At 68.7% G+C, this 98,011-nt stretch carries 80 protein-coding genes, 1 tRNA gene and 1 pseudogene (1 of these 82 cut by a window edge); 29 read left to right on the top strand and 53 right to left on the bottom strand.

Annotated features, from left to right (window positions below; genetic code table 11):
* The 10 genes from RKE50_RS16990 to RKE50_RS16945 all read left to right on the top strand — a co-directional run.
* Positions 1–2,652 (top strand): DUF5801 repeats-in-toxin domain-containing protein (locus RKE50_RS16990; protein WP_350038461.1); only part of this gene is annotated, 2,652 nt, incomplete at its 5' end.
* A gap of 107 nt (positions 2,653–2,759) precedes the next feature.
* Positions 2,760–4,406, top strand: coding sequence for a peptide ABC transporter substrate-binding protein (locus RKE50_RS16985; protein WP_350038459.1), 1,647 nt, complete (start codon positions 2,760–2,762; stop codon positions 4,404–4,406).
* 3 nt (positions 4,407–4,409) lie between these two features.
* Positions 4,410–5,345, top strand: a complete 936-nt coding sequence (locus RKE50_RS16980) for an ABC transporter permease (RefSeq protein WP_350038457.1) — start codon at positions 4,410–4,412, stop codon at positions 5,343–5,345.
* Complete coding sequence (locus tag RKE50_RS16975) at positions 5,342–6,223, top strand: ABC transporter permease (RefSeq protein WP_350038455.1); 882 nt, start codon at positions 5,342–5,344, stop codon at positions 6,221–6,223. Before RKE50_RS16980 ends, RKE50_RS16975 begins: the two co-directional genes overlap by 4 nt.
* 5 nt (positions 6,224–6,228) lie before the next feature.
* Positions 6,229–7,812, top strand: coding sequence for an ABC transporter ATP-binding protein (locus RKE50_RS16970; RefSeq protein ID WP_350038453.1), 1,584 nt, complete (start codon positions 6,229–6,231; stop codon positions 7,810–7,812).
* A gap of 47 nt (positions 7,813–7,859) precedes the next feature.
* Positions 7,860–8,711 (top strand): class I SAM-dependent methyltransferase, encoded by an 852-nt coding sequence (locus tag RKE50_RS16965; protein WP_350038451.1) that lies wholly within the window; start codon positions 7,860–7,862, stop codon positions 8,709–8,711.
* A gap of 10 nt (positions 8,712–8,721) precedes the next feature.
* A complete protein-coding gene (gene crtD / locus RKE50_RS16960; protein ID WP_350038449.1) occupies positions 8,722–10,203 on the top strand; it encodes a 1-hydroxycarotenoid 3,4-desaturase CrtD in 1,482 nt (493 codons plus the stop codon).
* 85 nt (positions 10,204–10,288) lie between these two features.
* Positions 10,289–11,473, top strand: a complete 1,185-nt coding sequence (gene purT / locus RKE50_RS16955) for a formate-dependent phosphoribosylglycinamide formyltransferase (protein WP_350038447.1) — start codon at positions 10,289–10,291, stop codon at positions 11,471–11,473.
* Between the two features lie 71 nt (positions 11,474–11,544).
* Positions 11,545–12,465, top strand: a complete 921-nt coding sequence (locus RKE50_RS16950; protein ID WP_350038445.1) for an HDOD domain-containing protein — start codon at positions 11,545–11,547, stop codon at positions 12,463–12,465.
* 118 nt (positions 12,466–12,583) lie between these two features.
* Positions 12,584–13,030 carry an Hsp20 family protein gene (locus RKE50_RS16945; RefSeq protein ID WP_350038443.1) on the top strand — a complete coding sequence of 149 codons (447 nt, stop codon included), beginning with the start codon at positions 12,584–12,586 and terminating at the stop codon, positions 13,028–13,030.
* Between the two features lie 102 nt (positions 13,031–13,132).
* Here the strand turns inward: RKE50_RS16945 and RKE50_RS16940 are convergent, their stop codons facing one another.
* The 12 genes from RKE50_RS16940 to RKE50_RS16885 form a co-directional block, all read right to left on the bottom strand.
* Positions 13,133–13,573, bottom strand: a complete 441-nt coding sequence (locus RKE50_RS16940) for a SufE family protein (protein WP_350038441.1) — start codon at positions 13,571–13,573, stop codon at positions 13,133–13,135.
* Between the two features lie 36 nt (positions 13,574–13,609).
* The gene (gene sufT, locus RKE50_RS16935; RefSeq protein WP_350038439.1) at positions 13,610–14,152 is read right to left on the bottom strand and encodes a putative Fe-S cluster assembly protein SufT; all 543 of its coding nucleotides are present in this window, start codon (positions 14,150–14,152) and stop codon (positions 13,610–13,612) included.
* Positions 14,153–14,156: 4 nt separating this feature from the next.
* Positions 14,157–14,513, bottom strand: coding sequence for a HesB/IscA family protein (locus RKE50_RS16930; protein ID WP_350038437.1), 357 nt, complete (start codon positions 14,511–14,513; stop codon positions 14,157–14,159).
* Positions 14,514–14,524: 11 nt separating this feature from the next.
* On the bottom strand, positions 14,525–15,769 hold the full coding sequence (locus RKE50_RS16925) for a cysteine desulfurase (protein WP_350038435.1): 1,245 nt from the start codon (positions 15,767–15,769) through the stop codon (positions 14,525–14,527).
* On the bottom strand, positions 15,766–17,070 hold the full coding sequence (sufD, locus tag RKE50_RS16920; RefSeq protein WP_350038433.1) for a Fe-S cluster assembly protein SufD: 1,305 nt from the start codon (positions 17,068–17,070) through the stop codon (positions 15,766–15,768). Before sufD ends, RKE50_RS16925 begins: the two co-directional genes overlap by 4 nt.
* Positions 17,070–17,819, bottom strand: coding sequence for a Fe-S cluster assembly ATPase SufC (gene sufC / locus RKE50_RS16915; protein WP_350038431.1), 750 nt, complete (start codon positions 17,817–17,819; stop codon positions 17,070–17,072). Before sufC ends, sufD begins: the two co-directional genes overlap by 1 nt.
* Before the next feature lie 99 nt (positions 17,820–17,918).
* On the bottom strand, positions 17,919–19,358 hold the full coding sequence (sufB, locus tag RKE50_RS16910; protein WP_350038429.1) for a Fe-S cluster assembly protein SufB: 1,440 nt from the start codon (positions 19,356–19,358) through the stop codon (positions 17,919–17,921).
* 45 nt (positions 19,359–19,403) lie between these two features.
* Positions 19,404–19,892 (bottom strand): Fe-S cluster assembly transcriptional regulator IscR, encoded by a 489-nt coding sequence (gene iscR, locus RKE50_RS16905; protein WP_350038427.1) that lies wholly within the window; start codon positions 19,890–19,892, stop codon positions 19,404–19,406.
* A gap of 157 nt (positions 19,893–20,049) precedes the next feature.
* Positions 20,050–22,041, bottom strand: a complete 1,992-nt coding sequence (locus RKE50_RS16900; RefSeq protein WP_350038425.1) for an ATP-binding protein — start codon at positions 22,039–22,041, stop codon at positions 20,050–20,052.
* A 1-nt stretch (position 22,042) separates the two neighbouring features.
* A complete protein-coding gene (locus RKE50_RS16895) occupies positions 22,043–22,876 on the bottom strand; it encodes an enoyl-CoA hydratase/isomerase family protein (RefSeq protein ID WP_350038423.1) in 834 nt (277 codons plus the stop codon).
* 14 nt (positions 22,877–22,890) lie between these two features.
* Positions 22,891–24,525: an acyl-CoA carboxylase subunit beta gene (locus tag RKE50_RS16890; RefSeq protein WP_350038421.1), complete on the bottom strand. Its 1,635-nt coding sequence runs from the start codon at positions 24,523–24,525 to the stop codon at positions 22,891–22,893.
* On the bottom strand, positions 24,522–26,357 hold the full coding sequence (locus RKE50_RS16885; protein WP_350038419.1) for an acyclic terpene utilization AtuA family protein: 1,836 nt from the start codon (positions 26,355–26,357) through the stop codon (positions 24,522–24,524). Before RKE50_RS16885 ends, RKE50_RS16890 begins: the two co-directional genes overlap by 4 nt.
* A 168-nt stretch (positions 26,358–26,525) precedes the next feature.
* Here RKE50_RS16885 and RKE50_RS16880 point away from each other — a divergent pair, with 168 nt between their 5' ends.
* Complete coding sequence (locus RKE50_RS16880) at positions 26,526–27,269, top strand: TetR/AcrR family transcriptional regulator (RefSeq protein WP_350038417.1); 744 nt, start codon at positions 26,526–26,528, stop codon at positions 27,267–27,269.
* A gap of 298 nt (positions 27,270–27,567) precedes the next feature.
* Here RKE50_RS16880 and RKE50_RS16875 read toward each other — a convergent pair whose 3' ends face one another.
* From RKE50_RS16875 to RKE50_RS16850, 6 genes and pseudogenes are all read right to left on the bottom strand, one after another.
* Positions 27,568–27,828, bottom strand: a complete 261-nt coding sequence (locus RKE50_RS16875) for a cation:proton antiporter regulatory subunit (protein WP_350038473.1) — start codon at positions 27,826–27,828, stop codon at positions 27,568–27,570.
* Between the two features lie 15 nt (positions 27,829–27,843).
* Positions 27,844–28,767, bottom strand: a pseudogene (locus RKE50_RS16870) (ATP-grasp domain-containing protein); the annotation flags it as partial.
* A 136-nt stretch (positions 28,768–28,903) separates the two neighbouring features.
* Entirely contained in the window at positions 28,904–31,096 is a 2,193-nt protein-coding gene (locus RKE50_RS16865; RefSeq protein WP_350038415.1) for a TonB-dependent receptor, read from the bottom strand.
* Between the two features lie 44 nt (positions 31,097–31,140).
* Positions 31,141–32,757, bottom strand: a complete 1,617-nt coding sequence (locus tag RKE50_RS16860; RefSeq protein ID WP_350038413.1) for an AMP-binding protein — start codon at positions 32,755–32,757, stop codon at positions 31,141–31,143.
* 23 nt (positions 32,758–32,780) lie between these two features.
* Positions 32,781–33,425, bottom strand: coding sequence for a TetR/AcrR family transcriptional regulator (locus RKE50_RS16855; RefSeq protein ID WP_350038412.1), 645 nt, complete (start codon positions 33,423–33,425; stop codon positions 32,781–32,783).
* Positions 33,422–34,603: an iron-containing alcohol dehydrogenase gene (locus RKE50_RS16850; protein ID WP_350038410.1), complete on the bottom strand. Its 1,182-nt coding sequence runs from the start codon at positions 34,601–34,603 to the stop codon at positions 33,422–33,424. Before RKE50_RS16850 ends, RKE50_RS16855 begins: the two co-directional genes overlap by 4 nt.
* A gap of 156 nt (positions 34,604–34,759) precedes the next feature.
* Between RKE50_RS16850 and RKE50_RS16845 the strand changes: the two genes are divergently transcribed.
* Genes RKE50_RS16845 through RKE50_RS16830 form a run of 4 tightly spaced genes read left to right on the top strand, consistent with a single transcriptional unit; the run spans position 34,760 to position 38,603 of the window.
* Positions 34,760–36,394, top strand: a complete 1,635-nt coding sequence (locus RKE50_RS16845) for a methylmalonyl-CoA mutase family protein (protein ID WP_350038408.1) — start codon at positions 34,760–34,762, stop codon at positions 36,392–36,394.
* A 21-nt stretch (positions 36,395–36,415) separates the two neighbouring features.
* A complete protein-coding gene (locus RKE50_RS16840; protein WP_350038406.1) occupies positions 36,416–36,796 on the top strand; it encodes a cobalamin B12-binding domain-containing protein in 381 nt (126 codons plus the stop codon).
* 8 nt (positions 36,797–36,804) lie between these two features.
* Positions 36,805–37,806 (top strand): methylmalonyl Co-A mutase-associated GTPase MeaB, encoded by a 1,002-nt coding sequence (meaB, locus tag RKE50_RS16835; protein ID WP_350038404.1) that lies wholly within the window; start codon positions 36,805–36,807, stop codon positions 37,804–37,806.
* On the top strand, positions 37,803–38,603 hold the full coding sequence (locus RKE50_RS16830) for an enoyl-CoA hydratase/isomerase family protein (RefSeq protein WP_350038403.1): 801 nt from the start codon (positions 37,803–37,805) through the stop codon (positions 38,601–38,603). Before meaB ends, RKE50_RS16830 begins: the two co-directional genes overlap by 4 nt.
* 14 nt (positions 38,604–38,617) lie before the next feature.
* Here RKE50_RS16830 and RKE50_RS16825 read toward each other — a convergent pair whose 3' ends face one another.
* The 5 genes from RKE50_RS16825 to RKE50_RS16805 are packed head-to-tail and all read right to left on the bottom strand — an operon-like array spanning position 38,618 to position 45,559.
* Positions 38,618–39,133: a ferritin-like domain-containing protein gene (locus RKE50_RS16825; RefSeq protein WP_350038401.1), complete on the bottom strand. Its 516-nt coding sequence runs from the start codon at positions 39,131–39,133 to the stop codon at positions 38,618–38,620.
* Positions 39,130–39,954, bottom strand: coding sequence for a thiamine pyrophosphate-dependent enzyme (locus RKE50_RS16820; protein ID WP_350038400.1), 825 nt, complete (start codon positions 39,952–39,954; stop codon positions 39,130–39,132). Before RKE50_RS16820 ends, RKE50_RS16825 begins: the two co-directional genes overlap by 4 nt.
* The gene (locus tag RKE50_RS16815) at positions 39,947–41,659 is read right to left on the bottom strand and encodes a 2-oxoacid:acceptor oxidoreductase subunit alpha (protein ID WP_350038399.1); all 1,713 of its coding nucleotides are present in this window, start codon (positions 41,657–41,659) and stop codon (positions 39,947–39,949) included. Before RKE50_RS16815 ends, RKE50_RS16820 begins: the two co-directional genes overlap by 8 nt.
* A complete protein-coding gene (locus RKE50_RS16810; RefSeq protein WP_350038398.1) occupies positions 41,656–43,248 on the bottom strand; it encodes a WS/DGAT/MGAT family O-acyltransferase in 1,593 nt (530 codons plus the stop codon). Before RKE50_RS16810 ends, RKE50_RS16815 begins: the two co-directional genes overlap by 4 nt.
* A 13-nt stretch (positions 43,249–43,261) precedes the next feature.
* On the bottom strand, positions 43,262–45,559 hold the full coding sequence (locus RKE50_RS16805; protein ID WP_350038397.1) for a glycerol-3-phosphate 1-O-acyltransferase: 2,298 nt from the start codon (positions 45,557–45,559) through the stop codon (positions 43,262–43,264).
* 217 nt (positions 45,560–45,776) lie between these two features.
* Between RKE50_RS16805 and RKE50_RS16800 the strand changes: the two genes are divergently transcribed.
* On the top strand, positions 45,777–46,301 hold the full coding sequence (locus RKE50_RS16800; RefSeq protein ID WP_350038396.1) for a retropepsin-like aspartic protease family protein: 525 nt from the start codon (positions 45,777–45,779) through the stop codon (positions 46,299–46,301).
* Positions 46,302–46,305: 4 nt separating this feature from the next.
* Here RKE50_RS16800 and RKE50_RS16795 read toward each other — a convergent pair whose 3' ends face one another.
* On the bottom strand, positions 46,306–46,626 hold the full coding sequence (locus RKE50_RS16795; protein WP_350038395.1) for a DUF6482 family protein: 321 nt from the start codon (positions 46,624–46,626) through the stop codon (positions 46,306–46,308).
* Positions 46,627–46,723: 97 nt separating this feature from the next.
* Between RKE50_RS16795 and RKE50_RS16790 the strand changes: the two genes are divergently transcribed.
* The 6 genes from RKE50_RS16790 to RKE50_RS16765 all read left to right on the top strand — a co-directional run bounded on the left by RKE50_RS16790 (position 46,724) and on the right by RKE50_RS16765 (position 52,377).
* Positions 46,724–47,059 (top strand): hypothetical protein, encoded by a 336-nt coding sequence (locus RKE50_RS16790; protein ID WP_350038394.1) that lies wholly within the window; start codon positions 46,724–46,726, stop codon positions 47,057–47,059.
* A 45-nt stretch (positions 47,060–47,104) separates the two neighbouring features.
* Positions 47,105–47,686 (top strand): CBS domain-containing protein, encoded by a 582-nt coding sequence (locus RKE50_RS16785; RefSeq protein ID WP_350038392.1) that lies wholly within the window; start codon positions 47,105–47,107, stop codon positions 47,684–47,686.
* A 69-nt stretch (positions 47,687–47,755) separates the two neighbouring features.
* Complete coding sequence (locus tag RKE50_RS16780) at positions 47,756–48,739, top strand: GIY-YIG nuclease family protein (protein ID WP_350038391.1); 984 nt, start codon at positions 47,756–47,758, stop codon at positions 48,737–48,739.
* Complete coding sequence (locus tag RKE50_RS16775) at positions 48,736–50,208, top strand: FAD-binding domain-containing protein (RefSeq protein ID WP_350038389.1); 1,473 nt, start codon at positions 48,736–48,738, stop codon at positions 50,206–50,208. The genes RKE50_RS16780 and RKE50_RS16775 overlap by 4 nt, the downstream gene beginning before the upstream one ends.
* Before the next feature lie 66 nt (positions 50,209–50,274).
* Positions 50,275–52,113 carry an AsmA family protein gene (locus RKE50_RS16770; protein ID WP_350038387.1) on the top strand — a complete coding sequence of 613 codons (1,839 nt, stop codon included), beginning with the start codon at positions 50,275–50,277 and terminating at the stop codon, positions 52,111–52,113.
* Between the two features lie 12 nt (positions 52,114–52,125).
* A complete protein-coding gene (locus tag RKE50_RS16765; RefSeq protein WP_350038385.1) occupies positions 52,126–52,377 on the top strand; it encodes a hypothetical protein in 252 nt (83 codons plus the stop codon).
* Here RKE50_RS16765 and RKE50_RS16760 read toward each other — a convergent pair.
* From RKE50_RS16760 to RKE50_RS16750, 3 genes are read right to left on the bottom strand one after another with little or no spacing between them, the layout of a single operon-like run.
* The gene (locus tag RKE50_RS16760) at positions 52,370–52,738 is read right to left on the bottom strand and encodes a glycine zipper domain-containing protein (protein WP_350038383.1); all 369 of its coding nucleotides are present in this window, start codon (positions 52,736–52,738) and stop codon (positions 52,370–52,372) included. The genes RKE50_RS16765 and RKE50_RS16760 overlap by 8 nt on opposite strands.
* Before the next feature lie 24 nt (positions 52,739–52,762).
* Positions 52,763–54,370 carry an amidohydrolase family protein gene (locus tag RKE50_RS16755; protein ID WP_350038381.1) on the bottom strand — a complete coding sequence of 536 codons (1,608 nt, stop codon included), beginning with the start codon at positions 54,368–54,370 and terminating at the stop codon, positions 52,763–52,765.
* A 48-nt stretch (positions 54,371–54,418) separates the two neighbouring features.
* Positions 54,419–56,293 (bottom strand): N-acyl-D-amino-acid deacylase family protein, encoded by a 1,875-nt coding sequence (locus RKE50_RS16750; RefSeq protein WP_350038379.1) that lies wholly within the window; start codon positions 56,291–56,293, stop codon positions 54,419–54,421.
* Between the two features lie 136 nt (positions 56,294–56,429).
* Between RKE50_RS16750 and RKE50_RS16745 the strand changes: the two genes are divergently transcribed.
* The 3 genes from RKE50_RS16745 (at position 56,430) to RKE50_RS16735 (ending at position 60,362) form a co-directional block, all read left to right on the top strand.
* Entirely contained in the window at positions 56,430–57,902 is a 1,473-nt protein-coding gene (locus RKE50_RS16745; RefSeq protein ID WP_350038377.1) for a protein adenylyltransferase SelO, read from the top strand.
* Between the two features lie 75 nt (positions 57,903–57,977).
* On the top strand, positions 57,978–58,661 hold the full coding sequence (locus RKE50_RS16740; RefSeq protein WP_350038375.1) for a class I SAM-dependent methyltransferase: 684 nt from the start codon (positions 57,978–57,980) through the stop codon (positions 58,659–58,661).
* Between the two features lie 78 nt (positions 58,662–58,739).
* A complete protein-coding gene (locus tag RKE50_RS16735; protein WP_350038373.1) occupies positions 58,740–60,362 on the top strand; it encodes a tRNA-dihydrouridine synthase in 1,623 nt (540 codons plus the stop codon).
* Here the strand turns inward: RKE50_RS16735 and RKE50_RS16730 are convergent.
* The 5 genes from RKE50_RS16730 to RKE50_RS16710 all read right to left on the bottom strand — a co-directional run bounded on the left by RKE50_RS16730 (position 60,356) and on the right by RKE50_RS16710 (position 67,341).
* Positions 60,356–61,678, bottom strand: coding sequence for a hypothetical protein (locus RKE50_RS16730; RefSeq protein WP_350038371.1), 1,323 nt, complete (start codon positions 61,676–61,678; stop codon positions 60,356–60,358). The two genes, RKE50_RS16735 and RKE50_RS16730, sit on opposite strands and share 7 nt — an antisense overlap.
* A 97-nt stretch (positions 61,679–61,775) precedes the next feature.
* A complete protein-coding gene (locus tag RKE50_RS16725) occupies positions 61,776–62,276 on the bottom strand; it encodes a DUF8051 family protein (RefSeq protein WP_350038369.1) in 501 nt (166 codons plus the stop codon).
* A 2-nt stretch (positions 62,277–62,278) separates the two neighbouring features.
* Positions 62,279–63,760: a S41 family peptidase gene (locus RKE50_RS16720; protein ID WP_350038367.1), complete on the bottom strand. Its 1,482-nt coding sequence runs from the start codon at positions 63,758–63,760 to the stop codon at positions 62,279–62,281.
* A gap of 142 nt (positions 63,761–63,902) precedes the next feature.
* Complete coding sequence (locus RKE50_RS16715; RefSeq protein ID WP_350038365.1) at positions 63,903–65,102, bottom strand: helix-turn-helix domain-containing protein; 1,200 nt, start codon at positions 65,100–65,102, stop codon at positions 63,903–63,905.
* A 124-nt stretch (positions 65,103–65,226) separates the two neighbouring features.
* Positions 65,227–67,341, bottom strand: coding sequence for a cyanophycinase (locus RKE50_RS16710; protein ID WP_350038363.1), 2,115 nt, complete (start codon positions 67,339–67,341; stop codon positions 65,227–65,229).
* A gap of 127 nt (positions 67,342–67,468) precedes the next feature.
* Between RKE50_RS16710 and cphA the strand changes: the two genes are divergently transcribed.
* From cphA to RKE50_RS16695, 3 genes are read left to right on the top strand one after another with little or no spacing between them, the layout of a single operon-like run.
* The gene (cphA, locus tag RKE50_RS16705; RefSeq protein ID WP_350038361.1) at positions 67,469–70,255 is read left to right on the top strand and encodes a cyanophycin synthetase; all 2,787 of its coding nucleotides are present in this window, start codon (positions 67,469–67,471) and stop codon (positions 70,253–70,255) included.
* 10 nt (positions 70,256–70,265) lie between these two features.
* Entirely contained in the window at positions 70,266–71,963 is a 1,698-nt protein-coding gene (locus tag RKE50_RS16700; RefSeq protein WP_350038359.1) for a Mur ligase family protein, read from the top strand.
* Complete coding sequence (locus tag RKE50_RS16695) at positions 71,960–73,111, top strand: amidohydrolase family protein (RefSeq protein WP_350038357.1); 1,152 nt, start codon at positions 71,960–71,962, stop codon at positions 73,109–73,111. Before RKE50_RS16700 ends, RKE50_RS16695 begins: the two co-directional genes overlap by 4 nt.
* Before the next feature lie 5 nt (positions 73,112–73,116).
* Here the strand turns inward: RKE50_RS16695 and RKE50_RS16690 are convergent, their stop codons facing one another.
* The 21 genes from RKE50_RS16690 to RKE50_RS16590 form a co-directional block, all read right to left on the bottom strand.
* On the bottom strand, positions 73,117–74,730 hold the full coding sequence (locus RKE50_RS16690) for a cation:proton antiporter domain-containing protein (RefSeq protein WP_350038355.1): 1,614 nt from the start codon (positions 74,728–74,730) through the stop codon (positions 73,117–73,119).
* 260 nt (positions 74,731–74,990) lie between these two features.
* Positions 74,991–76,037, bottom strand: coding sequence for an AraC-like transcriptional regulator QhpR (gene qhpR / locus RKE50_RS16685; RefSeq protein WP_350038353.1), 1,047 nt, complete (start codon positions 76,035–76,037; stop codon positions 74,991–74,993).
* Between the two features lie 81 nt (positions 76,038–76,118).
* Positions 76,119–77,729: a long-chain fatty acid--CoA ligase gene (locus tag RKE50_RS16680; RefSeq protein ID WP_350038351.1), complete on the bottom strand. Its 1,611-nt coding sequence runs from the start codon at positions 77,727–77,729 to the stop codon at positions 76,119–76,121.
* Positions 77,730–77,770: 41 nt separating this feature from the next.
* Positions 77,771–79,195 carry an aldehyde dehydrogenase family protein gene (locus RKE50_RS16675; RefSeq protein ID WP_350038349.1) on the bottom strand — a complete coding sequence of 475 codons (1,425 nt, stop codon included), beginning with the start codon at positions 79,193–79,195 and terminating at the stop codon, positions 77,771–77,773.
* 28 nt (positions 79,196–79,223) lie between these two features.
* Positions 79,224–80,600 carry an aspartate aminotransferase family protein gene (locus RKE50_RS16670; RefSeq protein WP_350038347.1) on the bottom strand — a complete coding sequence of 459 codons (1,377 nt, stop codon included), beginning with the start codon at positions 80,598–80,600 and terminating at the stop codon, positions 79,224–79,226.
* 160 nt (positions 80,601–80,760) lie between these two features.
* The gene (locus tag RKE50_RS16665) at positions 80,761–81,345 is read right to left on the bottom strand and encodes a VOC family protein (RefSeq protein ID WP_350038345.1); all 585 of its coding nucleotides are present in this window, start codon (positions 81,343–81,345) and stop codon (positions 80,761–80,763) included.
* A 4-nt stretch (positions 81,346–81,349) separates the two neighbouring features.
* Entirely contained in the window at positions 81,350–82,207 is an 858-nt protein-coding gene (locus RKE50_RS16660; protein WP_350038343.1) for an EthD domain-containing protein, read from the bottom strand.
* A gap of 94 nt (positions 82,208–82,301) precedes the next feature.
* Entirely contained in the window at positions 82,302–83,333 is a 1,032-nt protein-coding gene (locus tag RKE50_RS16655) for a zinc-binding dehydrogenase (RefSeq protein WP_350038341.1), read from the bottom strand.
* Positions 83,334–83,376: 43 nt separating this feature from the next.
* A complete protein-coding gene (locus RKE50_RS16650) occupies positions 83,377–84,159 on the bottom strand; it encodes an SDR family NAD(P)-dependent oxidoreductase (RefSeq protein WP_350038339.1) in 783 nt (260 codons plus the stop codon).
* 9 nt (positions 84,160–84,168) lie between these two features.
* The gene (locus tag RKE50_RS16645; RefSeq protein ID WP_350038338.1) at positions 84,169–84,936 is read right to left on the bottom strand and encodes an acetoacetate decarboxylase family protein; all 768 of its coding nucleotides are present in this window, start codon (positions 84,934–84,936) and stop codon (positions 84,169–84,171) included.
* A 58-nt stretch (positions 84,937–84,994) separates the two neighbouring features.
* Positions 84,995–87,163 (bottom strand): TonB-dependent receptor, encoded by a 2,169-nt coding sequence (locus RKE50_RS16640; protein WP_350038336.1) that lies wholly within the window; start codon positions 87,161–87,163, stop codon positions 84,995–84,997.
* A gap of 203 nt (positions 87,164–87,366) precedes the next feature.
* Positions 87,367–88,104 carry an SDR family NAD(P)-dependent oxidoreductase gene (locus tag RKE50_RS16635; protein WP_350038334.1) on the bottom strand — a complete coding sequence of 246 codons (738 nt, stop codon included), beginning with the start codon at positions 88,102–88,104 and terminating at the stop codon, positions 87,367–87,369.
* A gap of 94 nt (positions 88,105–88,198) precedes the next feature.
* Positions 88,199–89,248 carry a VOC family protein gene (locus RKE50_RS16630; RefSeq protein WP_350038332.1) on the bottom strand — a complete coding sequence of 350 codons (1,050 nt, stop codon included), beginning with the start codon at positions 89,246–89,248 and terminating at the stop codon, positions 88,199–88,201.
* Positions 89,249–89,509: 261 nt separating this feature from the next.
* Positions 89,510–90,775 carry a CaiB/BaiF CoA transferase family protein gene (locus RKE50_RS16625; RefSeq protein WP_350038330.1) on the bottom strand — a complete coding sequence of 422 codons (1,266 nt, stop codon included), beginning with the start codon at positions 90,773–90,775 and terminating at the stop codon, positions 89,510–89,512.
* A gap of 16 nt (positions 90,776–90,791) precedes the next feature.
* The gene (locus RKE50_RS16620) at positions 90,792–92,090 is read right to left on the bottom strand and encodes a CaiB/BaiF CoA transferase family protein (protein ID WP_350038328.1); all 1,299 of its coding nucleotides are present in this window, start codon (positions 92,088–92,090) and stop codon (positions 90,792–90,794) included.
* Between the two features lie 65 nt (positions 92,091–92,155).
* Positions 92,156–93,232: a MaoC family dehydratase gene (locus RKE50_RS16615; RefSeq protein WP_350038326.1), complete on the bottom strand. Its 1,077-nt coding sequence runs from the start codon at positions 93,230–93,232 to the stop codon at positions 92,156–92,158.
* On the bottom strand, positions 93,229–94,098 hold the full coding sequence (locus tag RKE50_RS16610; protein WP_350038324.1) for an HTD2 family dehydratase: 870 nt from the start codon (positions 94,096–94,098) through the stop codon (positions 93,229–93,231). Before RKE50_RS16610 ends, RKE50_RS16615 begins: the two co-directional genes overlap by 4 nt.
* Positions 94,098–95,336, bottom strand: a complete 1,239-nt coding sequence (locus RKE50_RS16605; protein ID WP_350038322.1) for a CoA transferase — start codon at positions 95,334–95,336, stop codon at positions 94,098–94,100. Before RKE50_RS16605 ends, RKE50_RS16610 begins: the two co-directional genes overlap by 1 nt.
* Before the next feature lie 25 nt (positions 95,337–95,361).
* Positions 95,362–96,405, bottom strand: a complete 1,044-nt coding sequence (locus RKE50_RS16600) for an HpcH/HpaI aldolase/citrate lyase family protein (RefSeq protein WP_350038320.1) — start codon at positions 96,403–96,405, stop codon at positions 95,362–95,364.
* Positions 96,406–96,433: 28 nt separating this feature from the next.
* Positions 96,434–97,417: an HpcH/HpaI aldolase/citrate lyase family protein gene (locus tag RKE50_RS16595; protein ID WP_350038318.1), complete on the bottom strand. Its 984-nt coding sequence runs from the start codon at positions 97,415–97,417 to the stop codon at positions 96,434–96,436.
* Between the two features lie 451 nt (positions 97,418–97,868).
* Positions 97,869–97,945: transfer RNA gene (locus tag RKE50_RS16590), tRNA-Val, on the bottom strand.
* 51 nt (positions 97,946–97,996) lie between these two features.
* Here RKE50_RS16590 and RKE50_RS16585 point away from each other — a divergent pair.
* Positions 97,997–98,011, top strand: the 5' portion of a protein-coding gene (locus tag RKE50_RS16585; protein ID WP_350038316.1) for a fructosamine kinase family protein. 864 nt of this gene lie beyond the right edge of the window; only the first 15 of its 879 coding nucleotides appear in the window; it begins with the start codon at positions 97,997–97,999; its stop codon lies off the right edge, out of view.

Raw genomic sequence — 98,011 nt, 5'->3', positions numbered from 1 at the left:
GATGGCGCCTTCACCTTCACCCCCGAGGGCGACTACAGCGGCAGCGTCGAGAGCGCGACCTACACCGTCACCGACGGCGAGGATTCCGTCGACTCCACCCTCGCCCTCAGCATCGTCCCGGCACCCGAGCCCAACGCCATTACGCTGACCACCGACGAGGACAGCATCACCGATTCGGCCACGGACACCCTTTCCTTCACGCTGGGCACCGACGCGCCAGACAGCATGAGCTTCGCCACCACGCTCACGGGCCTCAACGAGAACGCCGGCGAGATCACCTGGGTGCGCAACAGCGATACGGAAGTCGTCGGCCAGATCGGCGGCGCCACCGCCATCACGCTGACCCTGGTGCCGAACCTGGCCGCCGGCACGGCCATGGTCGCCATGCATCTTGCAGGCAACGTCACCCATGCCAGCGCAAACGGCGAGAACACGCTTGCGCTGGGAAGCATCGAGGTGATCGCGGCTGTAGCGGACGGACCCAGTACTTCCGGCACGATAAACCTCGAGATTGTCGATGACGTCCCGGCAGTCCAGCTGGACGGCCAGTTCAGCGGCGACCTCGTCATCGATGAAGCGAATATCGTCGAAAGTGACACGGCAAACTTCGCCACCGCGTTCAGCAACGATTTCGGTGCCGATGGCCAGGGTGCGGCAGACAGCCGCGTGTTCAGCCTCGAGGTAGGCAGCACGACAAGCGGCCTGGTGGATACGGCGACGGGCAACGCCGTTCTCCTCAGCCTGGACGGCGACGATGTCGTCGGCCGGGTGGACGGCAGCGGGGAAGAGGTCTTCCGCGTGGCCGTGAATGCCGACGGCGAAGTCACCCTCACCCAGGCCCGCGCCGTGCAGCACCCGGACACGAACGACACGGACGAAGTCAGCTACGTCGACGCGGGCACCATCAACCTGGTGCAGACCATCACCGACGGTGACGGCGACACGGCTGAAGCGACCCTGGACATCGGGTTGAGGCTGGGCTTCCAGGACGATGCCCCGACGGCGCCCGACCCGGTTGTCGTCGACCTCGACGTCCCGGTCAGCACGGTTGAAATCAGCAATCTCGCGGCTGCCTGGAACAGTGTAAACGGCGGAAACGTCGACATTACCGACAACGACTCCAGCGACGACGGCTTCATACAGCTGCAATGGGGTACGCCCGCATCCAGCGGCGGCGGCCGCTCCGGCTACGACTTCAGCCTGAGCGACTCGCCGGTCGTCCTGGACTCCGCCTTCGACCTGGGGGCCTTCACCCACAACAACTTCCCCATTAATCTCAACGGAGGGACCCTGGACAACACGGACCTGGCTGTCAGCTTCGATATCGTCATCGATGGCCAGGCCACGACGGTCGACATCGTCGTGGAGATCGACCACAACGAGACGCCGAACAGCGGGTCCAACCCCGACGACATCATCACTATCACCAGCTTCTCCGCGACCATTGCCGGGACCGGCGGCACGCAGCAGCAGATCACGGTAGGTGACCGGACCTACGTCCTGCAGATCGACGGCTTCCGCGATGGTAGCGGCGACCCGGTGAACCAGGTCTTTACCGAAGAGGGCGAGGCCAACACGTTCTCGCTGCAGGCGCGGCTACTGTCCACCGATGACCTGCCGAGTGCCGGCGGGTCGATTTCCGGATCGATCTTCGGTGCCGACGGCCCCGGCGATGACGAAATCGCCTGGCAGGGCGAAAGCGGTGGTGAGGTGCAGGGCACCTACGGGGTCCTCACCGTCCAGCCGGACGGCACCTGGACCTACCTCATGGACCGCGATGCCCGGGATGCCTTCGCGGGCAACGAGACGGAGACCTTCGACTTCTCCGTCGTCGACAAGGATGGCGACCGGTCGGCCTCGAGCCTGACCATCAATCTCAACGAGGTCGCGAACCAGACGCCGATCGCCCTCGACCTCGACGGCGACGGCGTCGAGTACCTGTCCCGCGAGGCCGGCGTGGTGTTCACGGACCAGGCCTCCGGCGAGTCGGTCAACACTGCCTGGGTCGCCGGCGACGACGGCCTGCTGGTGGTCGACGCCAACGAGTCCGGCAGCGTAGACGAGGCCCGCGAGTACGTTTTCACCGAGTGGAGCGACAGTGCCGAAACGGACATGGAAGCCGTGGCCGAGGTCTTCGACAGCAACCAGAACCAGCTGCTGGATGCCGGGGACGAGGCCTGGAGCCAGTTCGCGGTCTGGCGGGACGCCAACAGCGACGGCGTCACCGACGCCGGTGAACTGGTCTCCCTCGATGATCTCGGCGTGGAGAGCATCGCGCTCACCTACCGCGACGACAGCGAAGCGGCCGAGGCGGCCGACGGCGACGTGAAGATCTTCGGCCAGTCCGAGGTCACCTGGGAAGACGGCGAGGTCACCATCGCGGACGACACGAGCTTCGCGATCAACGTGGCCGACCTCCTCCCCGAGGCCGAAGGCGCCGAGGGTATCGACGCCTACCTGCAGGCCAGCTTCGATGGCGCGAACACCATCGTCCAGGTCAGCAAGTCCGGTGGGTTCGCGGGCGAGGCAGGCGCCACGGCCGCGGTCGACCAGACGTTCACCTTCGAGGGCGTTGACCTGGTCGGCGGCCTCGAGGGCAGCGATGCCATCCAGGCCATGATCGACGCCGGCAAGCTGAACGTCGATCAGTAGGAGGTCATGGCTGACCCCAACTCCGCGCCGCTTCGGCGGCGCGGAGTTGGGCACCCCCGGCGAGTTACGTATACTGCCGGCTGGCCCGCCGGTATTGGCATCTTGTCTTGCCTCGAACCCTGCTCACAGCTGTCTTCGCAACTCTCCTGCTTGTCCTCACCGCCTGCGGTGGCGGCGAGACCAACGTCGAGCGCGGCAACCGCGAGGGCATCCTTCACTACGGCAACGGCAGCGAACCGCAGGGGCTCGACCCGCACGTGGTCACCGGTGTACCGGAGAACCACCTGATCCGTGCCCTGTTCGAGGGCCTGGCCGTCAAGAACCCCTACACGCTGGAGCCGGAGCCGGGCGTCGCCGAGTCCTGGGACGTGAGCGAAGACGGCCGCGTTGTGACCTTCCATATCCGCGAGGAAGCCCGCTGGTCCAACGGCGACCCGATCACGGCAGACCAGTACGTGTGGTCCTGGAAGCGGGCCCTGCACCCGGAGATGGGCAACCTCTACGCCTACATGCTCTACCCGGTGAAGAATGCGGAGGCTTTTGCCACGGGCAAAGTGGCGGATTTCAGCGAGGTCGGCGTCAAGGCGCTGGACCCGCTGACGCTGGAAGTCACGCTCACCGAGCCCACGCCCTACTTCATCCAGCTCATGGACCACTACAGCACCTTCGCCGTGCACCCGGAAACGCTCCTGGCCCACGGCAAGATGACAGACCGCTTCACCCGCTGGACCCGGGTGGAGAACATTGTCGGCAACGGTCCCTTCGTGCTCACGGAGTGGAAGCTCAACCGGCGTATCCGCATGGCCAGGAGCGACACCTACTGGGACCGCGAGCGGGTGCGGCTCAACGGCGTCGTCTTCTACCCCACGGAGAACCTGGTCAGCGAGGAGCGGATGTTCCGCGCCGGCGCGCTCCACTACACCGAGTCCCTGCCGCTGGACAAGATTCCCGTCTACCAGGCCATGGCGAACTCGCCCTACCGCCAGGCGCCCTATCTCGGCACCTACTTCTACCTGGTGAACACCGAGCGTCCGCCGCTGGACGATGTACGCGTGCGCAAGGCGCTGTCCATGGCCGTGGATCGCAGCACGCTGGCGAAGACCGTGATGCAGGGCTCCGTGGTGCCCGCCTACAGCATCACGCCCCCCGGCACCCTGGGCTACGAACCGCCGAAGCTGTTCGACTACGACCCGGCGGAAGCGCGTCGGCTGCTCGCCGAGGCGGGCTATCCGGACGGTGAAGGCTGGCCCGGCGTGGAGCTCACCTACAATACCCAGGAGGCCCACCGAAAGATTGCCGTCGCCGTGCAGCAGATGTGGAAGGACGTGCTCAACATCGAGGTGACCATCGCCAACCAGGAGTGGAAGGTCTACCTCGACTCGGTGAGTACCATGAACTTCGATATCGCCCGCCGGGGCTGGATCGGCGACTACGTCGACCCGAACAACTTCCTCGACCTCTACCTCGCCGACGGCGGCAACAACAACACGGGCTTTGCGAGCCCCGTTTACGACGACATGATCCTGAACCGGGCGCCGCAGGCCCGCAGCCGGGAGGCGCGCTTCCGCATCTTCCACGAGGCCGAGACGCTGCTAATGGAGCAGATGCCGATCATTCCCATCTACACCTACACCAGCCGCCACCTCATCCACCCGAGCGTGCAGGGCATGCCCGCCAACCTCATGGATTCGCTGAACCTCCGCTACGTCTGGCTGGACCTCGCCTGGCAGGCGCCGGCGGACGAGGCGCCCTGACCGGTGGGCCGCTTCATCACGCTCCGGCTGCTGCAGGCCATCCCGGTGATCCTCGCCGTGGTCACCGTGACCTTCTTCCTCGTCCGGGTCGCCCCCGGCGGCCCCTTCGACAGCGAGAAAGCGGTGCAGCCCGAGGTGAAGGCTGCCCTGGAACGCCAGTACCGCCTCGACCTGCCGCTGGTGCAGCAGTACGCCGCCTACCTCGGCGACCTCGCCCAGGGTGACCTCGGCCCCTCATTCAAGTATCCCGGCCGCAGCGTCAACGAGCTGATCGCCGCCGGGCTGCCGGTGACCGCGGAGCTCGGCCTCTACGCCCTGCTGGTCGCCGTGCTCATCGGCGGCAGCGCCGGCATCTTCGCCTCGCTGAAGCCCAACACCGCGCAGGACTACCTGCCCATGGCGGCGGCCATGATCGGCATCTGCATGCCCACCTTCCTTCTCGGTCCGCTGCTGGTGCTGGTGTTCGGCATCCACCTGGAGTGGCTTCCGGTCTCGGGCTGGGGTGATATCCCGGGCGACAAGCTGCTGCCCAGCATCACTCTCGGCGCAGCCTACGCCGCCTACATCGCGCGCCTGTCCCGGGCCGGCATGCTCGAGGTGCTGAACCAGGACTACATCCGCACCGCCCGCGCCAAGGGCCTGCCGGAGTGGCAGGTGGTGGTGAAGCACGCCCTGCGCGGCGGCATGATCCCCGTGGTGGCCTTCCTTGGCCCCGCCTTTGCCGGCCTGCTCGCCGGCTCCTTCGTGGTCGAGACGATCTTCCAGATTCCGGGCCTCGGCCGCTTCTACGTGCAGGCCGCCTTCAACCGCGACTACACCATGATTCTCGGCACCACCGTCTTCCTGTCGACGCTGATCGTGCTTTTCAACCTGGCCTCGGACATCCTCGCGGCCTGGCTCAACCCCCGGCTCCGGCACCAGTTCGGGGGCGAGCGATGAGCGAAGCCAGCGCGCTGCAGCAGGCCGAGGCCGGCACCTCCCTCTGGCAGGACGCCTGGGTCCGCCTTCGGCGCAACCGCCTGGCGGTCTTCGGCCTGGTGGTCGTGGTCTTGCTGATCCTCCTCGCCCTGCTCACGCCCTGGGTGGCGCCCTACGCCTACGATGCGCAGGACCTCGACCTCGGCGCCACGCCGCCCTCGGCCGCCCACTGGCTGGGTACGGACGTGTTCGGCCGGGATATGCTCACGCAGATTCTCTACGGTGGGCGCATCTCGCTGGCTGTCGGCTTCGTGGCCACGGCCGTCGCCCTGCTCATCGGCGTCACCTGGGGCGCCATCGCCGGCTACGCCGGCGGCAAGGTGGACGCGGTGATGATGCGCCTGGTAGACATCCTCTACGCCCTGCCGTTCATGATTTTCATCGTGCTGCTCATGGTCGTCTTCGGGCGCAACGTGCTGCTGCTGTTCCTCGCCATCGGCGCCGTGGAGTGGCTGACCATGGCGCGCATCATGCGCGGGCAGGTGCAGAGCCTGCGCCAGCAGGAGTTCGTCGAGGCGGCGATCTCCATCGGGTTGCCGACCACGACGATCATCCGCAGGCACCTCGTGCCCAACGCCCTCGGCCCGATCATCGTCTACACCACGCTGACCATTCCCCAGGTCATGCTGCTGGAGGCCTTCCTGTCCTTCCTGGGCCTCGGCATCCAGCCGCCGCAGACCTCCTGGGGGCTGCTCATCTCCTACGGCGCGGAGACCATGGAGGAGTATCCCTGGCTGCTGATCTTCCCAGGCGCGGCGCTCACGCTGACCCTGTTCTCCCTCAACTTCCTCGGTGACGGCCTGCGCGATGCGCTGGACGTGCGCGGGGCCAAGGACTAGCCGCCGTGGCCCTGCTCAGCGTCGAGGACCTCCGGGTCAGCTTCGTCGGCCGCGCCGGAGTGACCCGGGCCGTGGACGGCATCAGCTTCGCGGTGGAAAAGGGACAGATCACCGCGATTATCGGCGAGTCCGGCTCCGGCAAGTCGGTGGCCTGCTACAGCCTGCTCGGCCTCGTGCCCATGCCCCCCGGTCGCATCGACGGTGGCCGTGCACTCTTCGAGGGCCGCGACCTCCTCGCCATGAGCGAGCGCGAGCTTCGGACCGTCCGCGGCCGCGACATTGCCATGGTGTTCCAGGATCCCATGACCTGCCTGAACCCCTACCTGCGCATCGGGGAGCAGCTCATCGAGCCGCTGGTGTATCACCAGGGCGTGAGCAAGACCGAGGCGCGGGAGCGGGCACTCTCCCTGCTCGAGGAAGTCGGCATCCGCGACCCGGCGACCACCATCGACAACTATCCGCACGAGTTCTCCGGCGGCATGCGCCAGCGGGTGATGATCGCCATGGCGCTGATCAACGAACCGAAACTCCTGATCGCCGACGAGCCCACCACCGCGCTGGACGTCACCATCCAGGCGCAGATCCTCCGGCTGCTCGCGGACCTGCAGAAAAAGCACGACATCGGCGTGATCTTCATCAGCCACGACCTCGCCGTGGTCGCCGACATCGCCGACCAGATCGCGGTCATGGAGAAGGGCCGGATCGTCGAGCACGGCGACCGACAGAAGATCTTCCACGGGGCGGAGCACCCGTATACGCAGAAGCTCCTCGCGGCCATTCCCGCCGGCAGCAAGCCGGCCCCGGCCGGGCGCGGCGATCCGCTGGTGGAAGTAACGGGGCTGCGCACCTGGTTCGGCGATCCGGCGGCGCCGGTGAAGGCCGTGAACGACGTGAGTTTCAGCGTGCACCGGGGGGAGATCCTGGGCCTCGTCGGCGAATCGGGCAGCGGCAAGTCCACCATCGGTCGCTCGCTCCTGCGCCTGGTACCGGTCACCGGCGGCAGCGTGCGCTTCGACGGTACGGAGCTCATGACCCTGGAAGGCAAGGCACTGAAAGCCATGCGCCGGCGCATGCAGATGATCTTCCAGGACCCCTTCGCATCGCTGAACCCGCGCATGACGGTCTACGACACGCTCGCCGAGCCCCTGCTCCTGCACCGGCTCGCGGACCGGCGCAGCGTCGAGCAGCAGGTGCTCAAGCTCATGGATGACGTCGGGCTCGCCCGCGTCTTCGTGCGCAAGTACCCCCACGAATTCTCCGGCGGCCAGCGCCAGCGCATCGCCATCGGCCGGGCGCTGGCCACGCGACCGGAGTTCGTGGTCGCCGACGAGCCCGTTTCCGCCCTGGACGTCACCATCCAGGCACAGATCCTCGACCTGATGCTGGACCTGGGTCAGGAGTACGGGCTGACCATGCTCTTCATTTCCCACGACCTCGCCGTGGTGCGGCATATCGCCGACCGGATCATCGTCCTTTACCGCGGTGAGGTGATGGAGGAAGGTACCGGAGCGCAGCTCTTCGAGGCGCCGGAGGCCGATTACACGCGGCGTCTCCTCGCGAGCATCCCCGGGCGCGGGCTGCTGGCCTGAGCGCGGCGCCAGACGACAGACCACCAGAGAACAGGAAGAGCGCCGCCATGAGCAACGAGGAACAGATCGCCTACTGGAATGGTGATGCCGGCCGCAAGTGGGCCGAGAAGGACCATATGATGGCGACCATGCTCGGTCCCATCGCCCGGGCGCTCCTGGAACACTGCGACCCCGCCGGGGCGGCCCGGGTGCTCGATGTGGGCTGCGGCGGCGGCAGCGAGACCCTGATGCTGGCCGAGCGGCTCGGCGCGGGCGCCCGGGTGCTCGGCGTCGACGTCTCCGCGCCGCTGCTCGCCGTCGCGAAGCAGCGCCTGGCCGACGCCGGCGAACTGCCGGTGGCGGTGGAGTTCCTCCGGGCCGATGCTTCGGAGCACGCCTTCGAGGCCGGCGGCTGGGATTTCCTCTTCTCCCGTTTCGGGGTCATGTTCTTCGACGATCCCCTGGGAGCCTTCCGCAACCTGCGCGCCGCACTCACACCCGACGGGCGGATGGCCTTCTGCTGCTGGCAGCGATTGCAGGACAACCCCTGGGTGGCCGTGCCGCTCAAGGCCGCGCTCGCGCACCTGCCCCCGCCCCCTGCGCCCGATCCGCACGCCCCCGGGCCCTTCGCCTTCGCGGACCGGGAGCGCCTGGCGGGCATTCTCGAAGCGGCGGGCTTCCGCGACGTCACCATCGAACACCGGGACGTGACCATGGGCTGGGGCAGCGGCGGCGATCTCGCGCAGACCACCCGGGAAATGCTGAACATCGGCCCCGTGGGCCGCCTCCTCGCCGAAGAGGACGATGCCGTCCGGCAGCGTGTCTACGACAGCGCCGCCGACGCGCTGGCCCCGTATTTCGCTGACGGCCGCATCAGCCTTCCCGGCGCCACCTGGTTCGTCACCGCCAGCAACGGCTGAGGACCGCGTCGTGAGCGAGCAGCGGGTGGTCGTCATCGGCGCCGGGGTGGGCGGGCTCGCCGCCGCCATCGACCTCGCCCGGGCCGGGCGCGCGGTCACGGTCGTGGAGCGTGGCGATGCCCCGGGAGGCAAGATGCGCCGGGTACCCGTGGCCGGCCTGGGCGTCGACGCCGGACCCACGGTCTTCACCATGCGCTGGGTCTTCGACGGCCTTCTCGGCGACGCCGGTACCCGCCTTGAGGATCACCTCGAGCTGCACACGCCGGAACGCCTGGCCCGCCACGGCTGGGAGGACGGCAGCCGCCTCGACCTGTGGGCAGACCGGGAGCGCTCTGCCGCCGCCATCGAGGCCTTTGCCGACGCCCGCAATGCCCAGGGCTATCTCGATTTCTGCGACCGCTCGGCAGACGTCTACGCCACCCTGCGCGACAGCTTCATCGATGCGCAGCGGCCGAACCCGGTCAGCCTGGTCGGGCGCGTCGGCCTGCACCGGCTCCCGGCCATGTTCCGTATCCAGCCCTTCAAGTCCCTCTGGTCCGTGCTCGGCGAGCACTTCACGGACCCGCGGCTGCGCCAGCTTTTCGGCCGCTACGCCACCTACGTGGGATCGTCACCGCTCTCCGCTCCCGCTACGCTGATGCTGGTGGCTCACGTGGAGCAGGACGGCGTCTGGCTGCTGCGCGGCGGCATGCACGCTCTCGCCCGGGCGCTGGCCGCCGTGGGCGACACCCTCGGCGTGAGCTTCCGCTATGGCGCCGAGGCAGAACGAATCGAAACGAGCGGCGGTGCGGTCACCGGCGTCACCCTGGCCGGCGGGGAGCGTCTGCCGGCGGACCGGGTCGTCTTCAACGGCGATGCCTCGGCCCTCGGCCGCGGTCTCCTCGGGGAGGCCGCGCAGCGGGCGACGCGGCCGGTGGCTGCGCCGCGGCGCAGCCTCTCCGCGGTGACCTGGTGCGTGGTGGGCCGGCCGGAGGGCTTCCCCCTGGATTTCCACAACGTGTTTTTCGGGCGCGATTACCCCGCGGAGTTCCGCGCCGTTTTCCGGGAGCGCAAGATCACGGAAACGCCGACCGTCTACCTCTGCGCCCAGGACCGCGGCCCCTGGGCCGCGGAGGGCGAGGCCGGCGAACGCATGCTGCTGCTGGTCAATGCGCCGGCCGACGGCGACCGTGGGGGTATCGGCGACCGGCAGCTGGCGGCGCTCGAACAGCGGGTCAGCGGGCTCCTGGGGCGCTGCGGTCTGGCCCTGGAGCTCGGCGGCGAGGCCTGCCGGGTCACCCGGCCGCAGGACTTCGAGGCGCTCTTCCCCGCTTCCGGCGGTGCCCTCTACGGCCGTGCCTCCCACGGCCCGCTGGCGAGCTTCGCCCGGCCCCCGGCCCGCAGCCGGGTCAGGGGGCTCTACCTGGCCGGTGGCAGCGCCCATCCGGGCGCCGGCGTGCCCATGGCGGCGCTGTCCGGCCGCCTCGCCGCCCGGGCGCTCCTGGGCGACTGAAGCCCGCGGAACGCGGGCGCAGCCCTCGCCGCCACCGGGCGGCAGACGCTATCATCGCCGCCTGATTCCGGCAGAGGACTTTCCCATGACGACCATCGGCACCCCGTTCAGCCCCTCGGCAACCCGCGTCCTGCTCTGCGGCGCCGGCGAGCTGGGCAAGGAAGTGGTCATCGAGCTCAAGCGGCTGGGCTGCGAGGTCATCGCCTGCGACCGTTATGCCAACGCGCCCGCGATGCAGGTCGCGGACCGCAGCCACGTGCTGTCCATGCTCGACGGTGACGCCCTGCGCCGGGTGATCGAGGCCGAGCAGCCACAGCTGGTGGTGCCGGAGATCGAGGCCATCGCCACTGACACGCTGGCGGCGCTGGAACAGGAGGGTTTCAGGATCGTGCCCACGGCGCGGGCCGCGCAGCTGACCATGAACCGGGAGGGCATCCGCCGGCTGGCGGCCGAGGAACTTGGCGTGCCGACCTCGCCCTACCGCTTTGCCGGCACGGAAGCGGAGTTCGAGGCGGCCATCGCGGAAATCGGCACGCCCTGCGTGGTCAAGCCGATCATGAGCTCCTCCGGCAAGGGCCAGAGCACGGTGAAGGCAGCGGACGACGCCCCCGCCGCCTGGGCGGCCGCCCAGGCCGGCGGTCGCGCCGGTGCCGGGCGCGTCATCGTCGAGGGCTTCGTGGACTTCGACTACGAGATCACCCTGCTTACGGTGCGCCACCGTGACGGGACCAGCTTCTGCGCCCCCATCGGCCACCGCCAGGAAGACGGCGACTACCGCGAATCCTGGCAGCCCCACCCCATGAACCCGGCGGCGGAACAGGCCTGCCGGGTGATTGCCGAGCAGGTCACCGCCGCGCTCGGCGGCTTCGGGCTGTTCGGCGTCGAGTTCTTCATCAGCGGCGACCAGGTCTACTTCAGCGAGGTATCACCGCGCCCGCACGACACGGGCATGGTCACCCTCGTGTCCCAGGATCTCTCGGAGTTTGCGCTCCACGCTCGGGCCATCCTCGGCCTGCCCATCCCGGCCATCGAACAGCGCGGGCCGGCAGCGTCGGCGGTGATCCTCCCCACCGGTGAAGGGACCGATGTTCGCTATGGGAACGTCGATGCAGCACTGGCCCTTGCCGGGACCGATCTGCGTCTCTTCGGCAAACCGGAACTCAGGGGGCGCAGGCGGATGGGCGTTGCGCTTGCGCGGGCACAGAGCGTAGAAGAAGCGCGTGAGCGCGCGCGATCGGCCGCGGCATCCGTCAACATCAGCGCACGCTGACGGCGCGGAGATGAGTGCACGCCTGGAGACGCCCTCCTATACTGAGCCCTTGCGAATTGTCTGGAGCGCCAATGAAGAAAACCGGTCGCAATAGCGGGGAGGGAGCGAAGGACAGCCCGGCGGCAGCCCTGCCTACGCTCCCGGCAGTCATCAGCCTGCTCTCGTCACTTCGCCCCGGGGAAAGCAACAGCTTTGACAGGATCCTTGAGCTGGCCCGCTGCGAGCCGTGTTTCGCTGTCGATGTCCTTATGATCGCCGGACAGCTGCCCAGCATCGAAGCGGGCCACCTCGAAAGCCTGGAAAGCGCTCTGGGCCGCATTGGCATCAGCGGGGCGAAGACCCTCGTCGAAGGGGCGACCAGCACCGTGTTCACTCCGGTAACTGATCCCCAGCGTCTGCTTTGGCTGCACTCGCTCCAGGTGGCCAATGCGTCCGAACTGCTCGCCGTTAAGATTCCCGAGGCGGGAATCCGGCCCGCCGAGGCACGCCTCGCCGGACTCCTGCATGATCTCGGCCGCTTTGCCGACTATTTGACGGATCCCACTGCGCCGGATCGGGCGGACGCCATCGGCTACCAGACGCCCGAAGCACTTCGCTACGCCGAGCGCACAGTCAGTGGGCACGATCATGTCACCTCTGGCACCGCGTTGGCGCGAGCGCTGGGATTGCCGCGGCAGCTTTGCCAGGTCATCAGTGCGCACCACGGTGGGCTACCGGAGCCACCCGGAGCGACCAGCAGGACCAAGGCATTGATCGACCTCATCGCGGCAACCGACACCCTGAGCGTATCGCTGCTGTCGGCTAATCGGCCAAGCCCCGAGCAACTCGTAGCGATGGTCAGGCGTGTAACGCCGGGAGACTTATTGAAGAGATACCCGGCCGTCGCCGAGCAGCTACCATCAATCGCTGACCGTACCGTTGACCTCGCCTTTGCGGACTACGGGAGGCTTGGCCTCGGTCGGACGCGTGTACATGAAGCCTACGGCACTTAGCGCGGCGACCGGCCCAGACCACCAGCGCGGTTGAAATCTGTTCCGGCGTACCCATATCCCCCGTGCGGGCGCTCGACGAGGCCCGCTACTGAATATTGCTTCTTTGGAGGATATGACAATGCGCAACACCATCGACTTTAGCCCGCTGTACCAGTCCGCGATCGGCTTCGATCGCATGGCATCGCTGCTGGACAACCTGGCACGCGACAGCAAGCCCAGCTACCCGCCCTACAACATCGAGCTGGTAGAGGAAAACCGCTACCGCATCACCATGGCCGTCGCCGGCTTCGCCGAGGAGGACCTGGAGATCACCACGGAGCAGAACACGCTCGTGATCGCCGGGCGCCAGGACGGGCGCGAAGAGAAGCGGGAGTACCTGTACCAGGGCATCGCCGAGCGCAACTTCGAGCGCAAGTTCCAGCTCGCCGAGCACGTGCGCGTGGAATCGGCACGCCTCGAGAACGGCCTGCTCCACGTCGAGCTGAAGCGCGAGATCCCGGAGGCCATGAAGCCCCGCCGCATCGCCATCGGCAGCGACCTGCTCGAGCAGCAGGACGCGGCCTGAGGCTCATGCGCCGCTCCCGAGGAGCGGCACAGGAGAACGGCGCCAGCCCGTGCGGGCTGGCGCTTTTTTTGTCCGTCACGTGTTTCCCGGAGCGGCTGCCCCTCAGGCCGCGCTGTCGGCCGCCTCGCGGATGCGCGCGACCATGGCGCGCAGGCCGTTGCCCCGGGTGGGCGAGAGATGGCGCAGCAGTTCGAGCTCCTCGAAGTAGCCGTCGATATCGAAGGCGAGAATCTCCGCCGGCGTCCGGTTGTTGTAAGCGGCGAGGACCACGCCGAGCAGTCCCTTCACGATGAACGCATCCGAGTCCACCGCCAGCTGCAGCCGGCCGTCGTGCTCCGTGACGTCCATCCACACCTGGCTCTGACAGCCGCGGACGAGCCGGTCCTCGGTATGCAGTGACTCCGGCAGCGGCGGCAGCTCCTTGCCGAGGTCGATGATGTAGCGGTAGCGGTCCTCCCAGCTGTCGAAGAAGCCGAGCGTGTCGACGATGTCTTCGCTGGTGATGGAGTCGCCGAAGGGGTTGGCGGGGGCGCTATCGCTCATGGGCCTCGCTTAGCGGGTATCAGCAGACGCTGCCCGTCAGTAGAACATGCCCGTTTCGAGCTGGGCTTCCTCGGACATCATGTCGCGGTGCCAGGGCGGATCGAAGACCAGGTCCACGGCCACCTCGCGCACGTGGGGCACCTGCCGCAGCCGGTACTCCACGTCGCCCACCAGCACCGGGCCCATGCCGCAGCCCGGCGCCGTGAGCGTCATGGTGATGCTGACCTTGCCGGCCTCCTGGTCGATGTCGACCTTGTAGATGAGGCCGAGGTTGACCAGATCGACCGGGATCTCCGGGTCGAAAACCGTGTGCAGCGCCTCCCAGACCTGCTCTTCGCTGATGCGGCCGTCCGCCGGCGGCTCGAAGTCCAGCTTCGTGGACTCGAAACCCAGGGCGTCCGCATCAGTGCCGTCCACGCGCACCATGTTGCCGTTGTAGACCACGGTGTAGTTGCCACCGAGGGACTGGGTGAGAGTCACGAAGCTGTGCGCGGGGATCGTCACCGGGTCGCCCACGGGCACGAGGCGGCCCGGGCAGTCCCGGTTCGTGGTGAGAACGGTGCGTTCCTGGGAAGACACGGCCCTATTCGACGCTGAAGCTCTCGCCGCAGCCGCACTCGGCCACGACATTGGGGTTGCGGAACTTCAGGGTCCGGTTCACCCCTTCGCGCTCGTAGTCGATCTGGGTGCCGCGCAGGAACTGTACGGCCGCGTCATCGAGGTAGAGCTCAATGCCATTATCAAGGGTCACGGTCACGTCGCCGTCCTCGGCGGCCGCGACTTCCTCCATGACGTACTTGAAGCCGGTGCAGCCACTTTCGCGCACACTGATACGCACCGCCGGCAGGCCCTTGGCCGCGAGACTGGCGCGGAAATGCTCTGCCGCCGCCGGTGTCACCGACACCGGCTGGCCATGCATGTCGAAGGTCTCGACGCTCATCGCAATACCTCCTAGCTGAACAGCGTCTGCGCTTTGCAGATGCCGGCCACCAGGGCCTCGACATCCGCCAGCGTGTTGTACATGGAATAGGATGCCCGCACCGTGCCCGGGACCGCAAGGCGCTCCATCAGGGGCTGCGCACAGTGGTGCCCGGTCCGCACGGCAATGCCCTGCTCGTCCAGGAGCATGCCGAGGTCCGAGGGGTGACAGCCCTCGAGCACGAAGCTGAAGATACCGGCGCTCCGCGCCGGCGCGCCGATGCGCCGGAGGCCCGGGATATCCGCGGTACGCGCGATGGTCTCGGCGAGGAGCATCTCCTCGTGTGCCGCCGCCGCGGCGCGGTCCACGCCGTCCAGGTAATCGATGGCTGCGGCGAGACCGATGGCGCCGGCGATGTGCGGCGTGCCGGCCTCGAACTTGAAGGGCAGCGTGTTGAAGGTCGTCCCGGAGAAACTCACGCGCTCGATCATCTCGCCGCCACCGAGGAACGGCGGCATCGCCTCGAGCAGCGCCGCCCGGCCCCAGAGCACGCCGATGCCCGTCGGGCCGAAGAGCTTGTGCCCCGAGAAGGTGTAGAAATCGCAGCCCAGCGCGGTCACGTCCACGGGGAAGTGGCCGACGGCCTGGGCGCCGTCCACGAGGACCAGGGCACCGACGGCCTTGGCGCGGCGGGTGATCTCTTCCACCGGGTTGATGGTGCCCAGGGCGTTGGAGACGTGGTTCACGGCTACCAGCCGCACCCGGTCATCGAGCAGGTCATCGAAGGCGTCGAGGTCGATCTCGCCGCGGTCCGTGACCGGCACCGGCACCACCTCGGCACCGGTCGCCTGCGCGGCGAGCTGCCAGGGCACGATATCCGAGTGGTGCTCGAGCCAGGGCACCAGCACACGGTCGCCGGGGCGCAGCTGTTCGCGGGCCCAGCTGTAGGCCACGAGGTTGATGGACTCGGTGGTGCCCCGGGTCCAGAGCACCTCGCGGCTGTCGGCGAGGCCGAGGAAGCGCGCCACGGTCTCCCGGGCCGCCTCGAACTTCTGCGTCGCGCGGTCGCTCAGCGTGTGCACCCCGCGGTGCACGTTGGCGTTGTCATAGCGGTAGTAGTCGGCGATCGCATCGATCACCGCTTCCGGCTTCTGCGTGGTGGCCGCATTGTCGAGGTAGACCAGCGGGTGCCCATTGATCTCCCCGGCGAGGATCGGGAAGTCGCGGCGGATATCCGCCGCGTCGAACTCGAGGCCAATGCTCTCCGGCTGGTTCACGCCAGGTGCCTCATCAGGGACGGATCACGGGCGAAGCGCCGGGCCAGCAGCGGGCGCAGGGCATCGCGCAGCGGCTCCAGGCGCGCGCTCTCGAGGACCTCATTGACGAAACCGAAGCTGAGCATGACCTGTGCTTCCTCGCGGGAGACACCGCGGCTGCGCAGGTAGTGCAGCGACAGGGCGTCCAGCTGCGCGACCGTGGCGCCGTGTGCGCACTGGACGTCGTCGGCGTAGATCTCCAGCTCCGGCTTGCTGTTCACCTCAGCCTCGGCGCTGGTCAGGAGATTCTTGTTCGACAGCTCCGCCCGCGTCTTCTGCGCCTGCGGGTGGATGTGGATGCGGCCGTTGAACACCGCCCGGGCCCGGTCGCCGATCACCCCGCGGAAGGTCTCCGTTGAGGTGCAGTGGGGCACCGCGTGCTCGAGGCAGGTGTGGTAGTCCACGTGCTCGTCGCCCCGCGGCAGGTAGATGCCGTCGAGTTCCGCGTGCGCGCCCGGCCCGGCCAGGGTGACGACGAGGTCCAGGCGCTTCAGGTCCGCGCCGAGGCCCAGGCAGAAGCCGTTCAACGTCGCGTCCCTGTCCAGCCGCGCATGCACACCGCCGATGTGCAGGGCGCGGCCCTGCTCCAGGTTCAGGCGGTAGTGATTGACGGTAGCGCCGGGCGCCAGCAGCAGCTCGGTGACCGCGTTGCTGAAGCTCGGGGCACCGTCGCCGGCGTCGGCGAAATGCTCGACCACCGAGAGGCAGCTGTTCTCACCCGCCAGGAGCAGCAGGCGGGGCGTGACGGTAAACGCCTGCCCATCGCCGGCGGTCAGCCAGGCCAGCTGCAGCGGCTCATGAATGCTGGCGCCGGGGGCGACGGCGAGAAAAACGCCATCGCCGAGCGCCGCGCCGTTCAGGGTGGCAAAGGGGTGGCCCGCTTCCGGCAGCGCGCTGCCAAGGTGCTCCCGGATCCGCGCGGCCTGGCCGTCATCGGCCTCGGCAAAGCGCACGAGCTCCAGCCCCTCGGGCAGCTCGCTGCTCGACAGCGCCGGGGCGAAGTGGCCGTTGACGAATACGAGGCGCAGCGCGCCGATATCCGGCAGCAGGGCGTCGACGGTCGCGGGATCGAGGTCCTCCGGCCGACCCGGACCGAAGTCCTGCTCCAGCGGCGCGATGCTGGTGTACTTCCACTGCTCGGTCTTGCGCGTCGGCAGGGGCGTCTCCGCCCAGGCCTGCCGTGCCGCGTCCCGTGCTGGGGCGAGCCAGCCCGGCGCCGCGGCGGCTGCCGCGGCAAGCGTGTCATGCATACTGCTGCCCATCAGGCGACCTCGTCCTCCAGCCAGGCGTAGCCCTTGTCCTCCAGGTGCAGGGCGAGGGACGCATCGCCGGAACGCACGATCCGGCCGCCGGCGAGCACGTGCACCTTGTCCGGCTGGATGTAGTTGAGCAGGCGCTGGTAATGGGTGACGAGGATGAAGCTGCGCTCCGCACCGCGAAGGCTGTTCACCCCCTCGGCCACCACCTGCAGGGCGTCGATGTCCAGGCCGCTGTCGGTCTCGTCGAGGATGCCCAGCCGCGGCTCGAGGAGCAGCATCTGCAGCAGCTCGTTGCGCTTCTTCTCGCCGCCGGAAAAGCCCTCATTGACCCCGCGCTTCAGGAAGGCCTGGTCGAGGCTGGCGACCTTGCAGGCCTCCCGGGCCTTCTTCATGAAGGTCACCGCGTCCAGCGGCTCTTCGCCGCGGTGCTCGCGCACCGCGTCGACGCTGGCCTTGAGGAACTCCATGTTGCTGACCCCGGGGATCTCCACCGGGTACTGGAAGGCGAGAAACACGCCGGCGCGGGCACGCTCTTCCGTGTCCATGGCGAGCAGGTCCTCACCGGCGTAGGCGACGCTGCCCGCGGTCACCTCGTAACCCGGCCGCCCGGCCAGGATGTGGCCGAGCGTACTCTTGCCCGAGCCGTTCGGCCCCATGATGGCATGCACCTCCCCGGCGCCGACAGACAGGGACAGTCCCTTGAGGATGTCCTTGCCCTCCACGCGGGCGTGCAGGTTGTCGATGGTCAACATCTGGTCTCTCTCCACTCGGCGGCCTCGGCGGCCGCGCTGTCCTGTTCGCGCTTTGTCTTCTGCGCTGCTCCTCTCACCCGGCTTCGGGGCGGCGGTGCCTCAACCGACGGAACCCTCGAGGCTCACCTCGAGGAGCTTGCCGGCTTCCACGGCGAATTCCATGGGAAGCTCGCGGAAGACTTCCTTGCAGAAGCCGTTGACGATCATGGACACGGCTTTCTCGGCGTCGAGGCCCCGCTGCTGGCAGAGGTAGAGCTGGTCGTCGCTGACCTTGGAGGTCGTCGCCTCGTGCTCCACCACCGCCGAGGGGTTCCGGCTCTCGATATAGGGGAAGGTATGCGCCGCGCAGGCGTCCCCGATCAGCAGCGAGTCGCACTGCGTATAGTTGCGGGCGCCCTCGGCCCGGGGGCTCATGCGCACCAGGCCGCGGTAGGCGTTGGAGCTGCGGCCGGCGGAAATACCCTTGGAGATGATCGTCGAGCGGGTGTTCTTGCCCAGGTGGATCATCTTGGTGCCGGTGTCCGCCTGCTGCAGGTTGTTGGTCAGCGCCACGGAATAGAACTCGCCGACGCTGTTGTCACCGCGGAGCACGCAGCTCGGGTACTTCCAGGTCACCGCGGACCCGGTTTCCACCTGGGTCCAGGAGATCTTGCTGTTGGTGTGGGCGACGCCGCGCTTGGTCACGAAGTTGTAGATGCCGCCGCGCCCCTCGGCATCGCCGGGGTACCAGTTCTGCACCGTGGAGTACTTGATCTCGGCATCGTCCAGGGCCACGAGTTCCACGACCGCCGCGTGCAGCTGGTTCTCATCGCGCATGGGTGCCGTGCAGCCCTCGAGGTAGCTCACGTGGCTGCCCTCGTCGGCGACGATGAGGGTGCGCTCGAACTGGCCGGTGTTGGCCTCGTTGATACGGAAGTAGGTCGACAGCTCCATGGGGCAGCGCACGCCCTTGGGGATATAGACGAAGGAGCCGTCCGTGAAAACGGCGCTGTTCAGGGCGGCGTAGAAGTTGTCGCGCCGCGGCACCACGGAACCCAGGTACTTCTTCACCAGCTCGGGGTACTCGTGCACCGCCTCGGAGATGGAGCAAAAAATGACGCCCGCCTCGGCCAGCTTGCTGCGGAAGGTGGTGGCAACGGAGACCGAGTCGAACACCGCATCGACGGCGACGCCCGCGAGCATCTCCTGCTCGTGCAGCGGGATGCCCAGCTTCTCGTAGACCTCGAGCAGTTCCGGGTCGACCTCGTCCAGGCTCTTCGGCTTGTCCTCGAAGCTCTTCGGCGACGAGAAATAGGAGATGGCGTTGTAGTCGATGGGCGGATAGTGCACGTGTGCCCACTCCGGCGTGGCCATTTCCAGCCAGCCGCGGTAGGCCTCCAGCCGCCACGCGAGGAGCCACGCGGGCTCGCCCTTCTTCGCGGAGATGAAGCGGATGACGTCCTCGTCCAGGCCCGGCGGCAGCGTGTCCGACTCGATGTCGGTCACGAAACCGGCGGCATACTCCTTGCCGATACGCTCGTCGATGACTTCCTGGGACATGCTGCTTACCCCTGTATCCTTGCCGTACGGCCGACCCGCCGCGCCTCAGGCGCGGCCGATGAGCAGGCTGCTGTCTTCTTCCCCGGCGCGCTCGCTGCTGCGGCGCTGCTGGGCTAGGGAGATTTCGCGGATTTCGTGGCGGCTGACCAGATCACCCAGGCTGATGTCCTGGAGAAAATCGTGGATCCGGTCCGAGAGGTCCATCCACAGGTGGTGCGTAAGGCAGGTGTCGCCGTCCTGGCACCCGCCCTTGCCGCCGCAGCGCGTGGCGTCGGTGTCCTCGTTTACCGCTGAGATGACCTCGGCGATGCTGATGGAATCGGCGTCCCGGCGCAACTGGTAGCCGCCGCCGGGGCCGCGCACGCTCTTGACGAGATCGCGACGCCGCAGGTGGGCGAAGAGTTGCTCGAGATAGGACAGGGAGATGCCCTGCCGGTCCGAGATCGCCGCCAGCCGGATCGGGCCCCGGTGCTGGTTGATGGCGAGGTCGAGCATCGCAGTGACCGCGTAGCGGCCTTTCGTTGTCAGTCGCATGGCTGCCGTCCGTCCCTGCGTTCAGCGTGAATGCAGGAGTATCCCTTTCCCTAGTATTTTAGTCAACTATAAGACCCTTCGCAAAGGTCAAGTAAGAGCGGCGAGACCGGGACCGGGGGCGCTCAAGGGAAAAGGACGAGGGGCTGCGGCCCCGGCTTCACGCCTCCGTGTCGATCTCGATGAGCACGGCGCCCGCGCTGACCTGCTCGCCGGCGCTGGCGTGCACCGCACTCACGGTGCCGTCGACGGCCGCCTGCAGCCGGTGCTCCATCTTCATGGCCTCCACCACGGCGAGCTCGTCACCGGCGCTGACCCTGTCCCCCACGGCCACCCGCAGGCGCAGGAGGTTGCCGTGCATGGGGGCGGTGACGCTACCGTCTCCGGCGGCGCCCTGGCCGGCGGCGCGGGCGGCCAGGGCATCGGTGAGCACCGCCTCCCGGCCCCGCCACTGCAGGCTCACCTCACCGGGACCGGTGAAGGCAAAGGGCACGGTGGCCTGGAGGCCGTCAACGGATACGCGCAGGCAGCCGTCGCGGGGCGCATCAAACAGCTCGAGCGCCACTTCCCGGTCGCCGAGCGCAGCGCTGAAACGCGCCTCGTCGAGCTGGCGCAGCAGGACGTCGACCTCCTCCCCGTCGCGCGCATAGCGCCGCCGCACGGCGAGGGCCCGGGGCCCGGTCCAGCCGGCGCAGGCCGCGTCGTCGCTGACCCGGCCGGCCTCGGAGGCCGCGAGGGCCTCGAGGTACTGCAGCAGCGCCGCACAGCAGAGATGCTCGTCCGTCGCGACGGGTAGCGCCGGGCCACCGGGAAAGCGCTCGTCGATGAAGGTCGTGGTCGCCTCGCCGGCGGCGAAGACCGGGTCGCCGAGCACGTCGAGGAGAAAGGAGCGGTTGGACGGCAGGCCGAAGAGCACCGTGTCCTCCAGCGCCCGGCGCAGGCGCCGCAGCGCCGTCGCGCGGTCCGGCCCGCTGGCAATGAGCTTGGCGACCATGGGGTCGTAGAAGGGCGTCACCGCCTGCCCGGGGGCGAGGCCGTGATCGACGCGGATGCCCTCACCGACCGGGGGCGCCCAGGCCGCGGCGGTGCCGGCGGCGGGGAGAAACCCGTTCGCGGTGTCTTCGGCGTAGAGCCGCACCTCGATGGCGTGACCGCAGAGGTCCACAGCCTCCTGGCGAAGCGGGAGCGCCTCCCCCTCGGCGACGGCCAGCTGCAGGGCGACGAGGTCCAGCCCGGTGACGGCCTCGGTGACCGGGTGCTCCACCTGCAGGCGGGTGTTCATCTCGAGGAAATAAAAGGCGCCATCCGCATCGAGCAGGAACTCAACGGTCCCCGCGCCGACGTAGTCGATGCTGCGGGCTGCAGCCACCGCCGCCTCACCCATGGTGCGACGCAGCGCCGGCGTCATCACCGGGCAGGGCGCCTCCTCCACCACCTTCTGGTGCCGGCGCTGCACGGAGCAGTCGCGCTCGCCGAGGTGGATATGGTTGCCGTGCTCGTCGCCGAAGACCTGCACCTCGACGTGGCGCGCGGTGGTCAGCGCGCGCTCTAGGATGAGCTCGCCGCTGCCGAAGGCGTTCTCCGCCTCGGAGCGGGCCGCGGCGATGGCGCCCGGGAGCTCACCGGGCGCCTCGACCAGGCGCATGCCGCGGCCGCCGCCGCCGGCCGCCGCCTTGACCATGAGCGGGTAGCCCACGCCCTCCGCGGCGGCGACGAGGGCGTCGTCGTCCGCCTGCGCTTCCTGGAAACCCGGAATACAGGGAACGCCGGCGGCGAGCATGCGCCGCTTCGCCGCCGCCTTGTTGCCCATGAGCTCGATGGCCTCCGGCGACGGTCCGATGAACACGATGCCGGCTTCGCCGCAGGCCGCGGCAAAGCCCGCATTCTCCGACAGGAAACCGTAACCCGGATGAATGGCGCCGGCGCCGCTGCGCCGGGCAGCGGCGAGGATGCGTTCGCCGTCGAGGTAGGACGCCTTCACCGGCGCGGGACCGATGCGCACCGCCTCGTCGGCCGCGGCGACGTGCGGCGCCTCGGCGTCCGCATCGGAATAGACGGCGATAGTGCGATAGCCCGCGGCGCGGGCGCTGCGGATTACACGCAGGGCGATCTCGCCCCGGTTGGCGACCAGCACACTGTCGAAACGGCTCATGTCAGGATTCCTCACCGCCGGCCCAGGCCGGGGCACGCTTGTCGGCAAAGGCGCGCATGCCCTCGCGGGCCTCGTCCCCGAGCATGGCGTCGGCGAAGCGCTCGGCGGCAAACTGCACCAGGGCCTGGCGGTCACCGCCCGCCCTGCTCTCGCGGATGATCTGCTTGGTCAGCGCCACCGCCCCCGGCGCGCAGCGGCGGGCCTCGTCCCGCAGCGACGCGAGGCGCGCGTCGAGGGCCTCGGCATCGGCGAGTACCTCGTTCACGAAGCCCAGCCGGGCCGCCTCCGTGCCGTCGAAGCGCTGCGCCGTGAGCAGCAGCCGGCGCGCCTCGGCAAGGCCCACCCGCTCGATGACCACCGGGGTGATCTGCGCCGGCGGGATGCCGAGGGAGACCTCGGTCAGGGCGAAGCGGGCGTCGGCGGTGGCCAGCACCAGGTCCGCCAGGCAGGCGATACCGAGCCCCCCGGCCATCGCGGCGCCCTCGATGGCGACCACGAACAGCTGCGGCAGCGCATCGATGGCCGCCATGATCTGCCCGAAGGCGGCGTTGGCGTCGACGATCGCCGCGCGCTCCGCGCCGCCCTGGAATACCTCGCGGAACTGCTTCAGGTCGCCCCCGGCACAGAACACGCCGCCGCGGCCGCGCAGCACCACGAAGCGATACTGCTGCGCCGCTGGCAGCGCCTCGAACACGCGCCACAGTTCCTCGGCCACCGCGGCCGAGAGGGCGTTGCGCGTCTCCGGCCGGTTGAACCAGATGACCAGGGTGTCGCCCCGGCGCTCCAGTTCGAGCTCGGTCACCGCGGGAAGCCCGTCCGCGTTCAGCTTGTCCATGGCCCTGCCCCTCCCTACATGCGGCCGACGCCGAAGGCGTTCGGCTGTACCGCGCGGTGCCGCGCCTCCCAGCAGGTCTGCAGCGCCATGCCCAGCGCCCGCCGCGTATCCCGTGGATCGATCAGGCCGTCGTCGAGGAGCCGGCCGGAGGTGTAGAACGCGTCCGACTGGCGGTCGTAGTGCGCCGTCACGCGCGCTTCCTGCGCCGCGAGCATGGCCTCGTCCACGGGTTTTCCCTTGCGCGCGGCGCCGGCACGGAACACCTCGGACATGGTGCGCGCGGCCTGCTCGCCGCCCATCACGCCGATCTGCGTATTCGGCCAGGAGAAGACGAAATCCGGGTCGTAGCCCTGGCCGCACATGCCGTAGTTGCCGGCGCCGAAGCTCGCGCCGATCATCACCGTGAGCCGCGGCACCCGGGCGTTGGTCACCGCCTGGATCATCTTCGAGCCGTGCTTGATCATGCCCGCCTGTTCGTAGGCCGTGCCCACCATGTAGCCGGTGATGTTCTGCAGAAACACGAGCGGGGTCTGCGCCTGGTCGCAGAGCTGGATGAACTGCGCCGCCTTGCTCGCCCCGTCCGGGTCGATGGGGCCGTTGTTGCAGAGGATGCCCACGGGGATGCCGTAGATGCTCGCCTGCAGGCAGACCAGGGTCGCGCCGTAGCCGGGCTTGAAGTCGAGGAAGCGCGAGCCGTCGACGATACGCGCGACCACCTCCCGCGCCTCGTAGGGCTGGCGGTAGTCGACGGGAACGATGCCGAGCAGTTCCTCCGCCGGGTAGTGAGGCTCCTCGAAATCCCGGGCCGGCGGCGGCGGACAGTGCCGGTTCCAGCCGAGCTGGGCCACGAGGTCGCGGCAGGTGGCGATGCCCTCGGCATCGTCCTCGGCGAGGTACTCGACCAGGCCGGTGATCGAGGCGTGCATGGCGGCGCCGCCGAGCTCGGCGTCGTCGGCAACCTCGCCGGTGGCGGCCTTGAGCAGCGCCGGCCCGGCCAGGTAGGCCTTGCCGTTGCCCTTCACGCCGACCACGTAGTCGCTCATACCGGGCATGTAGGCGCCGCCGGCGGCCGAGGCACCGTGGAGCACCGTAAAGGTCGGCAGCCCCGCGGCGGACAGCCGGGCCAGGCGGGCGAAGATGCCGCCGCCGAGCATCCACATCTCTACCTCGTAATCGAGCAGGTTGGCGCCGGCACTCTCCACCAGGTGCACGAACGGCAGCTTCTGCTGCAGGGCGATGTCCATGGCGCGGATGCCCTTGCGCGTCGAGGTGCGGGTCATGGCGCCGGCGTTGATGCCGGAGTCATCCACCTGGAGCATGCAGCGCACGCCGCCCACGTAGCCGATGCCGACGATCTGCGTGGCGCCGGGCACGGAGGTCTCCGGGTCCTTGTCGTCCACCAGGTAGCCGGCCATGTTGCCGATCTCGAGGAAGGGCGAACCCGGGTCGAGAAGCCGCGCCAGGCGCTCCCGGGGCAGGAGCTGCCCGCGCTTCTCGAAGCGCGGCCGCGCCGCCGCGGACAGCTGCTCGGCGCGACCGAGGAGTTCCTGCAGGTGCTCCACCAGCGCCAGCTGCGCGGCGCGGTTGGCCGCGAAGGCCTCGCTCGCGGTACTGACCTGCGACGCGTAGCGTTGCCCGTGATCGATCATGCGGTCTCTCCGAGGATGGCATCGCCGAGCCCGTGGGCCGCGGCCAGGGACCGCGGCAGGGGAATGGCTTCAGCGAGGAGAAGCTGTGCGTAACACTTGCCCTGCGGGTCCGCGCGCAGGCTGGCAATACCGCCGCCGCCGAGCGCGCTGTGCAGGAGGAAGTTGAAGGCGCCGGCGCCGGGCAGGTAGAAGCGCTCCACCGGCACGGCCTGGCCGGGCGCCAAAAAGTGACCGAAGCACGCCGCCACCCGGTCCGCGTCGAGGGCATCGGCGATCCAGGGCAGGAAATCACGGTGCCGGGCGATGATGCCGATGTTGGCCTTGTCGCCCTTGTCACCGCTGCGCCCGAAGGCGAGCGCCTCGAGCGGAACGGCTACCAGCGGCTCCGCCGTGGCCGGCGGCAGCGGGTCAGCGGGGGCGGGGCCCGGGTCCGCCGGGGCCGGCAGGGCCGGCTGCGCGAACGCTACCGGGGCGCCGTCGACCTCGACGGTGATGCTGACCGCGTCCCGCGGCAGCAGGAAGGCGAACAGGCGCACCACCGGGCTGGGCTTGGGCCGGGCGCCGGCGAAGCCCGTGAGCCCCGGCGGCGCGGTCAGCGCGAGGCCGACCATTTCCTTGAGGAAGACGCCGATGCCCCGGGCGCTCGGGTGCTTTGCCGCGATCTTCAGGTCGACCTCCCGCGGCTCCACCCCGCTGGCGCCCGCGCCGAAGTGCGACTCGACACCGAGGATCTCGACGCTGCTCTCGCTGAGCGGGCCGAGGCCGGCCCGGTCGAGCATGCGCGCCGTGCGCTCGAGGATACCCTCGGCCAGGTGCTCCGCCTTGCGCCGGGCGTCGCGCCCGACCATGGTCCAGAGCTGGCCGGCGCGGAAGCCGTCGGCCCAGGTCGCACAGGTCTTGTAGTGCACGGGGGCGCCGTGACCGCGGGCGCCGGCGAGGCGGACCCGGTCCGGCGCCACGGCCTCGAGGGTCACTTCGCTGAAATCGCAGGTCACGTCCGGCAGCTGGTAGCAGCGCGGGTCGCCGATTTCGTAGAGCATCTGCTCGGCGACCGTGCCCACGCTGACGAGACCGCCCGTCCCCGGCGCCTTGCCGATCTCCACGGTGCCGTCGGCATCGATCCAGGCAATGGGGTAGCCCGCCTCCGGCAGGCTGTCCACGACCTGCTCCCAGTCGGTGAAGTTGCCGCCGGTGGCCTGGGTACCGCACTCGAGGATGTGGCCGGCCAGGCAGCCCTGGGCAAGCCGGTCGCCGTCCACGGCCTCCCAGCCGAAGGCGTGGATACAGGCGCCGAGCGTCACGGCGCTGTCGACGCAGCGTCCGGTGATGACGATATCGGCCCCCGCGTCGAGGGCCGCGGCAATGGGGAAGGCGCCGAGGTAGGCGTTGATGCTGGCGACGCTCTCTGGCGCGGGGAAGGCGTCGCCGCTGAACATCTCCGTGACACCGGCCTCGTGCAGGCCCGCGGCGCGATCCGTGAGATCGTCGCCGAGCACCACCGCCACGCTGAGCGCCAGCCCCTGGCGGGCAAGCTCCGCGCGGAGTGCCTCGGCGCAGGCGCGCGGGTTCACCCCGCCTGCATTGGCGATAACGCGGACGCGCTGGCGGGCTATGGCCTCGAGGTTGGGCGCCATCGCCGCGGTGACGAAATCGGTGGCGTAGCCCTTGCTGTCGTCCGCCGCCCGCGCCCGGGCGAGGATCGACAGCGTGATCTCGGCCAGGTAGTCGTAAACGAGGTAGTCCACCGCGCCGCCGGCGAGGAGCTGGGGCGTGGCGAGGGCGGCGTCGCCCCAGAACCCGGCGGCGCCACCGATGGCAATGCGTCCGGTCATGGCTTGCGTGCTCCCGGGACTGGTCGCGGGATTATGCATCGCTTAATATATTCAAGCAATACTCAAAGACCATGCTGCGTACCGTGCCGGCGCGCAGGCCGGTGCGACCGGCCGGTTTACCCGGTAGCCCGCCGGGGCTATGGTGCAGGGTCAGGCCGGAGAAAGGGCATGAGCGCAAACAGCAAGACCACCAGCCGCACGCGCCTCGAGCGACGCGAGCAGGAAATCCTCCGGGCGGCGACCGAGCTCTTCGCCAGCACCGGCTTTCACACCACGTCGACGCGGCGTATCGCCGAGGCCGCCGGCGTTTCCGAGGGCACGGTCTTCCACTACTTCGGCAGCAAGCACGACCTCATGCTCGCCATCCTCGACCGATTCTACACCGAGCGGCTGTCCCGCAATGCCGAGGCCATCCTCAACGACGTCATGGGCACCCGCGAGCGCCTGCGCGCCCTCGCCCTCAACCACGTGCAGGAGCTCGCCGCGGACCGGGCACTCATGATGCGCCTGATCCAGGTCTACATCGGCGTCGACCTGCTCTACGTCCACGGCGACGAGGAGGCCCTCGCGCAGGACTCGCCGATCCGCGCCCTGAACCGCACCTATGTCGGCTACTTCGACCGCATCCTGCGCGAGGGTGTCGCCCGCGGGGAGATACGCGGGGACCTCGAGCTGCCGCCGTGCCGGGACCTGTTCTTCGGCGGCCTCGAGTACGGCATGCGCACCTACCTGTACCGCCATCGCGGCACCGCCGATGCAGCCATCCGCGACTATGTCGAGGAACTGGTGGAACCGGTCTGGCGCTACCTGCAGCCCGCGGACGCCGCGGAGGCAACCGCCGAGGGCCCTGACGCCCTGGTGCGCCGCCTCGAGCGGGTTACCCGGCGCCTGGAGCAACTGGCCGAGGGGTAGACCGCCTGCTCAAATACAGGGGTCGCCCTGCGTCTCGTCTTCGCTCTGCGCAAGCGCGCGCTACCCGCCTGCCTTGCGCTCCCGGCGCGCTATCACTGTTCGATCACCCAGGTCCAGCGTCAGCGCCCAGGTGCCGTCGTCACTACGGCTGACACGACAACCGTACCGGTATCGCTTATTTCTGTCCGTTGGGGTAACGCGGCGAATGGTCTTCAGTTTCATCGGTGCTCCCTGGGTTTGGACTGCCGCCCACCCGGCACAGTCCTGCCAGAGTCACCCACCATACCTGCGGCTGCCTTCAGGACTGGTCCGACGCCTGCTCGGCGCTGAGCTGTCGGACCTTCGGCCGCCGGCGGCGGCGAGCGCGGGCAGGAATCATCTCGCGCATGGCCTCGAGCTTGCCGTAGCAAAGTAGCTTGTCGCCAGCCTCCAGGAGCCGGTCCTTGCGGGGATTGGGGATGATCCGGCTGCCACGGTAAAGCGTCAAGACGTTTATGTCCCGCTCGGACAGCCCCGTCCCGGCGATGGTCTCGTCAACGAAGCCCGAACCTTCGGGCACGTAGATCTCACTGACGCCGTAGCCCTTGCTCACGGTGAGACGTTGGCGCACATCGATCTCGGGGAAGTCCACCTGGGCGGCGATGTAATCGATGACCGCACCGGCAACGTCGAGGCCCGTGGCGCTCTCGATGCCCTCGAGGCCGGGCGAGGAATTCACCTCCATCACCTGGGGCCCATCCTTGCCCTCGAGCATGTCAACCCCGGCGACGCGCAGCCCCATAATCTGGGTGCAACGCACGGCGGTCTCGACGTAGCGCTCGTCGAGCTCAACGGGCTCGGCGATGCCGCCGCGGTGTACGTTGCTGCGAAACTCCTGCCCCTGGGCGACGCGTCGCATGGCGGCGACCACGCGGTCACCGACCACAAAGGCGCGGATGTCCTTTCCCTTGCTCTCGGCGACGAACTTCTGGATGAGCACATTCTGTCGCTGGCTCTGCAGCAGCTCGATGATGGATTCGGCCTGCTTGACCGACTCTGCGAGCAGCACACCGATACCCTGGGTGCCCTCGATCAACTTGATGATCACCGGCGCCCCGCCCACCCGTTCAATGGCGGGCAGGACGTCTTTCTTGTCGCGCACGAACGTCGTGCGTGGGATGCCGATGTGGTGGCGGCTGAGGATCTGCAGGCTGCGCAGCTTGTCGCGTGAATTGCTGATTCCGTGCGCCGTGTTGGCGCAGAACACGTCCATCTCCTGAAACTGCCGCACGACCGCCGTGCCATAGTAGGTGATCGAGGCGCCGATACGGGGCAGCACGGCGTCGTAGGTGCTCAGGTGCTTCTGGCTATAGAAGAGGTCGGGGGCGCCCTCCTCGAGATCGATGGCGAACTTCAGCGTATTCAACACCTTGACCTGGTGCTGGCGCTGCAAGGCGGCCTCCTTGAGCCGGCGTGTGCTGTAGGCATTCGGGCTACAGGAAAGAATGGCAAGCTTCATGTAAGGTCCCCACGGTTGGAAAGTCTGAAGGTGCTCTGCGAGGAACCGTCGAGGTTAGCACAGCGAGAGGGGCGACGGTCCGTCGCCCCTATAGCAGGCCGTGGTCTGCGGGAGGCGCACCTCCCGCAACCCTTCCTCAGAAGCTGAAGGACGCCGTTACCCCGTAGGTGCGCGGCGGCATCATCGAGCCGACGCGCAGCGAGTTGTAAAGCGGCGCCGTGATGATGTTGTTGGAGATGATCTCCTCGTCGCCGAGGTTGCGGCCCCAGAGAGAGAGCAGCCAGCTGCCGCCGGGCAGGGCATAGTCGACGCTCGCATTCAGCAGCGTGTAGCTGTCCTGGTAGGCGTCGGCGCGGTTCCACTCGGTGAAGAAGATCTCGTCCTGCCAGTAGGCCTCGCCGCGCACGCGCAGCAGGCCACCGCCCGCTTCCGTCTCGTAGTTGATGCCGAGGCGCGCCGTGTACTCCGGTGCGTTCGGCAGCGTGTTGCCGGAGAGATCGGCGATCTCGAAACCGTTCGCGTAGTCGCCGTTGAAGAACTCCTTGTACTCGGCAGAGAGATAGGTGCCATAAAAGTCGGCGCTGAAGCCGCCGCCGAGCTCGCCGGCCAGTTCCAGCTCGAGGCCGTAGTTCTCGGCCTCGGCAGCATTCACCGTGGTCACCGTGCTGGTCTCGTCGACGAAGGAGATCTGCAGGTCCTGGTAGTCGTACCAGAAGCCGATCAGCCCATAGGTAAAGGTCCCGTCGCCGCTGCTGCCCTTGATGCCGACCTCCCAGGCGTCCACCGTTTCCGGATCGAGCGGCGGGCTGATGCTGCCGGTGTTGATGACGCCGGACTTGAAGGCCTGGTTGAAGGTGGCGTAGAGCATCATGTTCTCTTCGGGGCGGTACTGGAGCGTGATGCGCGGCGTAATGTCGTCCCAGTCGGCGTCCTGGTCCGTGTTGACATCGAGGCCCGCCGCATCGAAGCGGAACGTCCCCGTGCCCTCGCGCTCCTCGTAGTTGTAGCGCACGCCCGCGATGAGGGTCAGGGCATCGGAAAGGTCCCAGGTGACCTCGGCGTAGGCCGCGTAGGCGGTGATGTCGACGTCACCGTTCTGCTCGTAGCGGCCGCTGTTGAGGCCATCGCCGATCGGCGTGCCGCAGGTCGCGGGCGCGAGCAGGAAGCAGATGTTGTTGAGGGGCACCAGCACCTGGCCGTAGAGCTCCTCCTCGAAGTACATGACGCCGGCCAGCAGGTCCAGCCGGTCGCCGTCGACGTTCAGGGTGAATTCCTGGCCGAAGGACTCGCTCTCCTCCATGTAGTCGTTGCGCCCGAAGAGGTCCGCGTCGGTGGAGTCCAGGTCGTCGCGAAGGAAGCGGTCCAGGTCCTGCACCGAGGTGACCGAGCGCAGGCTCATGCGGTCGCTGAGCTCGAAGTCCAGCAGCAGGTTAGCGAGGTAGCCGTCGCGCTCGTTGAGCGCCTCCTGGTCCGAGTTGATGTCGTAGAAGTCACCGCCGACGTCGAAGATCGTCCGGCCGCCGAGTACCGGTACCGCCGGCGGCAGGCCTCCGGCCGTTCCCTGCGAGGGGCCGAAGTAGTGGAAGGCGAAGTTGCGATCGTCCTCTTCGTAGTACTGGAAGGACAGCGCGCCGCTCACGGCACCGTCGCCATCGTAGGCCAGGGTGCCGCGGTAGGCCTGGGCGCTGCGGTCGTCCACGTCCTCGCCGCTGAAGATGTTCTCGCCGTAGCCGTCGCGCTCCTCGATCTTGGTCGCCAGGCGCAGGGCCCAGGCATCCCCCAGCGGCAGGTCGACGGCGCCCTGGAAAGTCATGAGGCCGTAGTTGCCGCCGGTGGCGGTGAGGTAGCCGCCGAACTCGTCGCCGGGCTTGGCCGTCACCAGGTTGATCGCGCCGGCGGTCGCACCGCGGCCGTAGAGCGTCCCCTGCGGCCCGCGCAGCACTTCGACCTGCTCGAGGTCGAACATGCCCACGAGCTGCGCCGCCGGGCGCGGGATGATCGCGCCGTCCTGCAGGAAGGACACGGAACCCTCGCCGCCGATATCGATGCTGGTCATGCCGATCCCGCGCATGAACACCCGGGCGAAGCCGAACTGGTCGCCGATGGAGAGGTTCGGCACCGCGGCCGCCATGTCGCGGACGTTCTCGATGCCACCGGGCCCCACATCCTCGCCGCCGATGACGCTCGCCCCGCCGGCGAGGTCCTGGAGGCTGGTGCTGCGCTTGGTGGCCGTGACCACGACCTCCTCCAGCGCGTCCTGGGCGGCAGCGGGGCCGCCGAACCCGAAGGCTGCGAGGAGCCCGACTGAGAGTGCAGTTGCGGTTTTCATAATGATTATCCCGTCTTGCTGTTGCTGTCGTTAGGGTCAGGTCTTCAGGCTTTCAGCTTTTCCCTCTTCAGCGTGAAGCCATGGGCCTCCCGGTCCCAGGTATCGCCGGTCACGCCCTCGCCGCGGAGGAGGTGCTTCTGCACCTTCGCCGACGGTGTCTTGGGCAGTTCCGGCAGAATGCGGATGTAACGCGGCACCATGAAATAGGCCATGTTGTCGGCGAGGAAGGTGAGCAGCTCGGCGGGGTCGATGGTCTGCCCCTCCACCGGCGCGACGGCCACCATCACGTCGTCCTCCCCGACCTCGCTGGGCACGCCATAGGCCGCGGCCTCACGCACTGCCGGGTAGGCCACGACCTCGGCCTCGACCTCGAAGGAGGAGATGTTCTCGCCGCGGCGGCGGATTGCGTCCTTGCGCCGGTCGACGAAGTAGAAGAAGCCCTCCTCGTCCTGGCGGAAGCAGTCGCCGGTGTGGAACCAGCCGTTGCGCCAGGCCGCGGCGGTCGCCTCGGGGTTCTTGTAGTAGCCGTGGTTCATCCCCCAGGGCCGGTCCGTGCGCACGAGCATCTCGCCGATCTCGCCCAGGGGCACCTCGCAGTCGTGCTCGTCGACCAGACGCACCTCGACGCCCTCGCGCTTTTTGCCGCAGGTGCCGCGCTTGGTCGGGTTCGGCTCGGACACGATGGGCGAGGAGATCTCGGTCATGTTGAAGATCGTGTACACGTCGATGCCGAAGCGCTCGTGCATCTCCAGCGCCGTCTCGGTGAACGGCACCATGAAGGCGAGGCGCAGGCTGTGATCCCGGTCGCCCGGCGAGGGCGGGGCCTTGAGCAGGAAGGTCGCCATCACCCCGAGAAGGAAGGCGCAGCTGGTTTTCGTCTCGCGGACGAAGGGCCAGAAACCGTCGGTACTGAAATTCTCCATCACCGCGATGGAGCCGCCGCGCACGAGCATGACGAAGATGATGCCCATGCCGCCGATGTGAAAGAGCGGCATGTTGATGAGAAAGCGGTCGTCGCCGTTCACGAAGTGCCAGGTCTCCGGTCCCGCGTTGGTGAAGATATGCAGGTAGGAGGAGAGCACGCCCTTGGACGGCCCCGTGGTGCCCGAGGTGTAGATAATCGACTGCGTATCCCAGGGCTCGATGGGGCGCGCAAGCGGCGGGCAGGGCCCGTCCGCGGCCTGCAGTGCCTCGAAGGGCTCCAGCGGCAGGCGGATCGCCGCCGCGGGGCCCACGTGCACGACCCGCTCGATGGCGGCCGTGTCCACGTCGTCGAGGCGCTCCACCAGGTCGCCGTGGGCGATGAGCAGGCGCGCATCGGAGTTCTCCAGCACGTGGGCGAGAAGCTTGCCCTTGTAGGCCGTGTTGAAGGGGACGAATACCGCGCCCAGGTAATTGATGGCGAAGAAGCTCAGGATCCCCTCGCGGCCGCCGAAGAGCCACACGGCCACGTGGTCGCCCTGGGCAACCCCGCGGGACGCGAGACCCGCGGCCACCGTTTCCACCCGTTCCTTCAGCGACGCGTAGGTCCACTCCTCGCCGTTCTCGAACACGGCGTAAACGGCGTCGGGCTGCTCGCGCGCCCAGCGCTCGATGAGGTCCCGCACCACGCAGGCATCGCGGGCGGGTACGCGGGGGTCGGTGCAGGTGGGCGTGGTCATGGCTGTCCTCCCGGTATCGTGGTTCAGCGGCGCGGCGCGGGGGGCGCTTCCTGGCGGCCACGCACCGCCACCAGGCGCTCGACGTTGCGGATGATGTGGGTAATGATTTCGGCTTCGGACCAGTGCCCCCCCGGCTGGTACCACAGCGCCACCCAGCTCATCATGCCGCCGATGGTGGTCGCGGTGAGCGCCGGGTCCTCTACGCGGAACTCGCCGACCGCATCACCGCTGGCGAGCACCTCGGCGAGGCGGTGGTCGAAGGCGGAGCGCTGCTCACGGATCGCCCGGGCCTGCTGGGGCTCGAGGTTCTTCTCCTCGCGCAGGTAGACCACGATGTACTCCTGGTTCTCGACGATGATCCGCGTGACCTCGTCCACCACCAGCTTCAGCTGGTCCCAGCAGGAGCCGGGGATGACGAGACAGCGCTCCAGGGCCTCGAGGGACAGCGTGATGCCGAGCTTTGCGATGTCGTAGAGAATCTCGCCCTTGTTCTTGTAGTAGCTGTAGATGAACGGCTTGGTGACCTGCAGCTTGTCGGCGATGGCATCGATGGTCGTGCCTTCATAGCCCTGCCGGTAGAAGAGATGGCTCGCCTCCTCGCGGATCCGCCGGCGCTTGAACTGGGCCAGCTCCGCCTTGAGGTTGTTGCCGGGGCGTGCTGCCGTCACGAAGCGTCCCCGGCGGCGAGGTCGAGCACGGGGAGCACGTCTGCGGCCTTCTCGATGAGGCGTGGGTTGGTGCGGGCCCAGAAGTCCTGCATCGTGTACTCTGCCACCCGCTCGAACTGGTCCCGCCCCACGCCGACCTCGGCCAGGGAACGCGGCATACCCAGCCCGCGGATGAACGTATCCACCAGCTCACTGGCGGGGCGCTCCGGCTCGCCGAAGCAGGCGCTGATGCGCCGCTGCCGCTCGCCGTTCGCCGGAACGTTGTAGGCGAGCACGGACGGCGCCATGACGCAGGAACAGTAGCCGTGGGGCACGTCGCAGGTGCCGCCGAGGATATGGCCGATGGCGTGGGACAGGCCCATGGGCACCCCCGCGATGATGGGGACCATGGACTGCCAGGCACCGACCTGGCACTTGAGGCGGGCGTCCAGGTCCGTCGGGTCGGCCTTCACTGCCGGCAGGCCCTCGACCAGGAGGCGGAGCGCGGAATCGGCCATGCCATCACAGAAATAGTTGGACGCCAGGGAGCCGAGCGTTTCCAGCGCGTGGTCCAGGGCCCGAACCCCCGTCGAAAGCCAGAGCCATTCCGGGGTGTGCACCGTCAGCGCCGGGTCCAGGACGATGGCGATCGGCGCCATGAGCCGGTGCTCGTAGCCCTGCTTGTGCTGGATCTTCTCGTCCGTCGCCCCGGACAGCGGGTTGAACTCGCCGCCGGAAAGCGTGGTCGGGCAATTGATGACGCGCACGTCCGGGCCCTCGAACGCCGGCTTGATCACCTCGCCGGCATCGTTGACGTACACGTGGTAGGGCTCGAGGTCGTCGTGCTCGCGCAGGTCGTGCTTCAGGCAGATGCTGATGATCTTGCCGGCATCGGTCACCGAGCCACCGCCGACGGTGACGATCAGGTCCGCGTCGACCTTGCGTGCCGCCGCCGCCGCCGCGAGCACGGCGCTGCGCGGTGCGTGCGGCGGCATACCGTCCCAGCAGTCCGCGAGCCGCGGGCCGAGGGCGGCGCGAATCTGTTCTATCTCGTCCGTCTCGCGGTTGAGGGTGCGGCTGACCAGCAGGAACACTCGCTCGCTGCCGAGGCGCTCCGCCTCTGCGGCGATGGCCGTACCGGCGCGCTCGCCGAGATACACCTTTTCGGTGGCAGTCAGGAGGACACTCGATGGCGTCATGGGCCTTCCTCGCGTTGGAATTATTGTCTGTTTTCGCGCGTCTCGGGTAAGCGTAAGGTTTTTTTACCGGCCGTCAAGCAAAAGTTCTTACGAGTAGACAAACGCCGGGGCTGGGTTTACATTGCCGATTGCACCCCCGGAACGAATGACCGCGCCATGAACGATAAGAACAGCGCCGGAAAGACCTGGACGAGCGCCTCCGGCATCCCGCTCAAGCCCTTCTACGGAGAGGACGACGTGCCCGCGCAGCACCGCGAGCGCCTCGCCGCCGGCCCCGGCGAACCACCTTTCCACCGGGGCGCCTACCCCACCGGTTACCGCACCAAGCCCTGGCGGATCTTCCAGCTCAGCGGCTTCGGCAAGCCCGAGGACGAGAACGCCCGCATCAAGTTTCTCCTCGAGCAGGGCGAGACCGGCTTCATCATGGAGCACGACCGCAACACCGGGGACCACTGCTACAACGTCGACCACCCCGAGGTGGTCGCCCGGCGCGAGGACGTGGGCCTCACCGGCGCGGTCATGCAGAGCGTCCGCGACATCGACATCTGCATGAAGGACCTGCCCATCGAGACCAGCTACGCGCACGCCGGCGGCGCGGTGGTGCAGCACGCCCCCTTCGCCCTCGCCGGTTACTGGACCGTGGCGAAGCGCCGCGGCGTGGCGCTGGACCGGCTGCCGGGTACGGGGCAGAGCGACTATTTCCTCACCTACCTCGGCTGCGTCACCAAGCAGCAGGTGCCGACGGACGTGGGCCTGCGTTTCAACGCGGACATCATGGAGTTCTGCGACCGCTACCTGCCGCGCTGGGTCCCGGTGTCCATCGCCGGCTACAACGCCGCGGACACCGGTCTCAATGCCTACCAGGAACTGGGCGCGCTGTTCGCCAACGCGGTGGAGTACCTCGACGAGATCCAGCGCCGCGGCACCATGCCGATCGAGCGCGCCGCGCGCGGCTGCGGCGGGGTCAGCTTCCGCATGTCCATGGACCTGTTCGAGGAGGCGAGCAAGCTGCGCGCCGCGCGGCTGATGTGGCAGCAGCTGCTCGCCGAGCGCTACGCCATCACCGATGCGAAGGTCGCCAACCTGCGCATCCACTGCGTGACCGCGGGCTCGCGCATGACCTACCAGCAGCCCCTGAACAACATCGTCCGCGGCACCGTGATGGCGCTCGCCGGCGTGCTCGGCGGCGTGCAGTCCCTGGGGGTCTCCGGCTACGACGAGGCCCTGTCCATCCCCAGCGAACACGCGCACCAGATGTCGGTGCGCATCCAGCAGATCCTGCAGGAAGAGACCAACGTCACCGCGGTGACCGACCCCCTCGGCGGCTCCTGGTACGTCGAGGCCCTCACCGCGGAACTGGTCGAGAAGGCCTGGGGCTTCTTCGAGGAGATCCAGGCGCAGGGCGGCTTCCTCGCCAGCCTGGATTCCGGCTGGCTGCACGAGAAGGCGGCTGAGAACCAGCACCGCGAGTTCATGGCACAGGAAACGGGCGAGCAGGTGATCGTGGGCGTTACCGCGCACAGCGACGACGCGTCCCCCTACGAGGTCGACGGCTTCATGGGTGTGGACGACGCCTTCGACGTGGCGCTGGAGCGCCTGGAAGAGGTCCGCCGCACCCGCCACGAGGCCGGCGCCGCCGACGCCCTGCGCCAGCTCGAGCGCGTCTGCCGCAGCAGCGACAACATCATGCCGGCGATGATGGATGCCCTCGAGGCGGAGGTTACCCTCGGCGAGATCGGCGACGTCTGGCGCGACGTCTTCGGCGATTGGGCAACGCCCATCCAGACCTGAGGCGAGGCGAGGAAAACAATAATGAGCGGCAAACGTATTCTCATGGCCAAGACGGGCCTGGACGGCCACTGGCGCGGACCGACGATCGTCGCCCGGGCGCTCCGGGACGCGGGCTTCGAGGTCATCATGATCGGCATGGCGCGGCCCGAGGAGGTCGTGCAGGCGAGCATCGACGAGGACGTGGACCTCGTCGGCCTCAACATCGGCGGGCACGTGGACGTGGCAGTGCGGGCGGTAACCGCCCTCAACGACGAGCGGCCCGACCTGCCAATCTTCTGCGGCGGGGTCGTACCGCCGCACGCGAAGCGCCGGCTGGAGGCCCTCGGCGTCGAGGTCTATCCGCCAGGCTCGCAGCTCCCCGACATCGTCGGCGCCGCCCGGCGCCTCACCGGCCTCGACTGACGCCGGCCGTGGCCGGGGACAACGCGGTGGCGGCACTGGTCGCCGAAGCCGTCGGCGGCAGCCGCAGCGCCCTCGCCCGCCTGATTTCCACCGCCGAGCGCGGCGGTGACGACGCCGCCGCGCTGGAGGCGGCCCTGCTGCCCTGCGGCGGGAATAGCTACAGCATCGGTATCACCGGTGCGCCCGGCGCCGGCAAGTCCACCCTGGCCAGCGCGCTCACCACGGAACTGCAGGCGGGCGGCGAGCGCGTCGCCCTCCTCGCCGTGGACCCGTCCTCGCCCCTGACCCGCGGCGCCATCCTCGGCGACCGGGTTCGCCTGCAGCCGCACCTGGGCAACCCCGACGTGTTCATCCGCTCCATGGCCTCCCGCGGCCATCTGGGCGGTCTCGCCATGGCCACCTGCACCGCCCGCCGCGTGCTCGAGGCCTGCGGCTGGCCGCTGGTGCTCATCGAGACCGTGGGCGTAGGCCAGGCCGAGCTCGACGTGGCCGGCGCCACCGACACGGTGCTCGTGGTCCTCAATCCCGGCTGGGGCGACGAGATGCAGGCCAACAAGGCCGGCCTGATGGAAATCGCCGACATCTTCGTCATCAACAAGGCGGACCGGGCGGGCCTCGAGGCCACGCGCCGCGACCTCGAGGCGGCCATCGCGGCCAACGCCCCGGAGCGGCGTCCGGCCATCGTCGAGACCGTCGCCACGGAGGGCACGGGCCTCGACGCGCTGCGCGCGGCCATCGCCGCCCACCGGGAGCAGGCCAAGGCCTCCGGCGAGCTGGAACGGCGCCGCCGGGTGCGCGCCGTCACCGAGCTGCGCGACCTCGCCCGCGCACGGCTGGAGCTGGCCCTGGAAGGGCAGCTTGCCGGCCCGGCGGGCGAGGCCCTCGCCGGCGCGGTGACCCGCCGCGAGCTCGATATCGACAGCGCGGCCCGGCGCCTGGTGGCCGACCTCTTGAACAGCGACTCACAGCGCGGTGCCAGCCGCGGCGACCCGGAGCAAGACACCCCATGACCCGCGAGGATTCCCTGCTCATCGACCACCACGGGGCGGTGGACTGGCTCACGCTGAACCGACCGGCAAGCGGCAACGCGCTCGACCCGGCGCTGGTCGATGCCCTGGTCGACTACTTCGAGGGCCTGCGCGACCGGCCGGCCACGCGGGTGGTGGTGCTGCGCGCCGAGGGCCGCCATTTCTGTGCCGGCCTAGACCTGACGGACCCGGGCTTCAACCCGCCGGAGCGCGGGCCGAACGCCATCTGGGCCATCCAGCGCCGCATCGCGCGCATCTACCCGGCCATGCGCCGCTGCCCGCAGCCGATCGTCGCCCTCGCCCGGGGCGCGGCCTGCGGCGGCGGCTTCAGCCTGCTCATGGCCTCGGACATCCGCATCGCCGGTGAGAGCGCACGCATGAACGCCGCCTACCTGCGCATCGGCCTCACCGGCTGCGACATGGGCTCGAGCTACTTCCTGCCGCGCCTCGTGGGCAGCTCGCTGGCCTCGGAACTGCTGCTCACCGGCCGCTTCCTCTCCGCCGGGCGCGCGCTGGCCACCGGCTTCGTCTCGGCCGTGGTGCCCGACGCGGAACTGGACGCCGCCGCGGCGCCCTACGTGGAGGAGATGCTCGCGGCGACACCCATGGGGCTGCGCCTGACCAAGGAGGCGCTGAACCACGCCCTCGACGCCCAGGGGCTCGAGGCCGCCATGGCCATGGAGGACCGGCACCAGTCCCTCCTCGCCCTCTCGGAGGATGCTGCCGAGGCCGCGCAGGCGTTCACGGAGAAGCGGCCGCCGCAGTTTCGTGACCGTTAAGGGGCTGAGGCCCCCTATTCCGGCAGGTGCGGCGGGTCGTCGTCCTCGCGGGCAAGCTCGCTGACCGCCGGCAGGTCCTGCAACCGCAGCGCCAGGCGCTCGGCGTGTTCCGCCTCCTCGTCGGCAAACTCGCTCGCCAGCCGGCGGGTGTCCTCTTCGCCGGCGCGGTCGGCGCGGTCGCGGTAGAAGGCGCCGGCCGAGCGCTCCTGGGCCAGCGCGAGCTCCATGGCCTCGCGCAGCGTCATGCGGTAGTGCGCCGCCTCGTGGCTCGCCGTCTCCGGCGCCTCGGCGCCCGGCCAGTCGTACTCCCAGGCCTTGAGCTCGGGCAGCGGCAGCCCCGCGGCCAGCAGGCTCACCTCGGCCAGGTGCCGGCTCGCCTCCTCGGCCATCGCGCGGAAAAACGCCGCCACCTCGCCATTGTTGTGTGCCGCGAGCGCGTCGGCGAGCTCGGTGTAGCGGTCGTGGGCCTCCTGTTCCAGCTCACAGGCGTGGGCGAGGAAGTGAAGCAGCTCCGTGGACGCCGCCTTCACGGGCGGAAAGCCTCGGCCAGGCGCGGGTCGACCACCGCGGCGGGCGCCGCCGGCGGCCAGGGGGTGCGCGGTTCGGCGTAGAGCAGACCGGTCGCGAAACCGTCCTCCGCCAGGAACAGCTGTGCCGCGGCGTCGGCCCGGGTCACGGGCTCGTCCTCGCGCTCGCTGACGATCGCCTTCCAGTCGGTCTGCTCCGGGCAGTAGGTAATGCACTGGCTGAGCACGTGCAGGAAGCTGAACCCCCGGTGTTCCAGCGCCGCGGCGAGCAACTTCGCCAGCTGGTTCGGGTTGCCCGAATAGCCGCGGGCGATCCAGGGCGCACCGGCGGCGAGCGCCAGGGCGGCGGGCTTGAAGGGCCGGATGCCGGGGCCGTGGGGGGTGAGCTTGCTGTGGTCCCAGTCCATCGGCGTGGTCGGGGAGGCCTGCCCCTTGGTCATGCCGTAGACCTCGTTGTCCATGGCGATGTAGGTGATATCGACGTTGCGCCGGCAGGCGTGGATGAAATGGTTGCCGCCGATGGAGAAGCCGTCACCGTCGCCGCCGAGGGCGATCACCGCGAGGTCCGGGCGCGCGACCGCGAGCCCCTGCGCCACCGCGAGGCCGCGCCCGTGCACCCCGTGGAAGCCGTAACTGTCGACGTAGGCGGGCAGGCGCGAGGAGCAGCCGATACCGGAGACCAGGGCGACCCGGTCCCGGTCCAGCCCCAGCGCCGCGAGCGCCTTCACCAGGCCGTTGAGCACCGCGTAGTGCCCGCAACCGGGGCACCAGATCGGTTTCAGGCCCGACTTGTAGTCCTTCGGGCGCAGGGCCGCTTCAGCCATGGACCGGTTCCTCCGCAAGCATCGCGGCGATCGCCGCGGGATCGAGGGGCGCCGGCCCGGGCCGGGCAAAGCTCTCGGCCGGCACCGGCACGTCGCCCAGGTGCGCGCGCAGGTGCCGCCAGCACTGCGCCGAGTGGTTCTGCTCCACGACCAGGACGCGGCGGCAGCCGGCGAGGGCTTCCTCGAGCGCCGCCGCGGGCAGCGGTGCGAGCAGCCGCAGGCAGACCACGCGGCAGGCCGTGCCGGCCGCGCGCAGCCGCGTAGCGGCGGCGCGGGCCGCGGCGCTGGCAGAGCCGAAGGTCACCAGCGCCAGCTCGCCTTCCCCGTCGACCGTCCCCCAGTGCGGACCCGGGCCCAGCGTGGCCAGCTTGCGGGCGCGCTTGTCGAGCTGGGCGGCGTGGTCCCGGGCCGCCGTCGAGGGCGTCCCGCGCTCGCTGTGCTCGAGACCGTCTGCAGTGAAACGCCGGCCCGGGTCGCCCGGGAGCGCGAGCGCCGACACACCCGACGCCGTGAGGCGATAGCGCAGGTACTCACCGGCATCGACGGTCTCCACCGCTGCGGCGGGCAGCGCGACATGAAGCCCGGGCGGCGAGACGATGGCCAGGGACTGGCCGAGGAACTGGTCCGACAGCACCAGCGCCGGCGTCTGCAGTTGCCGGGCGAGGGCCACGGCCCAGCTGGTGGTAAACGCGCAGTCGGCAATATCGAGCGCGGCGAGCACCAGGTGCGGCGCGTCGCCGTGAAGCCCGTGCAGGGCGATATCGAGATCGCCCTGCTCGCTCTTGGTCGGGATGCCCGTGGAGGGCCCGCCGCGCATCACGTTGAGGACCGTGAGCGGCGTTTCGCTGGCGACCGCGAGACCGAGGCTCTCCGTCATCAGGGCCAGGCCCGGTCCGGAGGTGGCCGTGAACGCATCCGCACCGCCAAAGGCCGCACCCAGGGCCATGTTCACCGCCGCCAGCTCGTCCTCGGCCTGGACCAGCTGGCCGCCCACCGCTTCCAGCGCGCCGGCCAGGTACTCGAGCACATCGGAGGCCGGGGTGATCGGGTAGGCGGCGACGAAGCGCACCCCGGCCTCGAGGGCGCCGTAGCCCGCGGCCTGGTTGCCCGTGAGCAGCCAGCGCTCACCCCCGGGCCGGGCCGGCGGCGTCACGGCGACGGCGAGGGGCCAGCCCGCGCCGGCGTCGATACAGGCCGCCGCGGCATCCCGGTAGGCCGGCGCCTTGCCCGCCAGGCGCGCCGTGGCCAGCGCCGCCAGCGCCGCGGCGTCGAGGCCGAGGAGCTGGCCGAGAAGCCCCAGAGCGAACATGTTGCGCCGGCCCTCCGGGTGCGCCCCGGCGACGGCCGCTGCCAGCGGCAGCGCAACCACCGTGGCGCCGCTCGCCTGCACACTGGCCGGAACCTCGTCGTCATCCGGGCAGAGCACCGTGCTCTGCGGACCGAGGGCGATCTCATCCTCGAAGCGGGCGAACTGATTCCAGTCCAGGGCCACCAGCAGGTCCATGGCCGCCGTGGGCAGGTAGGTCTCGTCCTCGCCGAGGCACAGCAGCGCCGCCGACTCGCCGCCGCGGATCTGCGGGCCGAAGGCCTTGCGCAGGAAACCCAGGCCGCCGGCGCGCGCCCAGCCGCGGAGCAGCAGTTCGCCGCAGGCGACGACACCGGCGCCGCCGGACCCGCAGATGGCGATGGCGAGCGTGCGGCTCACGACGCCTTCCCCGAGCCCTTGCGCCGCGGCGCCGCTTTCTTCTGCGCGGGCTTGCGCTTGCCGGCGGGCGTCCGCTTCCCGGCGGCGGCCTTGCGCGTGGGCGCCGCCTTTTTCCGCCTCGCCGTGCCCTTGCGCGCCGGCGCCTTGCGGGCCTTGCGCCCGGGCGCCGGCAGGTCCCGGTATTCCGCGAGGGCGTCCTCGATGCAGCGCATGAAGACGTCCATGTCCGGCAGGATCTCCCGGGTCGAGATGACGTTGAAACCGATCTCGCCGTTGTAGCTAGGGGTGGCGATGAACAGCCCCATGCCGTCGGCCAGCGGCGCGAGCCCCAGGCTGTGCACGGCGCGGGCGCCGTTCATGTACAGGGGCACCTGTGGCCCGGGCACGTTGGAGATGAACAGGTTGCAGAAGCGCGCGGTCACGCCGCTGTTCAGCAGGAGGCGGCTCGCCAGCACCTGCGTGGCGGCCGGGACGTGCTGGGTGAGGTCCGTCATGACCCGCGCCGATACCCCGGCGCGGGCCGCCTTGCTGCGCACCGTCGCGCGGTGGATCTTGCGCAGGCGCTTCACCGGGTCCTTCTCGTCCGTAAAGATGCGCGTGGTCATGGCGGTGATGTTGTTGCCGGAGCTGGCGCCGTCGTCGCCATCGCGCGCCCGCGCATTCACCGGCACCCAGGCCACCAGCGGCTCCCGGGGCAGTTCCTCATGATGCTCGAGGTAGCGGCGCAGGGCGCCGGCGCAGACTGCGAGCACCACGTCGTTCACCGTGGCGCCGGGCACCTGCTCGCGCGCCGCGCGCAGCTGGTCCAGGGGCGCAAAGCAGGCGCCGAAGGCCTTGTGCGGTGATACGGGCACATTGAAGCGGGTGGGCGGCACTGCCACCCGGTCCTTGTCCGCGGCGGCGCCGCGGCGCAGCACAGACTCCTCTGCGCTGCGCAGCAGGCCCGGGGCAGCCCGCAGTACGCCGCCGGCGAGCCGCAGCGGCGAGCGCAGGTTGTTACCCACGGCGCGGCGCGCCAGCGCCATGACCGACGGTGCCCCCCGGGGCTGCTCCGAGGGCTTCTCCAGGGGGACGGCCGGCGTACCATCGGGGTCGGCGTCGGCGAGGCTGGCGAAGAAACGGGTCAGGGACGTGCCGTCGCCGGCCGCGTGGTGCACCTTGGTGGCAATCGCGTAGCTGCCGACGGGCAGGCCGGGCACGTGGTCCAGCCCCTCGACCACGTACATCTCCCAGGGCGGCCGGTTCATGTCCAGGGGCCGGGAGTGATAGCGCGCGAGGTGGATGCAGAACTGGCGCCAGTCCCCGGGCTCCGGCAGCCGCCCGTGGCTGACGTGGTACTCGAGGTCGAAGTACTCGTCCTCCACCCACCAGGGGTAGTCGATCTCCAGGGGCAGGCGCAGGAGCCGCTGCGTGAACAGCGGGTTGAAGCGCAGCCGCTCTTCCACGTGGGCGAGGATGTCCTTGAAGCGCACGGTGCGTCCGCCGGGCACCGTGCTCGGGTCGTAGATGGACACGGCGGTGACGTGGGTCAGGTTGTGCGCCGTTTCCAGGTAGAGAAACTGGGCATCCTGGGCGCTCAACTGCTGCATGGCAGGCACCTCCTCAGGGCAGCGCGGCAGCGCGGATGCGCTCCACGCGCCGCTGCAGGGTACGGAATTCCTGCGCGAGGGCGAGACGCGCCTCGCCACGGGCGCTGTCGCCGGCCTCCGCAAGGCCGAAGTTGGCCATCAGCTTGAAGCCGTTGGAGAACAGCAGCTTGCCGATGGATGCCTCGGAGCTGATGCGCCGCTGCAGGTAGGCCTGGTGGCCGTAGGCGAGGCTCTGCTGCACGCAGTCCCGTTCATCCAGGGCGCCGGCCGCGGGCTGGCGGGCGAGCACGTCCGCCACGACCCGGTAGGCCTCGATGTAGGGCAGCATGGTGCTGTGCGCGACCAGCGGACCGAAACCGTCGAGCAGCTGGCCGGCACCGCCCTCCTCCTCCAGCAGCGCCTCCCAGTCCGGCCGGTAGCACGCGAGTTCGCCGGCAATGTTCACCCGGAACTCCTCCCGCGGCGCGTAGAAGAACTCGAACTTGAAGAAGTCCCGGAGCCGCTCGGCCTCGGACCAGAAAGCCTCCAGGCCGACCAGCTTGCGAAACGCCATGCGCATCAGCGCGAGTTCCGCAAGGGCCTTGTCCACGAAGAAGTGGGCGATGGTGTTGCGGTAATAGCTGGCCACGCCGTGCTGCTCGCCGGCAATGGCATAGACCCGCTCCGGGCCGTCGTCGTAGCGCGTGAGCACCCCGTTGGCGATCATCTTGTCGACGATGAGGTCCAGCCGTGCCTCGTCGTCGAGGTCCAGGTGGCTGGCGAGACGGATGCCGCGCTCCCGGGCCCAGGCCACCAGCGCACGCAGTTCCGCGAGCAGCTCGTCGCTGGTGAGCGCGCGCGGCGCGGCGCCGAGCAGCACCATGCACAACAGCGCCGGGAGCGTGATCGGCGTGACCCGGTTGACCTCGAGGCCGACGCGGAAGGCGACCTTCTGCAGCTCGCGCTCGTCCTCCACGGAGGGCACCTCCGGCAGCACCACCGGCTCGCCGAAGTCGAAGTAGATCTGGCCCATGGGCTGGCGCAGGCCGCGCAGGTAGCCGATGAACCAGCGCAGGCTCTCGGGCTGCTTGGTTGCACCGGCCTGCTCCACCGCGTAGTCGCGCACATCGCCGATCAGGTCGTAGTTGATGGCGATGGGAATGATGTGCAGGTTGCGCGCGTCGGTGGCGTGCGCCGATTCCATCACGTACTTGAGCAGGCCGTAGCGCGGCGGCATGAGCTTGCCGACGCGGGAGCGCGTGCCCTCGAAGGCCCAGCTCAGCGGGAAGCGCTTGTCCATCAGGTAGCCGATGTAGTGGCGCAGCACGAGCTTGTACAGCGGGTCGCCCTTGAAGCTGCGACGGATGAAAATCGCGCCGGCGCGGCGGGCGAGAAAACCGAGCCCGGCGAAGGCCATGTTCACGCCGCCCAGGATGTGCGGGTTGGGGAAGTCGTTGTCGAAGAGCATGGAGTTGACGGCAAAGCCGTCGACGTGGGTCTTGTGCGTCCACAGGAGCGCGGCCGGATTCTCGCGCACCAGCTGGCGGATCCGCTCCAGGCCCTCGCGGTCGATGACGACCTCGGACTCGTAGCCCAGGGACATGATGAGGTGGTTGAGCTGCGCCATGACGTCCAGCCAGAAGGGCGCCGGGCGCGCCACCAGCTCGCGCATGATCGCCTCGGACTCCTGGCGCAGCTGCGCGACGGGCTTGCCCGTTTCCTCGCTGAGCTCGGCCAGGGCGGACCGGAAGCGCGGGCTGGCGAGCAGGTTCTGGGCTACACGCCGGGGCACCTTGTAGCGGCTGCCCTGCAGACGCCGCTCGGCGATATCGAGGGCGAGGCCCGCCTGCGCGGCGATGAACTCGGCAAGCTGGCGCGGCTGGGGTGCAGCGCCGTCGCGCTGCACGAGGCGCTCGCGCAGATCGCCGAGGGTTGCGGGCTCGCCGGCGATACACACGGCGCGATCCGGGTGCTGCGCGAGGATGCGTTTCGCGCGCCAGGTACCCGGGCGGCGTGGATTGCCGAACAGCAGGTCGCGGGGCCGCGGCCGCGTGGTCTTGGCGTGAAGGGAGCTGCGCCAGACCACCCGCAGCGGCAGGACCACCACGTCGTCGGCGGTGCTGCCGAGGAGCGGTTCCAGGGGAATGGCGTCGAGGTGCTCCGGGCGCCGGGCGATGCGCATGATGACCCGCTCGATGGTCGCCTTGCAGTCGTGCTCGGCGAGGCGCTCTTCCAGCCAGCGATCGAGGAGGCGCCGCTCCACGCGGTGGGCCGCATCGATGATGACGATGGCGCGGCCTGCACGCAGGGACTGCCAGGGGTTCGAGCCCATCGCTTACGCTTCCTTACGCCGTGCGACCGGCACAGCCGCGGAGTGACGGAATACGCTCCGGATGGTATCACGGCTTGCCGGACCGCCAATCCGGGGGCTCAACCCCCCGGGTGGCAAAAGCGGGCCGGGTGGTCCGCCCGCCGCGGGCGACGTAGCAAGGGGGTAACGCAGTGCAGGCAAGGGAACCGGGGAGCCTCAGCGGACTCATAACAGGACCATGACAGATCCCGTCAACGAACAGCGGCGCATGGGGCTCGGCATGCAGGTGATCGCCTGGATCCTGATCCTGGGCATGCTCACCTGGTATTTCACCGGCCTCATCGAGCGCCAGCACAACCCGAACCAGCAGGTGGCGACGACGGTCACCGACGACGGCGTCCGCGAAGTGGTGCTCGCGCGCAACCGGCAGGGGCACTACGTGACCAGCGGGGCGATCAACGGGCAGCCGGTGGTCTTCCTCGTCGATACGGGCGCCACCGGTGTCGCGATTCCCGCGCACCTCGCCGACAGGCTGGCGCTGCCGCGGGGGCGGGCCTTCGTCACGCGCACCGCCAACGGCGACAGCACCAGCTACGCGACGCGCCTGGACAGCGTCAGCATCGGCGACATCGAGCTCAACAACGTGGAGGCCGGCGTCGCGTCCGGCCTGCGCACCCGGGAGGTGCTCCTGGGCATGTCCTTCCTGCGCCACGTCGAGTTCACCCAGCGCGGCGATACGCTCACGCTGCGGCAGTATCCCTGAGCACTCAGTGCTCCCAGTGCGGCGCGGGCTGGCCGCCCACGTCGAGGGGCACCTCCAGCGTGTTGTCCGCCGGCGCCCAGGACTGGCCGCACATCTCGTCGTAGGCGCTGCGCTGGCGCAGCACGGAGGGCCAGGCGGCCAGCGGCGCGAGCAGTTCCTTCATCGCCAGCAGGTTGCGCGTCTTCAGGGGTTTGCCGTCCTCGCCGATGAGCAGGACGCGCTCTCCCTCGAACTCGATACTGGCTATGTACAGGCTCAGGTCGACGGACTCGACCACGACCCGGCCCGGCGCGCGGCGCAGGGCTTCCCTGATAGTCAGCTTCACGGCGTCTCCTCGCTACTCCCTGCGGACCACGATTGCGCTGTCGCCCACAGCGCTGCAGCGCTATAGTAATAAGAAAGGAAGTACGCGGCGACTCGCCATGCAGTCACGACGCCAACAGCAGAGCCTCCTGCTCGCCCTCATCGGCGGGCTGCTGCTGTTCGCGCTCCAGGGTGCCAGCGCGGCCGGCTTCGAGGGTGCGCTGTCCGTCGATAGCAGCGTCGCCATCACGGAGGCCGGTGACAGCCCCGAATCACTCAGCGATCCCGCCCTGGCCCCGCCGCCGGCGCCGGCCGCCGCCCTGCTGCCGGGCGGAGCTGCGGCGCCGATCCGCACAGCGGCCCTCGCTTTCCGCCCCGCGGCACGCCTCGCGCCACACCAGTCCCGCGCCCCCCCCCCGCCCGCCAGTAAAGCCGACCCTCATTTCCTTTACTGACGACGGCGCGCGACCGCAGGGCGGGCGCGCCGGGGAGCACAGACCATGAACATCAAGCACTATCGGGAACTCGATACCCTTCCCCTTGGCGAGGCCATCCAGGTCCGCCGGCCCGAACCGGGCGAACTCCTGAACCTGAACAGCCGGGCTCTGGACCTGTTGGTGGACTTCAGCCGCAACCAGCCGCCCATGCTCGAAAGCGCGACCAGCGTCGATGACGCGGAAGCGATGATGCGCCGGGAACACAGCGGGCTGAAGCTCGTGATCGGTGCCGACGAGACGTTCCGCGGCATCGTTACCCAGATCGATATCCGCTCCTCGAAGCTCATGCGGATTGCCAACGCGACCAATATTCCGCGGTCTGACCTGACCGTGGCCGACGTGATGATTCCGCGAAACGAGCTGCACGCGGTGAGCTTCAGTGCCTTCGGCAAAGCGACGATCGGGGCAGTGCTCCGCACCATGCAGACACTCGGCGAGCAGTACCTGCTGGTCACCGACGACGACAACCAGTGCCTGCGCGGCATTATCTCGGCACGGGATATCACCCGGCGGCTGCACCTGCCGGACATCGGCGACGGCCCGGCGCGGAGCATCGCTGCGATCCAGGCCGCCATGAGTGCCTGAGGCGCAACGCGCCGCGACAGAACCTGAACGAAGCTGGGCGGCGCCGGCGCGCTCCGTGATCATGGCGCCATGGAGCCGCCGCCAGCCACGATCCGCCTGACGCGCCGGGGCCGGCCCCTGGCCGGCGCCGGGGTCGACGACCTGCCTGCCTGCGCGGGCGTCTACCGCTTCTTCGACCGGGGCGGTGCACTGCTTTACGTCGGCAAGAGCGTGGACCTGCGCCAGCGCGTCGCCAGCCACCTGCGGGCGGCGCGATCTCCCGGTCGCGAACAGCGCATGCTGCATGCCCTCGAGCGCATCGACTGCGAACCCTGCGCGGGCGAGCTCGGCGCGCTGCTGCGCGAGAACGCCGCCATCAAGGCGGAACTGCCGCTCTACAACCGCCGGCAGCGGCGGCCGCGCCGCCTGTGGACGCTGCAGCTGGCGTCCGGCCCCGGCGGCTTCCTGCAGCCGCGGGCCACCTGCTTCCCCGAGGGCGAGGCGCTGGCCGGCGCCCCGCTCGGCCTCTACCACAGTGAGCAGCTGGCGGAAGAGCGGCTGCGCCAGCTGGCGCGGCGGGAGGGGCTCTGCGCGCGGGTCCTCGGCCTCGAGGGCGGGCGCGGCCCCTGTTTCCAGTACCAGCTGCGCCGCTGCCGCGGCGCCTGTGCCGGCGAGGAGCCCGCGGCAGTGCACAACGATCGCCTGCGCGCCGCCCTCGGCGGCCAGCGCCTGGCCGCCTGGCCCTTCGAGGGCGGCATCCTGCTCGAGGAGCGAGCCACCCGGCCGCTCCCCGGGCAGCCCCGGCACCAGTGGCACGCGGTTCGCGACTGGAGCTACCAGGGCAGCTTCGCTCGCCGGGACAGCGCCCGCCGCGCGGCCGGGGCACCGCCCGGTGCGGTCGACCGGGACGCCTACCACATCCTCCTTGGCGCGCTGCGGCGCGGCAGCGTGGCCCTGCGCGCCGCGGCGACCGGTGAGGCCATCCGCAACCCGTTTGCCGGCCAGGGGCCGAGCGACAGACAGGGCGAGCCCGGCGGTGAACGGCAGGGCGAGAGCACGAGCGCCACCGCATGAGCATCGATGTGCTCTGGTTCAAGCGCGACCTGCGCCTCGCAGACCATGCCCCTCTGGCGGGCGCCCTCGCCGGCGGCCGGCCGCTGCTGCTCCTGTACATCGTCGAGCCCGTCTTGCTGGCGGACCCGCACTACTCGGAACGGCACTGGCGCTTCATCTGGCAGTCTCTCGAGGACCTGCGCAGCCAGCTGGCGGACCGGGGCGCGACGCTGCTCGCGGTCCGGGGCGACGCCGTCGAGGTACTGCGCCGCGTGCACGGCGCCGTGGGCATCGCCACGCTGCACTCCCATGAAGAGACCGGTCTCGCCGTCACCTTCGCGCGCGACCAGGCCGTGGCGCGCTTCTGTGACGCCGAGGGCATCCGCTGGTTGGAGACCCCCAGCAACGGCGTGACTCGGGGCCTTTCACACCGGCGTGGCTGGAACCGGCGCTGGGGAGAAACCATGCGCGCACCCCTGGCCACCCCCGCCTGGAGCGCCTATCGCCCCCCGCCGACGCCCGTGCTCGACGCGCTGGCCCCGCTGGCCTTTGATCCGCCTGCGGCCTGGCAGCGGAAAGAAACCCTGTTCCAGCGCGGCGGCGAGAGTGCGGCCCGGCGGACCCTCGAGAGCTTTCTCGACCGCCGGGCGGAACGCTACCAGCTCGACATCTCGAAACCGGCGGCGAGCCGCCGCAGCTGCTCCCGCCTGTCGCCCTACCTGGCCTGGGGCAACCTCAGCGTGCGCCAGGTCTTCCAGGCGCTCGAGGCGCGGCGCCGCGAATCGGGCTGGGGGCGGGCGCTGGCGGCCTTCGAGTCGCGCCTGCACTGGCACTGCCACTTCATCCAGAAGTTCGAGATGGAGTGCCGCATGGAGCACGAGGACCTCAACCGGGGCTACCTCGCCCACCCGCGGGGGCACGACGAGAAGCTGGTCGCTGCCTGGCGCGAGGGGCGCACGGGCCTGCCGCTCATCGACGCGAGCGTGCGCTGCCTCGCCGCCACCGGCTACATCAACTTCCGCTCCCGGGCCATGCTGGTCAGCTTTCTCTGCCACCACCTGTGGCAGGACTGGCGCGCCGGGGCCGCGCACCTGGGCGCCCTGTTCCTCGACTTCGAGCCCGGCATCCACTACGCGCAGCTGCAGATGCAGGCGGGCGTCACCGGCATCAACACCATCCGCATCTACAACCCGGTGAAGCAGTCGAAGGAGCAGGACCCGGAGGGCGAGTTCATCCGCCGCTGGGTAGCGGAGCTCGCGGAGGTGCCGGCGCCACTGGTCCACACCCCCTGGGAGCTGACGCCCATGGAGCAGGCCCTGTACGCGGCCGAGGCCTACCCCGCGCCCGTGGTGGACCCCGTCGCCGCGCAGCGCCGGGCGCGGGAGACGCTCTGGGCCCTGAAGAGTGACCCGCGGGTGCGCGCCGAGCGCGAGCGCATCCTCGACCGGCACGTGGAGCGTCGTTTCCACGGGGGCGCGGCGCCCGCCTAGGCGCTGTGCGCCGCCGGGCCCGGGGGACTACCATGGGGGCCCGATCCGCTTTACCGGAGAGTTTCCATGGCACGCAGCCTGCAAGTCCTGCTGATCATCCTGGCCGTCCTGGCCCTCGCCGCGATCGCCGGCCTGCTCCTCGTCGACCGGGAGCGCCTCGTGGCCATGGCCGGCGAGCGCCTCGAGGCCGAGACCGGTGCGCGGCTCACGGTGCAGGGGGACGTGGCCCTGTCGCTGTTCCCGCGGCTGTCCCTGGCGCTCGACGATGCGACCCTGGAGACGCCGGACGCGGGGCCGGTACTCCGCGCCGGCAACCTCGGCATCGGCCTCGCGGTGCTGCCCCTGCTCCGCGGCAGCGTGGAGATCGACCGGCTCTTCCTCGAGGACGCAGAGCTCACCCGCGTGGCCGACCCCGCCGAGGCACGCGCCGCCGCCGCAGACACGACCGTGGGCCTGTCCAACGCCGAGCTCGATGCCCTCTACGCGGCGCGCCGGGCGGCACGCCGGGTAGACGCCGGCGGCGCCGAGGCCCTGGCCGCCCCCCTGGCCCTGGACGTGGGCGAACTCAGCCTGCGGGATATCCGGCTGCGCACGGTAGACCCCGCGGGCACGACGCTCTCCCTGGTCCACCTGAAGCACTTCACCGCCGAGGGCGTGAACACCGCCGGGCGGGAAACGCCGCTGCAGCTCCTTCTCGAGGTCCCCGGCGACGCGGACGAGCCCCCGCTGGAGATCGCCGCCGCCGGCCGCCTGAGCACGGACCTCGACGCCGGACGCATCGCCCTGCCGGCCCTGTCGGTCACGCTGACGGGGCTGACCACGGAACCGCTGGAGGTCTCTCTCAGCGGCGACGTCGACCTCCGCGGCGAGACCGGCGACTTCCGGGTATCACTCGCGGTGGCCGACACCCGGGGCGAGGGCACGGTGCGCTATGCGCAGTCCGGGAGCCCGATGATCGACGCCAGTCTCGAACTCAACCGCTTCACCCCGGCCCTGCTCGCGCTGGCAGGACCGGAGGCGGCCGGGGAGGCGCCGGCCGGGCCGGGCCAGCTGCCCTACGATGTGCTGCGAGCCATGGACACGGCTGCCCGCCTGGCCATCGACGAGGTCCAGCTCGGGCCACACCGGCTGACGGGGGTCAGCGCCACGCTGCGCGCGGTGGAGGGAACGGTCACCCTGAGCGATGCAAGCGGCACGGTGCACGGCGGCAGGATCGGCCTCTCGGCCACGCTCGATGCGCATTACGCCCCGGCGACGCTGGAAAGCCGCGGCGCGGTCAGTGAACTCGCCCTCGGCAGCGCCCTCGAGGCCCTGGGCAGCCCGGTGGCAGGCAGCGGCACGGCCAGCCTGACCTGGGACCTGAACAGCCGCGGCGATGACAGTGAAGCGCTGATCGAGGCGCTCACCGGCCCGGTGACCCTGCGCACGGACGCGGTGACCGTCCGGGAAGTCGCGGTACAGCAGGCGTTCTGCCAGGTGGTGGCGCTCGCCAATGGCGACAAGCTGAGCGAGCCGTTCCCCGCGGATACGGCCTTCGACACCCTCGAGGCCGACATCGCCGTCGGCGGCGGCCGGGCGCGCCTCGAGCGCCTGGCCGCGACGCTGCCCGGCATCGCCCTCGCCGGCCGGGGAGACCTCGCCCTGCTGGCGGGTGACTTCACCGCAACGATCGGCGGCCGGCTGCAGCCCGCCCTGGCCGAGTTCGACCCCGCCTGCGCCGTCGACGAGCGGCTGCTGGCCCTCACCTTCCCGGTGGCCTGCGAAGGCGACCTCGGCGGCGAACCGAAGGACTGGTGCGCGCTCGACGCCGAGGCGGTCATCGAGGACGCGCTGAAGAACGAGGCCAGGAAAAAACTGGAGAAGAAAGCCGGCAAACTTCTCGACAAGTTCTTCGACGAGAACTGAGGCGCGCCGGCGATGGAAACCCGCAACCAGCGCCTGATCCGGGAGCTTCTCGAGGAGCGGGAGGAGCCTTCGGACACCTCCCTGCGCGCGCAATCGCTGCGCCGGGCGAAGGCGAACGAGCCACCGCGCACCATGACGCCGTTCGAGTGGGAGCAGTGGTACGCCGAGCACGGCGTGCCCGAGGGCCATCGCCGGGGGCAGCGCAAGCCGCGCAGGCCCTGGTGGCGGCGCCTCTTCCGGCGCCGGGGAAACGACGCTAGTTGAGGACCCGGTAGCCCCGGCCGCGCAGGCACTGCTTCACGACCCGCACCTCCTCCTGCTCACCGCGGGAGGCCCCCTTGGCGGCGCCGGATACCGCGCCCACGCCAGCACCGCGCGCGGTGCTGTCGCGGCTGCCGCCGGTGATGGCGCCGATCGCGCCGCCGATGACGCCGCCGCTGGCAGCCCCCTTGGCGACTTTCTCCCCGGTGCGCACCTGTTCCGCGTAGCCCTGGCACTCGGCCAGGTCCTGCCGGTAGCGCGCCATGTCGACGCCCTTCTCGTCGATGATGATTTCCCTGGTCGTGGTGCAGCCGGCCAGGAGCAGCCCCGCCGCCAGCCCTGACGCCCATTGCCGTCCTGTCATAACGCCTCCCGGGTTCCTCCGCGACTACCGCGGCGCGGCCTGCGCTTCCGCGGCCTTCTGCGCCGCGACCAGCTCGCGCACGTCCTCGAGCAGCGCAGCCGCATCGAAAACGATACCGTCGCGCACCGTGTAGCGCACGCCGCCCACACGCTCCATCTCTCCTGTTGTACGGTTGAGCCGGCGATGTCCCGTTCCATAGAGGAGCTTGAAATTGGTCAGCGGATTCTCGTCGACGATCACCAGGTCCGCCCGCTTGCCCACCTCGACGCTGCCGGTGAGGTCATCGATCCCCAGCAGCTCGGCGCCGTTCAGGGTGGCGGCCTGCAGTACCTCCAGGGGGTGGAAGCCAGCCTCCTGCAGGAGCTCGAGCTCGCGAATGTAGGCGAAGCCGTAGACCTTGTAGATGAAGCCGGCGTCGGAACCGGCCACCACGCGGCCACCGGCGTTCTTGTAATCGTTGACGAAATGCATCCAGCGCCGGTAGTTGCGCTTCCAGGCGACCTCGTGCGCCGTGGTCCAGTCGAAGAAATAGGAGCCGTGGATCTCCGGGTCCGGCTCGAAGGCATGGGCCATATAGGGCATGGTGTAGGCCTCGTGCCAGTCGGCATTGCGGGCACGCATCACGTCGCGGCTGGCCTCGTAGATGGTGAAGGTCGGCGACAGGGTGAAGTCGAGGCCCACCAGCTCGTCGATGGTGCGGCGCCAGGTGCCCGAGCCCGGGGCCGCCGCCTGCAGCCAGAGCCGGCCGGCCTCGCCGAAGCGGTCCTGCTCGTCGCCATAGTTGTAGTCGAGCGGGTAGTCCTGGATCACCCGGTCCTCGAACATGGCCTCCGGCAACCCGTACCAGTGCTCCATGCTGTCGAGGCCCAGGCGCGCGCTGTCGAGGACGTTGGTCTGCACCACGGAAAGCTGCGCATGGTGGTACGAGGTCTTCACGCCGAGGCGCCTCGCCTCGTCCATGGCGGCCGCGAAGGGGCCCGGCCGGGCGCCGCGGAATTTCACGCCATCGGCCCCGCGCTTGTGCACGGCCCTCACCCAGCTGCGGGCCGCCTCGGCCGTGGCCGTCTCCGGCGGGAACATGGCGTGGACGCGCAGCCGCGGCGCACTGATCTCGCCGGCCGCCGCCAGCGCCCGGTGTTCGAGGGTCCAGCCCAGGCCCATGACCGCGCCGACGTCGCGCACCGTGGTCACCCCGTGGGCCAGCCACAGCTTGAGGACGTACTCCGGGTCCGTGAGCGCGCCCGCCGCCGCGTGCGACGGCGTGCCGAGGTGGACGTGGGCATCGATGAGCCCCGGCAGCACGTAGCCGCCGGCCACGTCGATGACCTCGCCCTCTGCGTCGAGATCCGCGGGCCGGCTGCCGGCGATGCGGGTGATCGTGTCGTTCTCGATGGTGAGGGTCACCGGTCCGATCGGCGGCGCGCCGGTGCCATCCACGAGCATGGCATTGGCGACCGTCAGCCGCGGGAAGGGTCCGCGGGCTTCATCGCCCCGGGGCGGGGCAACCCGCGGCGGGTCGACCTCGCCACTGGCCAGGACGCGGCTGATGCCCTCCTCGCCGGGCTCCACGGCGAAGGCAGCGGGGGCAACGAGGGCGAAGACGAGCGCCAGGGCGCGGTGACAGCGGGGCATGCGGTTCTCCTTGTTCAGTCAGCGGGGCTCGGCCAGCCGCGCGAGGGCTCAGGCGGCGCGCAGGGCGCGGCCCAGGGGACGGCTGCCGAGCACCGGCGTGAAACCCTCGTCTTCCCACACCGATTCACCGTGGATGAACACCTGGCGCACGACGCCCTGCGGGCGGTTGACCAGCTGGTGATGCTCGAAGAGGTCCCGGTAGATGTACTCCCGGGTATCGTTGCAGTCCCAGTCGCGCAGGCGCTCCGGGTCGATGAGCGTGATGTCCGCCTGCGCACCGATGTCCAGGGTGCCGACGTCAAGGCCGAAGAATTCCGCCGGCTCCCGCGTCAGCCGGCGCACCATGCGGCCGACGGTGTCCAGGCCGTGCTGCTGGGCGAGCTTCAGGGACATGAGGTTGCCGTCGAAGAAGGCCATGTTGGTGATGTGCGCGCCGGAGTCGTTGAAGCCCGGCAGCGCGCGCTCGTGCAGCAGGTAGTCGAGCGTCGCCCGGTTGCCCACGTTGCCGACGTCCGTCCAGAAGCGGAAACCCTTGTCGTACTCGCGCAGCAGGTGGAGCATGAAGTCGGCATCGTCGCCCAGCGGCTTCGGGAAGGCGGCCAGCGCGGCCTCCTCGTCCGCGGAGCGCGCCGCAGCGCCGGCCCCCGCCTGGTAGGAGAGCACCCGCTCGTAGACCGCCTGCAGCGTCTCGCCGTCCCACTCGCCAACCGGCGCCCCGTCGAAGACCAGCCGGTCCAGCTCCCGCACCACCATGTGCTCCGGGAAGCCGAGCTTCGCCTTCAGGTGGGCGAGGTTGCGGCCGCGGCGGCCGTGGTGCCAGTCGGCGCGGAAGTCCTCGACCCAGGCCGGGTCATCGAGGAGCGCGCGGCGGCCGGCCACGTCGTCGTATTCCTTGGCGATGAGCCGGCAGGTGCTGTCGAGCTCCTCGTACATGGGGCTGACGATGCCGTCGGACCAGATGCGGAAGTTCGTGCCCAGGGCCTGGAAGTGCAGGTTGCCCTTGAACAGGGGGCTGTTCATGAGCCCGGCGAAGCCGAGAAAGGCCTTCGCCGCCCGCGGCGCCAGCGCGAACTCCATGACCGAGAGGGCCGAGGTCTTCAGGGTCCTGCCGAAGAGCCGGCCGCTGGTCAGCGCGAAGTAGAGCAGCGCCGTGGCACGGTTCTGCAGGATCGGCGTGGTCTGCCAGACACGGTCGTGGCCGCGCACGGTCTTCAGCAGCCGCCGGAGTTCGCCGAAGCTGGCGAACTGGGTCGGGATGCGCTTGTCCGTGTGCGGGTCATTGGCGAGATAGTGGAAGGGCAGGCCGTCGGTGCTCATGCCGACATAACCCTGGCGCATGGCCCCCTCCAGCAACTCGTCCATGCGCGCCAGCTCCGCGCCCGTCGGGGCGCGGCTGATGCTGTCCGCGAGACCCATGGCCTCGATGCGCAGCATGGAGTGCGGAACGAAAGCGCCGATGTTGGGCCCGAGCGGCAGGTCGTCGAAATGGTCGAGATAATCGCCCGTGTTGTCCCAGGTGATCGCCTCGACGCACTTGCGCAGCACGCTCTTGGGGATGTTCTCCACCCGGGTGAAGCAGTCGATGATCGGTTCCTGCCCGCCGAAGGCCTGGGTGCCGAAGCAGGTGCCGAGGCTGCAGTTGCCCACGAGCACGGTGGTGGTGCCGTGGCGGACCACCTCGGGCAGGGTCGGCTCGAGGTCGACCTCGAGGTCGAGGTGCGTATGAATGTCGAGAAGGCCGGGCATGAGCCAGAGGCCGCCGGCATCCACGACCCGCCCGGCGTGGTTCGCCGGCAGGGCGCTGCCCTTGGCGGCGATCCGCCCCTTGCGCAGCGCGAGGTCGAGTTTCCGCGGCGCATCGCCGCTGCCGTCGAACACCGTCGCGTTGCGGATGAGAATGTCCCAGGACTGCGCGTCACCCATGAATTCACCTAATAGAAACAGGGACTTAAGCGGGGCGCCGGCGCTTTCGCGACGGCGCGATCGCCGCTAAGGTTACCCCTGTGCTGCCGGCCGCGCCAACTTGCCCCGGCACCCCGCACCAGGAGCCACCGACGCCATGAACGCACCCGCCCTGCCCTTCGACAACAGCTACGCCCGGCTGCCGGCGCACTTCTACGCCCGCCTGGACCCCACCCCGGTTCGCAAGCCCGGGCTCCTGCGGGTCAACCGCCCGCTGTGCGCGGCACTGGGCATCGACGCGGACTGGCTCGCCTCCGAGGCGGGCGTGGCCGTGATCGCGGGGAACGCCGTCCCCGAGGGCGCGGAGCCCCTGGCCGCGGCTTACGCGGGGCACCAGTTCGGCCAGTACAACCCGCAGCTCGGCGACGGCCGCGCCCTGCTTCTCGGCGAGCTCCTCGATCGCGAGGGCCGCCGCTTCGACATCCAGCTCAAGGGTTCGGGGCCGACCCCCTGGTCCCGGGGTGGCGACGGCCGCGCGCCCCTCGGACCCGTGCTGCGCGAATACCTCGTCAGCGAGGGCATGTACGCCCTCGGCGTGCCCACCACCCGCGCCCTCGCGGCGGTGACGACCGGCGAGCGCGTCATGCGCGACGGCATCGAGCCCGGCGCCGTGCTCGCCCGGGTGGCGAGCAGCCACATCCGCGTGGGCACCTTCCAGTACTTCGCCGTACGCGGCGACCGGGAGGCGCTGGAAACGCTCCTCGGCCACGTGATCAAGCGCCACTACCCGGACCTCGCCGGGGCCGGCAACCCGGCCCTTGCACTGCTGGAGGCCGTGATCGCCCGCCAGGCGGGGCTCATCGCCAGCTGGCAGCACCTCGGCTTCATCCACGGCGTGATGAACACGGACAACATGCTGCTCTGCGGCGAGACCGTGGACTACGGGCCCTGCGCCTTCATGGAGGCCTTCCACCCGGAAACGGTTTTCAGCTCCATCGACCACGGCGGCCGCTACGCCTACCAGAACCAGCCGGGCATCGCGCACTGGAACCTGGTCCGCTTCGCCGAGACACTGCTGCCGCTGCTGCACGACGGGCAGGAGGAAGCAATCGCCCTCGCCCAGGAAGCCCTCGGCACCTTCCCCCGGCTGTTCAGCGAGGCGCACGCGGCGGGGCTGGCGCGCAAGCTCGGCCTCCGGGCCCTGCGGCCGGACGACGACGACCTGGTCGAGGGCCTGTTCGCGGCGCTGGCAGAGGACGGCGCCGATTTCACCCTGGCCTTTCGCCACCTCACCGAGTTCGACGGGCCGGACGCCGGGGATTTCGAGGGCCTGTTCCAGGCCGGGAACGCCCTCTCCGCCTGGCTGCCGCGCTGGCAGGAGCGCCTCGCCGCCGACGGCGAGGACCCGGACGCGCGCCGCGCCCGGCAGCGCGGTGCGAACCCCGTGTTCATCCCCCGCAACCACCTGGTGCAGGCGACCATCGAGGCCGCCGAGGGCGGCGATCTCGCGCCCTTCCGCCGCCTGGCGGAGCGGGTTGCCGAGCCCTGGACCTGGGACCCGGCGGATGCCGACCTGGCGCGGCCGGCACGCCCCGAAGAGCAGGTGCGGCGCACTTTCTGCGGGACCTGAAGCGGGACCGCGACGCCGGCAGGCCCCTGTCCCCGCACCGCCCGCGGTGGTAGCATCGCGCGCACCCGACGCCCCGTGAGCCAGGCCATGTACACCCGCGACAACCCCAGCCCCGAGTACCTCGCCATGGTGCAGATGTACGAGACCCTGCACACGGCCGGGGAGCAGGCCGAGGGCAAGAGTGCCGAGGAGACCTTCCCCGGCAAGATGCTCGTGGGCCACGTGCGCGAGATCAAGGCGCTCATCGACCGCACGGGCGCCCGGGACCTCCTCGACTACGGCGCCGGCAAGGGCCTCGCCTACGCCGAGCGCAACCTGCGCATCGACAACCAGCTCACCGTGAGCAGCCTGCAGGACTACTGGGGCGTCGACGAGATCCGCTGCTACGACCCGGGCCACGCCCCCTTCGCCGCGCTGCCGGACCGCCCCTACGACGCGGTGATCAGCACCGACGTGCTCGAGCACATCACCGAGCCGGACGTGCCCTGGGTCATCGACGAGATGTTCAGCCTGGCGCGCAAGTTCGTGTTCGCCAATGTCGCCTGCTACCCGGCGGTGAAACACCTGCCCAACGGTCAGAACGCCCACTGCACGCTGCACACCCCCGAGTGGTGGGCCGGGCTGGTGCACGGTATCGCCATGCGCCACACAGACGTGTCCTACCGCTTCGTGATGACCGACAAGTCCGGCCCGCGCAAGAAGCTGGGCCTGTCGGGCAAGCGCCGCAAGGTCAACCACGTCTTCGAACGCCTGGTCTGAGCGCGTCCGCCTGCCGCGGCCGGCGGCAGGCGGTATAATGCGGGCATTGTGCCCACCGCCAGCTATCGCGGGGTTTCCTTGACTACAGAGTTCTTCGGCAAGCGCCTGTCCGGGCCCTTCACCATCCCCTCGGGCATCGTCACCACGGCCGGCCCGATCATGCAGTACTTCCTCGACCACGTGCCGCAGGTGGGCGTGATCACCACCAAGAGCATCGGCCCGGTGCCGCGCGCCGGTAACCGCGAACCGGTGTACAGCCAGTACGCCCCCGGCTGCTTCGTCAACGCCGTGGGGCTGACCAACCCCGGCCCGGAGGCCTCCCGGGAGGTGCTCGCCGGCCTCCGCGTGCCGGACGACCGCTTCCTCCTGGCGTCCATCTTCGGCGGCACCGTCGACGAATTCGTCGCCGTGGCCCGCGAACTGGCGCCGGTCTGCGACGGCCTGGAACTCAACCTCTCCTGCCCGCACGCCAAGGGCTACGGCATGGCCATGGGCCAGGATCCGGCGCTGGTCGCGGAGATCGTCGCCGCGGTGAAAGCCGCCGTCGACGTGCCGGTCATCCCCAAGCTCACCCCGAACACGCCCGATATCGGCGCGATCGCCCGCGCCGCCGAGGAGGCCGGCGCCGACGGCTTCTGCGCCATCAACACCGTGGGGCCCGGCTATACCAGCGCCCACGGCCACCCGGTGCTGTCCAACGGCGCCGGCGGCATGTCCGGCAAGGGCGTGCTGCCCATCGCGCTCAAGTGCCTGCGCGAGATCCGCGCCGTGAGCGAGCTGCCCATCGTCGGCTGCGGCGGCCTGTCCAGCGCCGAGGACGTGCGCGCCGCCCGGGAGGCCGGCGCCACCGTGGTCGGCATCGGCTCGGCGCTCACCGGCATGACCACCGGCGACATCGAGCAGTACTTCCGCACCCTGGAAGCCGACCTCGACAGCGGCAGCGCTCACGCCGAGGCCCAGGTGCGCTACGACGTCGACATGCACTTCCGCCCCGTGACCCTGGTGGACAACACGCGGGTCTGCGAGGACATCGCCCTGCTCACCTTCGACCGCAAGGTGAACGTGCAGGCCGGCGAGTTCATCTTCCTGTGGATTCCCGGTCTCGGCGAGAAACCCTTCTCGGCGCTGAACGATGACCCGTTCACGCTCGTTTCCATCGACGTCGGCCAGTTCACGCACGCCCTCATGGAGCTGCCCGTGGGCACCGAGGCCTATGTCCGCGGCCCCCACGGCATCCCTGCAGGCCCGCCGGAAGACGCACACATCATGGCCGTCGCCGGCGGCACCGGCCTCGCCGCCGTCTACCAGCTCGCCCGGGACTTCGGCAACGCGGAAGTCTTCACCGGCGCCCGCAGCGCCGAGCGCCTCTACTACCTGGAGGAATGCCGCGCCGTGGCCGAGGTGCACGTCTCCACGGACGACGGCAGCGCCGGCTTCCACGGCCGGGTGACGGAACTGATGCGCGAACGCCTCGAGGCCATGACCCCGGCGGAGCACGAGAAGCTGGTGTTCTACAACTGCGGCCCGGCGCCCATGGTGCACGCCGCCGAGGCCGTGCAGCGCGAGTTCTGCCAGCCTTCGCAGATCTTCAGCGCCATCGACTACCTCACCAAGTGCGGCGTCGGCATCTGCGGCGCCTGCGCGGCACCGGACGGGCGCCGGCTCTGCGTCGACGGGCCGTTCCTCTCGGCCGCTCAGTAGCGGAAGCGGTAGCGGCGCGTGAGACCGCCGCTGTCGACCGCGTCGCCCCCGCGCAGCACCGGCCGGAAGCGGAAATCCTTCATCATGCGGTAGAGCGCGCTGCGGGCTGCGCTCTCGTCGCGGGCCTCGAGCACGGCCAGCTCCACGTCCCGGGGCTGACCCAGGCGGTTCACGGTGAAACGGGCCTGTCCCTCGGCGGGCTCAAGGTGCTCATCCGGTGGCGGCGCCGCCGTAAAGAAGGGTGAGGCAACCGGCAGCTCCCTCGGCGCGGGAAACAGCACCGCGGGATCGGTCGCCGGGTCGCCATCGTCCGCGTAGAGATCCCAGGCCTCGCGATAGCTCCTCAGGGCCGGCCCGGGCTGGTGCCACCAGAGGTGCCAGTCGCCGAGGTCGATCAGCGCCTGGGCGAGCGCGGCGCGGTCCGGCTCGGGCTGCGCGCGGTGGATCTCGATGATGCGCTCGGCGAGCTGCCGGCCGCCGCGGTAGTTGTACTTGCGCATGAGGCGGAAGTCCTCGGCCTCCAGGCTCTGCGAGGGCGCATAGCTCTGGTTCGCCGAGGAGCCGGCGCGCATGCGGATGGTCTCCTGGCGCTCGCCGTCGTAGCGGGATACGAGGTACTCGGTGCGCAGCATGTCGCGCAGGTAGGGCAGCTGGGCCAGGTCGGCGCCGGCCTGGCCCGCAGCCTCCGCGGCTTCCAGCCGCTCGATTTCGCGTTCGTTCAGCAGGCGCAGGTCCACCAGGAACCGGTAGGTGTCGAACCCTTCACGGGCCAGGTAGCGCCCGCGCTGCCAGTCCGCGTACGCGGCCACCGCCGCCTGCCGAGCAGCCTCGTCCGGCGCATTCGCAAGGCGCAGGCGCAGGAGGTAGCGCTGCGTTCCGGCCGCCGCCTCGCGATCGCCGAGGGCGAGCTGGCTGGCCAGCACCCGCTCCAGCAGCGGCAGCTGGGTCGGCGTTGCCAGCCCCTCGTTGACCCTCGCCAGGTGTACGGCGCGCTTCAGGTACGGCAGCGCCTCGCGGTGGTCGCCGCGGGCCTGCAGGGCGCGGCCGAGGTCACCGGCCGGCTCGATGAGCGCCGCCGTGTAGGCACCGGCTTTCTCCTCGACGGCGCGATAGTCCGTGAGCGGCAGCGGCATTTGCACCGGCGCCGGCGCCGGCTCACCGCCGCGTCGCCGGGGATCGTCGCTGAGGCTGATGTGATAGCCGTAGGGGGTTGCCCGCGGTATGCGGGGCGCGATGGAGTTGTTCGGGTGGGCCGCACGGGCCGTCGCCACCACGAGCGTGGCAGCCAGGCAGACAGTCAGGCGGCGCGCGGCCACGGATTCAGCGATTCTCTGCAACCATGGCCGAAAGATAGACCAGCGCGCCGGCCGGGGCGAACAACCCCGGCGACGCGCGATCAGCGCAATGGCGGGATCAGGAGCCCCTGAGCGCAGACACCGTGGCGAAGGCCACGATCATCATGGCTACGACGGCAAGCGCGAGGACGGCCGCGGCAGGCATCGGCGCTGCCGCCCGCCCGCGCAGGCCCGCCTCCTGCCCATGCACCGACACCCACAGCAGGGCCATGGCGACCAGCAGGCCCGCCAGCTCCACCGCCAACAGTGCCTCGCTCATCGCCGATGGAGTCGGCGGAAACCAGCCGAGCAGGTCGATTCCATAGACCAGGAGGTAGGCGGCCCCCGCCCAGAAGGACAGGCGCAGCGCCCCGGGTTGGCCCCGGAGCACACCCGCCACGAGCAGGAAAGACCCGAGCCCCAGGGCGGTCAACACGATATTGAATGCCAGCAGGAGGGCCGGCGACAGCGCCGAGAAGTCCCGGTTCTCCACCGGGCCACCGGGTACCAGGGAACAGAGAAGCAGACCGGAAAGAAGCAGCAGCCCCGCCATCGTGCGCCGCATCAGGACGGCAGACACGCTCATTCCCCCCGGGCGCCGAGAAGTTCGACGGCCGCCTCGATCGACAGGTCGATGCCCTCTCGGCGATGCTGCGCATCGAACTGGATGACTTCAACGTCCACGGGAACGCCCAGGGTTTCGAAAGAGCGGCCTTCCGGATCGAGGTAGTACTCGTTGGCGAGGCCCACCGCATAGCCATTGGTCAACCGCTTCTCCAGCACGTCGGAAAACGCGCCCTGGGTCGGCTCACCGAGGAGCGTGACCTGGGGCAGGGAACGCATGGCGAGTGCAAACACTTCGCCGCCGCTCACCGTGCTGGCGCTGGTCAGCAGCAGCACCGGGCCGAGGTATTGCCGGCCTCGCGGTGAAAGATAGACGTCCACGGCCTCCGTGCGCCCCGTACCGAGCCTGGCCTGCTTGCGGTAGGCGAGCGTCTCGTTGGCGGCGAAGCGGCTCGCCGCAGCCAGGGCCAGGAAATCCCGGCCGCCGCCGTTACGGCGCACATCCACAACCAGGGCCGCAACGTCCTGCAGGTCGCCCAGGGCCTCGTCAAGCGCGGCATCGAGCGCAGCCAGCTGGGCGCTGTTGTCCTCCTCAACCGCGAAGCCGGTCATCGCGTCGATCGCCAGGTAGCCGATACCGCTATTGGTAAACCAGGTCAGCTGGCCTCGGCCGCCCTGCCGGGGCGGCCGCTCCGAGGCGGCGTAGGACAGGGTCACGGCGCGATCACGATCGCGCTGCGCGCCGATATAGGCATTGGCGGCATCGACCTGGGCGGGCGTCAGCGTGCCGGAAAGGCTCTCCTGCTGCAGGTACTCGTCGAGCAGCAGCCAGTCCAGCGTCTGCTTGTTCTGCACGCGGACCAGGCCGACCGGGGTCTCGACGGAGGTATGAATATCGCCCAGGGGCGCCGTGAGCTGGAAGAGTGCCTCCACGAGCGCCTCCTCGCTCGAATTCGCACCGATCGTCGGCGAAATACCGGAATAAATCGCCGATATGTCGACATTGCGAAGTTCCGGGTGAATGGAATACTCACTCAGCAGTTGCGCGTAGAGCGCAAGGTCCCGGGCGGCATCGGGGCTATAACCCGATTCGCCGACCGTCGGCGTCAGCCCCGCGCGGCAACTGTCGGGCAGCGCCTCGACCCGGCTGAAACGCTCGCCGGGCGCGGACAATGCGGCCGTACCATTGGCGCCGTATTGCTCGAGCTGATCGCCGTCGAGGCGGTAGAGGCCCTCGAGGTCCTCCGTCGTAACGCCGTCGGCCTCGTCGGCCGCGAGGCAGAAATCGCTGGTGTAGTCCAGCCAGCGCACCGTCGCACTGCCTATTTCCATCGCCCGGCCATACGCCTCGGCGAGCCAGATACCGCGATAGGTACTCGCAATTCCCGACGGCCCGGATCCGGGCTGGCCGGGTTCACCGCCACCGCCACCACCACCGCAGGCGCCGAGTCCAAGAGTCAGGGCGAGAAACAGGGTCCCCCCAAGGTATTTCGTAGTCATGTGCTGGTTCCTTGTCAGGTTGTCCCGGTCGTACCGGGCTGGGAACCAGTGTGGGTGGCAGAACCGGGCCTGGCGTCCTGCCCGTCATGATCGAACGGAAAACCAGGTCTAGGCGGGGTCCTGTCCTGCAGGTGCGGACGTTTCAGGCCCCGCCGGAGCGCCGCGCCTTGCGGTACTGGCCCGGCGTCATGCCCTGGTGCTTGCGAAAGGCGGTATAGAAAGCGGACTTGCTGTTGAAGCCGGCATCCATGGCGACCGCGAGAATGCCGCGCTCCGTCTCCGCCAGGGGTGCCAGGGTGTCCGCCACACGGTAGCCGTTGACGAAGTCAAAGAAGTTCCGGCCGGCGTGCTGGTTGATCGCCTGGGAGAGATAGTTGGTGGACACCTGGAGACGCGTCGCCAGCTCGGCGAGGGACAGGTCCGGGTCCCGGAATGGCCGTTCCGTCGTCATCAGGTCTTCCAGCTCCGCCACCAACGCACCGGCGAGGTCCTCGGAAAGGGCCGAGCGAGCGTACTTGATCGACGCCGGAGGCGGCGGCGCGTCGGGCGGAACGGGCGCGGCCCCGGGACCGACTGCGGCCGGCGCGGACGGGGTGCCCGAGAAGATCAGCGGCTGGCGCAGCCCGAGCCAGCCGAAGAGGTAGATCAATACCACCATGCTCAGGCCCAGGGCCACATTTAGCCCCTCGCGGCCCTGCAGGAGGTCCTCGCTCAGAAATTCTTCCGCCAGCCAGAGCGCGTAGACCAGCGAGGTGGCCACCAGCAGGTTGCGCAGCCAAACGAGGGACACTCGCTGCAGCGTCGAAAACTCCTCGAGAACCCGCGCGCGGTGCCGCCTCACCAGGCGGAAACTCAGGGCGAGGCAGATGGCCAGCTGACCGACCGTCACCACCAGTTCCCCGTCCCCCAGCACAATGCGCCACGCCCCGTAGAGGCCGTGCAGCGACGTATCGTTGCCGAGAATGGCCAGCTGCAGGTCTGCCGGCAGCCAGAGCAGCGGCCAGGTGATGCAGGCGTGCAGGAAAGGGGGCACCCAGAGCAGCAGCTGCTGGTGCAGCCGCAGCGGCAGGCCCGGGTTGGTGACCTCACGGCAATAGAGATAGATGAACACGCCGTAGAGAAACTCCTTCGGCCAGAGCAGCGTGCGCAGCCAGACGGCCGTCGTCGTCAGGCCGGTGGCATCCAGGAAATAATCGAGCAGCGCGCAGACAAAGACCATCATGTAGGCGGCGAGGTAACGGTTGGCCCGCCGGTTGCCGCCACGCCCGGTGAACAGCGCGAAGGCCAGGAATGCCCCCTGGGCGGCACCCAGCAGGAACAGGATAGGAAGCAGGTCGATCACTGCGCCGGCTACTCGCGACGGGCGGGGAAGGCTACATCATAGCGACCGGGGGGAAGACGGCAAAGTCCGTGCGCGGCGAGGACCTTGATCGGGACCGGCGCCCGGTTCGGCGCTGCCGGCCCCCTCAGTGCACGGGATTGCCGCGCAGCGCGGCGACGAGGGCCGCGGCGTCATGCGCCGGCGTCGGGGTGGGGTGCACGGCGGCAAGGTCGATGGCGAGATCGGCGATGACGCGCTCCAGCAGCGCCGCGCCCTCGGCGGACGGATGACCGCTGTCGCCGGCGGCCGTGTCGAGGTGGAAGGTCTGCCCCGGCTCCAGCACCCGCAGCGCGATGCCGTCGGGCGACCAGTCGTTGCGCCCGAGCCGGGCGCGTGCCGGGTCGAGCTGTGCGACCACGAGACCGCGGTCCCCGACGGCGCGCAGCACCCGCTCACCGCCGTGCAGCACGATGCCCGAGCCCTCGCAGAGCCCGAAGCCGTAGCGCACCCGCTGCGCGACACAGGCCACCAGCAGGCGGCCGAGCCGGTGCCGCCCGAGGAAGTTCTGGTCGACGAGGCCGTGGCCGAGCAGGCCGATGCCGCGCTCGACGACGATGCCCTCGGCACCCGCATCGCCGGAGCTGCCATCGCGCAGCGCGTCCTCGCTGTCACCGCCGGCGATCATGTGGTCGGCGAGAGCGGAGGCGGCGGCGCCCACGGCGAGCAGCGGCGTGCCGTGCTCGTAGGCGCTGACCACGGCGTGCAGCACCGGGGTCGCCTCCGCGCAATGCAGCAGCGTTTCCGTCAGCCGGCGCTGGTCGCCGCCGGTGAACAGCAGGCTGCCCATGCTGCCGATCCGCGCCAGCAGCCCGCGGTCACGGCCGGCGCGCTCGATATTCGACAGCGACACGTCGATCAGTTCGGCCGCGATTCCCTGCTGCGCCAGCCAGTCGAGATAGCGACGCGCCATAGTGTCGGGCTCCCCCGACGCGGTGGCCAGGACCCCGACCGGCGCGCGCAGGTGCTCCAGGAGCTGGGCGGTACCCGCTGCGCGCCAGCCCATCGGCGCACTGCCGAGAAGAACGAGGCTCGCATCGGGCGCCGGATCCGGCCGCAGGACCGTGGTGGTCTCGCTGAGGGTCACGGGCGTTGCCAGGGCGATGCGCGAGAGATGCAGCCGGAAGTCCAGCCCCGAGTAGCGGATCTCACCGTTGCGCCGGGCGCGCAGCGCGCGCGAGCGCCGCGGCTGCCGCTCCAGTTCCACGCGCACCCGGTTCGCGTAGGCCGTGTCCACGGCGCTGGCATCGTCGCGCCGGTAGAAGGCGGGATCGCCCTCGACCAGGCGCAGCAGCAGGTCGTGCACCGCGTAGGCACCGAAAGCGTGCCGGCGCACCGGTGCCGGGCGGCGGAAGGAGGCCCGGGTGACCCGGACCCGGCGCTTGTCCGGCGCCGGCAGCGCGCGGCGGCGGGCCAGGTCGAAGCGATCGCCGCTGTCGAGGTAGGACAGGCGGATATCGCGCAGCCCGCCTTCAGGCTCCACCCGCGCCGTGCGCAGGTCGAGGACGACCACGCCGGTCTCGCCTAGCACCAGCGCCTCATCGCCATCGACGAAGAGCGCGGTGTTTTCATCGACACCGAAGGCCAGGTCCTCGCCGCAGTGCTGCGCGGCAACGGCCAGGCGGCCGATGCGCCCGCGCTGCAGGAAATGCTGGTCGACGATGCCATGGCGGAAGAAGCCGAGGCCGTCGCCCAGCTGCAGGCCGTCACCACCGGCGTCCACGCCGCGGCTCACGGCGTGCAGGGAGGTGCCGCCGAGGATCATGTGCCGGCTCTGCATGGCGGCGCCGGCGGAGGTGCCGGCGACGAGACCGCCGGCCGCGTTGAAGGCACGGATGGCCTCCAGCGCCGGCGTCTCGATCCCCCCCTGCACCAGGGTGGCCACGATGCGGGCCTGGTCGCCGCCGCTGAAGAAGATGCCGCCGGCGTTGCGGAGCCGGGCCACGAGCGCCGGGTCGAAGGCGCTCTGCTCACGGTTCTCGTAGTAGAGCGGCAGGTGCTCGGCGTCGATGCCGTGGTCGCGGAAGTCCTCCACCAGCTCGGCACCCACCTCGTCCGGGTAGCCGGAGGCCATGGCCAGGACCACCATGGTTCCCGGGCAGCGCTCGCCGAGGGCGCGGAACAGCGCCCCGTTGTCGCGCTCGAGGCGACCCCCGATGAGGGCCAGGTGCGGTGCGGGTACGGCGCGGGAAGGCGTGACCATGAAAGCTCCTTCGCGGGTTCGGCGTGATTATCCCCCAAAGCGACCACACTGGCGACCGGCGGCACGCTTCCACGGGCCCAACCATGGGGCTAAAGTACGGGTTTACGCGAGCCTGCGGGGCCCCCTAATGCACTTCGTCGATACCAGCGTCTATCGCGGACCGAACATCTATGCGCTCTTTCCCGTCATCCGCCACACGGTGGATCTCGGCGTTCTGGAGGACTGGCCCACGGCGCGGCTCGGCAACGACTTCGTCGATGCTCTCGTCGACGCCCTGCCCGGCCTCGCCGAGCACGGCTGCTCCTACCGCGAGCCCGGCGGCCTCCTGCGCCGCATGCGCGAGGACGAGGGCACCTGGCTCGGTCACGTGCTCGAGCACGTGGTACTGGAGCTGCAGGAAATCGCCGGCTACGACGTCACCTTCGGCAAGACCCGGAGCACGGACGAGCACGGCGTCTACGACATGGTCTACGAGTACGAGGAGGAGTTCGCCGGGCTCGAGGCGGCCCGGCTGGCGCTGGACCTCATGCACTCGCTGCTGCCGGAGGACCTGCGCCCCGAGGGCGCGCCGCAGGACTTCGACTTCCCCGCCGAGCGCGACGCCTTCATCCGCGCCTGCCAGAAGCGTTCCCTCGGGCCGAGCACCCATTCCCTGGTGAAGGAGGCGGAGGCCCGCGGGATCCCCTGGATCCGCCTCAACGACTACAGCCTTATCCAGCTCGGCCACGGCCGTTACCAGAAACGCCTGCAGGCCACGATCACCTCGAAGACGCCGCACATCGCGGTGGAGCTCGCCTCGGAAAAGGACGAGACCAATCGCATCCTCGGCGACCTGGGGCTGCCGGTGCCCCGGCAGGCCGTTACCAGCCGCCTGCGCCGCGCGCTGGCCGCCGCCGAACGCATCGGCTACCCGGTGGTGCTGAAGCCGCTGAATGCGAACCACGGCCGCGGGGTGACCACGGACATCCAGGACGAGGAGCAGCTCGAGCGCGCCTACGACAAGGCCAAGGAACACGGAGACCTGGTCATCGTCGAGAGTTTCATCCGCGGCCTGGACCACCGGCTGCTGGTGGTGGACGGCAAGCTGGTCGCCGCGGCCAAGCGCGTGCCGGCGCACGTGGTGGGCGACGGCGAGAGCGACATCGAGACGCTGGTGGCCCGGGTGAACGAGGACCCGCGGCGCGGCGTCGGCCACGAGAAAGTGCTCACCCGCATCACCCTGGACGCCGCCGCCGAGCGCATGCTCGCGCAGGTTGGCATGGATACCGGCAGCGTGCCCGAGCAGGGCCAGGTGGTGTACCTGCAGCCCACCGCCAACCTCAGCACCGGGGGCACGGCCGTCGACGTGACCGACACCATCCACCCGGACAACCGGCGCATGGCCGAGCGCGCCATCCTAGCCCTCGGCCTCGACGTCGGCGGCGTGGACTTCCTGACCACGGATATCACCCGCTCCTACCGGGAGGTCGGCGGCGCCATCTGCGAGTGCAACGCCGCGCCGGGCTTCCGCATGCACGTCGCCCCCTCCGAGGGCGAACCGCGCAACGTGGCGGGGCCGGTCATCGATGCCCTGTTCCCCGAGAACGCGCCCAGCTCCATCCCCATCGCCGCGATCACCGGTACCAACGGCAAGACGACGACCTCGCGCATGCTCGCGCACATCCTGAAGATGTCCGGCTACTGCGTCGGGCAGACCAGCACCGACGGCGTCTACATCGACGGCAGCCTCACGGTCAGCGGCGACATGACCGGCCCCACGGCCGCGCAGATCGTGCTCCGCGACCCTTCGGTCAACGCGGCGGTGATGGAGACGGCCCGCGGCGGCATCCTGCGCAGCGGCCTCGGCTACCAGAGCGCCAATGTCTCCTGCTGTCTGAACATCGCCGCCGACCACCTGGGCCTCAAGGGTGTCGACACGCTGGAGGACCTGGCGCGGGTCAAGCGCGTGGTGGTCGAGGTGGCAAAGGACGCCGCGGTGCTCAACGCCGACGACAAGCACTGCCTGCAGATGGCGGACTACTGCACCGCCGAGAAACTCTGCTACGTCACCATGAACCGCAACCACCCGCTGGTGCGCGAGCACATCCGCGCCGGCGGCACGGCGCTGGTGCTCGAGCACGGCATCAACGGCAACATGATCACCCTGTACGACGAGCAGGGACACAACATCCCGCTGCTCTGGACCCACCTCATCCCGGCCAGCCTCGAGGGCCGGGCCCTGCACAACGTGCAGAACGCCATGTTCGCCGCAGCGCTCGCCTACCACATGGGGGTCGACCTCGAGAATATCCGCCAGGGACTGCGCACCTTCGACAGCACCTTCTTCCAGTCACCGGGCCGGCTGAACGTCTACGACAAGCACCCGTTCCGGGTCATCCTCGACTACGCCCACAACCCCGCCGCCGTACGCATGGTCTGCGACGTGGTCGACCGCTATGACATCAGCGGCCGCAAGATCGTGGTGCTGACCATGCCCGGCGACCGCCGCGACGAGGACATCCTCGAGGTGGCCGCCACAGCCGCCGGCCATTTCGACCACTACATCTGCCGCCGGGATGACAACCTGCGCGGCCGCGAGCCGCGCGAGGTGCCCGAGCTGCTGCGCCGGGGCCTCATCGAGCACGGGGTCGACGCCGGCAGCATCGAGATCATCGAGCGCGAGGAGGATGCCAACCAGCATGCCCTGGAACTGGCCCGCGGCGGCGACCTGCTGCTCATCCTCGCCGACCAGGTCACCCGCTCCTGGAAGCAGATCATCTACTTCCAGCCCGGCGAGGACGTCGTCAGCGACGCACCGGAGCGCGGCGCCATCGAGATTCCCGAGGAGTTCTTCGGCGACTTCTCCCTCGACGAGGACCTCGAGCTGATCCGCGACGAGCGCGGCGTGCGCATCGCCCGCGAGAGCGACGACTGAGAACGACGCCGTGCGCCTGCTCGACTCCCGGCGCCTGACCGGCGCCAACCGCTTTGGTCCCGAGCCCGGGGCGGTCATCGACGTCAGCTTCGGGCACAGCGACCCGGACCTCGTCATCGGCGCCTGGCGGCAGCACGCGCGCCGGCTGCTCGACGAGCTCGGCTGGTCCGACGAGCAACTGCGGGTATTGCGTACCGTCGACGGCGCCAGCCTGGCCCTCACCGCCCCGGCCGATGCCCTTTACACCGCCACGGAGGTCAACGAGGCGGCCTGGGACGCGGCCCGGGACCTGGTCGAGGGCGGCAACCGCCACCTCCTCCTGCGCGCTGCCCGCGCCCTGCGCGAGGAACTGCGCGATGAGGAACGTCCGCGGCTGCGGCGGCTCCTCGCCGCGGCCGAAGAGCGCGCAGTGCCGGTGGTACTCGATGCCGACGAGGTCTCCCTGGGGCTCGGCCGTCACAGCCGCTGCTGGGACCTGCGCGACGTGCCCCATCCGGACGACGTGCCCTGGGCAGAGCTGGGCCCGATTCCCGTCGGCCTGGTCACCGGCACCAACGGCAAGACCACCACGGTGCGCATGCTCAACCACATCGCCCGGGCCGCGGGCGTGGTCGGCGGCGTCAGCTCGACCGACTGGCTGGCCGTGGGCGAGGACGTGCTGGAGCGCAGCGACTTCGCCGGCCCGGGCGGCGCCCGCCGGGTGCTCCGCGACCCGCGCTGCGAGCTGGCCATTCTCGAAACCGCCCGCGGCGGACTGCTGCGCCGCGGCCTGGCAGTGTCGCGGGCCGACGCCGCCCTGATCACCAACATCGCCTCGGACCACCTCGGCGACTTCGGCGTGCAGACCCTGGACGAGCTGGCCGACGTCAAGTGGATCGTCACCCGGGCGCTGGATCAGCGCGGCACCCTGGTGCTGAATGCGGAGGATCCGCTGCTCATGGCCCGCGCACCGCGCTCGCCGGCGCCGGTCGTGCTGTTCAGCCTCGATGCGCGGACACCGGCCTTCCGCGAGCACCTGGCCGCCGGCGGGACGGGCTACACGGTGCGCCGCGGCAGCCTCGGCCGCTGCGAGGGTGAAAGCTGGACCACGCTGGCTCCCGTGAAGCGCATCCCGCTCTGCTTCGGCGGCGCCGCCCGGCACAACGTGGCCAACGCCCTCGGCGCCGCGGCGCTGGCCAGCGCCCTGGGCCTGGCGGACAGCGCCATCCGCGACGGCCTGTGCGCCATGCGCACGGCGGACAATCCCGGGCGGGCCAACCTGTACGAGATCGGCGGCGCGACCGTGCTTCTCGACTTCGCTCACAACCCGCACGGCCTCAGCTCGCTGCTGGAACTGGCCGCCACCCTGCCCGCCCGGCGCCGGCTGCTGATCGTCGGCCAGGCCGGCGACCGCAGCGACGCCGACCTCGACGCCCTCGCCGAGGCGAGCAAACCGATGGCCTTCGACCGTGTGCTGATCAAGCGCATGGAGGGCCACGCGCGGGGCCGCGGCCCCGGCGAGGTTGCGGCGCGGCTGCGCGACGCCTTCTGCCGGCTCGGCTACGCGCGGGCGGCAATCCGCGAGCACAAGACGGAGCTCGGTGCCGTGCGCGCGGCGCTGCGCTGGGCGGAGCCCGGCGACCTCGTCGTGCTGCTTTCCCACGAGCGCCGCGACGCCACGCAGGCCTACCTGCAGGCGCGCTCGGCACAGGCAGGAGCCCCGTCATGATTACGCTGATCACCGGTGCAGACCTCTACGCGCCCGAACCCCGGGGCACCATGGACCTGCTCGTGGCCGGCGGCCGGGTCGCCGCGCTGGGCGCCGACGCGGCGGTGCAGGGCGCGCCCGTGGAAACGGTCGACGCCCGCGGCAAGCTGCTGCTGCCCGGCCTCGTCGATGCGCTGACCCACCCCTGCGGCGGCGGTGGCGAGGGCGGCTTCGCCAATCGCACCGCCGAGATCCCGGCGGCGGACTTCATCCGCGCCGGCGTGACCGCACCGGTCGGCGCCCTGGGCACCGACAGCATCGGCCGCAGCCTCGAGGTGCTCTATGGCAGCGTGATGGCGTTGCGCGGCCATGGCCTGCGCGCCTTCATGCTCAGCGGCGCCTACCGGGTGCCGACACCGACGCTCACCGGCGACGTCGCCCGCGACCTGGTGCTGATCGATCCGGTGGTCGGTATCGGCGAGGTCGCCATCGCCGAGCACCGCGGCACGCAGCCGACGGCGCAGGAGCTCCGGCGCCTCGCCGCCGAGACGCGCCTGGGCGGCACCCTCAAGGGTTCCGGCGGTACCGTGCTGGTCCACGTGGGCGAGGGTGCTGAGCGCCTGGCGCTGCTGCGCGAAGTGGTCGCGGGCAGCGACCTGCCGGCCGGCGTGCTTTACCCGACGCACGTCAACCGCAGCCACGCGCTGCTCGCCGAGGCCGCCGCCTGGACGCGCGAGGGCGGCTTCGTCGACATCACGGTCTCGACCACGCCCGAACTCATCGCCGCCGGCGACATCACGGCCCTCGCTGCGCTGGCCGCCCTGCGCGAGGGCGATGCGGACCTCTCGAGGGTCAGCTTCTCGTCCGATGCGGGGGGTTCACTGCCGCTCTACCGGGACGGCGAGCTGGTGGGCCTGCAGGCGGCGGCGCCGTCCGCTCTCAGCGACCTGCTGGCGGAAACGCTGCAGACAACGCCGGACATGCTGCCGGCGGTCATCGCAGGCCTCACCGCCAACCCCGCTGCGGCCCTGCGCCTGCCGGGCGTCGGCAGGCTGCTCCCCGGTGGCCCGGCTGATCTGCTGCTCGCAGACGCGAACAGCGGACAGGTCACCGATGTGATGGCGGAGGGACGCTGGCTGCTGCGCGGGGGAACGCTCGTCGGCCCTTGACCATTTCAAGGTGAGGCATCGACCCCCGGCTGAGTTCCTGCGGTGACCGCCGCGGCCGCCCTTTCCATGGCCAGCGCCGCCAGGGCCGGCCCGGCGTCCCGATTGACGTTGAAGACGAGGTCGGCACCGCTCGCCTTGAGCGCGCTGACCTCGTCATCGAAATAGGCGGTCGCTGCAACGAAGCCGCTGAAGCCCTCCTCCCGGAGCTGCTCCACCGCGGTCAGGTGTTCCTCGTGGCTGTGCATGCACAGCAGAACGAGCTCGACCTGCTCCCGGTCGACCTTCAGGCGCTGCCAGAAATCCGCGTCCGTGGCGCTCTCCTCGAACACGCGGCGGCCCGCCGCCTGTTGCTCGGCAACCACGTCGTCGTCGACGTCGAAGGCGACGACCGTGTCGCCAATGCGCGCACGCACCGCGTCATAGGCGTTGGTGCCGACGCGCCCCATCCCGAAGACCAGCGCCGTGGCGTCTGTCACGGGAACGGCGCGCTCCGGCGGAATCAGGGTGCGACGCTCGAGCCTCGACAGTGTCTGCCGCAAACGCCGGTACAGCTCGAAGGCGCGGTCGTTCAGGGCCGCCAGCGGCACGAAGCTGAGGCCCATGGCCACCGCGAGGGTCACGAGCCAGGAAGCGTCCAGGTAACCCTTGGAGATCGCCATGGCGGCAATGATCAGGCCGAACTCACTGTAGGGCGTCAGCCCCAGCGACGCGAGCCACGCGCTGCGCCCGCGCAGGCCGAAGAGCATGAGCACGGCGATGAACAGCAGGGCCTTGAGGGGCAGCAGAACGAGCAGGCCGGCGGCCACCGCCACGCCCTCCAGGTCGGGCAGGCCATTGAGACCGATGGTCAGGAAAAAGCCCACGAGCAGCAGGTCCTTCAAGCCGAGCAGCACGGTGCTCAGCTCCTTGGCCTTGGGCGCCTTGCTCACCAGGGCGCCGGCGACCAGGGCGCCGAGGTCGGCCTTGAGGCCGACCAGCTCGAAAAGCGCGGCGCCGCCCAGGGTGAGGGACAGGCCGGCGAGCACGAGCAGTTCGCGGTGCCCGCACCAGTCCAGCACGCGACCGATGCCATGGCGCAGGGGCAGCAATGCCAGCAGGGCCAGGGCCCAGGGACTGGGGAGCACGCCCTTGGACGCCGCGAGAAGGCCTACGGCAACCAGGTCCTGCATCACCAGGAAGCCGATGATCACGCGGCCGTAAAGGGCCGTCATGTTCTGGCGCTCCTCCAGCACCTTGATAACGAACAGGGTGCTGGAGAAGGCGGTGAACAGCGCAAGCGTCGCGATCCCGGGCAGGCCCAGCCCGGCGAAGGAGCCGAGGCCCAGCGTCACCGGGATGGCGAGCAGCGCACCGGCGACAAGCACCATGCCGGCCACGTGCAGCAGGGACGCGGCGAAGATATGCGGTCGCACAAGCGCGGGAATGTCCAGCTTGAGGCCGATGGCAAAGAGGAGCAGCAGAACGCCCACCTGCGCCAGCTCGTCCAGCGTCGGTCCCGGATCGACACCCAGGGCCGAAAGCGCAAAGCCCGCGACGAGGAAACCCAGCAGGGGCGCCTGCCCCAGCTTCTTGGCAGCGAGGCCGCAGAGCAGGGCGATGCCGATCCACGATAAGTCCACAGGCAGCGTACCTCGAGAACAGGTTGTACCCAGCAGCCAGCGACCGTTCACCGACGAGCGCCAGTCGAAGCACCCTTACACCGCCGGGTAAAGCTCACAGGGTGACTTCAGGCCCTCGTCACTGTTCAAGGGCGTTTTTCATGGTTGCGATTGATCGATAGCTACGGGCGTTGCCGACTCATCCTACCCCAAACGCAGGCATGGGGCCGGTAAAAAAGGGAGCGCTGCTCTCAGGCGACCAATACGATAGCCAGGGAAGGCTAAAGTGTCTCGGCGCCGTTCCCCTGCGCCAGCCGGTAGTCGTGGGGCGTCTCATCGGTCCAGCGGCGGAACGCGCGCGAGAAAGCGCTGACATGAGAGTAGCCCAGGAGGAAGGCGATTTCCGTGAGCGGCATTTCCGTGCGGCCCACGTACTGCAGGGCCATCTTCCGGCGGATATTGTCGGCATACTCGGTGTAAAGAATGCCTTCATCGGACAAACGCCGCTGCAGGGTTCGCTTGGTCATGCACAGGCTCGAGGCGACCTCGTCGATGGACGGCACGCCGTTGCTCAGCGACCGCGCGATCAGTGAGCCGACCTCGGTCACCAGGTCTGTTTCCTGGCTGATCTTGTCCATGACCTGGGCGAGATGACCCTCGAGCACGTCATAGAGACGCGGCTCGGCATGGACTACCGTTCGTTTCAGTACCGAACTGTCGAAAGAGAGCTGATTGTCGGGTTGATCAAAAAGAACCGGTGCCTCGAACAGCTGTTCGTGGGTGCGCGTCGAGTGCGGCTTGCTGTGCTGGAAGTGTACGCTGTTGAAGTGCCAGCGCTCGCCGGTTGCCACCTCGATCACGTGCTTGACCATGGACAGGGTGCACTCCGCTTCCTGGCGTCGCTCCAGCGGCGTGGGCTCGGCAAAACTGTAGCGGTAGGTGAAAACGGCCCTGTTGCCCTGGACCTCCAGTGACATGTCGCAGCCCCGGGCATAGACGGTGAGGTAGCGGGAGAAGTTCTGTATCGCGTCGAGCAGCGTCGGGGAGTAGAGAATCGCATAGCCAAGGGGCCCGAGATCCTTGGGATGGACTTCCCTGCCGATACGCAGGCCGATGGTGTCGTCCCCGTGGTACTGGGCGGCAAGTTCCATGAGCTGGCAGTGCTTGTGCAGCGGTACCTGCAGGTTCGGATCGGTTAGGGCCGCCTGGGGGATTCCGACGGTTTTCAAGAGCGGCGACAGCAGGTGACTGAAGCGGGAGAACAACCCTTCAGCGGAAAAGCTTGGCCCTTCAGTCAGCGTGGCGGTGGTCCGTGTCTTGACCGTCATGACGGTACGCTCTTCTTATCGTCTCGATCCGCACCTGAAGTATTGTCCTATTGCCGCCTGTGCGCCAGCCCGACGAGAGCGTCAGCCCTGGTAGTGATCGGCGTAACGGGACCGCAGGGCGGCCTTGTGAAGTTTGCCCGTCGCCGTGTGGGGAAGCTCTTCGACCACGAGGATATCGTCCGGCAGTGCGATCTTGGGCAGTCGCGCCCGAAGCTCCTGCAAGAGTTGCTCCCTGGTGGCCGGCGCGCTGCAGGTCACCAGGAGCAGTGGCCGCTCCCCCCACTTCGGATGGTTGATGCCCACGGCGCAGGCCTCGCTGACGGCGGCCAGGGCGAGGGCGGCGTCCTCGATCTCGATGGAGCTGATCCACTCGCCCCCCGACTTGATCACATCCTTGCTGCGGTCGACGATCTGCATGCAGCCGTCCTCATCGAGGGTGGCGATGTCGCCGGTGTCGAACCAGGCATGGTCCCGGGGGGCGTCCTGACCCACGTAACCGCTGCAGACCCAGGGACCACTCACCTGCAGGTGTCCGGAGGTCCGGCCATCCCTCGGCAAGGTCGCCCCGCTGTCGTCGACGATGCGCAGCTTGACGCCGAACAGGGGCTTTCCCTGCTTCAACTGGTAGCGGTGGCGCTCTCCGGGCGCCAGCGAGTCCATGAAGGGCGTTCGGTAGTTCACCGTCCCCACGGGACTCACCTCGGTCATGCCCCAGCCGTGCACGACGAATACATCATGCTTCCGGTCAAAGGCTTCGATCATCGACAGGGGTGCCGCGGAGCCGCCGACGATCGCCGTGTGCACCGATGGCAGTGTCTGGCCGGCGTCGTCGAGGTAGTCGAGAAGCCCCTGCCAGACGGTCGGCACGCCGCACATGGAATCCACCTCTTCGGTGGTGATGAGCTCGTGAAGCGACGCGCCGTCCAGCCGGCGCCCGGGAAGCACCAGCTTCGAGCCCATCATCGGTGCCGCGTAGGGAATGCCCCAGGCCGAGGCGTGAAACATGGGGACAACCGCCAGCACCGAAGAAAAGCGGTCCAGCCGCCAACCCTCGGTACCGGCCACGGCACGGGCGTGGAGCAGCGTGGAACGATGGCTGTACAGAACGCCCTTCGGCTTTCCCGTGGTACCGGAGGTGTAACACAGCGATGCAGCGGTCGTCTCCGGGAACGCCGGCCAGGGGAAGGGACCCTCCTCTGCCCCCAGCAGTGACTCGTAGGATTCGGCACGGTCCGCGCGTCCGGGTGCCTCGGCCGGCGCCGACGCCAGCAGCCAGAGCCTTTCGACGGCAGGCAGGGACGGCAGCAGTTGTTCGACGAGGGGCAGGAACTCCGCGTCCAGGAACAGGAAGCGGTCTTGCGCATGCTGGATAACATAGGCGAGCTGTTCCAGGGAAAGGCGTGGATTGACCGTGTGCACCACCGCGCCGAGGCCGGACACGGCGTAATACAACTCCAGGTGGCGGTAGTCGTTCCAGGCCAGCGTGCCCACCCGGTCCCCCGGCTGAAGCCCCGCGGCCCGAAGCCCGTGGGCGAGACGATTGACCCGCTGCCAGCAGGCATCGTAGCTGTAGCGATGGACAGCGCCATTGCCCAGGCGGCTGACGACCCGTCCGTCGCCGTGGCAGACAGCCGCGTGGCGAAGAATGTCGACGATGGACAGCGGCGCGCCCATCATGAGTCCCGGTTCCATCAGCTCAGCCCGTGCAGGGTCCGTTTCGGTCCGGCTTTTCCTCAGCCTCCGAAGACCGCGTTGGCCACGGCTTCGGTGACACCGTCGTAGGGAACGATGATGGATGCCTTGACCGGGTTATCGTCAGCGCAGTCGAAAACGGTCTTGTGGTGAACGTAGCCGTTGAATCCCTCGATGCCGGCATGGCACCCCATGCCGCTGGCACCGACACCACCGAAGGGCGCGCCGGGTTCAGCGGCCTGGAAGCCGAAGACGTTGATACCCGCGCCCCCGGAGAGCACGGCCGTCTTGAAGCGCTCCAGTTCCTCGGGCACGCGCTCATCAGTCACAAGGTAGGAGGCAAGCGGCCGGTCCCGGCTGTTGATGTAGTCGTAGGCTTCGTCGAGAGAGCGATAGGTGATGACCGGCGTGATGGGGCCGAAGGTTTCCTCGCGCATGACCCGGAGTGCCTCGTCGGGCTGCACAACGAGGTACATGGGCATCTGCCGTGTCGTCCGGTCCGGCCCGTCGTCGCTCATGGCGATCACGCGCGCGCCCGCATCGCTTGCCTCTTCCAACATCGAGAGCAACCGGTCGAAGTGGCGCTCGTTGATGATGCCGGTACTGTCCGGGTGCCCCAGGTAGCTGGGGTAGGCGCGCCGCCAGACGCGCTCCGCGGTTTCCACCCACTCTTCCAGCATCGCTTCGGGCACCAGCGCGTAGTCCGGTGAGGTGCAGATCTGCCCGTTTTTGCAGAACTTGAAGCTCAGGTACTCGAGTATCCGCTGCTCGTTGACGCCGTCCTCGAGGAAGACCGTCGGGTTCTTGCCGCCGAGCTCGAGCGTGACCGGGGTCAGGTTGGCTGCCGCTGCCTGCATGACCAGGCGGCCCACCGAGGTATTTCCCGTGTAGGTGAGGTGGTCCCACGGCAGGGAGGCAAAGTGCTGCGACAGCGGCAGGTCACCGGCTACCACCGCCAGCACCGACTGGTCGAAGTAGTCGCCGACCGACTCCTGCAGCACAGCGGCCGTTGCCGGCGCAAATTCGGACAGCTTCACGATCACCCGGTTTCCCGCTGCCAGCATCTCGTTGACCATGACCAGGGAACACTCGATGGGGAAGTTCCACGGCGCGATATTCCCCATGACGCCTTTCGGCAGCTTGACTACCTCGCAGCGGGACGAGCCGTGAGCCTCGGGTACAAGGGGGCGTTCGCTGGGTGCCAGCCAGTCCGCAAGCTTGGCCTGGATGTGGCGGTTGCGACCGAGGACACCGCCCGTTTCGAAGATATCCGTAATCCAGGGATTATGGGTGCCGAAGTCATCGCTGATGCTGTCCCGGAGCTTCTGCCGCAGGTCGACCATCATCGCCTCCAGCGCCCGCAGGCGGCTGAGCCGGGCATCGAGCCCGGGATTGCGGTCGCGCGCAAAGGCATCCTTCTGCAGCCGGAAGAGGTTATCCAGCTCCTCGATCGTGTTGTTTTTCATGCGCAGGTCTCCGGAGGCGCCAGGGCGCTCAGCAGTTGATTGCGGCACTGAAGTCATAGCGCTCCAGGACGCGCGCCGCCGCGTCGAGGATGCCCTGTATGGCTGTATCGTCGTGCTGGAAGGAAAGGTAGATGTGATTGGACGTCGGCAGCGACAGCACCACGCCCTCGTTGATCATGGCCAGGTAGAACAACTCCAGGGGTTCGTAGTCGAGCTGCTGGGCGGACCAGAAATCCACCGGCGCGCTGCAATGGTAGAGCTGCAGCATGGACGCGAGCTGGTTGACCTGGATGCGGATCCGGTGCCGGAGGAACAGCTCCTCCAGCCCCCGCGCGAGGCGGGCGGCCCGCTGCTCCAGCTGGCCGTACTCCCCCCCGGCCTCCTTCTCCCGGTAGAGCGACAGGGCCCGAGCCGCCGCAGCGAGCGCGGCAGCGCCGTCGTTCACCGTGCCGGACTGGAAAACGCGCGGCGTGCCGGGTGCGGCGGCGGGATCGACCACGGAGAAGATATCGGCGCGGCCGCAGACCGCGGCCAGCTTTTCGCCGGCGCCCAGCGCCTTGGCGAAGGTCGCGAGATCCGGTGTGACGCCGTAGTAAGCCTGGGCACCGCCGGCGGCCAGCCGGCAGCCGGTGATGACCTCGTCAAAGATCAGCAGGACATCGTTCTCCCTGCACAGGCGCTTGAGCATCTCGAGCTCTGCCGGGTTCGAGCCCCAGAGGCCCCCGGCATGCATGGCGGGGTCGAGGATCACCGCCGCGATGTCCGGATCCGAGGCGAGCAGCGTGGACACGCGTTCGAGATCCAGGAAAGGAAGGGCGATGGCCGACTCGGTCACCTGGGCAGGCACACCGGCAGAGAAAACCGCGGCGCTGCCGTCGATGCCGAACAGGAACTGGTCCTGCTGGCCGTGATAGTGGCCCAGGAACTTGACGATCTTGCTGCGCCCGGTGAACGCCCGGGCGTAGCGGCAGGCCATGATGACCGCCTCTGTGCCCGTATTCAGGAAACGAACGCGCTCGGCACAGGGCACGGTGCGCACGACTTCCTCGGCTGCGGCAACCAGGATTGCCGGGTTGAGGGGCAGCGATCCGAGTTCCCGCGTCTCGGACATCGCCGCGGTGATGGCCGGATGATTGTGCCCCAGCAGCAGCGGGCCATTCATGCCGAAGCAATCAAGGTAGCGGTTGCCGTCGATATCCTCGATCTCGTTGCCCAGGCCTCGTCGCGTATAGAACGGGTAGGGTCGAAAGAAACGCAGGTTCCCGGAGACACCGCCCGGGAGCAGCTGCCGGGCCCGGCCGGCGAGCTCGCCGGAGGCCGGTGTTCTTAGCCGGTACTCGGCCTCGACAGCGTCCCTGAGCGCCGTGAATGCGGACAGTGCATGATCGGGTGCTGCATTGGCCAAGGGCGTCGACTCCGGTGCCGGCATTTCGAGTACACGGCCTGCCAGCCTAGTCGCGTGGGCGCGAAGGTGGCTTAACGCGTGGTGACAGGCGTTTACCCCTGGGCGACAGCGCCTGAAGCCTCCCGGGGCAGGCCGATGGCGGCGAACTTACCGGTCAACCTCAGGGCATCTCCGGTGGATAGGTGGCCTCCGGGGGCGGAAAGGCTTCGCCCGGCGCTACCCGGTAGATCTCTGCGATTACGGACAGCGTCCGCCGGGTGTCGAAGTTGATGAACTCGACGGCCCCCCATTGCGCGGCGTTGTAGCTTTCGTAGCCGAGGGCCTCGAGGCGGCCGGCCGCATCCTCGAAGTCGGCGACCTGGAACACGATGTTGTGCACCCCCTCCCCCCGTTCCTGCAGCGTTTCGTAGTAGGTGCTCTTGTCATCCAGGGGTTGGACGAGTTCCCAGTAGGTGTCGCCAATCTGCGTATAGGCAACCCGGAACGCGGCGTCAGAGGGCTCCCCGTGCATCGTCAAGCCGCGGGTGGACTGCGCGTCAAAGGTCCAGATCTGCCATGGGCCGATACCGAATTCCTCCCACTGCCGTTTCATGCTGGCCTCCAGATCCCGCACGACCAGGATGATCTCGCTCACCCCTGTGAACAGCGGGGCTTCGGTAGTGGATGGATGCTGTGCTTTCGCTTGCAGCGACAGGCCCTGGCCCAGGCTGAGGGCGAAAACTGCAGAAAGCGTCGTCAGTCTCATGGCATCACCAGGTGAAAGTCAGTGGCTGAGTCAGGCTGGGCTGAAAGGAGAACTCGTCATGCACGACGTGCATACGGGCAACGAGGGCCCTCGGCGCCTCCTGTGTCATGGCTGCAAGGACCGACGTCCAGGCGGCGAAGGCGTCGGTGCTGCACAGCGAGCGCAGGGCATCCGCGTCCCGGGGCCAGAGTTCGACCACGGCATCGAGGGGCATGGTCTCGAACCCCGCCGGCAGGGGGTCGCGAAGGCGGTGCGTGACAACGGCCTTGGCTAGCAGGCCACGGATAGCCGGCTGCAGCAGCAGTTCCCTGGCGTCCGTTGCCAGCTTTTCATGAAAGCTGTCGTAATCCGTGCCCGCGGGACGCCTCGCGAGAAGGTAGAGCTTTAGCCGGTTCTGCTCCTCGAGGTCCGGGTTGTCGTCGATGATCCGGTTTTCCTTCCCGACCATGATCTGCGCACTGCCGTCCTGGGCGATAAAGCGCAGCTCGTCCGGACGAATTAGCGACTCGTAGACCGGCTTTCCGAGCCACGTTTCCACCTCCTCGATACTATTGAGCCAGACCTCGGCACCGCCAACCAGCGGGTGCTCATGGGCGAGCGCAGCGGGCAGGTTCACCGTGGCGCCGGGCAGACGGTGACCCGTGTTGTACTTCCTCATGAACTGCGAAAACTCGGTGATATTCATGACGTGCGCCGAATGGTGCCTTTGACAGTAGATGTGGAACGCCCGCTCGGACATGCCGTCAACGGGTACGACGAATTCGAGGAACTTCACGATGCCGGTCCTTGACTGCCACGGCTCGCGCTCCGATCTGGCGTAGTCCACCCAGGGTCCGGGATCGCCGTCCTCCACGGTGCTCATGCCCCCATCCTCCACTGCCATTTTTGTCAGCTAGCGTGCCGCGGCATCGGTGACACAAGCTGTCGCGCTGCGGCACCGACGTCCGCCATAGCGGTCAAGTCTCAAGGTCCACCAGCACCTTGCCGTGGCTCGACCCGTCGAAGAGCGAGCACAAGGCGCGGGGTGCAGCCGCCAGGCCATGGAAAACCTGTTCCTTGAAGACCAGTTCGCCGCGTTCCCGCAGGGCGTTCACCCGCTGCACGAACAGGTCGTAGTGCTCTGCGTAATCGGTCACGGCGAAGGACCTGATGGTGAGAAAACTGTCGAGCACGTGCTCGAAGTTCTCGATATTGGGCACCTTGCCGCCACTGTCATAGACACTCACGAAGCCGGCGAGGGCGACCGTGGTGCCGTAGTTCATCAGGGGCAGGCAGGCGGAGAAGTGCTCCGGCGACGCATTCTCGAAAACCAGGTCGATGCCATCGGGACAGAGCCGCGCCAGGGCGTCGCCAATGGCTTCGCGCTTGTAGTTGAATGCGGCGTCGACATGGAGAACTTCCTTCAGCCAGCGGACCTTCTCGTCGCTGCCGGCCGAGGCGACGACCCGCAGGCCCGCGGCGCGGGCGAACTGGCAGACCATCGAACCCACCGTACCGGCGGCACTGGATACGACGATGGTGCCGTGGTCGGGCGGGGTAATGGCGTGGTGCAGTCCGTAGTAGGCGGTCTGGCTGGCGATGCCCAAAACGCCAACGAAATCCCGAACACCGAGTGATCCCTGCGGCACGCGCCGAATGATGGCGGTATTGGGCGACAGGTAGGGTTCAAGGCGTGTTCCATCGGAGATGAAGTGCGACTGCCACCCCGCCATGCTCTCTACGATGTCTCCCGGCCGGAAGCCCGGGTGCCGCGATTCGACAACCTCACCGACCGCGGGCCCATCCAGGGGGCCGCCGATGGGCCAGGGATCGAGGTCGGCCCCGGACTCGTCCATGCTGCGCCGCATGTAGGGGTCGACGGACATGAAGCGGTTGCGCACCAGGACTTCCCCGTCTTCCAGCGGGGGCAGATTGACGGTGACGAGCTCGAAGACGTCCTCGCTGAGCTGTTTCGGACGACGCAGCAGGTGGATCTGCGCAGCCTTCATGAGCGAAAGACGCTCCTGCTAACGGATGAAGATCGCCGAGAGCTCATGAGAAGGAACGGCCGCCGTTCACGGTCAGCACCTGCCCGGTGATATAGCTGGCGGCACCGCTGGACAGGAACAGGGCCACCTGCGCCACGGCGTCGGGCTGCGCGAGGTAACCGAGCGCCACGCCCCGTTCGGCCTCTGCCAGCGCTACCGGATCGCTCCAGATGGACTCTGTCATCGCTGTGCGCATCCAGCCCGGCGCGATGGCATTGACGCGGACACCGCTGGGGCCCTGCTCCAGCGCAAGGTGCCTCGTATAGACCTCGAGCGCTGCCTTGGAGGTAGCGTAGATTCCGTCGCCGGCGGCCACATCACGCGCGCTGTCGGAGCTGATATTCACGATCGTGCGATAGGTGCCCGAGGGCGCCTGGGTCAGGAATGCCCGGCAGGTGTCGCGGGCACCGAGAAGGTTAACGGCAAGCGCCCGGTGCCAGGCGTCAGTATCGTCCAGTGCCAGCTCGCCGGTCTCGTAGATGCCCGCAACGTTGACGAGGCTCGTGACCGGCCCCAGCTCCCGGTTTGCTACGGAGAACGCCCCGGCTACCTGGTCCGGCGAGGTAACGTCAACCGCCAGCGCGTGTACGCTGTACCCGGCCCTGGCCAGCTCGGCGGCCAAGGCGTCGAGCTCGTGCTGGCGCTCCGGATGCCCCAGCAGCGTTGCCGACGCGCCGTGGCGGGTGAAAAGACGGATCACGGCGGAACCTAGGCCGCCCGAGGCACCGGTCACCAGGGCATGACACCCCGAAAAGTCCGCCGTCCAGCCCGGAGCTTCCGTTGCCACGGAATGGCCTCAGTAGGTCTTCAGGACCTTGCCGTAGGGCAGGTCAGCGGTCATGCGGAAGTACTTTGCATCGACCACCTGGTGTACCGGCAGGTTTACGTCCGACACCGTGTCGACCACCAGCGAGGCCGTGCCGCTGAAGAGTTCGTCCTTGCCGTCCGGCCCCTTGTGGGGGACGCCCTTGAACAGCACCGAGTTCAGCTGGGCCAGCGCCGGCTTCTCGCCTCCGGCAACGTCGGGAATGACCTTGAGCACGGCCAGCGGCAGGTCTTCCATAACCGAGGCCGGTTCGTTCTTCTCGGGTCGCATGATCGCGCGGGCAACGACGTTGCCGGGGTTTACCTCGACCACTGCCTCGATCTCGCCCGTGCCGAGCTGGGTGAGCTCGATCCGGTGAGCCATTTTCTTGCCGAAACCCCAGACTTCGCGGCCGAGGGTCAGGGCGTTCTCCGTGGTGACGTAAACGGCATTCGTATAGCCGTACATCGTGCCCTCGAAGGTCGCCAGCACCCCGGTGTAAACCTCCCCGTAGGGCCCGCCGCTGGTACTGAAGTGATTGAACTCGATCACCATGAATGCCGTCACCGGCGTGACCAGTTCCATGTCCGAGGGGAGGATATCCAGGGCGGCGTCCTCGTCGGTCATGTAGGTCAGCATGATCGCTTCCGTATCGCGATAGAACCACGGCCCCCGGGCGTAGGAAGCCTTGTGAGCGGGCATGGTCGTGCCCCAGCGGTCGGGGCCGAGCCGACCGGGCTTTGCGGAACCTTCAGCCATGGTATGTCTCCTCCATCAGATTGCAGGTGCAGGATTGCTGCGCACCCGGTTTCTCTGCCTACCAGGTGAAGCGGACGCTCGCGCCAGCCCAGCGGTAGTCACCGGGAACGTCCTCGGTCGCCCCGAAGAAAGCCGTCGTGTCGAAGGCGTAGGTGCGATATTCCTCGTCCGTCAGGTTGCGGACAAAGAGCGAGGCCCACCAGCGGCCGTCCGCTGTTTCGTAGATCACCCGGGCATTGGCCACGCCGTAGGCCTCCTCCCGGATGACCGGCGTGAAGGACAGGTTGAAGTTGTGGTCATCCTTCCAGAAGCCGTCGAGCTGCAGGGTCAGGTCACCACCGAAGGCGGGCAGGGTGTAGCGCACCACGCCGTTGAAGGTGAACTCGGGCGCCAGCACACCGTCCTCCTTGCCGTCCGGCGAGATGCTGAGCGGCACGTCGGTCACCTCGATATCGAGGTAGGAGGCACCCAGCAGGAGTTCGAGCCCCTCTATCGGTGAAGTCACCAGTTCCAGTTCGCCACCGAAAGCCTCTGCCTCGGCGTTGAACAGGAAGGTCGCAAAGCCGTCGAAGGAGTACGCCTGGTAGTCCTCGTAGTCGTAATAGAAGACGGCACCGTTGAAGCGCGTGGAAGCACCCAGGCTGGTCTTGAAGCCCAGCTCGTACGCGAGCAGCGCCTCGCCGCCGAACTCGTAGTCCTCGATGGCAATCGGGTAGAGGGGCATGTTGAAGCCCCCGGACTTGATGCCGCGATTGATCCCCGCGTAGACGAGAACGTCATCGCTCGGCCGGTAGTTCAGCTGCAGTTTGCCCGACCAGTCCGTATCGGAAAACGAGTCGCTGAAACTGTAATTGCCGCCCTGCAGGAAGTAGATGTCGGTGGACCGGTAGTCGAAGTCCTTGTCATCGCGATTCAGCCGCGCGCCGACGGTCAGTGCCAGGGTATCGCTGAGGTCGATATCCGTCTGGCCGAAGACGGCCCAGGTCTCCGTGGTCTGCTCGACGTCCACGTCTTCCGTGGTGCCCGCCGGGTAACCGACCCCCGTGCCGAAGTACGCATCGCCGGACTGCACCGTCGCATAGTTGCCGTCGATCTTCAGGTAGTAGGCGCCGATCACCGTGCGGTGCGAGTCGCCCTCGAAGCTGAGGCGCAGTTCCTGCGAATACTGTTCGACATCCTCGAACTGCTCGTAGTTGTAGACATCGTTGGGCGAGGCATCGGCGTCTTCGCCGTAGCTGCTCTCGATGTCCTGGTAGTTGGTGATCGAGACGATATCGAAAGCACCGAGGCGCCAGTTCATGTCGAGGGTGAGGTTGGTCGCCTCGGCCTGCTTGTACCCCTCGAAGTCCTGCTCGGTGGTGAAGGGGTCGCCGTCGGCATCACGGTAGCCGAAGAAGTCCGTGGCGGCGGGGTCGTCGGCGAATTCGCCGTCGAAAGCCACGCTGTGCGCGTAGCCGCCGGGGTTGTCGTCCTTGTCGCCGTAGAGGCCGATCAGCGTGGCGCTGAAGTCCGCCGTGGGTTCGAACAGCAGGCTGCCGCGCACGGCCCACTCGTCGAGCTGGCGAAGATCGGAGCCGATGGCATTCTCCATGAGGCCGTCGTTCTCGGTCTGGACCACCGCAAGCCGGCCGGCCAGCGTGTCCGTGAGCCCGCCGGAGGCCGCCGCCTCGATGCGCTGGCGCCCGTCCTCGCCGAGCTGCAGGTCGACGAAGCCCGTCGCCTCCTGCGTGGGCCGGCGGCTGACGTAATGCAGCAGGCCGCCGGTGGCATTGCGCCCGAAGAGCGTGCCCTGCGGGCCGCGCAACACCTCGATGCGCTCGATGTCGAGCAGGCTGAAGTTGGCAATCGTATTCAGGCTGATGTAGGCATCGTCGAGGTAGAGCGCCACCGGGCCTTCCTGCGAGGCCGCAAAATCGTTCTGGGTCACGCCACGGATGCTGTAGGTATTGACGGTGCCGCCCCCGGCCCCGGACACCTCGAGCCCCGGTGTCTGCGTCACCATGTCCATGGCCTGGGTGAACCCGAGGTCGACCAGCTGGTCGCCGCGCAGGGCTGTCACCGAGATGCCAACGTCCTGAAGACCCTGCTCCCGTTTCTCTGCAGTTACCACAACCTCTTCGAGGAGCGTGGACTGTGCAGAGACCGGCAGCGCGAGCGACTGACCTGCGGCGGCCACGGCGGCAAGGAGCAAGACACGTTGCGGCAGGCGCTTATCGTTGGTTCTCATCGGCGTTCCTCCTTATGGTCTGTCCCCGGTTCCGCGACGGGGGCCCGGGTTGGCCGGGGAGTTTCCCGCAACCGGGTCGCCAAACGCCCCGGAGATTTTTTGCGGGCAATCGTCCCATGCAAGCCCAGAGGCTACGATTGGTCGCCGCGCAGTTCTTCACATGAAGTGCCAAACGCTTATCCTTCGGTGCCCCCCCACACACCTCACACACGGGGCAGGGACAGACCGCCGTCAACGGTCAGCGTCGCTCCTGTGATATATCGGCCTGCGTCCGACGCAAGCAGCAGGATGGCACCATCTAGGTCTGCCGGATCACCGAGGCGCCGCGCCGGGATGGACCGGACCATGGCCTCGCCTTCAGGCGTGCCGAGGTAATCCTCGGCAATGTCCGTGCGGTAATAGCCGGGCAGCAGCGCGTTGACGCGGACACCATGGCGCGCCCACTCCACGGCCATCTGGCGGCTGAGGTGGAGCAGGCCGGCCTTCGAGGCCGTGTAAGCTCCGGTACCCTTCTGCACGCAGAGGCCAAGGATAGAGGCCACGTTGATGATGGCGCCCCCGCCCTTGGGCACTTGTCGGAGAAAGGCCCGCCCGGCCAGCCAGGCGCCCTTCAGGTTGATGTCCTGCACCTGGGACCAGTCTTCTTCGCACAGGTCGGCAAGCGAACCGGGCGCGACGACGCCCGCGTTGTTTACGAGGACATCGACTGCCGCGCCGCCTGCGGCCTCAAAGCCTGTAGCGACCGAGGCTGCATCGGCGACGTCCATGGTTATCGCTGTCGCGTTGATTCCCGCAGCAATCAGGTCCTCCAGGGCTGCGTCCAGTTTCGACTGGCGCCGGCCGGAGATGATGATGCGCGCGCCCGCAGCGCCGAGCGTCTCTGCGAAACGGTAGCCAAGACCCGTACCGCCGCCGGTGACCAGCACCGTCTTCCCGGCCATGGAAAACAGTGTCGTTGCGCCGCTCTCCGACATAGCACCAGCCGTGCCTTCTAAAGACTTCACGTGCGGCCCCGCCCGGGCAACCCCTACAGCGTCAGCCGGCAGCGTCTCGCTTCGAGAAAACGCTGGTCTCTGCGGGGCCGCGCTCGAAGATCATGATTCGCATGCCTTTGCTTACGTCGAGAGGAAAGTAGCAGAAGCGATCACCACTGCCCGCATTGAGAACAGCCTTCTCACCATCGGGAAGCGGCACCCCGTCGCCGGCCGTCATCCTGATGCCCTTGCGCGACATCTGATCGTGAAAATCATCAATACTGTCGACCTCGGCCAGTAGTTCCAGGATCGTGCCCTCGCCATGGGTGCTGAGCACGCCGGCTTGGCCGTTCGATGACGTCGGCGCGATGAGCTCTATCCAGATCGAGTCGCTGTTGCCGTTGATCCACGCATGGCTGCTGTTGCCAAGTGCCATCCAGGGGCGAGCGAGTCCTTCCGGTACATCGATGCGCTCGAGTCGCAGGATTTCCGTGTAAAAGGCGGCAAGCTTCTCCAGGTCCTCGCCGATGACAACGACGCTGTCCAGGCGTGGGCTCGAGGCCGGGGATTTGTACTCCGGTCGCAGATCCCGGTCGCGGCGCACTACGACGCCTGTTTCGGGGTCTTCCCAGAACAGCTCGATGCTGGTTCCACGAGCCAACTCGAAAGGCAGATAGGAAAGCCGTTCGTCGCCACGCTCGATCCTCCCATCGACCTCTACCCATTCATGGAGATAGCCACCGCCCTGCAGTGGAACGCCATCCATGCCAATGAGGTCGACCCCACGGGCCTTCATCTCGTCGACATTCTTGTCGAAATCGTCGATCTCGAAGTCGAGTTCCACCAGGCTCCCGTTGCCCTTCTCACGGAGGAAGTCCATGCCGGGACCTTCAGTGGTCGGTTGCACCAGCTCCAGCCACAGGCCATTGGCATCGACGAACGCGAGCTCCATCCCTCCGAAGACTGAGTTGTCTTCCGAGACCCCGAACACCACCGGGTGCCGCTTCCAGCCCAGGACATCCTCCAGGAAGGACTCCGTCTCCGGTATGCTCTCGGACCAGACGGCGATGTGCTCCAGTCTGGGTATATTGAACCCGTTGTTCACTCTCATCGTTTACCTTCCTTGTCTTATCTGTTCTGGATAACGACGCTGTGCGCGCCAGGCTCCGCTACCGGAACTGCGAGTCTCGATGGCAAGGCGTGATCTTGGACGCTAGCTCCGCAGCCAGGGTTGGCATTCCATGACAAAAGCTTACCCCCGCGCGACGCTTTAGCGGGGGCTGATAGCCAGGAAAGCAGCTGACGATGTCGGCCGGCTCAGGGGTCGGGAGTCATGCCGCTTGCGGCATGCCCCCTGGGCGGGGCTGCGGGCTCAGATAATCCGGTCCCGGTGCAGCTGCTCGATCTCTGCGGGGTCGAGGCCGAGCAGGTCCTCCAGCACCTCGGCTGTATGCTGGCCAAGCGTCGGGCCGAGGCTTTTGATTTCACCCGGGGTTTCCGAGAGGCGCGGCAGCACGTTGGGAACCACCAGCGTGTCACCGAGTACGGGGTCGTCGACCGCGATGAGGTTTCGCCGTGCATGGAACTGCCGGTTGGCGAAGGTATCCGCCACGTTGTGCAGCGGGGAGTAGGGAGCGCCGGCTGCCTGGCACTTCGCCTCCACCTCGTCCCGGGTCAGGGCCCCGCACCAGGCACTGACGATCTCATTGACCTCGTGACGGCATTCCAGCCGCTTGCTGTGCTCGCCGTAGCGCGCGTCGGTGGCGAGCTCGGGTCGGTCCATCGCCAGGGCGAGGGCCTCGAACAGCTTGTTGGTGGTGCAGGCAATGGCCACCCACTTGTCGTCCTTGGTGCGGAAGTTACCCAGCGGGCAGGCGATCAGGTTGTGCTGCCCGGTGCGTTCGCGCACCGTCCCGTGCATGGCGTAGGCCGGGACCATCTCGTCGCTGAGCCGGAAGATGGACTCGTAGAGCGCAGCATCGACATACTGGCCTTTCCCCGAGCGGTCCCGGTACTCGAGGGCCAGCAGTACGCCAATGACCCCGTACAGACCGGTGAGGTAGTCGGCGAGGGTCGTCGACCCCGGCGTTACCGGCGTCTCGTCCGGCATCCCGGCGAGGTAGGCGAGGCCACCCACCGCGTGGGCGATGCGGGCGAAGCCCGGCCGGTCCCGGTAGGGTCCGGTCTGCCCGTAGCCCGAGATTCGCAGCATGACCAGCCGCGGGTTGAGTTCATGCAGCACGTCCCAGCCCAGACCCCATTTTTCCAGCGTCCCCGGGCGAAAGTTCTCGCACAGCACGTCCGCTTCGACGACCAGCCTCTTGAAAAGCTCGACCCCGCGAGGGGTGCGCAGATCCAGGGTCACGGACTTCTTGTTGCGGGCTTCGCTCAGCCAGGCCAGCGTGTCACCACGCTCCGTCGGCGTTCCGAAATTGCGGCAGGGGTCACCGCCCAGCGGGTGTTCGACCTTGATCACCTCGGCGCCGAACTCGCCGCAGATGCCCGCCGCGTAGGGTGCCGCGATGAAGGTCGCGGCGTCGATCACGCGGATCCCGGACAGGGGCAGACGCCCCTTGTCGGCACCGGCATCGGCGCCTGTCTCCGCGGAGGATTTTTTCTTCGCTTTAGCATCGGTCATTGCCCTGTCCTCCCCGTTACACCGAGCGCGTACAATGCAAACTGGCGATTTCTTCCCGGCTCAGCCCCAGCAATTCGCGCAGTACCTGTTCGGTCATGTTGCCGAGCGGGGGCCCGAGGTTCTCGATGCGCCCGGGGGTCTCCGACAGGCGGGGAATCACCCCGGGCACCGTGACCTCGCCAATGTCCGGGTCGGTGAGCGTGACCAGGTTTTCCCGGGCCCTGAAATGGGGGTCGGCAAAAATGTCTTCGATGCTGTTCAGCGCACCGATGGGTACGTCAGCGGCGAGCGCCTTTTCAATCAGTTCGTCCCGCGTCATGGAGGCGGTCCACTCACCGACGATCTGATCCACTTCTTCCCGGGCTTCGAGCCTCTTCTGCTTCAGCCCGTAGGCGCTATCGCTCGCGAGTTCGGGTTTGTCCATGGCACCTTCGGCGAGCCGCGCAAACATCTTGTCACTGGTGCAGGCGATCGCGACCCATTTATCGTCGAGGGTGCGGAAATGCCCGTGCGGACAGGCAATCACGGTACCGGAGCCCTCGCGCTCACGGATCTTGCCAAAGGCACCGTAGGCCGAGGCCATTTCATCGAGCTGCCGGAAAACCGCCTCGTAGCTGCCGATATCGATGTACTGGCCGCGACCGGTCTTCTTCCGGTGACGCAGCGCCAGCAGGATGCCGATAACGCCGTACAGGCTGACCATGTAATCGGCGAGCGGATTCGGGCCGGGGATCGTCGGCGCCTGCCCGGGGAAGCCGCACAGGTACGCCAGGCCACCGAAGGCGTGGGCGAGATGCGAGAAACCGCGGTGATCCTTGTAAGGACCGGTCTGCCCGTAGCCGGTGACGCGCAGCATGACGAGGCCGGGGTTCACCCCGTGCAGCACATCCCAGCCGAGTCCCCAGCTCTCCATGGTGCCGGGTCGGAAACTCTCGACGACGACATCGCACTTCGCCACCAGGCGCCGGAACAGTTCGGCGCCCTCCGGTTCACGCAGGTTGAGCGTCACGGACTTGCGGTTGCGCGCCTCCGTCAGCCAGAACAGCGTGGAGTCTTCGCGCGCCGTCGGCGTCCCCATGATCCGCATCGGATCACCGCCAACCGGGTATTCGATCTTGATCACCTCGGCGCCGAACTCGCTGAGCACCGATGCGGCATAGGGCCCCGAGACGAAGTTGCCGACATCGAGCACGCGGATGCCGTCGAGGGGCCGCTCTGTGGACTTCGCGCCAGCCGGCTGCTGCTCTCCCGTGGGGTGGTCCGGGTCTTCGGCTCCCGGCCGCGAGTGCCCCTTCTTGTGGGTCTTCTTGCTCATGCCATCAACCTCCCTGCACGCGGGCTGAACCCGCGCGCCTGCAACACGTCACGATGCCGCTTCCTTCATGGGCCGGGACGAAAGGCGGCTCGACGGGGCATCAGGACCGTGTAGTCAAAATCCAGCACGACGGCCGGGTCGTAGTTGCGTTCGTCAAGGCGCAGTGGAAACGCCTCGCAGGACTGGTCCTTGGCGGCGACCAGGCGCAGGCGCAGTGCACCTAGATCGCTGCGGCCGGGCAGTTCCTCCCGGGCGAGCACTTCAGACCAGGCGTACACCGTATCGCCGGCGAAAATCGGCGCCACGTGGCGTCCACCGTTGATGGCGACGATCCGGAAGGCATTGGCCAGCCCGTTGAAGGACAGGCAGCGCGCCAGGCTGATCACGTGGCCGCCGTAGACGATGCGCCGACCGAAGCGGCCGTCCTTTCCCGCATGCTGGTTGAAGTGCACCTTGGCGGTGTTCTGGTAGAGGCGCGTCGCGGTCATGTGGTCGCTCTCCTCCACGGTCATGGCGTCGACGTGGTCGATGCGCTCGCCGACCTCGTAGTCCTCCCAGGCGAAGGAGCTGCCGGCCAGTGCCGTGTCGTAATCCGACACCGCCAGCGACGCCGGCACGACAAGCTCGCTCACCGCGACCGACTCCGGCAGCTCGGGCACCACCGGCGCCAGTGCCGGGTGGCCGGCATCACGCTTGCGGACCATGACCCAGCGCACGTACTCGAGCACCGTTTCCTTGCGCTGGTTACTGCCCACGGAGCGGACATAGACCGTGCCGGTCTTGCCGTCCGAGTTCTCCTTGAGCCCGATGACCTCGGAGACCGCACTGATACTGTCGCCGGGGTAGACCAGCGTGAGGAAGCGCCCGGCGGCGTAGCCCAGGTTGGCGATGGCGTTCAGGGAGACATCCGGCACGGTTTTCCCGAACACCACGTGAAACAGCAGCAGGTCGTCGATGGGTGCCTCCGGCAGGCCCACCGAACCCGCGAAGGCGCTCGATGACTGCACGGCAAAGCGGTTGCCGTACAGCGCGGTATACAGGGAGACGTCACCGGCGCTGATGGTGCGCGGGGTGGCGTGGGCGATCTGCATGCCGACGAAGAAATCCTCGAAGTAGTTGCCGGGGTTGGTCTTGTTGCTCATGCCTGCTGTCTCCCGCCTGCCGGCGCCAGTTCGGCCGTTGCCTGCAGGGCGATGACACCATCCGGTCCGTCTGCCCTCAGGCTCACCGTGTCACCCGCGGGCTCGGCAACGAGACGGAACGGGTGCTGCACGAACAGCGGCCCGCGCCCCTGGAACACGAAGCGGGAGATCCGCCTTGCCGTGTGCTCTTCCGCCAGGCCGGCGAGCAGTACCGCGGTCAGGGGACCGTGCACCACCAGTCCCGGGTAGCCCTCCTCCTCGCGCGCATAGGGCAGGTCGTAGTGGATCCGGTGGGCGTTGAAGGTCAGGGCGGAGAAGCGGAACAGGAGGACGCTGTCGGGCGTGATATCGCGGACCCGGGCACCGGGCGGCGCGTCCGGCTGTGCGGGCAGGGGTTCGGGATCCCGGATCGGCGGCCCGGGCTCCTTGTACACGATGTCCTGTTCCTCCTCGACACGCAGCACGCCACCCTGGCTGATGTGATAGCGCACCGTGACGAACACCAGCTTTCCGCTGCGACCGGACTTCTCCTTCACGTCGACGATCTCGCCTTCCCGCGTTGCCGCGTCCCCGACGATGATCGGCTCGTGAAAGGTGGTTCGGGCACCGGCAAACATCCGCCGCGGCAGCGTTACCGGCGGGAAAAAACCACCGCGTTTCGGGTGGCCGTCCGTATCAATGGCGCTGCGCGGGGCCCGCGGCAGGAAATAGAACCAGTGCCAGAGCGCCGGCAGCGGCGCACCGGAGCGCATGGCGGCGGGGTCCGAATCCAGCATTGCCGCCGCGGCCTGTGCCGGGAACTCGGCGATCGTCTCTTCGCAGGTCTCCCGGGCCCCGATCCAGTCCGTCAGCGGCGGCTCACTCATCAGAGCTTCTCCACGGGCCCGGTCACCACGCCATCGCGGCGCAGCCGGTCGATCTCATCCTGGTTCAGGCCCAGCTCGCCGGCGAGGATCTCGTCGCTGTGTTCACCGAGCAGCGGAGCCGGCGTGGGCTGCTCACGACCACAGGCGCTGAAGCTGAGCGGCGACCCGGGCACCAGGTAGCTGCCGATCCCGGGCTGCTCGATCTCGCCGAACATCGGGTTCGCCGTGGAGACCCGCGAATCCTCCGCCAGCATCTGCCCGAAGCTGCGATAGGGGCCCCAGCAGACCCCGGTACCGGCGAAGGTGGACTCGATGTCAGCCAGGGTCCGCTGCCCGCACCAGTCTCGCAGGGGTTCGGAAATCTCCGCCGAAGCCTGATAGCGATCGCCCTCCCTGCGGAAATCCAGCCCGAGGCGGGCTTCGATGGCCGCAAAGCGCTCCTCCAGGCCGGTGACCTTCCCCAGGGACTTCCACATGTGGTCGGTAACCACCACGATGTACAGCCGGCGTCCGTCGGCGGTCTCGAAATCACTGCCGTAGGCACCGTACAGGTAGTTTCCGCAGCCTTTGCGCTCCTCGCCGTTGACCTGGACCTCCTGGATGAAACCGAGATTGCCGGTCATGGCGAAGGCCACATCGGACAGCGCCAGTCTCACCAGCTGCCCCTCGCCGGTCAGGCGCCGGTGCCGTTCCGCCGCCAGGATCGCCAGCGCCAGGTTCATCCCGGCCAGCGCATCCCAGGCCGGCAGGACGTGGTTGACCGGTCGCGGGGGGCCATCCGCCGCGTTGTTGCCGGTGACCAGGGGGAAACCCGCGGCGCAGTTCACCGTGTAGTCGACGGCCGAGGTGCCGTCGGAACTTCCGACCAGGTTGACCATGATCAGGTCTTCCCGGTGAGCCTTCAGTGCCTCGTAGCTCATCCATCCCCGGTCGGCACGCAGGTTGGTCAGGAAGATACCGTTGCCCTCGCCCGGGGCGGTGATGAGCCGGGTCAGCAGTGCCTGGCCCTCCTCCTGGCGGGCGTCGATCGCCAGCGATCGCTTGCCCTTGTTCAGGCCGGCCCAGTACAGGCTGCGACCCTCGCGGGTGACGGGCCAGCGCTTGGCGTCAACGCCGCCGCCCGGCGGGTCGAAGCGGATGACGTCGGCACCGAGCTGCGCCAGCGTCATCCCGCCCAGCGGGGCCGCCACGAAAGCCGACGCCTCGACCACCCGCAGCCCCTGGAGGATCCTGTTCATCAGACGTCCCCTCTATAGCGCGCTGTCAGAATCCATAGGCCGCGGCACGCTCCGGATCCTTGGAAGCCACCAGGCCGGCCAGGTCGACAATGACCTTGGCCTGTTTCCAGGTGGCGTCATCCTGCATCTTGCCGTCGATCATGACCGCACCGGAGCCGTCGGGCATGGCGTCGAGGATCCGCCGGGCAAACTTCACCTCCTCGACCTCGGGGCTGAAGACTCGCTTGGCAATCTCGATCTGGCTCGGGTGGAGGGTCCAGGCGCCGACACAGCCCTGCAGGAAGGCATTGCGGAACTGCGCTTCGCAGCCCGCCTCGTCGTCGAAGTCACCGAAGGGACCGTAAAAGGGTCGCAGCCCATTGGACAGGCAGGCATCAACCATGCGGGCGACGGTGTAATGCCACAGGTCCTGCTGGTAGAACGCTCGCCTGGAAGCCTCCTCGCCGGGGTCGGCGAGCACGCCGTAGAACGGGTGGCCGCCGCCGACACGCGTCGTCTTCATGCCACGGGACGCCGCCAGGTCCGCCGGACCAAGGCTCATTCCGTGCATGCGCGGGCTGGCCCGGGCGATGTCATCGACGTTCTTGACGCCCTCGGCGGTCTCCAGGATGGCGTGGATCAGGATCGGTTTCCTGACTTCATGGCGCGCCTCGAGCAGCGCCAGCAGCTGGTCGACAAAGTGGATATCCCAGGGGCCCTCCACCTTGGGCACCATGATGACATCGAGCTTGTTGCCCACGGCGGCAACAATTTCACTGACGTCATCGAGGAACCAGGGACTGTTGAGGGCGTTGACCCGGGTCCACAGTCCGGTCTGGCCGAACTCGACGGACCTGGCGACCTCGATGAAACCGGCACGCGCGGCCTCCTTGGCCTCGACCGGAATGGCGTCCTCGAGGTTGCCGAGGAGCACATCGACGGTCGCCGCGATCTTGGCCGCCTTGGCGCGCATCTTCTCGATGTGCGGCGGCAGGAAGTGAATCGTGCGCTCCAGCGCCAGGGGCAGCTGGCGGACCGGTTCGGGCGCGCCGATAGCGAGAGGACGGTAGAAAGCTGCGGGGGATTTCATGGTTTGCGTCTCCACTCTCTGCGTGGCGCTAGGGGTCTTTCGCGGCCGCGAGTTCGGCTGCCTCGACGGTGGCCTGTGCTTGCCGGATCGATGCGATATCGATCATCCGGCCGTCCAGGCTCACGGCACCGGCACCGGACTTTTCCCCCTGCGCCATCGCATCGAGCACGCGTTGCGCCTGTTCGACATCGGCGGGCGCGGGACGGAACAGTGCATTGGCATCGGCCACCTGGCTGGGATGGATGGCCATCTTGCCGACAAAGCCGAGAGCCCGGGCTCGCCGTGCACTGGCCGACCAGCCCTCGGGATCGCGGATATCGGCAAACGGGCCGTCCACGGGGCGCAGCCCGTTGGCGCGGGCTGCCGCGACGATACGCGACAGCGGGTAGTGCCAGATGTCGCCCCAGTAGGCCTGCCGACGACCATCGCTGCCGGCGCTGGCCAGCACCTGGTAGTCGGCGCTTGGACCGCCGATCGAGTCGGTCTGTATGCCGGCGGCGGCCGCGTAGTCGGCGGCGCCGAACACGATGCTCTCGCAGCGCGGTGAAGCAGCGGCGATGCCGTCAATATTCTGGATGCCCAACGGCGTCTCGATCAGCAGGTCGATACCGATCCGTTCACGCACGCCGCTGGCCTGCTCGACCTGGGTCATCAGCATGTCCAGCGCGTACACGTCCGCCGCACAGCCCACCTTGGGCACGAGGATGAGGTCCAGCTGGTCGCCGGCCTGTTCGATCAGCTCGATGACATCGCGGTACATGTACGGCGTGTCCAGGCCGTTGATGCGCACCGAGACGCGCTTCTGTGGAAACTCGAGCTCGTTCAGGGCAGCGATGACATCCCGGCGCGCACTCGCCTTGCTGTCCGGTGGCACCGAATCCTCGAGATCGAAAAACACCACATCCGCGGCGCCCGCCGCCGCCTTCTCGAAAAAGCGAGGCTGCGAACCGGGCACCGCCAGCATGCTGCGCTGCAGTCGCTGCCTGCGGACGGGGGTGGTTTGAAAGCTCACGGTGTAGGGAGAGGCTCCTGCGGAACTCTTTTTGTGGCGCTTCTTCAGTATAGGAAGGAAACCAGAGCTTGTGAAAAGCGGTGAAGGATCTTGGGTGGGGCGCCTGGGCATGCTGCCGGGCTTGAAAAACGGAGCTGGCTGCGGGGCTAGAATGATCGGAAGAGGCTGAGGCCGGTTTCGACCGCTTCGGGCTGCGCGCCTGCGGCGTCGGGCCTGTAATTGACTACAGCGCCAGTCGTTGCGCAGAGGAGACGGGCTTAGCGACGCTCTGCTGGCTGCAGGGCCAGATTGATCGGAACAGGCTAGGGCCTGTTCCGACCCCTTCGGGGCGCCGTCGCTGCGCTCCGGCGTCCAAAGCGCTCCTTTGGTCGCGCTTTGTCGAAGGCAGTTCTTCTGCCTGGAATTCAACCACCCACAAAAAAGCCCCGCATTTGCGGGGCCTTCTCGTAGGTGGTAGGACCAGCCAGATTCGAACTGGCGACCTCTACCATGTCAAGGTAGCGCTCTAACCAACTGAGCTATGGTCCTGAAAGCAAGGTGCGCGATTATAGTGGGAACCGTGGCGAGGCTCAATAGATCGTGAACTGGCAGGAA

The sequence above is a fragment of the Pseudohaliea sp. genome, from assembly GCF_040217025.1.
In the GTDB taxonomy this organism is placed as follows: Bacteria; Pseudomonadota; Gammaproteobacteria; order Pseudomonadales; family Halieaceae; genus Pseudohaliea.
Note: the sequence above shows the minus strand (reverse complement) of the source record. Positions and strands in the feature narration are given on the sequence as shown.

What these genes read in the sequence shown, in the direction of transcription:
- RKE50_RS16975 (WP_350038455.1), top strand. Translation starts at nt 5,342, where the DNA reads ATGAGCGAAGCCAGCGCGCTGCAGCAGGCCGAGGCCGGCACCTCCCTC.
- RKE50_RS16965 (WP_350038451.1), top strand. Translation starts at nt 7,860, where the DNA reads ATGAGCAACGAGGAACAGATCGCCTACTGGAATGGTGATGCCGGCCGC.
- purT (WP_350038447.1), top strand. Translation starts at nt 10,289, where the DNA reads ATGACGACCATCGGCACCCCGTTCAGCCCCTCGGCAACCCGCGTCCTG.
- RKE50_RS16950 (WP_350038445.1), top strand. Translation starts at nt 11,545, where the DNA reads ATGAAGAAAACCGGTCGCAATAGCGGGGAGGGAGCGAAGGACAGCCCG.
- RKE50_RS16945 (WP_350038443.1), top strand. Translation starts at nt 12,584, where the DNA reads ATGCGCAACACCATCGACTTTAGCCCGCTGTACCAGTCCGCGATCGGC.
- RKE50_RS16940 (WP_350038441.1), bottom strand. Translation starts at nt 13,573, where the DNA reads ATGAGCGATAGCGCCCCCGCCAACCCCTTCGGCGACTCCATCACCAGC.
- RKE50_RS16930 (WP_350038437.1), bottom strand. Translation starts at nt 14,513, where the DNA reads ATGAGCGTCGAGACCTTCGACATGCATGGCCAGCCGGTGTCGGTGACA.
- sufD (WP_350038433.1), bottom strand. Translation starts at nt 17,070, where the DNA reads ATGGGCAGCAGTATGCATGACACGCTTGCCGCGGCAGCCGCCGCGGCG.
- sufC (WP_350038431.1), bottom strand. Translation starts at nt 17,819, where the DNA reads ATGTTGACCATCGACAACCTGCACGCCCGCGTGGAGGGCAAGGACATC.
- sufB (WP_350038429.1), bottom strand. Translation starts at nt 19,358, where the DNA reads ATGTCCCAGGAAGTCATCGACGAGCGTATCGGCAAGGAGTATGCCGCC.
- iscR (WP_350038427.1), bottom strand. Translation starts at nt 19,892, where the DNA reads ATGCGACTGACAACGAAAGGCCGCTACGCGGTCACTGCGATGCTCGAC.
- RKE50_RS16900 (WP_350038425.1), bottom strand. Translation starts at nt 22,041, where the DNA reads ATGAGCCGTTTCGACAGTGTGCTGGTCGCCAACCGGGGCGAGATCGCC.
- RKE50_RS16895 (WP_350038423.1), bottom strand. Translation starts at nt 22,876, where the DNA reads ATGGACAAGCTGAACGCGGACGGGCTTCCCGCGGTGACCGAGCTCGAA.
- RKE50_RS16890 (WP_350038421.1), bottom strand. Translation starts at nt 24,525, where the DNA reads ATGATCGATCACGGGCAACGCTACGCGTCGCAGGTCAGTACCGCGAGC.
- RKE50_RS16885 (WP_350038419.1), bottom strand. Translation starts at nt 26,357, where the DNA reads ATGACCGGACGCATTGCCATCGGTGGCGCCGCCGGGTTCTGGGGCGAC.
- RKE50_RS16880 (WP_350038417.1), top strand. Translation starts at nt 26,526, where the DNA reads ATGAGCGCAAACAGCAAGACCACCAGCCGCACGCGCCTCGAGCGACGC.
- RKE50_RS16865 (WP_350038415.1), bottom strand. Translation starts at nt 31,096, where the DNA reads ATGAAAACCGCAACTGCACTCTCAGTCGGGCTCCTCGCAGCCTTCGGG.
- RKE50_RS16860 (WP_350038413.1), bottom strand. Translation starts at nt 32,757, where the DNA reads ATGACCACGCCCACCTGCACCGACCCCCGCGTACCCGCCCGCGATGCC.
- RKE50_RS16850 (WP_350038410.1), bottom strand. Translation starts at nt 34,603, where the DNA reads ATGACGCCATCGAGTGTCCTCCTGACTGCCACCGAAAAGGTGTATCTC.
- RKE50_RS16845 (WP_350038408.1), top strand. Translation starts at nt 34,760, where the DNA reads ATGAACGATAAGAACAGCGCCGGAAAGACCTGGACGAGCGCCTCCGGC.
- RKE50_RS16840 (WP_350038406.1), top strand. Translation starts at nt 36,416, where the DNA reads ATGAGCGGCAAACGTATTCTCATGGCCAAGACGGGCCTGGACGGCCAC.
- RKE50_RS16830 (WP_350038403.1), top strand. Translation starts at nt 37,803, where the DNA reads ATGACCCGCGAGGATTCCCTGCTCATCGACCACCACGGGGCGGTGGAC.
- RKE50_RS16820 (WP_350038400.1), bottom strand. Translation starts at nt 39,954, where the DNA reads ATGGCTGAAGCGGCCCTGCGCCCGAAGGACTACAAGTCGGGCCTGAAA.
- RKE50_RS16810 (WP_350038398.1), bottom strand. Translation starts at nt 43,248, where the DNA reads ATGCAGCAGTTGAGCGCCCAGGATGCCCAGTTTCTCTACCTGGAAACG.
- RKE50_RS16805 (WP_350038397.1), bottom strand. Translation starts at nt 45,559, where the DNA reads ATGGGCTCGAACCCCTGGCAGTCCCTGCGTGCAGGCCGCGCCATCGTC.
- RKE50_RS16800 (WP_350038396.1), top strand. Translation starts at nt 45,777, where the DNA reads ATGACAGATCCCGTCAACGAACAGCGGCGCATGGGGCTCGGCATGCAG.
- RKE50_RS16790 (WP_350038394.1), top strand. Translation starts at nt 46,724, where the DNA reads ATGCAGTCACGACGCCAACAGCAGAGCCTCCTGCTCGCCCTCATCGGC.
- RKE50_RS16785 (WP_350038392.1), top strand. Translation starts at nt 47,105, where the DNA reads ATGAACATCAAGCACTATCGGGAACTCGATACCCTTCCCCTTGGCGAG.
- RKE50_RS16780 (WP_350038391.1), top strand. Translation starts at nt 47,756, where the DNA reads ATGGAGCCGCCGCCAGCCACGATCCGCCTGACGCGCCGGGGCCGGCCC.
- RKE50_RS16775 (WP_350038389.1), top strand. Translation starts at nt 48,736, where the DNA reads ATGAGCATCGATGTGCTCTGGTTCAAGCGCGACCTGCGCCTCGCAGAC.
- RKE50_RS16770 (WP_350038387.1), top strand. Translation starts at nt 50,275, where the DNA reads ATGGCACGCAGCCTGCAAGTCCTGCTGATCATCCTGGCCGTCCTGGCC.
- RKE50_RS16765 (WP_350038385.1), top strand. Translation starts at nt 52,126, where the DNA reads ATGGAAACCCGCAACCAGCGCCTGATCCGGGAGCTTCTCGAGGAGCGG.
- RKE50_RS16760 (WP_350038383.1), bottom strand. Translation starts at nt 52,738, where the DNA reads ATGACAGGACGGCAATGGGCGTCAGGGCTGGCGGCGGGGCTGCTCCTG.
- RKE50_RS16755 (WP_350038381.1), bottom strand. Translation starts at nt 54,370, where the DNA reads ATGCCCCGCTGTCACCGCGCCCTGGCGCTCGTCTTCGCCCTCGTTGCC.
- RKE50_RS16750 (WP_350038379.1), bottom strand. Translation starts at nt 56,293, where the DNA reads ATGGGTGACGCGCAGTCCTGGGACATTCTCATCCGCAACGCGACGGTG.
- RKE50_RS16745 (WP_350038377.1), top strand. Translation starts at nt 56,430, where the DNA reads ATGAACGCACCCGCCCTGCCCTTCGACAACAGCTACGCCCGGCTGCCG.
- RKE50_RS16720 (WP_350038367.1), bottom strand. Translation starts at nt 63,760, where the DNA reads ATGACTACGAAATACCTTGGGGGGACCCTGTTTCTCGCCCTGACTCTT.
- RKE50_RS16710 (WP_350038363.1), bottom strand. Translation starts at nt 67,341, where the DNA reads ATGGTCACGCCTTCCCGCGCCGTACCCGCACCGCACCTGGCCCTCATC.
- cphA (WP_350038361.1), top strand. Translation starts at nt 67,469, where the DNA reads ATGCACTTCGTCGATACCAGCGTCTATCGCGGACCGAACATCTATGCG.
- RKE50_RS16695 (WP_350038357.1), top strand. Translation starts at nt 71,960, where the DNA reads ATGATTACGCTGATCACCGGTGCAGACCTCTACGCGCCCGAACCCCGG.
- qhpR (WP_350038353.1), bottom strand. Translation starts at nt 76,037, where the DNA reads ATGACGGTCAAGACACGGACCACCGCCACGCTGACTGAAGGGCCAAGC.
- RKE50_RS16680 (WP_350038351.1), bottom strand. Translation starts at nt 77,729, where the DNA reads ATGGAACCGGGACTCATGATGGGCGCGCCGCTGTCCATCGTCGACATT.
- RKE50_RS16675 (WP_350038349.1), bottom strand. Translation starts at nt 79,195, where the DNA reads ATGAAAAACAACACGATCGAGGAGCTGGATAACCTCTTCCGGCTGCAG.
- RKE50_RS16665 (WP_350038345.1), bottom strand. Translation starts at nt 81,345, where the DNA reads ATGAGACTGACGACGCTTTCTGCAGTTTTCGCCCTCAGCCTGGGCCAG.
- RKE50_RS16660 (WP_350038343.1), bottom strand. Translation starts at nt 82,207, where the DNA reads ATGAGCACCGTGGAGGACGGCGATCCCGGACCCTGGGTGGACTACGCC.
- RKE50_RS16655 (WP_350038341.1), bottom strand. Translation starts at nt 83,333, where the DNA reads ATGAAGGCTGCGCAGATCCACCTGCTGCGTCGTCCGAAACAGCTCAGC.
- RKE50_RS16645 (WP_350038338.1), bottom strand. Translation starts at nt 84,936, where the DNA reads ATGGCTGAAGGTTCCGCAAAGCCCGGTCGGCTCGGCCCCGACCGCTGG.
- RKE50_RS16640 (WP_350038336.1), bottom strand. Translation starts at nt 87,163, where the DNA reads ATGAGAACCAACGATAAGCGCCTGCCGCAACGTGTCTTGCTCCTTGCC.
- RKE50_RS16635 (WP_350038334.1), bottom strand. Translation starts at nt 88,104, where the DNA reads ATGGCCGGGAAGACGGTGCTGGTCACCGGCGGCGGTACGGGTCTTGGC.
- RKE50_RS16630 (WP_350038332.1), bottom strand. Translation starts at nt 89,248, where the DNA reads ATGAGAGTGAACAACGGGTTCAATATACCCAGACTGGAGCACATCGCC.
- RKE50_RS16625 (WP_350038330.1), bottom strand. Translation starts at nt 90,775, where the DNA reads ATGACCGATGCTAAAGCGAAGAAAAAATCCTCCGCGGAGACAGGCGCC.
- RKE50_RS16620 (WP_350038328.1), bottom strand. Translation starts at nt 92,090, where the DNA reads ATGAGCAAGAAGACCCACAAGAAGGGGCACTCGCGGCCGGGAGCCGAA.
- RKE50_RS16615 (WP_350038326.1), bottom strand. Translation starts at nt 93,232, where the DNA reads ATGAGCAACAAGACCAACCCCGGCAACTACTTCGAGGATTTCTTCGTC.
- RKE50_RS16610 (WP_350038324.1), bottom strand. Translation starts at nt 94,098, where the DNA reads ATGAGTGAGCCGCCGCTGACGGACTGGATCGGGGCCCGGGAGACCTGC.
- RKE50_RS16605 (WP_350038322.1), bottom strand. Translation starts at nt 95,336, where the DNA reads ATGAACAGGATCCTCCAGGGGCTGCGGGTGGTCGAGGCGTCGGCTTTC.
- RKE50_RS16600 (WP_350038320.1), bottom strand. Translation starts at nt 96,405, where the DNA reads ATGAAATCCCCCGCAGCTTTCTACCGTCCTCTCGCTATCGGCGCGCCC.